The 115,343-nt window shown below is 29.6% G+C and carries 103 protein-coding genes and 1 tRNA gene (2 of these 104 running past the window's edge); 68 read left to right on the forward strand and 36 right to left on the reverse strand.

All coding sequences use genetic code 11. From position 1 onward, the window contains the following. The 5 genes from Q0997_RS00860 to Q0997_RS00880 all read right to left on the reverse strand — a co-directional run. On the reverse strand, positions 1 to 387 hold the 5' end (the start) of the coding sequence (locus Q0997_RS00860; RefSeq protein WP_299883489.1) for a sensor histidine kinase. It extends 627 nt beyond the left edge of the window; 387 of the gene's 1,014 nt are visible here — the first part of the coding sequence; it begins with the start codon at positions 385 to 387; its stop codon lies off the left edge, out of view. A gap of 20 nt (positions 388 to 407) precedes the next feature. After that, the gene (locus tag Q0997_RS00865) at positions 408 to 2,771 is read right to left on the reverse strand and encodes a TonB-dependent receptor (RefSeq protein WP_299883491.1); all 2,364 of its coding nucleotides are present in this window, start codon (positions 2,769 to 2,771) and stop codon (positions 408 to 410) included. 143 nt (positions 2,772 to 2,914) lie between these two features. After that, the gene (locus tag Q0997_RS00870) at positions 2,915 to 4,759 is read right to left on the reverse strand and encodes a sodium:proton antiporter (RefSeq protein ID WP_299883493.1); all 1,845 of its coding nucleotides are present in this window, start codon (positions 4,757 to 4,759) and stop codon (positions 2,915 to 2,917) included. A gap of 90 nt (positions 4,760 to 4,849) precedes the next feature. After that, positions 4,850 to 5,065, reverse strand: coding sequence for a hypothetical protein (locus tag Q0997_RS00875; RefSeq protein WP_299883495.1), 216 nt, complete (start codon positions 5,063 to 5,065; stop codon positions 4,850 to 4,852). Positions 5,066 to 5,189: 124 nt separating this feature from the next. Further along, on the reverse strand, positions 5,190 to 5,435 hold the full coding sequence (locus Q0997_RS00880) for a hypothetical protein (RefSeq protein WP_299883497.1): 246 nt from the start codon (positions 5,433 to 5,435) through the stop codon (positions 5,190 to 5,192). 241 nt (positions 5,436 to 5,676) lie between these two features. Between Q0997_RS00880 and Q0997_RS00885 the strand changes: the two genes are divergently transcribed. The 4 genes from Q0997_RS00885 (at position 5,677) to gltX (ending at position 11,767) form a co-directional block, all read left to right on the forward strand. Further along, positions 5,677 to 6,540: an MBL fold metallo-hydrolase gene (locus tag Q0997_RS00885; RefSeq protein WP_299883499.1), complete on the forward strand. Its 864-nt coding sequence runs from the start codon at positions 5,677 to 5,679 to the stop codon at positions 6,538 to 6,540. An 18-nt stretch (positions 6,541 to 6,558) separates the two neighbouring features. Beyond that, positions 6,559 to 8,172 carry a S8 family peptidase gene (locus tag Q0997_RS00890; RefSeq protein WP_299883501.1) on the forward strand — a complete coding sequence of 538 codons (1,614 nt, stop codon included), beginning with the start codon at positions 6,559 to 6,561 and terminating at the stop codon, positions 8,170 to 8,172. A gap of 61 nt (positions 8,173 to 8,233) precedes the next feature. Continuing rightward, entirely contained in the window at positions 8,234 to 10,072 is a 1,839-nt protein-coding gene (locus tag Q0997_RS00895; protein ID WP_299883504.1) for a M1 family metallopeptidase, read from the forward strand. Between the two features lie 186 nt (positions 10,073 to 10,258). Beyond that, on the forward strand, positions 10,259 to 11,767 hold the full coding sequence (gene gltX, locus Q0997_RS00900; RefSeq protein ID WP_299883506.1) for a glutamate--tRNA ligase: 1,509 nt from the start codon (positions 10,259 to 10,261) through the stop codon (positions 11,765 to 11,767). A gap of 73 nt (positions 11,768 to 11,840) precedes the next feature. Here gltX and Q0997_RS00905 read toward each other — a convergent pair whose 3' ends face one another. Both Q0997_RS00905 and Q0997_RS00910 read right to left on the reverse strand, forming a co-directional pair. Beyond that, a complete protein-coding gene (locus Q0997_RS00905) occupies positions 11,841 to 13,682 on the reverse strand; it encodes a T9SS type A sorting domain-containing protein (protein ID WP_299883508.1) in 1,842 nt (613 codons plus the stop codon). 109 nt (positions 13,683 to 13,791) lie between these two features. Then, complete coding sequence (locus tag Q0997_RS00910; protein ID WP_299883510.1) at positions 13,792 to 14,472, reverse strand: hypothetical protein; 681 nt, start codon at positions 14,470 to 14,472, stop codon at positions 13,792 to 13,794. Between the two features lie 76 nt (positions 14,473 to 14,548). Between Q0997_RS00910 and Q0997_RS00915 the strand changes: the two genes are divergently transcribed. Together Q0997_RS00915 and Q0997_RS00920 are read left to right on the forward strand one after the other, a co-directional pair. Then, positions 14,549 to 15,475: an SPFH domain-containing protein gene (locus Q0997_RS00915; RefSeq protein ID WP_299883512.1), complete on the forward strand. Its 927-nt coding sequence runs from the start codon at positions 14,549 to 14,551 to the stop codon at positions 15,473 to 15,475. Positions 15,476 to 15,477: 2 nt separating this feature from the next. Then, on the forward strand, positions 15,478 to 16,206 hold the full coding sequence (locus Q0997_RS00920) for a hypothetical protein (protein ID WP_299883514.1): 729 nt from the start codon (positions 15,478 to 15,480) through the stop codon (positions 16,204 to 16,206). On the opposite strand, the gene Q0997_RS00925 is transcribed toward Q0997_RS00920, so the two are convergent. From Q0997_RS00925 to Q0997_RS00940, 4 genes are all read right to left on the reverse strand, one after another. Further along, a complete protein-coding gene (locus tag Q0997_RS00925) occupies positions 16,196 to 17,362 on the reverse strand; it encodes a GNAT family N-acetyltransferase (RefSeq protein ID WP_299883516.1) in 1,167 nt (388 codons plus the stop codon). The two genes, Q0997_RS00920 and Q0997_RS00925, sit on opposite strands and share 11 nt — an antisense overlap. Positions 17,363 to 17,416: 54 nt before the next feature. Next, positions 17,417 to 17,896: a DUF1761 domain-containing protein gene (locus tag Q0997_RS00930; RefSeq protein ID WP_299883518.1), complete on the reverse strand. Its 480-nt coding sequence runs from the start codon at positions 17,894 to 17,896 to the stop codon at positions 17,417 to 17,419. A 69-nt stretch (positions 17,897 to 17,965) separates the two neighbouring features. Next, positions 17,966 to 19,048 (reverse strand): TPM domain-containing protein, encoded by a 1,083-nt coding sequence (locus Q0997_RS00935; RefSeq protein ID WP_299883520.1) that lies wholly within the window; start codon positions 19,046 to 19,048, stop codon positions 17,966 to 17,968. A 22-nt stretch (positions 19,049 to 19,070) separates the two neighbouring features. Further along, positions 19,071 to 21,068, reverse strand: a complete 1,998-nt coding sequence (locus Q0997_RS00940) for a glutamine--tRNA ligase/YqeY domain fusion protein (protein WP_299883522.1) — start codon at positions 21,066 to 21,068, stop codon at positions 19,071 to 19,073. A 150-nt stretch (positions 21,069 to 21,218) separates the two neighbouring features. On the opposite strand from Q0997_RS00940, the gene Q0997_RS00945 reads away from it, so the two are divergent. Beyond that, complete coding sequence (locus Q0997_RS00945; protein ID WP_299883524.1) at positions 21,219 to 21,419, forward strand: zinc ribbon domain-containing protein; 201 nt, start codon at positions 21,219 to 21,221, stop codon at positions 21,417 to 21,419. A 56-nt stretch (positions 21,420 to 21,475) separates the two neighbouring features. Here Q0997_RS00945 and Q0997_RS00950 read toward each other — a convergent pair whose 3' ends face one another. From Q0997_RS00950 to Q0997_RS00985, 8 genes are all read right to left on the reverse strand, one after another. Next, complete coding sequence (locus Q0997_RS00950; protein ID WP_299883526.1) at positions 21,476 to 22,156, reverse strand: intradiol ring-cleavage dioxygenase; 681 nt, start codon at positions 22,154 to 22,156, stop codon at positions 21,476 to 21,478. A gap of 112 nt (positions 22,157 to 22,268) precedes the next feature. Then, on the reverse strand, positions 22,269 to 23,435 hold the full coding sequence (locus Q0997_RS00955) for a S41 family peptidase (RefSeq protein WP_299883528.1): 1,167 nt from the start codon (positions 23,433 to 23,435) through the stop codon (positions 22,269 to 22,271). Between the two features lie 6 nt (positions 23,436 to 23,441). Beyond that, positions 23,442 to 24,056 carry a hypothetical protein gene (locus tag Q0997_RS00960; RefSeq protein WP_299883529.1) on the reverse strand — a complete coding sequence of 205 codons (615 nt, stop codon included), beginning with the start codon at positions 24,054 to 24,056 and terminating at the stop codon, positions 23,442 to 23,444. Between the two features lie 12 nt (positions 24,057 to 24,068). Continuing rightward, on the reverse strand, positions 24,069 to 25,100 hold the full coding sequence (locus Q0997_RS00965) for a hypothetical protein (protein WP_299883531.1): 1,032 nt from the start codon (positions 25,098 to 25,100) through the stop codon (positions 24,069 to 24,071). Positions 25,101 to 25,202: 102 nt separating this feature from the next. Then, positions 25,203 to 26,066, reverse strand: coding sequence for a hypothetical protein (locus tag Q0997_RS00970; RefSeq protein WP_299883533.1), 864 nt, complete (start codon positions 26,064 to 26,066; stop codon positions 25,203 to 25,205). A 125-nt stretch (positions 26,067 to 26,191) separates the two neighbouring features. Further along, entirely contained in the window at positions 26,192 to 27,070 is an 879-nt protein-coding gene (locus Q0997_RS00975; protein WP_299883535.1) for a DUF4249 family protein, read from the reverse strand. Positions 27,071 to 27,074: 4 nt separating this feature from the next. Beyond that, positions 27,075 to 29,489 (reverse strand): TonB-dependent receptor, encoded by a 2,415-nt coding sequence (locus tag Q0997_RS00980; protein WP_299883537.1) that lies wholly within the window; start codon positions 29,487 to 29,489, stop codon positions 27,075 to 27,077. Between the two features lie 75 nt (positions 29,490 to 29,564). After that, entirely contained in the window at positions 29,565 to 30,665 is a 1,101-nt protein-coding gene (locus Q0997_RS00985) for an AraC family transcriptional regulator (RefSeq protein WP_299883539.1), read from the reverse strand. A gap of 63 nt (positions 30,666 to 30,728) precedes the next feature. Here Q0997_RS00985 and folB point away from each other — a divergent pair, with 63 nt between their 5' ends. From folB to Q0997_RS01000, 3 genes are all read left to right on the forward strand, one after another. Next, entirely contained in the window at positions 30,729 to 31,091 is a 363-nt protein-coding gene (gene folB / locus Q0997_RS00990; protein ID WP_299883541.1) for a dihydroneopterin aldolase, read from the forward strand. A gap of 50 nt (positions 31,092 to 31,141) precedes the next feature. Next, a tRNA-Cys gene (locus tag Q0997_RS00995) sits at positions 31,142 to 31,212 on the forward strand. A gap of 301 nt (positions 31,213 to 31,513) precedes the next feature. Beyond that, entirely contained in the window at positions 31,514 to 31,768 is a 255-nt protein-coding gene (locus Q0997_RS01000) for a hypothetical protein (protein WP_299883543.1), read from the forward strand. Positions 31,769 to 31,826: 58 nt separating this feature from the next. Here the strand turns inward: Q0997_RS01000 and Q0997_RS01005 are convergent, their stop codons facing one another. The 7 genes from Q0997_RS01005 to Q0997_RS01035 form a co-directional block, all read right to left on the reverse strand. Then, on the reverse strand, positions 31,827 to 32,177 hold the full coding sequence (locus tag Q0997_RS01005; protein ID WP_299883545.1) for a ribose-5-phosphate isomerase: 351 nt from the start codon (positions 32,175 to 32,177) through the stop codon (positions 31,827 to 31,829). A gap of 3 nt (positions 32,178 to 32,180) precedes the next feature. After that, entirely contained in the window at positions 32,181 to 32,870 is a 690-nt protein-coding gene (locus Q0997_RS01010; RefSeq protein WP_299883547.1) for a LysE family transporter, read from the reverse strand. Positions 32,871 to 33,015: 145 nt separating this feature from the next. Further along, positions 33,016 to 33,348 (reverse strand): heavy metal-binding domain-containing protein, encoded by a 333-nt coding sequence (locus Q0997_RS01015; RefSeq protein ID WP_299883549.1) that lies wholly within the window; start codon positions 33,346 to 33,348, stop codon positions 33,016 to 33,018. Positions 33,349 to 33,466: 118 nt separating this feature from the next. Then, positions 33,467 to 33,772 carry a heavy metal-binding domain-containing protein gene (locus Q0997_RS01020; RefSeq protein ID WP_299883551.1) on the reverse strand — a complete coding sequence of 102 codons (306 nt, stop codon included), beginning with the start codon at positions 33,770 to 33,772 and terminating at the stop codon, positions 33,467 to 33,469. 4 nt (positions 33,773 to 33,776) lie between these two features. Next, positions 33,777 to 34,022, reverse strand: a complete 246-nt coding sequence (locus Q0997_RS01025) for a hypothetical protein (protein ID WP_299883553.1) — start codon at positions 34,020 to 34,022, stop codon at positions 33,777 to 33,779. Between the two features lie 58 nt (positions 34,023 to 34,080). Continuing rightward, positions 34,081 to 36,279, reverse strand: coding sequence for a ribonuclease R (gene rnr / locus Q0997_RS01030; RefSeq protein ID WP_299883555.1), 2,199 nt, complete (start codon positions 36,277 to 36,279; stop codon positions 34,081 to 34,083). Positions 36,280 to 36,614: 335 nt separating this feature from the next. Next, positions 36,615 to 40,754 carry a hypothetical protein gene (locus Q0997_RS01035; RefSeq protein WP_299883557.1) on the reverse strand — a complete coding sequence of 1,380 codons (4,140 nt, stop codon included), beginning with the start codon at positions 40,752 to 40,754 and terminating at the stop codon, positions 36,615 to 36,617. Positions 40,755 to 41,204: 450 nt separating this feature from the next. Here Q0997_RS01035 and rpiB point away from each other — a divergent pair, with 450 nt between their 5' ends. The 3 genes from rpiB to Q0997_RS01050 are packed head-to-tail and all read left to right on the forward strand — an operon-like array spanning position 41,205 to position 43,017. Beyond that, entirely contained in the window at positions 41,205 to 41,639 is a 435-nt protein-coding gene (gene rpiB / locus Q0997_RS01040; RefSeq protein WP_299883559.1) for a ribose 5-phosphate isomerase B, read from the forward strand. A gap of 3 nt (positions 41,640 to 41,642) precedes the next feature. Then, a complete protein-coding gene (locus Q0997_RS01045; RefSeq protein WP_299883561.1) occupies positions 41,643 to 42,560 on the forward strand; it encodes a cation diffusion facilitator family transporter in 918 nt (305 codons plus the stop codon). A 4-nt stretch (positions 42,561 to 42,564) separates the two neighbouring features. Further along, entirely contained in the window at positions 42,565 to 43,017 is a 453-nt protein-coding gene (locus Q0997_RS01050) for a GNAT family N-acetyltransferase (protein WP_299883562.1), read from the forward strand. Between the two features lie 59 nt (positions 43,018 to 43,076). Here Q0997_RS01050 and Q0997_RS01055 read toward each other — a convergent pair whose 3' ends face one another. From Q0997_RS01055 to Q0997_RS01075, 5 genes are all read right to left on the reverse strand, one after another. Next, complete coding sequence (locus Q0997_RS01055) at positions 43,077 to 43,922, reverse strand: OmpA family protein (protein ID WP_299883564.1); 846 nt, start codon at positions 43,920 to 43,922, stop codon at positions 43,077 to 43,079. A 232-nt stretch (positions 43,923 to 44,154) separates the two neighbouring features. After that, positions 44,155 to 45,018 carry an OmpA family protein gene (locus Q0997_RS01060; RefSeq protein ID WP_299883566.1) on the reverse strand — a complete coding sequence of 288 codons (864 nt, stop codon included), beginning with the start codon at positions 45,016 to 45,018 and terminating at the stop codon, positions 44,155 to 44,157. A 46-nt stretch (positions 45,019 to 45,064) separates the two neighbouring features. Next, the gene (locus Q0997_RS01065; protein ID WP_299883568.1) at positions 45,065 to 46,711 is read right to left on the reverse strand and encodes a S41 family peptidase; all 1,647 of its coding nucleotides are present in this window, start codon (positions 46,709 to 46,711) and stop codon (positions 45,065 to 45,067) included. A 4-nt stretch (positions 46,712 to 46,715) separates the two neighbouring features. Further along, on the reverse strand, positions 46,716 to 47,081 hold the full coding sequence (gene rnpA / locus Q0997_RS01070; protein WP_299883570.1) for a ribonuclease P protein component: 366 nt from the start codon (positions 47,079 to 47,081) through the stop codon (positions 46,716 to 46,718). A 14-nt stretch (positions 47,082 to 47,095) separates the two neighbouring features. Next, positions 47,096 to 47,908: a S24 family peptidase gene (locus Q0997_RS01075; RefSeq protein WP_299883572.1), complete on the reverse strand. Its 813-nt coding sequence runs from the start codon at positions 47,906 to 47,908 to the stop codon at positions 47,096 to 47,098. A 348-nt stretch (positions 47,909 to 48,256) separates the two neighbouring features. Between Q0997_RS01075 and Q0997_RS01080 the strand changes: the two genes are divergently transcribed. The 14 genes from Q0997_RS01080 (at position 48,257) to Q0997_RS01145 (ending at position 60,419) form a co-directional block, all read left to right on the forward strand. Beyond that, a complete protein-coding gene (locus Q0997_RS01080) occupies positions 48,257 to 51,709 on the forward strand; it encodes a hypothetical protein (protein WP_299883574.1) in 3,453 nt (1,150 codons plus the stop codon). Between the two features lie 184 nt (positions 51,710 to 51,893). Next, the gene (locus Q0997_RS01085) at positions 51,894 to 54,116 is read left to right on the forward strand and encodes a hypothetical protein (RefSeq protein ID WP_299883576.1); all 2,223 of its coding nucleotides are present in this window, start codon (positions 51,894 to 51,896) and stop codon (positions 54,114 to 54,116) included. Between the two features lie 11 nt (positions 54,117 to 54,127). Continuing rightward, the gene (locus tag Q0997_RS01090) at positions 54,128 to 54,367 is read left to right on the forward strand and encodes a hypothetical protein (protein WP_299883578.1); all 240 of its coding nucleotides are present in this window, start codon (positions 54,128 to 54,130) and stop codon (positions 54,365 to 54,367) included. 281 nt (positions 54,368 to 54,648) lie between these two features. After that, positions 54,649 to 55,179, forward strand: a complete 531-nt coding sequence (locus tag Q0997_RS01095; protein ID WP_299883580.1) for an ADP-ribosyltransferase — start codon at positions 54,649 to 54,651, stop codon at positions 55,177 to 55,179. Between the two features lie 6 nt (positions 55,180 to 55,185). Continuing rightward, positions 55,186 to 55,425, forward strand: a complete 240-nt coding sequence (locus Q0997_RS01100) for a hypothetical protein (protein ID WP_299883582.1) — start codon at positions 55,186 to 55,188, stop codon at positions 55,423 to 55,425. 196 nt (positions 55,426 to 55,621) lie between these two features. Beyond that, on the forward strand, positions 55,622 to 56,065 hold the full coding sequence (locus Q0997_RS01105; RefSeq protein ID WP_299883584.1) for a hypothetical protein: 444 nt from the start codon (positions 55,622 to 55,624) through the stop codon (positions 56,063 to 56,065). A gap of 239 nt (positions 56,066 to 56,304) precedes the next feature. Continuing rightward, on the forward strand, positions 56,305 to 56,604 hold the full coding sequence (locus Q0997_RS01110) for a hypothetical protein (protein ID WP_299883586.1): 300 nt from the start codon (positions 56,305 to 56,307) through the stop codon (positions 56,602 to 56,604). A gap of 361 nt (positions 56,605 to 56,965) precedes the next feature. Further along, on the forward strand, positions 56,966 to 57,424 hold the full coding sequence (locus tag Q0997_RS01115; RefSeq protein WP_299884217.1) for a hypothetical protein: 459 nt from the start codon (positions 56,966 to 56,968) through the stop codon (positions 57,422 to 57,424). Between the two features lie 13 nt (positions 57,425 to 57,437). Then, positions 57,438 to 57,659: a hypothetical protein gene (locus tag Q0997_RS01120; RefSeq protein ID WP_299883588.1), complete on the forward strand. Its 222-nt coding sequence runs from the start codon at positions 57,438 to 57,440 to the stop codon at positions 57,657 to 57,659. Between the two features lie 353 nt (positions 57,660 to 58,012). Beyond that, complete coding sequence (locus tag Q0997_RS01125) at positions 58,013 to 58,297, forward strand: hypothetical protein (protein WP_299883590.1); 285 nt, start codon at positions 58,013 to 58,015, stop codon at positions 58,295 to 58,297. Positions 58,298 to 58,306: 9 nt separating this feature from the next. Continuing rightward, complete coding sequence (locus tag Q0997_RS01130) at positions 58,307 to 58,810, forward strand: endonuclease V (RefSeq protein WP_299883592.1); 504 nt, start codon at positions 58,307 to 58,309, stop codon at positions 58,808 to 58,810. Positions 58,811 to 59,147: 337 nt separating this feature from the next. Further along, positions 59,148 to 59,537 (forward strand): hypothetical protein, encoded by a 390-nt coding sequence (locus Q0997_RS01135; RefSeq protein ID WP_299883594.1) that lies wholly within the window; start codon positions 59,148 to 59,150, stop codon positions 59,535 to 59,537. A gap of 11 nt (positions 59,538 to 59,548) precedes the next feature. Further along, entirely contained in the window at positions 59,549 to 59,965 is a 417-nt protein-coding gene (locus Q0997_RS01140; protein WP_299883596.1) for a hypothetical protein, read from the forward strand. Positions 59,966 to 60,125: 160 nt separating this feature from the next. Beyond that, positions 60,126 to 60,419 carry a hypothetical protein gene (locus tag Q0997_RS01145; protein ID WP_299883598.1) on the forward strand — a complete coding sequence of 98 codons (294 nt, stop codon included), beginning with the start codon at positions 60,126 to 60,128 and terminating at the stop codon, positions 60,417 to 60,419. A gap of 181 nt (positions 60,420 to 60,600) precedes the next feature. On the opposite strand, the gene Q0997_RS01150 is transcribed toward Q0997_RS01145, so the two are convergent. After that, on the reverse strand, positions 60,601 to 61,422 hold the full coding sequence (locus tag Q0997_RS01150; protein ID WP_299883600.1) for a hypothetical protein: 822 nt from the start codon (positions 61,420 to 61,422) through the stop codon (positions 60,601 to 60,603). Positions 61,423 to 61,769: 347 nt separating this feature from the next. Between Q0997_RS01150 and Q0997_RS01155 the strand changes: the two genes are divergently transcribed. The 5 genes from Q0997_RS01155 (at position 61,770) to Q0997_RS01175 (ending at position 65,085) form a co-directional block, all read left to right on the forward strand. Beyond that, positions 61,770 to 62,198: a TIGR02594 family protein gene (locus Q0997_RS01155; protein WP_299883602.1), complete on the forward strand. Its 429-nt coding sequence runs from the start codon at positions 61,770 to 61,772 to the stop codon at positions 62,196 to 62,198. Then, complete coding sequence (locus tag Q0997_RS01160) at positions 62,191 to 62,622, forward strand: phage holin family protein (RefSeq protein WP_299883604.1); 432 nt, start codon at positions 62,191 to 62,193, stop codon at positions 62,620 to 62,622. The genes Q0997_RS01155 and Q0997_RS01160 overlap by 8 nt, the downstream gene beginning before the upstream one ends. Before the next feature lie 2 nt (positions 62,623 to 62,624). Further along, positions 62,625 to 63,221 (forward strand): hypothetical protein, encoded by a 597-nt coding sequence (locus Q0997_RS01165; protein ID WP_299883606.1) that lies wholly within the window; start codon positions 62,625 to 62,627, stop codon positions 63,219 to 63,221. 69 nt (positions 63,222 to 63,290) lie between these two features. After that, a complete protein-coding gene (locus Q0997_RS01170; RefSeq protein ID WP_299883607.1) occupies positions 63,291 to 63,893 on the forward strand; it encodes a hypothetical protein in 603 nt (200 codons plus the stop codon). 553 nt (positions 63,894 to 64,446) lie between these two features. Next, positions 64,447 to 65,085: a peroxiredoxin-like family protein gene (locus tag Q0997_RS01175; protein WP_299883609.1), complete on the forward strand. Its 639-nt coding sequence runs from the start codon at positions 64,447 to 64,449 to the stop codon at positions 65,083 to 65,085. A gap of 81 nt (positions 65,086 to 65,166) precedes the next feature. Here the strand turns inward: Q0997_RS01175 and Q0997_RS01180 are convergent, their stop codons facing one another. Both Q0997_RS01180 and Q0997_RS01185 read right to left on the reverse strand, forming a co-directional pair. Continuing rightward, a complete protein-coding gene (locus Q0997_RS01180) occupies positions 65,167 to 65,394 on the reverse strand; it encodes a hypothetical protein (RefSeq protein ID WP_299883610.1) in 228 nt (75 codons plus the stop codon). A gap of 155 nt (positions 65,395 to 65,549) precedes the next feature. After that, positions 65,550 to 66,593, reverse strand: coding sequence for an alkane 1-monooxygenase (locus Q0997_RS01185; RefSeq protein ID WP_299883612.1), 1,044 nt, complete (start codon positions 66,591 to 66,593; stop codon positions 65,550 to 65,552). A gap of 114 nt (positions 66,594 to 66,707) precedes the next feature. Here Q0997_RS01185 and Q0997_RS01190 point away from each other — a divergent pair, with 114 nt between their 5' ends. The 10 genes from Q0997_RS01190 to Q0997_RS01235 all read left to right on the forward strand — a co-directional run bounded on the left by Q0997_RS01190 (position 66,708) and on the right by Q0997_RS01235 (position 81,285). Next, positions 66,708 to 70,190 (forward strand): DUF4175 family protein, encoded by a 3,483-nt coding sequence (locus Q0997_RS01190; protein WP_299883613.1) that lies wholly within the window; start codon positions 66,708 to 66,710, stop codon positions 70,188 to 70,190. Next, the gene (gene ybeY / locus Q0997_RS01195) at positions 70,183 to 70,593 is read left to right on the forward strand and encodes an rRNA maturation RNase YbeY (protein WP_299883615.1); all 411 of its coding nucleotides are present in this window, start codon (positions 70,183 to 70,185) and stop codon (positions 70,591 to 70,593) included. The genes Q0997_RS01190 and ybeY overlap by 8 nt, the downstream gene beginning before the upstream one ends. Positions 70,594 to 70,750: 157 nt before the next feature. Beyond that, a complete protein-coding gene (mnmG, locus tag Q0997_RS01200; RefSeq protein WP_299883617.1) occupies positions 70,751 to 72,622 on the forward strand; it encodes a tRNA uridine-5-carboxymethylaminomethyl(34) synthesis enzyme MnmG in 1,872 nt (623 codons plus the stop codon). A 392-nt stretch (positions 72,623 to 73,014) separates the two neighbouring features. Continuing rightward, positions 73,015 to 73,500, forward strand: coding sequence for a hypothetical protein (locus tag Q0997_RS01205; RefSeq protein ID WP_299883619.1), 486 nt, complete (start codon positions 73,015 to 73,017; stop codon positions 73,498 to 73,500). 18 nt (positions 73,501 to 73,518) lie between these two features. Next, positions 73,519 to 74,373: a class I SAM-dependent methyltransferase gene (locus Q0997_RS01210; RefSeq protein ID WP_299883621.1), complete on the forward strand. Its 855-nt coding sequence runs from the start codon at positions 73,519 to 73,521 to the stop codon at positions 74,371 to 74,373. A gap of 224 nt (positions 74,374 to 74,597) precedes the next feature. After that, a complete protein-coding gene (locus Q0997_RS01215) occupies positions 74,598 to 75,110 on the forward strand; it encodes an OmpH family outer membrane protein (RefSeq protein WP_299883623.1) in 513 nt (170 codons plus the stop codon). Positions 75,111 to 75,395: 285 nt separating this feature from the next. Further along, positions 75,396 to 75,902, forward strand: coding sequence for an RNA polymerase sigma factor (locus Q0997_RS01220; RefSeq protein WP_299883625.1), 507 nt, complete (start codon positions 75,396 to 75,398; stop codon positions 75,900 to 75,902). 77 nt (positions 75,903 to 75,979) lie between these two features. Then, the gene (locus Q0997_RS01225) at positions 75,980 to 76,900 is read left to right on the forward strand and encodes a FecR family protein (protein ID WP_299883627.1); all 921 of its coding nucleotides are present in this window, start codon (positions 75,980 to 75,982) and stop codon (positions 76,898 to 76,900) included. Between the two features lie 48 nt (positions 76,901 to 76,948). Next, positions 76,949 to 79,294, forward strand: a complete 2,346-nt coding sequence (locus Q0997_RS01230; protein ID WP_299883629.1) for a TonB-dependent receptor — start codon at positions 76,949 to 76,951, stop codon at positions 79,292 to 79,294. Between the two features lie 122 nt (positions 79,295 to 79,416). Then, positions 79,417 to 81,285, forward strand: coding sequence for a hypothetical protein (locus Q0997_RS01235; protein ID WP_299883631.1), 1,869 nt, complete (start codon positions 79,417 to 79,419; stop codon positions 81,283 to 81,285). A 4-nt stretch (positions 81,286 to 81,289) separates the two neighbouring features. Here the strand turns inward: Q0997_RS01235 and Q0997_RS01240 are convergent, their stop codons facing one another. Continuing rightward, positions 81,290 to 82,444 (reverse strand): DNA polymerase III subunit delta', encoded by a 1,155-nt coding sequence (locus tag Q0997_RS01240; RefSeq protein WP_299883633.1) that lies wholly within the window; start codon positions 82,442 to 82,444, stop codon positions 81,290 to 81,292. Between the two features lie 164 nt (positions 82,445 to 82,608). Here Q0997_RS01240 and Q0997_RS01245 point away from each other — a divergent pair, with 164 nt between their 5' ends. The 4 genes from Q0997_RS01245 to Q0997_RS01260 all read left to right on the forward strand — a co-directional run bounded on the left by Q0997_RS01245 (position 82,609) and on the right by Q0997_RS01260 (position 88,032). After that, entirely contained in the window at positions 82,609 to 84,171 is a 1,563-nt protein-coding gene (locus Q0997_RS01245; RefSeq protein ID WP_299883635.1) for a hypothetical protein, read from the forward strand. A gap of 19 nt (positions 84,172 to 84,190) precedes the next feature. Beyond that, complete coding sequence (gene pgk / locus Q0997_RS01250; protein WP_299883637.1) at positions 84,191 to 85,378, forward strand: phosphoglycerate kinase; 1,188 nt, start codon at positions 84,191 to 84,193, stop codon at positions 85,376 to 85,378. A 61-nt stretch (positions 85,379 to 85,439) separates the two neighbouring features. Then, positions 85,440 to 87,029, forward strand: a complete 1,590-nt coding sequence (locus Q0997_RS01255) for a LysM peptidoglycan-binding domain-containing protein (RefSeq protein WP_299883639.1) — start codon at positions 85,440 to 85,442, stop codon at positions 87,027 to 87,029. A gap of 22 nt (positions 87,030 to 87,051) precedes the next feature. After that, entirely contained in the window at positions 87,052 to 88,032 is a 981-nt protein-coding gene (locus Q0997_RS01260; protein ID WP_299883641.1) for a DUF4837 family protein, read from the forward strand. A gap of 66 nt (positions 88,033 to 88,098) precedes the next feature. On the opposite strand, the gene tatA is transcribed toward Q0997_RS01260, so the two are convergent. Beyond that, positions 88,099 to 88,278, reverse strand: coding sequence for a twin-arginine translocase TatA/TatE family subunit (tatA, locus tag Q0997_RS01265; protein WP_299883643.1), 180 nt, complete (start codon positions 88,276 to 88,278; stop codon positions 88,099 to 88,101). 115 nt (positions 88,279 to 88,393) lie between these two features. On the opposite strand from tatA, the gene Q0997_RS01270 reads away from it, so the two are divergent. From Q0997_RS01270 to Q0997_RS01375, 22 genes are all read left to right on the forward strand, one after another. Then, the gene (locus Q0997_RS01270) at positions 88,394 to 89,263 is read left to right on the forward strand and encodes a M23 family metallopeptidase (protein WP_299883645.1); all 870 of its coding nucleotides are present in this window, start codon (positions 88,394 to 88,396) and stop codon (positions 89,261 to 89,263) included. A gap of 4 nt (positions 89,264 to 89,267) precedes the next feature. Continuing rightward, on the forward strand, positions 89,268 to 90,767 hold the full coding sequence (locus Q0997_RS01275; protein ID WP_299883647.1) for a GH3 auxin-responsive promoter family protein: 1,500 nt from the start codon (positions 89,268 to 89,270) through the stop codon (positions 90,765 to 90,767). A gap of 28 nt (positions 90,768 to 90,795) precedes the next feature. After that, a complete protein-coding gene (locus Q0997_RS01280) occupies positions 90,796 to 92,484 on the forward strand; it encodes a hypothetical protein (RefSeq protein WP_299883649.1) in 1,689 nt (562 codons plus the stop codon). Positions 92,485 to 92,497: 13 nt separating this feature from the next. Next, on the forward strand, positions 92,498 to 93,565 hold the full coding sequence (locus Q0997_RS01285; RefSeq protein WP_299883651.1) for a hypothetical protein: 1,068 nt from the start codon (positions 92,498 to 92,500) through the stop codon (positions 93,563 to 93,565). After that, positions 93,555 to 94,568, forward strand: coding sequence for a dTDP-glucose 4,6-dehydratase (gene rfbB, locus Q0997_RS01290; protein WP_299883652.1), 1,014 nt, complete (start codon positions 93,555 to 93,557; stop codon positions 94,566 to 94,568). The genes Q0997_RS01285 and rfbB overlap by 11 nt, the downstream gene beginning before the upstream one ends. Continuing rightward, complete coding sequence (gene rfbA / locus Q0997_RS01295) at positions 94,569 to 95,432, forward strand: glucose-1-phosphate thymidylyltransferase RfbA (protein ID WP_299883654.1); 864 nt, start codon at positions 94,569 to 94,571, stop codon at positions 95,430 to 95,432. Between the two features lie 18 nt (positions 95,433 to 95,450). Continuing rightward, positions 95,451 to 95,999: a dTDP-4-dehydrorhamnose 3,5-epimerase gene (rfbC, locus tag Q0997_RS01300; protein WP_299883656.1), complete on the forward strand. Its 549-nt coding sequence runs from the start codon at positions 95,451 to 95,453 to the stop codon at positions 95,997 to 95,999. Next, positions 95,996 to 96,862 (forward strand): dTDP-4-dehydrorhamnose reductase, encoded by an 867-nt coding sequence (rfbD, locus tag Q0997_RS01305; protein ID WP_299883658.1) that lies wholly within the window; start codon positions 95,996 to 95,998, stop codon positions 96,860 to 96,862. The genes rfbC and rfbD overlap by 4 nt, the downstream gene beginning before the upstream one ends. After that, on the forward strand, positions 96,855 to 98,111 hold the full coding sequence (locus Q0997_RS01310) for a nucleotide sugar dehydrogenase (protein WP_299883660.1): 1,257 nt from the start codon (positions 96,855 to 96,857) through the stop codon (positions 98,109 to 98,111). Before rfbD ends, Q0997_RS01310 begins: the two co-directional genes overlap by 8 nt. 177 nt (positions 98,112 to 98,288) lie before the next feature. Further along, positions 98,289 to 99,413 (forward strand): non-hydrolyzing UDP-N-acetylglucosamine 2-epimerase, encoded by a 1,125-nt coding sequence (gene wecB, locus Q0997_RS01315; protein WP_299883663.1) that lies wholly within the window; start codon positions 98,289 to 98,291, stop codon positions 99,411 to 99,413. A gap of 2 nt (positions 99,414 to 99,415) precedes the next feature. Further along, positions 99,416 to 100,621: a UDP-N-acetyl-D-mannosamine dehydrogenase gene (wecC, locus tag Q0997_RS01320; protein WP_299883665.1), complete on the forward strand. Its 1,206-nt coding sequence runs from the start codon at positions 99,416 to 99,418 to the stop codon at positions 100,619 to 100,621. A gap of 12 nt (positions 100,622 to 100,633) precedes the next feature. Next, positions 100,634 to 101,185, forward strand: coding sequence for a hypothetical protein (locus Q0997_RS01325; protein ID WP_299883667.1), 552 nt, complete (start codon positions 100,634 to 100,636; stop codon positions 101,183 to 101,185). 13 nt (positions 101,186 to 101,198) lie between these two features. Then, a complete protein-coding gene (locus Q0997_RS01330; protein WP_299883669.1) occupies positions 101,199 to 102,656 on the forward strand; it encodes an MBOAT family O-acyltransferase in 1,458 nt (485 codons plus the stop codon). Between the two features lie 5 nt (positions 102,657 to 102,661). Next, positions 102,662 to 104,311 carry a hypothetical protein gene (locus Q0997_RS01335; protein WP_299883671.1) on the forward strand — a complete coding sequence of 550 codons (1,650 nt, stop codon included), beginning with the start codon at positions 102,662 to 102,664 and terminating at the stop codon, positions 104,309 to 104,311. A gap of 2 nt (positions 104,312 to 104,313) precedes the next feature. Continuing rightward, positions 104,314 to 106,434, forward strand: coding sequence for a bi-domain-containing oxidoreductase (locus Q0997_RS01340; RefSeq protein ID WP_299883673.1), 2,121 nt, complete (start codon positions 104,314 to 104,316; stop codon positions 106,432 to 106,434). An 87-nt stretch (positions 106,435 to 106,521) separates the two neighbouring features. After that, positions 106,522 to 107,898 carry a glycosyl hydrolase family 28-related protein gene (locus Q0997_RS01345; RefSeq protein ID WP_299883674.1) on the forward strand — a complete coding sequence of 459 codons (1,377 nt, stop codon included), beginning with the start codon at positions 106,522 to 106,524 and terminating at the stop codon, positions 107,896 to 107,898. Positions 107,899 to 107,921: 23 nt separating this feature from the next. Then, complete coding sequence (locus tag Q0997_RS01350) at positions 107,922 to 109,862, forward strand: alginate lyase family protein (protein ID WP_299883676.1); 1,941 nt, start codon at positions 107,922 to 107,924, stop codon at positions 109,860 to 109,862. Further along, positions 109,849 to 111,303, forward strand: coding sequence for a hypothetical protein (locus Q0997_RS01355; RefSeq protein ID WP_299883678.1), 1,455 nt, complete (start codon positions 109,849 to 109,851; stop codon positions 111,301 to 111,303). Before Q0997_RS01350 ends, Q0997_RS01355 begins: the two co-directional genes overlap by 14 nt. A gap of 4 nt (positions 111,304 to 111,307) precedes the next feature. Beyond that, positions 111,308 to 111,556 carry a hypothetical protein gene (locus Q0997_RS01360; protein WP_299883680.1) on the forward strand — a complete coding sequence of 83 codons (249 nt, stop codon included), beginning with the start codon at positions 111,308 to 111,310 and terminating at the stop codon, positions 111,554 to 111,556. Positions 111,557 to 111,565: 9 nt separating this feature from the next. Next, positions 111,566 to 113,401: an asparagine synthase (glutamine-hydrolyzing) gene (asnB, locus tag Q0997_RS01365; protein ID WP_299883682.1), complete on the forward strand. Its 1,836-nt coding sequence runs from the start codon at positions 111,566 to 111,568 to the stop codon at positions 113,399 to 113,401. Positions 113,402 to 113,417: 16 nt separating this feature from the next. Next, a complete protein-coding gene (locus Q0997_RS01370; RefSeq protein WP_299883684.1) occupies positions 113,418 to 114,524 on the forward strand; it encodes a glycosyltransferase in 1,107 nt (368 codons plus the stop codon). Then, positions 114,525 to 115,343, forward strand: partial view of an O-antigen ligase family protein gene (locus Q0997_RS01375; RefSeq protein ID WP_299883686.1) — the 5' portion only. 420 nt of this gene lie beyond the right edge of the window; 819 of the gene's 1,239 nt are visible here — the first part of the coding sequence; its start codon is at positions 114,525 to 114,527; its stop codon lies beyond the right edge, outside the window. It abuts the gene before it with no gap.

Raw genomic sequence — 115,343 nt, forward strand, 5'->3', positions numbered from 1 at the left:
TAATACTCCAAAAGGCAAACCAACAGATTCTGCCATCCTTGAAATATTCATTATAATTAAGTTTAACGTACTAGGGAATTTATGCCATGGGTTACTTCCTGACCAAAACCCTAAAGTATAATTTATTCCTCCTAAAATAATCATTGATAAAAGGCTAAAAACAACAAAATGAATGTATTTTTTTTCTTTAACAATGTAACTAGGTATAAGCCAAAAAATAAATAAGAATATTTGTACTAGAGACACAATTAAATCAGATGGAATATCAACTAAAAACTCAATTAAATCATTGTCATTTATAGCATAATCATAGATTTGCATAGCTACAGATATACTATAATAAATAGCTAGTACTATAAAATCTGATTTATTAATTTTTGTGTTCATAATTTTATATCACTAATGTATTAATTATTATCATCTATTCTATTCTCTTCTTCTCGAGAAGCATTACTTCTCCCTTTCTTTTTACTAAACTTAGAGCCAAAACTATAGGTTAAGCGCAGTTGAATATTCTGTCTTGATTGATTACTTTCAATATCTGCAACAATATTATCATAGTTTACAGTTCCAACAAAACCTCTATTTAGCATCTTATTAAAACCTAAGTTTACTTTTAATTTTTCGTCAAAGAATTTTTTTCCAAACGAGAAATCTAATCCAGCTAACCAACCAACATCTATTTGCCCTTCTAATGCTCCTGTTCCATAATGCCCATTAAGTTCTGCATTTATTCCAAACGGTAATTTATAGCTTGCTTGAGTAAACCAAAATAAGCTCCATTTATTTAGGTCTAACTCTGGTGTTAATCCTTTAGATTGGAATTGATTATAATTCACTATAAACCCTGTATAACCTTCCACTCCTTTTATAAAACTTAATGGTCCAAATAATCTAAAGTTCCAATTTTGACGTTCATTTAAATTAATAACAGATCGCTGTATTTGAGCCGTTGTATCATCTTGAGTTATTAACTCAAATAAATCATCTTTAGTTTGACTATAACCTACAGTAAAAAAAGGCTGACCGTCGTATGTTAGATTAAATTGATAATTGTTTGTAAATGAAGGCCTCAAATTAGGATTTCCTTGCTCTGAAGAAAACGGATCATAAAATGTTACAAATGAATTTAATGAATTGTAATTAGGGCGACGAATGCGGTAACTATATGATACACTCGCTCCTAAGTTATCATTAATTTTTCGGCTTATAGATACACTAGGGAACACCTTAGATATATTACGTTCTCTAGTTTCATTAGTACTTGTAGATGTTCCTTTAGTATCACTATTTTCATAACGTAATCCGCCAGAAAAAGACCAATTAGCTTTAGTGTAATTTAATTTAGAATAGACAGCAAAAATATTTTCATCGACTAAAAAACGATTACTTTGATTATCTATAAAATCAAAACCTCCTAAAATACTTTGTTCAAAAGTTTGTAAATCGCTATCTGTTTCTACCATTGAATACTTACTCCCAACACTAAGCTTAACATCTTCAGAAAAGAATCTAGAATAATCTGCTTTATATGTTTTTATTTCATATTTACCATCTTGAATGTAGCGTTGACTGGTAAAGGGAATTGTACCTCCTGGTAGCTCAGAAAGGGTATTAAAATTATCGTTAGTATAATCTACATAATTAAAATCTGCCACAAACTTATGAGCGTCGTTTTTAAATTCGTAATATGGATTTATATTAAAAACGTTTTGATCTCTATCAAAACTGTTTTGAGATAACAACGTATTAGTTCCTGTATTATCTGAAATATTAGTAGAACTTCTAGAAACCCTATCTGAGCTAGTGATGTTTCTTCGAACTCCAATACCTATAGAGTGTTCATTTGTTATATAATAATCGACACTTCCACTTAAGTTAATTCGCTTAGGGTTATATGGAGAAATAGTAGCTTGATTATACGTTTCATTACCAACTGTTCTATTAATAAATAAATCTTCTCTCCATGTAGGACTAGAATAACCAGCACTTGCTTGCCAATTTAATTTGTTTTTATAACTCGCAATTGAGGCACTTGTACCATATTCAAAACCTTCGTCTTCACCTACCCAACCAACTATATTTCCATGTGTTCCTAATTGCACATTCTTTTTTAGAATAATATCAATTATTGGCCCTGAACCTTCAGCATCATACTCAGCTCCTGGTTGTTCTACTAATTCCACTCTAGCAATATTATCTGCAGGCATATCTCTAAGTAGAGTATCCATGTCCATATAGTCTGTTGTTTTTCCATTAATTAGAATTCTAACATTATTTTGCCCAGCATAACTAATACCATTATTAGTTACAATAATGCCAGGAACACGTTTCATGACATCTTGTAAATTGGTATTAATCATTTCAGATTTCTCTAGATCTACTATTAGTTTTTCTGCAGTTTGCCTTATTACTGGACGTTTACTTTTAATCACTACTTCTCCTAATGATTGAGCTTCTTCCTTTAAAGTGAAATTAAATGTTTTTGTTTCTTCTTTTAGCTCAAAAATGGCTGTTTTTTCTGTTTTAAAACCCAGTAAAGAGGCTTCTACAATATATTTGCCTTGCTCTAAGTCTTTAAACTCATAATTACCACTATCATTACTTATAGTTCCAGTTAAAGGGTTACTATCTCCTTCTTGATAGAGGATAATGTTCGCAAACGGTTGTGGTAGATTATCTTCATCTATAATGGTTCCTTTTACATTTTGAGCTAAACTAGATGTTATCACAAAAAAGAAACATAACAGATTAAGTAAATTTGATTTCATAATTGATTCGTTTAAGATTGATGATATAAATGTATAATCACAATCCTTTTAACAGAAACAGAATCTGACGAATCGGGTTAAAAAAAGGTCGAAATGGTTGTTTTAGTTTTTAAGTATTTAGACTAAAAAAGAGAGATGAATAATTAGACTTTTTCTATTAAACTAGTTTTAAAAGGTTTACCAAGGTATACTAAACTCCATTTTTCTTCTACAGTTTCTATATCTTTATTATGGGAAGAAATTATAGTAATTTCATTTTCAGTATCTTTTAAAAACAAAGGAATAATGTCTACATCATTATTAAAAATTTCAATTAAGCTTTCGTAATGTGTCTTGTCCTTTAGCTCTATTTCATGAATAGTAGGGAATTTTTCAGTCACTCTTGCTAAGGTATTAAAATCATCTGTATGAGAAAACAAGCCTTCTTTAGGGTTATTATTTTCATCTTTCATTTCGTCAATAGAAACCAATCTAAAAGAACCATTTTCTCCAAATTGTTTACTAAATTTATTAATAGCGTACTTATTAATATCATTATTACCTGTTAATGCCATTAAATAGCCAACATCGTTTAATTCTATATTGTCTAGTAAAGTGTCTGAATATATATTGGTGTTAATCGCCTCTAAGCCAATTTCTTCTGCCTTATTAATATTTGTTTGATTACTATCTATTAAAACAACATGCCTTCCGTTAGACTCTAAATAATGCCCAATTAATCTTGATACTTTTGAAGCGCCGATAATTAAAATACCATCTGATTTTGTTAAAAACACACCTACCAACTTTGCAAAAAACCTAGCCGTAGTTGCATTAAGCAATACTGTTCCTAATACAATCATAAAGACTAAAGGTGTAATATATTCTGCGCCAACAACTCCAATTTTAGAGAGCTTTAAACCAAATAAAGAAGCTATACCAGCAGCTACTATACCTCGTGGACCAACCCAGCTAATAAATAGTTTTTCTTTTAGTTTTAATGTAGAACCATTTGTACTTAAAAAAACACCTAAGGGTCTTATTATAAATATAACAGCAGCAAATAGAGCGGCTGTTTTCCATGTGTAAATAAGATATAAATCTGCCATATTTATGTTAGCTGCTAATAAAATAAAGAGTATAGAAATAAGCAATACACTTAAAGATTCTTTAAAATAAAGTAATTCTTTTAAGTAAGGTGAATTCGTATTTCCTAAAACCATGCCCATAACTACTACAGCTAAAAGACCTGATTCGTGAGCAAAACTGTCTGATAAAATAAAAACGCCTAGTACTGCTGCTAAAGCAAAAACATTTAATAAATAATGAGGTACCCATTTTTTATTAATAATTAAATTTAATGCATGTGCAAAAGTAAACCCAAAGGTAGAACCAAATAATACAATTTTTCCAAACTCAATAAGCGCCGTTTTTGTAAATGCTCCACCACCACCAACACTAATAAACTCAAAAACTAATACAGCAACTAATGCTCCTATAGGATCTATTAAAATACCTTCCCACTTTAGTACTGCTGATATATCTTTTTTTAATGGAATATTTCTTAAAATTGGAGTAATAACAGTTGGTCCTGTAACAATTATTAGCCCTGAAAACAAAAAGGAAATCTCCCAACTTAAGTTAAAAATATAATAGGCTGCAACTGCAGCTCCAAAAAAAGTAACTAAAGAACCTAACGAGATAAGTTTTGTTATTACTGGTCCTACATTTTTTATCTCACTCATTTTTAATGTTAATCCGCCTTCAAATAAAATAATACTAATGGCTAAAGACACAAAATAGAATAGGCTTTCTCCAGGAAACAATCCTTCTTTTCCATTCCAAATAGGCTCTATCCATTTAGTACCATCTTCACTCAAAAATTCTGCAGCAATTGGACCTACAAGTAATCCTATTAAAATTAATGGCAAAATAGCTGGAATTTTAAATTTCCATGCCACCCATTGGGCTAAAATGCCTAAAATAATAATACCTCCTAATGCTAACATATCTATTACTTACTTTGAAAAATTGAGCCAAAGATAATAAACCTTAATCTCTTCTTCATTAACATTAGAACAACACTTCGATTATTATTTTTAAAAATATTGCTTCTTAAAATAAGCTTTACGGTCTTTTTTATATAATAAAAATTCTACTAGAGTTACTATTATGACACTTATTCCAAACATTGGAAATACAATCCCTAGAATGATTATAATTATTACAATACCATAGCCAACTTTAAAAGACGCAGGTACTTTTGGCGTTCCCCAATTTCCTTTTCGTTTACGTTTACGTTTTAAATAAGACACTAATCCCGCTATACAACAAATAATATATAGAGCATGGTAATATACACGAATCGTTTTCCTAATAAATAATTAAAAGAAAAGCATCGCTTAGTATAATGATTTTAAATAATGAACAGTATAAAAACTAAACTTGTGGTGGTGGATCTAAACACTCTATATAAAGAGATGTATATTGAGAAGAATAAAACCAACTGTTTTTAATTATAACAGTCGAATGGTTTAATTTATAATCTTTAAAGTAAACAGGAAAAAAAGCTTCAAAAAAAGAAGCTAAATATGATGGTGTTTCATCTTCAGTATTATCTAAAGACAATTGGCTTGCTAAATGACATTTACCATTACATTTAAGTTCTGGTTTTTCTTTATTCACACAATATGTTTCAATAATATAGTCGATATTAAGCTCAAAATAGGCTACATATCCTATATTATAAACAGGTCTAAGAGCAAAACTTAAAAAGAGTATATATGCAAAATACGTTTTCAGTACAATTGATACTTTTATAATTTTTGCAATAATAGGCTATTTCAATAATAGAAAAAGGGTTTTCAATCATAATATATTCATAACACTAATTACTTATTTAAACGATTTTCATATTTTGCAACATATGAATTTATATCCTATAAACGCTGGTAATTTTAAACTCGATGGAGGCGCCATGTTTGGCGTAGTTCCTAAATCTCTTTGGACAAGAACAAACCCTGCAGATAATAACAATATGATTGATATTGCTGCGCGCTGTTTATTAATTGAAGATGGAAATCGCCTTATTTTAATAGATACGGGAATGGGAAATAAACAAAGTGATAAGTTTTATGGATACTATCATCTTTGGGGAGATGATACTATTGATAAATCGTTAGCTAAATATGGTTTTCATAGAGACGATATTACAGATGTTTTTATGACCCATTTACATTTTGATCACTGCGGAGGAAGCATACAATACAATAAAGACAAAACGCTTTTAGAACCTGCCTTTAAAAATGCACATTTTTGGAGTAACAAAAAACATTGGCAATGGGCTACAGAACCTAATCGCCGAGAGGTTGCATCCTTTTTAAAAGAGAACATTCTTCCAATGGAAGATAGTGGTCATTTAAAATTTACTAAACTGCCTCAAAATGATATTTTAAAAAACGCTGCTCTAGGCTTTGATATTTTTTTTGCAAATGGTCATACAGAGAAACAAATGATACCTATGATAAATTATAAAGGAAAAACCATTTGTTTTATGGCAGATTTATTGCCTACTGCTGGTCATTTACCAATTCCATTTGTTATGGGTTATGATACTAGGCCATTACTGACTTTAGATGAAAAAGAAAAATTCTTGAATTTAGCAGCAGATAATAATTATTACTTATTTTTGGAACATGATGCACATAACGAGCTTATTACTGTGCAACATACCGAAAAAGGTGTACGTTTAAAAGAAACCTATACCTGTAAAGACATATTTAATTTATAATAACTAAACATTTACACAATGAAATTAATGAATAAAACACTTTTGTTTTCAATGTTCTCTGCAGCAGTTTTATCAAGCTGCGGTGGTGGAGCTCCAATTATTTCTACTCCAATTGAAAACATTGATATGACTCCAATAAAAGAAGCTGATTTAACTGAAGCTGAAGCTCATAATTGGGGACATTTAGATTTAGTAAAAGATACCATTCCTGGAATGAGTGTCGATAAAGCATATGCCGAAATTATAAAAGAAAAAAAAGGGAAAAAAGTTATTGTAGCTGTTATTGATTCAGGGATTGATATCAAACATGAAGATTTAGACGGAGTGCTTTGGACTAATAAAAAAGAAATTGCTGGTAACGGAAAAGATGACGATAATAACGGTTATGTAGATGATATACATGGATGGAATTTCCTTGGTGATGCATACGATGAGCAATTAGAATATATTCGCTTAGTAGCGAGTGGAGACACTAGCGCTCCAAGATTTGCAGAAGCTAAAGCTAAATACGATGCAGATTATGGACGAGCTACCGCAGGAAAACAACAATATGATCAAATTTATCAACAAGTAATAAATGCTAACAAAGTATTAACTGCACACTTTAAAAAAGCCGATTTTACTCCTGCTGAAGTAAATGCAATAGAAAACCCTAGCGAAGAATTAAAAGGAGCTATTGAAATGGCAAAGCGTTTATATGGTAATGGAGTAACCTCTTTTGCTGAAGCAGAAAAGCAAGTTAAAGGTGGTGTAGAATATTTTACAAGTCAAGTAAACTATAACTTAAACAAAGATTTTAAAGGAAGAACAACAGGAGACAACCCTGATAACTATGATGATAAACCAGGTTATGGAAACGGAAACGTAATGCCTGTAAAAAAATCTGAAAGTCATGGTACTCACGTTGCTGGAATTATTGCAGCAGAACGTAATAATGGAAAAGGAGCAAATGGTGTTGCTAATAATGTAGAAATTATGAGTATACGTGCTGTTCCAAATGGTGATGAATATGATAAAGATGTTGCTAAAGCTATTCGTTATGCTGTAGATAATGGTGCTAAAATAATTAATGGAAGTTTTGGTAAAAGCTTCTCTCCTCACTCTGATTGGGTAAGAGATGCTATTAAATATGCAAGCGATAATAATGTAATTTTTGTACATGCTGCAGGAAACGATAGTAAAGATGTTGATACAGAACCTAATTTCCCAGACGATAATGTAAACTATGTAGAAGTAGGAAACACTTATATTAGAGTTGGTGCATTAGCTCCAAAATACGGCACAAATATGGTTGCTGGTTTTTCAAATTATGGAAAGAAAAATGTAGACGTTTTTGCTCCTGGTGCCAAAGTATATTCTACTACTCCAGAGAACGAATATGATACTAAAGGTGGTACATCTATGGCTGCTCCTGCAGTTGCTGGAGTTGCTGCTTTAGTTTGGTCTCAATATCCTAAATTAAAAGCATCTCAAGTAAAACAAATAATAATGGATTCTGGTTTAGCTGTTACTACTAAAGTTGCTGTTGGTGGCGATGGAAGTGATATAAGACCTTTTGGAGATTTAAGCAAATCTGCAAAAATGGTTAATGCCTATAATGCTTTGGTTATGGCTGCTCAATTATCTAAATAACTATAACAATTTTAAAAAGCCTCAGTAAAATTACTGAGGCTTTTTTATTTAAATCTAAAATATGAAAAGGATTTTCTTACTCGGCTTAACTACATCATTATTCTTAATGTCTTGTGGTTCTACTAAAAGTATTTCAACGACCTCAACAGATTCTCCAACTACTGTTACGGCTACATCTGCTAAATCGACATATTGGCAACAACATGTAGATTACAAAATGGAAATCGACATGAATGTAAACAATTATCAATATCAAGGAAAACAAAATTTGGTATACACCAACAACTCTCCAGATGTTTTAGATAAAGTATTTTACCATTTATATTTTAATGCTTTTCAACCAGGTAGTGAGATGGATGCTCGCTTAAAAACCATTGCAGATCCAGATCCTAGAATGGTAAAAACTATTGGCAATAAAAAAGAAAGTCGAATTAGTAAATTAAAGCCAAACGAAATAGGCTATATTAATGTAACATCACTTAAACAAAATGGGAAATCTGTAAAACATGAAACTGCAGGAACTATTTTAGAGGTTGTTTTAAATAAACCTATTCAACCAGGGGAAAGTGTAACTTTCGATATGGTTTTCGATGCTCAAGTGCCTGTACAAATTCGTCGTTCTGGTAGAAATAATGCTGAAGGCGTTGCTCTATCAATGACGCAATGGTATCCTAAATTAGTAGAATACGATTTTGAAGGCTGGCATGCTTACCCATATATAGGAAGAGAGTTTCATGGTGTATGGGGAAATTTTGATCTAAAATTAACTATAGATAAAGATTATGTTGTTGGTGGTACTGGATATTTACAAGGTAATCCAGTGGTAAATGGTAATAAAAAGACATTACACTACAAAGCGCCTAATGTTCATGATTTTACTTGGGCTGCAGACCCACATTATATTCATGATACACTTCAAGTTCCTAATGGTCCAATGCTTCATTTTTATTATAAAAAAGACTTACCTGAAGAAAATCTTAAATACTGGAAAGATTTACAACCAAAAACCGTTGAAATGATGCAATATTTTAGTAAAAACATTGGTAAATACCCTTACAATCAATACTCTGTAATACAAGGTGGAGATGGTGGTATGGAATATGCGATGTGTACTTTAATTACAGGTAAACGTAAATTTGGAAGTTTAATGGGCGTTACAGCACATGAATTAGCACATACATGGTTTCAATTTTTATTAGCAACCAACGAAGGAAAACACGAATGGATGGATGAAGGTTTTACTAGCTATATTAGTGATTATGCTATGGATTATATTACAAAAAAGAATGCCGAAAACCCAGCTGAAAGAGCATATAGTGGTTATAATTATTTAGCGACATCTGGTAAAGAAAAACCGCAAACAACGCACGCAGATCGTTTTGAAACTAATATGGCATATGGTATTGGCGCATACAATAAAGGAGAAGTGTTTTTAGCACAATTAGGATACGTTATTGGACAGGATAATTTAAATAAAACGTTAAAACAATACTTTAATGATTGGGCGTTTAAACATCCAACTCCAAATGATTTTATTCGAGTTGCAGAAAAAGTCTCTGGTTTAGAACTAGATTGGTATTTAACAGACTGGACAATGACTACAAATACTATTGATTATGCTGTAAAAAGTATAGATGGAAATAAAGCTACTTTAGAGCGTATAGGCATGATGCCAATGCCTATAGATGCTATAGTTACATACACAGATAATTCAACAGAAACTGTTTATATCCCTTTACAAATGATGCGTGGAGAAAAACCAACGTCTGCGACTGTTAAACCGGATTGGGCTTGGGCACATCCAACGTATACGTTTGAAGCTAAAAAGGCTATAAAAACAATTGAAATAGATCCTAAAGGGTTAATGGCAGACATAGATAAATCAAATAATAAGAAATAGAACACTTTCTTTTTTTAGAATAAAAAACCTCATCAAATGATGAGGTTTTTTTCTATTCTCTATTTTCTTTTGGGCGTTACTATACTCTATTCTATCTTTGCAGTCTAGATCCTGAAACAAGTTCAGGATGACAATTTATTAAAGTGCTTAAACAAAAATGTTTAAGCGTTAATTTTAATTAAAACAATGTCTAAACCTGTTCGCGTGCGTTTTGCACCAAGTCCTACTGGACCTTTACATATTGGTGGTGTTCGTACCGCTCTTTTTAATTATTTATTTGCTAAAAAGCACAATGGAACTTTTATTCTAAGAATAGAAGATACAGATCAAAATCGTTATGTTGAAGGTGCAGAAGACTATATCGTTGAATCTCTAAACTGGTGTAATATTCCTTTTGATGAAGGACCAGGGAAAAATGAAAAATTTGGACCCTATAGACAAAGTGAACGTAAACATTTGTATAAACAATATGCAGATGAATTAATTGCTAGTGGAAACGCCTATTATGCTTTCGATACTGCTGAAGCACTAGATGCTGAAAGAAAACAACATGAAGCAAACAAAGAAACTTTTATCTATAATTGGCATAACCGTTTAAATCTAAATAATTCTTTATCGCTTTCTAAAGAAGAAACACAAGCTAAATTAGATAATGGAGACGATTATGTTATTCGTTTTAAATCACCTCAAGACGAAACACTACATCTAAAAGATTTAATTCGTGGAGCTATTAAAATAGATACTAATATTTTAGACGATAAAGTGTTATTTAAAAGTGATGGAATGCCAACATATCATTTAGCAAATATTGTTGATGATCATTTAATGGAAATCTCTCATGTTATTAGAGGAGAAGAATGGTTACCATCGTTAGCTTTACATATGCAATTATATACAGCTTTTGGATGGGATGCTCCAGAATTTGCACATTTACCATTAATTTTAAAACCTACTGGAAAAGGAAAATTAAGTAAACGTGATGGGGATAAATTAGGATTTCCTGTATTTCCATTAGAGTATACGTCTCCTGATGGGGATATTTCTAAAGGGTATAAAGAAGAGGGTTATTTTGCAGATGCTGTTGTTAATTTCTTATCTTTTTTAGGATGGAACCCAGGTACAGAACAAGAACTATTTAACTTAGACGAATTAATTAGTGCTTTCGATTTAGATCGTGTAAATAAAGCTGGTGCGCGTTTCGATCCAGACAAAATAAAGTGGTTTAATCACCATTACATGCAAGAACAAAATAATGATGATTTAGCAACTACTTTTCAAGATAACCATTCAGAGTTAAACGATATAGATGTTAATTATATAGCTATGTGTGTTGGTCTAGTAAAAGAAAGAGCAACATTTGTAAGCGACTTTTGGGGTTTAACTAAGTTCTTCTTTATTGCTCCAGAGAACTATGATGAAAAAGCATCTAAAAAAGCATTTAAAGACGAGACTAAAGACTTAATGACGAAATTAATTTCTATCGTTTCTAATATTAGTGATTTTGATGTGGAAACGCTTCAAAAAGAAATTAAAGGTTGGATAACTGGTAACGATATTGGTTTTGGAAAAGTAATGATGCCATTGCGTCTAGCATTAGTTGGCGCTTTACAAGGACCCGACGTTTTTGATATTATGTATATGATTGGTAAAAACGAAACTATTAAACGTCTTGAAAAAGTAATTTCTGTATTATAGATTTAATACTTAATTAAAACAAAAAAGCGAGCTCTTTAAAGAGCTCGCTTTTTTTATATAATCAATCTAAAGTTTATTCTTTTATAAACTTTAATACATTATCATAGTTATTAAACTTAATAAAGTAAGTTCCAATAGATAATTTAGAAACATCCATTGTATTTGAAGAAGAACTTATCGTTTGGTCTTTTACTTTTTGACCTAACATATTATAAACTTCAACATCATATTCTGTTGTAATGTTTTTAAATGTGATACTTCCTTTTGTTGGGTTAGGAAATATAGAAATCGATGTTGTATCAAATTCATCTACACTTAATACACAAGTATATGCTGGCATATTATAACCTTGAGCAGTAAATCTATCAGTCATTGCTTGTATATCGTCACAAGTATAACCTCCAGCTGTACCCATGTCTATAGCTGCTTGTCTTACTGCTATAGCAGCATTTTGTTGATTTGTACTGCTATTTGTCATACCTAAACCTTCTAAAAAAGCTTTATCTGTTTTCTCTCTACCAATATCTCCCCATATCTCCATTAAAGTTGTTGCCCACATTTGTCCATCAGTATGTATTTGACCAACTAATCCTCCTGGATATTGAGCTCCATAGGCAGTAGATCTTCCTGGCCAACATGCATTATGTCCATCCCATCCAAAAACAAAGTTTCTTGCTGCATCTGTATCTGCCCATTGGCCTAAACTTCTTTTATAAGAATTTGCCCAATAATCTCCAGAACCTTCACTTAATCCATTAACTTGAGATAGTCCTCCATTGGTAACCCAATCGTGTAATCCATGTCCTAATTCGTGTAAAATTACATCTGCATCTTCTCCATCATCTACACAACCTTCTCCAAAAACTAAGTCTCCAGAATAATACGATTGATCTGCACCATTTGCTCCATGTGCATCAAAACGAACAACACCTCCATTATTAAGAGACACTAAAGTAATTCCAAGTGTTTCATTTATATAACGGATACTTTTATCTAAATGGTAATAAACATTAACAGCTTCAAAACCATCTTGTTGTCTATTAAAATTAAATACACTTGAACTTTGAGTAAAAATGCCTTTGTTTGGTCCTTCAATCTCTGCTATTTCTGTGTAAGGTCCTCTTAATCTATATGTACCTCCATTAAGTTCAATATCTAATAAAGTAACAGAAGTTCTAGCTGCATCTAGAGCAGCATTAGTTGCATCGTTTCCATCTACATACTGCCCACCATAAGCACTTGTTGTTGCTGTTAATGGATCTGTTTCATAAACAAAACCAGTTCCATTAGCCATCATAAAAGAAGAGCTATTGTTTTTAGATTCTTCAGTTGTTTTATTATTCTTTTTTCCTTTCTTTTTATGATCATTATAATATAACGCAACATCTTTAGAGCTTAATACAGCTCCAGATTGTGCATCTACAATAACTTCCCATAAACCTGTTTTGTTATACGCTGTTAATGTAAGACGTCTTACAAGTTCTGTTGCTTCTCTTTTGTTATAAACATACAACTTATTAGACTTTACAGTAACTTCAGATGAAGGTGCTTCTAAATTAGTAATAGCTATTTCTAAAGCTTCTTGTTCTGTAATATTAGGTATCGTATTAATATTAGCCACCGTTTTATCATAAGAACTTTGGTGATATGTTACCTTATTATTGTTAGATACATGAATAGTAACCTCTGCATCGTAAACCTGAACTCCATTTAACATTTGATAGTAACGAAAAGTGTCTCCAGATAATCCAGATCTGCTAAATAGCATCTCAAAACTATGATTGTCTGCTATTTCTAATGTTCGTTTATTTTGGTTTAACCAAGATAAAGCAACAGCTTCTTTATCGCTTTGCGCTATAATAGCTTGAGAAAAGCTAAAACAAAGGATAACCGCTAAAAGTAATTTTTGTTTCATAATCTATATTTTAATTAAAATTGGGTTTGTTATAAAATAACAGTTTAATAGATCATTACCCTATTTTTAATTAAAATCATTTTTTTTTAATAAAAAAAACAAGAATACTTTAAAAAGTGATCATTGCAGTAAAAACTAACATGGATTGGTTTCCTTTAAAAGTTGTTTGGTCTGTACTATTAAATGGTTGGTCGTTTAATTTATTTAAAGTATTTAAAAACCCGTAAATGTATTGTGCTTTTAGTTTAAAGCTACTAAAACCTGCTGTAGCTCCTATTGCTCCATTTACATTAAACCTAGAAATAGGTCTTATATCATCTGCCGTTACTGTTTCAAAATTATTAATTAAATAATTTTCCTGTGCTTTATCTTTTAACTGTAAATCTGCATTGTATTGAAGCATTGGGCCCACATCTAAAGTTAAATAGCTTTTAACAACCTTAACGTGTAATAAAAAAGCTAATTGAGCTGTTAATAATTTGTAGTTTATATCTTCTATTGTTCCTAAAGCCTCTGGCTTACGCCCTTCTACACTAAAATTATTCTCTGCTAATTGCATACCATAACTTATTCCATACCATTTATGAGGTAAAATAACAGAAGCTGTTAAGCCTCCAGCCCATCCATTACCTTTTTTGGTATTAAAATTATCTGTAACAATATCATATTGTGTTAAACCTCCAGCAATACTAATACCATTTTTTATATCATAATGATTACTTTGTGAATAAGAAAATGTAACAAAACCTATAGTTATAGCTACTAATAGTGTGTATTGAATATATTTCATAATAAATTAAGGGCTTTAAAAGCAAATATAACTTAATTTAGTAATCATTAATTTTTAACCATTTAAAAAAACTGTTATGGGACAATTTGTTTTTATTCCAATTATCTTTTTCGGACTCATTATTTTAATTTCTGCTTTCTTTATTGTTAAGCAACAAACTGCTGCTATTATTGAACGGTTTGGTAAATTTCATAGTATTCGACAATCTGGCTTACATCTTAAAATTCCATTAGTAGATCGTATTGCTGGTCGTTTAAGTTTAAAAATTCAACAGTTAGATGTTATTGTTGAAACAAAAACTAAAGATGATGTATTTGTACGTTTAAAAATATCTGTACAATACAAAGTAATTAAAGACAAAGTATATGATGCTTTTTATAAGCTAGATTATCCTCATGATCAAATTACATCGTATGTATTTGACGTTGTACGTGCTGAAGTACCAAAAATGATTCTAGATGATGTATTTTTAAAGAAAGATGATATTGCGATTGCAGTAAAATCTGAACTTAATGATGCTATGATGGAATATGGTTACGATATTATAAAAACCTTAGTAACAGATATTGATCCTGATTCACAAGTAAAAGAAGCAATGAATAGAATTAATGCTTCTGAACGTGAGAAAATTGCTGCTCAATTTGAAGGAGATGCTGCAAGAATTTTAATTGTAGAAAAAGCTAAAGCAGAGGCAGAAAGTAAACGTTTACAAGGTCAAGGTATTGCAGATCAACGTCGTGAAATAGCACGTGGTCTTGAAGAATCTGTAGAAGTATTAAACAAAGTTGGTATTAATTCTCAAGAAGCTTCTGCTCTTATAGTAGTTACTCAACATTATGATACTTTACAATCTATAGGTCAAGAAACTAATAGTAACTTGATTTTATTACCGAATTCTCCTCAAGCTGGTAGTCAAATGCTTAATGATATGGTAGCTAGCTTTACAGCAAGTAACCAAATTGGTGAAGCAATGAAAAACTCAAGAAAAAAGAAAGAGGAGTAGTTTTGAAACTTTATAATTCTAATATATTAAAAGGCTTATGCATTGCAATAAGCCTTTTTGCTTTTTCATGTAATTTAGATTCTAAAGAACTCTTTCATGATGATTTTGAATCTAAAGACCTAAAAAAAGACTGGAAAACATCTGGAAATGGCATAATTTCTATAGATACTACTAAGGCTTTTTCTGGAAAACAATCAATTAAATTTGTAAGTGGTGAAGGTTATAAAAACCATGCTTTTATTAATTTAAAGTCTTTGTTTCCTTTAGCTGAAAACCGTTTCCGAGGTAGTTTAAAAATGTATATTGAAAATGCTTCTCCAGATGGTATTCATTGGACAATGATACAGGCTTCTGGAAAAGTAAAAGGGGAAGACTATAGTGCCGAAGTAAGATACGGAGGGCAGCACCAAAAACAATTAATGGCTAATTATGATACTAAGGGCGTAAAAAGTGATTGTTGGCAACATAGTGACGTTAAAATTCCAGAAGGAGAATGGTTTACTATAAATTTTCTTTTTGATACCAATACTAATGAAATGCAATGTGCTATTAATGGTAAAAAAATTGATAAGCTAGCTGTTACAAATCAAGGAGAAGGTTGCGTAGAAAATGATTTGAATAACCTATGGGTTTTTCCAATATTTGATACGTTAAGTTTTGGTTGGGCCGATTACCAAACTGGTGGTGGACAAAGAACACTATGGATTGACGATATTATAATTACTCCTTAAACGGGTGGCGCTCAACCCATTCTCTTGTTGGGTTTAAGTACTTTACAATAAATTTTAAAACTGTATTTGCAATAAAGTTATTGGTGTGCTTCATATAGATATGCATTGTCTTAGGCTTTGCTCCTATAGAGCTTTTAATTTCCATTGCAGTACGCGCATAAACAATTGTTTTATACTTATTGTCAATACCAAATTGCGCCATATCGAACAACATATTCAAATAGATTTTATGTTTTTGCTGTAACACTTTATCATAGCCCAGAAAATATGTTTCGAGCATATTATTATTAAGTATTAATGTGTAAAAACCTATCAATTCATTATTTAAAAAATAACCAAATAGCTTTAAATTATCTTGTAAATGTTCTTTTAAATAACTGAAATGTTTTTCATTTAAAATAAATGAATTTACTCTAGCATTGTCTGATACATTTTTATATAAAGTATACAATTTTGTTTCGTTTAAACGAATAGTTTCCAAATCTAATTCCCTTTTTACTATGGCTTTGGATTTATTTTTTGCTGAGTTAAAACGCTGCCTGTATTTTTTTGTAAAGGCTTTTTTATAATCTTCAATAGTATGCCATTGCTCATGTATATGAAATATCATATTAGGTTGTACCTGTACTTTATATAGATTATGTTTTTTAAAAAAGTCTTGATTATTATGAATAGCATCATCTTCAAAATAATCTTTAAAGGCTATTATTCTTATTTTCTTTTTGTATTGTTCTTTTATCTCTTTTTTAAGATCAATAATAGCATCATCTATTACATCTAAAAATGAGCTATAAGACAGTTCTTCTTCTAAAAAAAACAAACCATGTTGTCCTGTATGCATTAAATTGCCAACAACAAGAGCATTACCTCTAACAATTTTAGATACAATTTGTTTTACTTTCCTAGTAATAAAACTATCTTTATTATTTCTAAAAGCATCATCTAAATACATTTGTACTCGTTGTACAATAGATATCCCTACAAGTTTTTTCGTTTTAAAAACACCTATGTAATAAGGTGTTATGTTTTTTGGGCAAGAGCATTCTAAAGCTTTAAGAAATTCTGTTTTTAGAAATAAGTCGTTATTTGGCAATGCATTCCATTGAGAAGGAATAGCATTTGACGTATTATATATTTTAAATTCTAATTTATCCATAAAAAAAGACCGATAGTCAAGCTATCAGTCTTCATATTTTTTAATTCTTACATATTATTTCCAACCTGCAATAATACTTCCCATAATTGCTATACAAACTATCCAGTAGCCAGCATTTATTAATATATATTTCCAGTTTTTGCGCTCAAACATAGCGTTTATTGCAATTATAGGCAATACCATAAAAACTCCTGCCATTGCACCATGTATCGCTCCATGTCCAAATGTTCTATATTTTCCGCCCCATTCTGCTAAAAAAGCTTGTGCAGTTTCGCCATCTAATTGTCCTTCGGTCATGCCATAAACACCTGTTTCATGAACAACTAAAAACATAGTAAAAAAGGCTAGTAAGATTGAAAGTATAAGAGAAACACCAAAAATAACAGCCATATTGCCGCCTTTCATTTTCTCTTCTGTCATTTCTGCTTCTCGCATCCATGCAGTTCCAAAAAGTTTAGGGTTATACCATAAAAAACCTAGTACGATAGGTACAATTGCAGCAACTAGAATTGCCATAAAATTAAATCCTTCCATATTTAAAATATTTGATTGTTAGTTGATTTAAATGTACAAAAAATATTGTTCTAATTTGTAAGACAATAGCTACCAGCTTCCGCTTGCGCCACCACCACTAGAACTTCCGCCGCCGCCAGAAAAACTACTTGAAGAAGAACTTGATGAGTATGATGAACTTCCTGAACTTACACCTCCAGAAGAAAAGTGCTTACTCATATATGACTTGTTACTTTTTGCAAGTGAAAGCTTGATGGGTTGATAACGCTTTTTAGATCGTGTTAAAAATGAAATAATAATTGGCGAAATAATAAAGGCAGAGACAATAAGTATAATAACATTAGTTAAATTTATATAACCAGAATCAATAATAGACTTACCAATAACTTCTATATCATATCCTAAAACAAATTGTAAAAAAACACCTATAAATAGTGCTAAAGGCATTAAAAGAAATGGTAAACTGAAGGCCATCATTATTACTGTTTGAATTAACAATAATGGAAACATTAAAACACTAACTTTTCCTGTAATGAGACCTATATAAAGATTAATTAATTGTTTATATCCTTTTATAAAAAGCATACCGCCAACTCCTACAAATATGCTAACAAATAAACCAATACATAACATTAAAAGTATTTTACCCCAAAGTGGTATTTTACCGTCTTCTTCTATTAAATTTGTAAATTCATCTCTGTATTTTGGATCATCTATTAATTTAATAACCTCTGAAGTTCCAGAATCTACTCCTTTATAAAAATCACCATCTTTAAATTCTGGTGTCATTATATTTCTAATAATTCGTGATGCAAAAGCATCAGTAATTATAGGTGTTAAACCATCTCCTACTTCTATTCTAAACTTTCTGTTGTTTTTAGCTATTAATATTAAAAGTCCATTATCTGCCTCTTTTTGTCCAAGTTTGTTTTTATTAAAAACGCGATAGGCATAATTTTCTACAGTATCGTTTCCTAAATCATTAATAGTTAATACTACTATTTGATGTGTAGTTTCACTTTCATAAGTAGTAAGTTTTTGCTGTAGCTGAAGTAATTCGTTATTAGTAAAAAGATTCGCTTTATCGGTTACTATTTCTTTTAAAATAGGATAATCCTCTTGCCCGTTAGTTTTAAAAAAACAAACAAAACACAAGAGGATTATAAATTTCAATCTTAGCAAATACGTTATTATATTATAAGAGTGCTTTAGCCTCTGTAACTAATAATTCGTTTTTATCATTAGAAGCTTTAGAAATAAAATCATTTATAGCTTCGTTTTTCTCTAAACCATTCTTTAATAAAACACCTAAAGTTAGCATCACAGCAATACGTGTACCTGCTTTTTTTGCTGCTGTTCCAAATAAAGGTTCTAAGTCTTCATAAGGCACTTTTTTTGCTAATTCCTGAATTTCGGCTTTAACCTTTAATTGCTTTTCTTCTGGTAAATTGGTGTATTTTTTTCCTAATTGAGCAATAACACTAATCGCTTTTCTTTCTGGTTGTGTTTTTTGAGGTTTTTGAGAATTACCATTTTGTTGCTTAGGTTTTTGTTTTGCCCAAGAATCTCGTAATCCAACAGTTTTATTAAACACTAATTTTTCAAGAGTAGCATCTTCATCGACATTAAAATAGCCTAAACGTTGAAACTGAAATTGCTCTCCTACATTTGCATTAGCCAAACTAGGTTCAACAAAAGCTTCTATGGTTTTTAAAGAATTTGGGTTAATAAATTCCATAAAATCTTTATCTGCATGACTATCTGGCGATTCATCGCTAAATAAACGGTCGTATTCTCTAACCTCTGCTTTTAAAGCATGTTTAATTGAAACCCAATGTAATGTGCCTTTAACTTTTTTAGAAGTATCTTCAGAATAGGTACAATGTATTTCTATTATTTCTCCATTTGTAGCTTTAACAACATGCTCTGCTCTTATAATATAGGCGTTTTTCAACCTTACTTCTCCACCTAATTTTAATCTAAAAAACTTATTCCCGGCTTCTTCTTTAAAATCTTCTTTTTCAATATAAAGCGCTCTAGAAAAAGGAATTTTTCTAGAGCCTGCACTTTCATCTTCTGGATTATTCTCTGCCTCTAACCATTCTTCTTTATCTTCTGGATAATTTGTGATTACTAGCTTTACTGGATTTAAAACAGCCATAACCCTATTGGCTTTTTTATTTAAATCCTCACGAATACAGAATTCTAAAAGCGATACATCTATAACATTTTCTCTCTTAGCAACGCCTACAGTTTCTACAAATTTTCTAATAGATTCTGGCGTGTAACCTCTACGACGTAAACCAGAAATGGTTGGCATTCTTGGGTCGTCCCATCCAGAAACAATTTTGTCTTCTACCAACTTAAGTAACTTACGTTTACTCATTATGGTGTAACTTAAATTTAATCGTGCAAATTCTCGTTGTTTAGGGCGTAATTTATTAGCATCAACTACTTGGTCTAAAAACCAATCATAAAGTTCTCTATGTGGTTTAAATTCTAATGAGCACAACGAATGTGAAATTTGTTCAACATAATCACTTTCTCCATGTGTCCAATCGTACATTGGGTATATACACCAATCATTTGCTGTACGGTGGTGGTGCTTTTTTAAAATACGATACATAATAGGATCTCTCATGAGCATATTTACATGCTGCATATCTATTTTAGCTCGTAAAATATGATCTCCTTCGTTAAATTCCCCAGCTTTCATTCTTTCGAATAAATCTAGGTTTTCTTCTACAGTTCTATTTCTATATGGACCATCTACACCTGGTTGTGTAGGTGTTCCTTTTTGCTCTGCCATAGCTTCACTAGTTTGTGAATCTACATAAGCTTTCCCTTCTTTTATTAAGTGAATGGCCCAATCATACAATTGTTGAAAATAGTCTGAAGAGTAACATTCTTCTGCCCATTGATAACCCAACCAAGACACATCTTTTTTAATAGCATCTACATATTCTTGTTCTTCCTTTGCTGGATTTGTATCATCAAAACGAAGATTTACCGGTGCATTATATTTTAATCCTAAGCCAAAACTAATACCAATGGCTTTGGTATGACCAATATGTAAATACCCATTTGGTTCTGGTGGAAAGCGAAAACGTAAACTATCGTTAGACATTCCGTTTGCTAAATCTTCTTCTATAATGTGCTCTAAAAAATTGAGCGATTTTGTTTCTTCAGACATAAAAAATACTATTGATTATTGCTATTAAATCAATTTATTATAAGCTGTAAAATTAGTGAAAATCCATTATATACGTAACAAAGATTCTGTTTCTTACACTAATACTATAGAAATACCTTTTATCATTATTAAAACTAAAAATATAAACCTATGAATTACGAATGTCCAAAATGTCATAATACTACCTACGATGTGGATGAAATGAGAGCTACAGGAGGAACATTTTCAAAAATCTTTGATGTACAGAATAAAAAATTTACATCGGTAACTTGTAAAAAATGTACCTATACAGAATTCTTTAAAACCAAAACAAGTGCAATAAGTAACATCTTTGACTTTTTTACGAATTAAAAAAGACCTTTTAGCAAATAGAAAACTGAAAGGTCTTTAAAAAAAAGTGGAATTTATTATCCTGCTACTTTAATAATCTTATTAAGAGTATAACCATCTGTAATGTTTCCTGTGACTGAGTCTGCTAGGTTCGCAGATTCTACAATACCATCATTGGAGTTGTTAGTATCTGCTACTCCATTATATTCTGTTGTAGCATATACTGTATTAGAAATATCATCTGGAAATGACACTTGAGTTATTAATAAAGATCCTCCTGAGCTATTTTTTACCTCAACATGAAGATGTGGTGTTCTTCCTGGATACCATCCTGGGTATATACTAATAAATGAAGCATTTCCATTAGCATCGGTAGTTTGACGACCTCTTAAAAAGTCTTCACTTGTAAAATCGCCATCTAATTGTCCTGAATACTCAGAATAATTTCCTTTGGCATCACATTGCCATATATCTACAAAAACACCTTGTAAAGAAGCACAGTTGTTGTTTGTGTTTTGAATTGTAAATTTAATTAAAAGCGGTATTCCTGCTCTATTTCCAATAATATTCTCTCTTACTAAGTCTGCAGGTGTCATAATTGGAAACGGCCCAGCTGTTTCTGAAGGAGAAGATGAGCAGGTATTTGAATCGGTTGTATTATTGTCATCATCATTACTACATGATGTTAAAAGAGTTGGAATAGCAACTATAGTTCCCATGCCTGCAAGTCCAGTTTTTAAAAATTTTTTTCTATCCATAATACTTATTGTTTATTATATAAACCATTAATTTTTTATTAACCCTAATTTTCTACAATACAAACACTTAACTATTAATTTTTATTTACCGCGAGATATTTGTTCTCTGGTTTTAATTTAAAATATAATTCGTGGCTGCTTCTATATGGATATCTTCACTATTTGTAACTTGAGTTTCAGTTGGAAGTAATATTTCGTCTGGAGTAATCCCAACACCTTCAAATGATTGGAACATATCATTATATTTTATCTCAACATCATGAGTAGAAACTCGTGTTTTCCATTTACCATTACCGTTGGTTAAAGTAAAAATATCACTCCCTGCAAAAATTCCAAAAGTAATTTCACCAATCGTTTTTACATGTGATTGTGTTTTCATAGCTGCTGTAAAATATTCAGCTGCACTTGCTGTTCCTTTTGCTGTTAAAACAGCTACTTTATTTGTATATTGAAAAGTGCCTGATGCACTAATAGTATTATCTTCTGGAAAAACTCCTGCAACGTAACCGCCTTCAACTCTAGTATCTGGATAGCCTTCAAATTCTTCTGTTGCCCAATTTCCTAATGAAGATAAAGTACTGCCTGTTGTTGTTTTTATTCGCTGTCTTATTAATTCTATTGGTGTACTATTAGAAAAAAAACGTCCAGCCAAATAATAAGCAAAAGGCCCTTGACCTCCACCATTTGTTCTAATGTCTATTATAATTCCTACTTTACTCTGTAAGGCTGTTAATGCTTCATCAACAATAGCTTTAAAATTATTGAATTCGCTATCATTTTCAATAACAGGTTCAAAATTCTTAGAATTAATATATCCTATATTCGAATCACTTACTAGTGTCCCGTATGATATATATGGGTTATTTGCACTATTTGAAACAATGTTAACTTTACTCGCCGTATTATTTTCTACCATATTTATAACGTTTTCATTAAAACTTGGTGAGTACACAGCTTCTTGATTATTGTTATATATAACATCTGCATGACCATCTTTAATAATCGTTGTCATTATAGTATTAAATTGGTTAAATAACTCTGCATCTGTAGTTGTGCTTGTTATTTGTGGATAGTAGCTATCGTAAATTGTTTGCCAATCAATATTTTTTCTATGCATTAAAGGATAATGTCTATCATAAATATCCCAAAACTCTTGAAATACTTTTTGCTGTTCTGTTTTAGCTGAACCCGAAGGTGTAGTTGTTGGAGAATCATCTTTACTACATGATGAACAACTAAATAAAATACTTATTATTAATATGCTTATTACTTTTTTCATAATTGTTTATTGAGTTAAAATATTATATGTAGTGATTTCTTGATTAGTCATCCAGTGAATACCTTCAGCTGGTGCTGCATTAATTGTAAAGTAATAGAAGTCTTCTGCTTGCTGTTGTGTAAAACCAACCGAAACATAATAATTTATATATGGCAGATGATTAGCATGGCCAACCGGGAAATCGGTAGCTTGTATGGAACCTCCATCAGACCATGAATGTACGCCAATTTGTGTGTTAACTCCTTTTGTGCGTTCTATTCCAGCTAAGAAAAAATCAACGCCTCCAGATGCTATTAATCCATTATCAAGTAAATGTGTATTAATATCCAAATCATGCACTCGTTTTGATAATAAGAGATTGGTTTCATCATCTTCAGAACCATCACATTGGTTTATGTTAATCTTATTTATATTAGGGAATGCTGTATATAATGTATTAAAATCGTTTAAAGAAGAACTTCCTATTACACCATTCATTTCTATTATAACATCTCCTTCAAGTACTTTAAAAATCCCTTGAGTTCTTGAATTATTATTTGTTAGTGTTGGTGAATCATCTTTACTGCATGATGTAATATTAAATACTAATGTAAACAGTAAAATTAATTTTAACTTTTTCATTTAATTTCTTTTTTAATTTACTGGCACAGGTGACCAGCGAAGTTCATAAACATCTATATTATTAGTAGGTAGTTGTATTCCTATATTGCTATTCTCTGTTGTTTTCGCTATTCCGCCTTTTCTATTTTCATCTCCTACTTCGAAAACAATATAGCTTCCATTAACAGGAGAAATAGCGCCTCCAGAAACTTCGTTTGTAATGCCAGTAACCACTATTTGTTGTATATTATTATTAGAAAAATGATAATAACTTAGATCTAAAAATGATAATTTGGTGTTATCAATACTCCAAATGGGTTGGTCTTTATTTTGGGCAATTAATGTATTAGCACTACCATCTGGTTTAATGGTATATGCATGTGTATATGATACATCGTCCTCATCATACCTCCACGTTTTTGTATAAACTAATGTTGGATTAGATATATCGTGGTTCCAGTTTATTTCTTCATACCAAAACTGGTCGTTATTAGGAGAACTTTGAATGGCTGTTAAATCTGACATTACAATTTTATTTCCTCCAGCAATTTTATTTTCTACTAAACTCATTGGAACGGTATACAGATTTGTTGAAAACTGAGTTAAGTTGTCATTATTATTTCCAATATTAGAATTTCCAGTCATTACTGAAAGAGCTAAGGTTAGTCCATCTGGAGAAACTCCTAAAGAACGAACGTCTAAATCAAAGTTTGAGATTTTAGTTTCTTCTTTTGTTTGTACATTAACTCGCCATGCTTCCCAAGCAGTTCCTGTTGCCCCTTTAGCACTTGCATAATAAACATATTTTGCATCGGGACTCCATGATACGTATCCAGAGATAGGTCCTGCATTTGCCAATTCTTCTATATTAGAACCATTAGGATTCATCATATATATTTTTTCTGTGTCACCAAACGCTATTTTATAACCATTTAAATCTGTTGCTACTTCTTGTAAAAGCGTATTATTAGTTTCAGGGTTTATAATAATTGGGTCTGGCGTGTCATCCGCTTCAGAACACCCTAAAAAGGCAATTATTAATATTGCGATTATTCTAAACTTCATTTTTTGATTTATTAAGGTAATTTATGTATTCATTTGTGGTTGTTGGGCTGCTAACCAATTCAAAAAAACGGGTAACAGCCCACAACACTTTTAAACTATATTTTATTGTCTATAAGTTCCATCTGGTAATACTGTTGGGAACTTGTATTGGGGATCACTTAATAAAGCATACGCAGCAGTATCTCCACTTTGTATTAAAGCAGGAGTATTTAATGTCCATTCATTATCAATTTCATTTAAACGAAATTCCTGTGCACCTAGCATTGAGCTCATTACCCAATAAATATATTCTCCAGCCTGGCATTCGTAATCGCATGTTTGATCATCGTATGAATACCATGCATTAGATGGATATGGATTTGGAATAGTAGTAAATTGACCACCTCTAGCTATGTCCATAGCATTAGACATGGCTGAACCGATTTGGGTTCCAAAAACGTTAGGATATGCACTTTCATGTCCTGCATGTGTAACTATATGCCAAACTTCTTCTAAAGCTGCATCAAATTCTCCCGTTCTACCATTAGCAACAAAATTAGGGTGTGTTTCATCATTTCCTAAATCTTGACCTATACGACCATCAATAAATGCATTGTTTAAATCACTTTCATTAGCCCACATAACCATATAAGCTTTATTAGCTAGCATAGCATCTATTACTGCTTGGTTATCTATAGTTCCATCTTCATTATTATCTAGATACTGAGCTAAAAGGTTTGCTGCATGAAGTAAATTTGTATCTGTTACTCCAGATACGGCATAGATATCTATTCCAAAAACGACAACCTTTCTATTAAAATTAGATAATACACCATCATTGTTTGCAACTATAGTAAAGTTTGGATCACTTCCAGGATTAATAGTTGTTGTTGGGTTTGTTATTGGGCTATCGTCTTTTGAGCACGATGCACAGCTTAATACTGTTATGGTTAATAAAGCCATTAATGTTGAAAATAGGTGTTTCATAATTTTATTTTTTTTAGTTAAACTATCTTTTTATAGACATGGAATAGCAAAATAACGACCAGTCTTAAAATTTATTTATAGGGATAAGTCCGACTGCGTCTATCTGGACTTTTTTTAACAACAAATCATTGATTTACAATACTTAAAGAAATCACAGTAAAGTTTCCTAAGGCTGTTTTATTTGTAGTAGTATTAGTAATATTTCCTAATAAACTTACTGGTGGCGTAGAAAATAATTGACTTGGATCTCCTCCAGAACTATCTCCCGCATCTTCGTTAGCTTCAATTTGAGAACGTTGATTTAATAAAAACTGATAAGAGCTAAAATTTATGTTACCTAATAAGACTTCTATTGCGTCATAATCTGGTAAAGGAGTTTCGTCATCTTCTTCTTGAAATTGAAATAAATCGATCCCTAATGATGCTTCACTATTTCCATCAAAAACAACATCATTAGATTCTATAAAGTTTGTAGACACTAATGTTCCTTGGTTATATAAAGATACTGACGCTTTATAAAAATTAATTGCGCCTTCAGGATCATTAAACGAAACATTAATAATATCATCAAATTCTGAATCAATTTCTATTTCTGAAATAGGAACCACTGGAAGCATCGTTTCTTCTTCAGATTTAAATCTTGCCCCATTTGTTAACACTATTTCTATCCAATATTTATTTCCAACAACTGTAGAGATTGCTTGATTGGATATATACACACCTTGATTTACAGAAAAATCATCTGTTACTAAATTAGTAGTTCCATTACTAGTTTTTTCATACAAAGACACCATCGCATTATTTATTGCTTGAAAGCTTCCTGAAGCATTTAAAGGCAACGTTTGTTGAATATTAATAGAAACTTGTTGATTAAGGTTATTTAACTCACCAAAAATTACAGTTTGTGGTTCATGAGCTACGTCAACACTTATCTCTTTAGTACAAGAACACAAGGTGATTAATATTAATAGCGTCGATAGAGTTTTTTTAGATTTTAATACCATCTTTTTAAAATTTAAAATTATATGTTACAAAAGGTATTGGCGCCCCAATTATAGAATATTGAAACGTTTTTAATTGATTATTTCGCAAGCTCGAATACACTGAAAATGCATTTTTACGACTATACACATTGTAAACTCCAAAAACCCAATTACTTTTCCATTTTTTATCTGCTTTTTGTTCTGGAGTGTAAGTAAATGATATGTCTAACCTGTGTGTATCTTTTAAGCGGTATGCGTTTCTATCTGAATATGTAAAATATTGATTACCATCTAACTCAAACTTACCAGTGGCATATGTTGTTGGTCTTCCTGTTTGATATGTAAAAAAAGCACCTGTACTCCATTTTTTGTTTAACTTATAATTAGTAGTTAAATTAAATATGTGTGGTCTATCAAAATTTGAAGGATAATCATTTCCATTGTTTAAATTTTCTGAAGCGAAACGACTTGTCGTTTTTCTTTTAGTAACAGAATAGGTATAATTTACATTTCCTGTTAATCTTCCTTTAGTCTTAAAAGCGCCAAGTTCAATACCATACGAATAACCTTTAGAAGGTAATAATTGTGTTTCTAAATTTTCGTTTAAAAACAAATCTGCTCCATTTTTATATTCTAATTGATTTTTAAACGTTTTATAATAACCGTCTATAGAAAAGTTATATTTTTTGTTTTCAGTATCATAGGCATAGCCTGCAGAAATTTGGTTAACCTCTAATGGTTTAATATGATATCCTGCTGGTTTCCATATATCAAAAGGTAAAGCGGCATTAGTATTAGAAATTAAATGAATGTATTGGAACATTCTATTGTAACCCAGTTTTATCGCTTTTCTATTTGAAAGATCATATTTTAAAGCTAGTCTAGGTTCAAAGTTACCGTAAGACTTTATAACATCTCCTTTTTTGTATTCTTTAGACCCTGTTATAGAACTAACTGTTTGAGGTAAGTTTTCATTATAGAAAGAAACTTTATAAGGGCCAATATTTCCAAACCAAGAATAACGAAGTCCAGCATTAATAGAAAACTTATTCCATTTTCTTTCATAAGACATATATGGTGCTATTTCTAACCCCTTTTCTGTGCCAAAATTAATAGTATTAACGCCCAGATCATTACCTGTTACTTTTGCTGGTGTAAACCTATAAAGTGTATTGTTTATTCCAAATCGAATTTTAGTATCTGCATTCTGATAAAATGTAAAGTCTGGCTTTAAAATCCAGTTCTCAACGGCAGATTTCCAAGTAAAACTACTTGCTGTATTTCCTGTCGGTCCACCACCACTATTCTCAGATGATAAAGCATAATTATATTGACTATAAATCCCAGAAAGATTCATAAATAATTGCTCTGAAAAAATGTGATTCCAACGTAATGTTGCGGTAGCATTTTTCCATTGAAAATTTACGGTTTCACTTGTACTTGTTTGGTTTACGTTTTCAGAATCTTCATCTGGTTCGTCTGTGAATTTTAACTTCATAACATCTGCTCCAAAATAGCCAGAAGCAAAAAGTTTATTGTTTTCATTAATGTTCCAAGACAGTTTCGCATTTAAATCATAGAAATATACTTTGTTACCTTTAATACTTTTTATTAAAGGAAAAAACAAATCAAAATACGAACGTCGTCCAGAAACAAGAAAACTAAGCTTATCTTTTTTTATAGGTCCTTCCAGTGTTAATCTTGAAAATAATAATCCTAAACCTCCTTCGCCTTTAAATTGTTTAGTATTACCTTCTCGCTGACGTATGTCTAAAACAGAAGATGCTCTGCCTCCAAACCGTGCAGGAATACCTCCTTTATACAATTGTACATCTTTAATAGCGTCTGCATTAAAAATAGAAAAGAACCCCCAAACATGAGATGAGTTATAAATTGGAGCTTCATCTAAAAGAATTAAATTTTGATCAATATTACCACCTCTAACATTAAAACCAGATGTACCTTCACCTACAGAAGACACTCCTGGTTGTGTTAATATTGCCCTTGTTATATCTGGCTCTCCCAATAAAGCGGGTATTTGTTTAATATCTTTGGGTTTTAAATTTATAGAGCCCATAATAACCTGTTTGGTTTGACTTTTTGTGTTTTTAGTTGTAGTAATAACAACTTCTTCTAATTCGTTATCTACAGTTAATTGAATTTTGAGCTTTTGGTTTTTAGTCATATTCATGTCTTGCTCATACTCTTGATAACCAACATAGGATACAATTATAGTGTGCTGACCTGCTGGTAGTAATAAAGAGAAAAAACCATATTCATTTGTAACAGCTCCTTTTCCTGTTTCTTTTGAATAAATAGTTGCTCCTAAAAGTGTTTCTCCTGTTCCAATGTCTTCTATTGTCCCACTTATTATATAATCTTGAGCATATAAAGTAAGTGTGAAAGAAAAAAAGAGAAGTGATAAAAATTGGTTTCTCATTTGCGTTTATTTTGCTTATTTACAAAAGAACGCTAGCTACATATTAAAATTGATGAGAGTATATCCGGATGGCGTCTATTCGGACTTATTAAGAGATAATTCGTACTGTTTGGGCGTCATGCCTTCTAAGGTTTTAAAAGCCGAGTAAAAGGTTGATTTTGAAGAGAATCCTGCTTCTTGAGCTAAACCGAGTATAGACATTTGTTTTGCTTTAGGAGAAGCAATAAGGTTTTTAAATTCTTCTACCCGAAAATGATTTATAAATTGGTAGAAGTTAGTTTCAGAACATTGATTAATTAATTTAGATAGTTCTTTTTCTTTGATACCTATACCTATTGCAAGAGTTCTTAAATTTAAACTTGGATTTTGAAACAGTTTTTCAGTTTTTATTTTTAATCTTATATCTTCAAATCTTTTTTGTACTTCTGTATCTATAGCCAATTCTTTTTGAGTTTCCTTTTCTTTAGATACTAATTCTTGAAGTAAATTCTCTTTAGAACCACTTTCGCTAAATAGCTGAGCTTGAAAAAAACCATTATAACCAACCCAATAGACAATAAATAATACTGTAAAAACTTCTAAATACATAAATAAATCTCCCAATATCTCATTTAAGCTTTCGGCAACTTCACTAAAGAGTATAAAAAAATGTAAGATTAAAACTGTTATAATAATGCTCTTAATCCAAGACATTGTTTTGTACTCTAGTTCAGAATAATAATTAGCTACTTTCATTTTGTGCTTAATTAAAATTCGATAGGCAATTATCATTAGTGGTAAGTTAATAAGAGGAAATAATAATGCCGATATTATATCTAGAATGCTATCTTCTTCAAAGTGAAAAATATTAAATATAATACCTGGTAAAAACAATAATAGAAACCAGACATTAAAAGACTTATTTATTGTAATTATTATATAAATAAATAAAGATGGAATAATTAATAATATCACATCAAAATCAATAAAATGAGGGAAATCAAGTATATTCTCTTCAACAAAGTCTATAAGCATATTGCTTAAAATAATCCACGCCAAGCTCCACATAAAAAGAGCCATGAATATGTTAGCTATTTGATTTTTTGATTTAACTGTTAAAAATAAAAACCCAATCATAATTGCTGAAAAACCAGACAATAATTCTAAAAATGTCAAGAAATAAAACTCTAAATCCAATATTCTTTTTTTTATAAAAATACATTCTTTTTTTAAATACCTTTGTCTTTAAATTATATTGTATTGGGAATTATAAAAGTTGAAAATATACGCGTATACGCGTATCACGGATGCCTTAAAGAGGAAACTAAAATAGGAAGTGATTATCGTGTAGATTTAAAAGTTAAAGCCGATTTGCAAAAAAGCGCCAATTCTGATGCTTTAAGTGATACTGTGGATTATGTACTTTTAAATAAAATTGTTGTTGAAGAAATGGCAACGCCAAGCGCTCTTTTAGAGCATGTCGCCAAACGTATTTTAGATCGTATTTTTACTGAAGATAAATTAGTTACGGTAGCTACAGTAGCTGTAAGTAAAATTAATCCTCCAATAGGAGGCGATGTTGAAATGGTGACTATAGAAATGACTGAAAAAAGAAAAATCTAAGAGAGGTAGCGTAAAACGGTAAATATTTTTATATTTGCTGTCCTATTAAGGGTGTCGTGGCCGAGTGGCTAGGCAGTGGTCTGCAACACCATCTACAGCGGTTCGAATCCGCTCGACACCTCAAGAAACCTTCAGCGATATGTTGAAGGTTTTTTATTTCTAATGTTTATAAGAAAAATACTGCGGTTCGAGTGATTGCTTTATATCTCATGTAGAAAAGAGTTACGTTTATTAAATAACTCTTTTTGTTTTTAATACACAACACTTCTAAAAAACCTCAACTTTTTATCTTTTTTATTTATAATTTTAATAAAACAGGAAAACACCCTTTGTAAAACAGGGAATACCCTATATAAAACAATACTGTTCCATATTAGTTTTGCATTAAAACCAATTTATATTTAATTAAAAAATTTAAAATCATGCCACATTACGCACAAGGAACAACGGGTTGGACAAAATTAAAAAGCTATCAAGCAGTTTGGGATCCAAAAATAGATCTAGGTAAATTTTACTTTACAAACTTTAAAGGAGTAAGAGAAGAAACACCTTATATGACAGCTGAAAATTTTGCCAGAGTTATTGATATTTTAAGAAATGAAACACCAGTATACGGAAACTCAAGTACAGGTTCTGTTACAACTCAAGGTGAAGGTATTGGAGAAGAAGAGAGTTAGTCTATTAAATAAATTGCTTAAAAACCTTCAAGAATATGTCTTGAAGGTTTTTTTATTGCTAATTAAACCAAACAGCATAACGTTGTCGTCTAAGATACAAGGCTAACTGTTCTTCGATCTTTAATGCTTCTGCCCTTGATGATATTGGGTTTAGATGATTGTATAGACTTGGTCTTAAATAAGAGCCATATTTCTCAACTATGTTAGAAGATAACTTATAACCCTTTTTATTTCTATATCCCGTTTTGTGTTGTAAAAAACGCTCTTTTGGTGTCTTACTAGTCATACCAACATATAAACACTCTAAAACACCATTAAATTGTGGATTTGCAGCTCTAAATTTAGCATTTTCGGTAAATACTTTTTTAGACAACTCAACAACATAAACATAATATTGAGTTTTTGGCATTGCTTAATTTTTCTTTTTTATTGGATTCATTTGCTCTAACTTATCTTTGTTTTTTTGATAGGTTTCAGGAAATAAACCTTGAGTGAGTAAAAAGATTCCAAAAATTAAAATAAATAATGCGACTATTTTTTTTGTTTTAAAAATACGTCTGGGAGTAAGTTTGTTTCTTAAACGTTTTGCTGCTAATATCTTAATAATATCTGTTACAAAATAGCTTACTAGCATGGCAACAATAAAAACTACAACTCCATTTTTAGAGGTTGTAATAGAGTTTCCAATAACAATAAAACCTAACCAGCCTATTAAAACACCAATGTTTATAAAGTTTAGTAAAAAACCTTTTATAAACAGTTTCCAGTAATCTTTTTGTATCTCTACTTTATGGTATTCTTTAACAATTGATCTAAAAGACTTAGAGGTTTTAACAAATGAAATTACGCCGTAAACAATTAATAAAACACCACCAAATATTAAGAAACTTGGGTCATCTTTTACTTTTTCTAAAAGATTGTTTGTACTATAGTAAGCTAAAAGAATAAAAACAATATCTGCCAATATTACACCAATATCAAATATTAATGCACTACGAAACCCTTTTGTTGCTCCAGTTTCTAGAAGCACAAAAAAAACGGGACCAATGGTAAATGCGAGAATTATACCAAATGGGATACCTGCTAAAATATCGTCAAACATATTTATAATAAGGGTTTAATACAAAGTAAAGAAATAATCCCTTTAAAGTAAAGAAATTGCTATTTAATGTAGATTACTCATGAAATAGAACTAAAAAATAAAAGCCTCAATATAAATTGAAGCTTCTATTTAATGTATTTAATAACTATTTATCTGTTGCAACACTTACTGCTGTTCCTGTCACAGATATTATTAATGTTGCAGATTGCGATAATGGCTCAATATCTACCTTAATACCAACAACTGCATTAGCATTTAATGCTTTAGCATTATCACATAACTTCTGAAAAGCTTCTTCTTTTATACTCTGTAATCCTGCTTCATAGGCTTCATAATATTTTTTCATATTAAACATATCTTTAAAAGACATTTTTCTCCCTTTATGTGAATAACCCGAATTATAAGATATACCTGTAACAATACCTTTATATTCTATTATTCTAAAGCCTTCAATTGAGTTTGTTGTAGTTAGTACCATTTTTTTGTTTTATTATTAGTTGCTTGTTTTATTGTTTTGTTACATTTTAAAGAGACAGTATAAAATTAAAAAGCCTCAGTAAAACTGAAGCTTTAAATCTCTTTTATTTATTTAAGTATTACTTATCTGTTGCAACACTTACAGCGGTACCAGTAACAGAGACTATAGCATAATTACTCGCTGTTAATTCTAGTTCTACTTTTACACCAACAACAGCATTAGCATTTAATTTTTTTGCATTTACGGCTAAATCTTGGAACGCTTCTTCTTTTACAATAGCAATACTTTCCTTAACAGCCTTATAATACTTAGTGACACTAAAACCCGCTGCTAATTTTTGTTCATTTATTGCCAAACCAGTCACTAGACCTTTATATTCAATTATTCTAAAACCTTCTATATTATTTGTTGTGGTTAATACCATAATCTTATTTTTTATTTTTTAAGTAAAATTCCCAAAGCGCTTGAAAGTTATCTACGTGTAAATCTACATGTCCACATTCGCCACAAATATTACCAATAATAGACTCGGTTTTAGAGACTTTAAATTGATTATCTGATGTTTCTACTATTTCTAATTTTAAATTAGATTTTATATTCATATGTGTGAAATCAATAATTTTCACATTAGGAATAAGTTTTTCAGATTGACAATTTGAGCAATGCGGTTTCATAACTTTGGTTATTTGTAGATTAATCTAGGAATGTGTTACAAGTTAAGAAATTTCCTTATTATTTTTCTGCTTTACCAACCAAATCAAAATCTAAGTGACGCTTTACTAAATCTGCTTGCTTTACCTTAACAATAACCTCATCTCCAAGCTGATACATGTTTTTAGTTTCTTTACCAACTAATGCAAATTGATCTTGGTCAAACTCATAATAATCGTCTTTTATATCGCGTGTTCTTACCATACCTTCGCATTTATTAGAAATGATTTCTACATAAATACCCCAATCTGTAACACCAGAAATAACACCCAAAAACTCTTCGTCTTGATGGTCTTGCATAAAACGAATTTGCATGTACTTTATAGAATCTCTTTCAGCTTTTGTTGCTAAATATTCCATATTACTAGAGTGTTTACAACGCTCTTGATAAACCTCTGCATTTGCAGATTTTTCACCATCTAAATACTGTTGTAATAAACGATGTGCCATTACATCTGGATAACGACGAATAGGAGACGTAAAGTGACTATAGTAATCAAAAGCTAAACCATAATGCCCTATATTATTGGTGGTATACTCTGCCTTAGACATGGTGCGTATTGCTAAAGTATCGACTAAGTTTTGTTCTTTTTTTCCTTGAACATCACTTAATAATTTATTTAAAGATTGAGAGACACTTTTTCTGTCTTTAAAATTTAATTTATGTCCAAAATTAGAAACAACACCTTGTAAAGCTGCTAGTTTACTTTCATCTGGTTCATCATGCACACGATATACAAATGTTTTTTCTGGTTTTTGCTTTCCTATAAACTCTGAAACCTTACGGTTTGCTAATAACATAAATTCTTCAATTAATTTATTAGCATCTTTACTAGTTTTAAAGAATACGCCAACCGGATTTGCTGCTTCATCTAAATTGAATTTAACCTCAACTTTATCAAAAGAAATTGCGCCAGAGCTCATACGTTTTCTACGCATAATTTTTGCAAGTTCATCTAGCTTTAAAGTAGCATCTGCAATGGCTTGGTCTGTTTTGTATTCTTTTCCCGTTAAAGAAACTTCAGCAGGAATTGTATTCGTTTTATTATCTATAATAGCTTGTGCTTCTTCATAAGCAAAACGTGCATCACTATAGGTTACCGTGCGACCAAACCATTCGTTTTTAATCTCGGCTTTATCATTTAATTCAAATACTGCAGAAAAGGTATACTTTTCTTCATGTGGTCTTAATGAACAAGCTCCATTACTTAATATTTCTGGTAGCATTGGTACAACGCGATCTACTAAATACACAGAGGTTGCACGCTCGTAAGCTTCATCGTCTAATACTGTACCTTCTTTTAAATAGTGTGAGACATCTGCAATATGAACACCAACTTCATAATTACCATTTTCTAAAACAGTAAATGATAAAGCATCATCAAAATCTTTAGCATCTTTAGGATCAATGGTAAAGGTTAAATCTTTACGCATATCACGACGTTTGGCTATTTCTTCAGCTTTAATTTCTAAATCAATATTGTTTGCATACTCTTCTACTTCGCGCGGAAACTCGTATGGTAAACCATAATCTGCTAAAATCGCATGAATTTCAGTATTATGCTCTCCAGCCTTTCCTAGTACTTTTAATACTTTTCCGTTAGGAGAATCGGCTTTTTCTGGCCAATCTTCCATAGATACTAAGACTTTATCTCCGTCTTCCGCTCTCTTTGTTTTATTGATTGGCACAAAAATATCTGTCTTCATTTTATTACCATCTACCACTACAAAAGCAAAGTTTTTGTTAGGTTGTATTTGAATAATCCCTACATACTCTGTCTTAGCACGTTGTATAATATTCGTTATTTCGCCTTCTAGCTTACCACGTTTTCTACGTTTATAAACATACAACTCTACCTCATCGCCATTTAATGCTTTATTAACATTGTTTGATGCGATATAAATATCATCTTCAAAATCATCACATATAACATAACCATTGCCACGTTGTGCAGCATCAAAAATTCCGGTATGGTATTCTGTAGTATTAACAATCTTATACTTACCGCGATCTACTTGTTCTATTTCCTGCTTAGCAGCAAGTTTGGCTAATGTTTTTATAATCTGGTTACGGCTACTAGCATCATTGACACCAAGTTTAGCCGCTATTTGTTTATAATTAAAAGTTTGGTTTCTATCTTTTTTTAAAATACTTAGAATTGTATTTGTTAGGTTGGAAATCTTATTATGACTTGGTTTCCTTTTTTTCTTTTTTGACATTTAATTTATTTTCCTATTTGAATTTCTACATGCCAACAGCATAAGTGACCGTTAGTGAAATTCGGTTATTTTTTAACTTAATATAGGAGGAAGTGAAGATATTAAGTTTATACAAAGCTACGGTTTTATTATTAAATCAATATTAACCCTGTGTTATTAAACAAAAAAGATTGTCTAGAAAATGTATTTTTAATACAAATAAAGATTATTAAAACGCTTATTTTTAATTGATTGAGATTATTAGCTGTCATTCTGGATTACAAAAAAGAAATCATCTAAAAATTACTTTTTAGACAGCTTTACATTAATCTATAAAAATAGCTAGAGCCTACTTTTTAATTATTCACTCCTTCAGGTAATTGTTGTATAAACAAATATGTTGCTGTTGGAGGACCTCCAAATACAGAATTTGATGGATTATTAAATATATTATTTCTTACATTCATAACATCGCTTAAAGTACCTGAATAGACCGTTAAATCATCCATATCTATATCTGTCCCATTATAACCTATAGATTGATAACTCGCTACTGGTGGCCCTCCAAATACAGAATTATTAGGATCATTAAAAACTTGACTTCTTATCGATGGAACATCAGATTGCGCTCCTGAATAATTTAATTGCCCATCTCCATTGGCATCTCCAGCCCACATAGCTACTGTTCCAGTTGGCATACCAAAAGTAGTTTGCGCATCAGTTCCATAAGTAATTTGGTTATTAGCATCTGTAAAATCTATTGTAGTAACTGCAGTTGTTAAAGGCACTGTATTTAATGTCATTATTCCTAAATGATTTCTATGTTTTATTGCTACAAAATAATTACTTGATGGTACATTAAAGGTTAATGCACTAATACCATCTGTACCTACTATGTCTCCATCGCGTTGTATTAAGGCAGATTGTCTGGACGATACTACAGTATTAGTGGTTGCATCACGAAGTTCTACAAATACCCAATCTACAATATCATCTGTAGTACTGCCTGTACCTGTTGTACCTCCTGCATTAAATACCGTAGCAGCACAAGACAGCATATCTGGATATGGGCTTGTTGTAGGTAAAAGTGATGCTACTCTTAAATCATCTCGCATTAGATTTTCTTCTCCTGTTATAGGGTTAAGTGCTGCACCTTGTAACATAACCTTAGCACTAAGATTTACTGGTGTTGTAACTTCTAGTACTACAGCTGTAGGAGTATAATTAACATTCCATGAGTAATTTAATGGTAGGTTTAAAGTATCGAAACTACCGGATATTGATCCTGCTGTTAAAATGGTAAAGGTATCGCCTACATTTGGTGTATAACTAGGGGATAAATTTACCTCGAGAGTGCCGCTTAAAGTGGCTGTTCCTGTTACATTTACAATATCGAAAGTTGATATATTAAGTACCTCTGTTTTTAATGTTGCAGTACTTTCATGTGTGTAATTTGCATGAAAATTATACGTACCATAATTAAACGTACTATTTCCATAACCAGGACTTAAAATACCTATATTACTATAATTAGATGCATGATTTATATTATTATCTCCTGATAGAATATTATTATTATTTAAAATACCTCCTGAATGATTAATTAGTGTTGCGAAATCTATTATAATATCATTATTGTTTATAACACTGTAGTTATTTATAGTCCCTGTAGAATAATTTTCTATAGTTCCATTATTATTTATAATATTATAATTATTTAGGATAGCATTTACTCCATTAGATAGTCCATTACTATTTTCTATAATCCCTGTATTATTTATGATACCTTGTTCGTTCAGTAAATTTGCACTAACTATAAGGCCGCCTGTAGTATTATTTAAAATACCTCCTGCTGTATTTCTCATTCCAGACGCACCTGTACCAATAGTTATAGTGCCGTCTGTATTATTATTTATAATACCACCAGCATTATTTAAATAACCAACAATTGTTGTGATGCCTCCTGTATTATTTATAATACCGCCTACGCTATTTATTAGATACTCTTCAGTAAACCCATCAATTATTACTTCTCCTGTGGTATTATTATTTAGAGTACCTTGATTGGTTAAAGCAAATCCAATGTCAGACTGATTTAAGTTTATAATACCTTCATTAGTTAATATAGCTCCTGTAGTATTTACAAATGAAGCATTTGAAGTTAAACTTATTGTAGCTCCAGATGTGTTAGTTATTAATCCATTATTTTCTATTATTCCACTCGTAATACTAACATTACCATTAATAACAACTGTTTCTACTGTCTTTATAGTCGTTCCAGGATATAAAGGCGACCAGTTTGCAGTTGTTGTCCAATTACCTGTTCCTGTATAAGTATAAATTATTGGTATTAACTCTAAAATAACTTCAGTAGTTGTGTACCTAATATACCATTGACTATTTACTGGTATATTTGTGGCTAAATCTAATGTGCTAAATGTTCCCGAAATATTACCTGCTGTTACAATAGTAAACGTATCGCCTATAACTACTGTATTACTTAATGGTATATTAACCTCGAGCGTACCGCTTAAATTAGCTGTGCCTGTTACTGTTACTGCATCGAAACTTGTAGCACTTACTATTTCTGTAGTTAATATTGCAGTACTTTCATGGGTATAATTATTAGTAAAGGTGTACGTACCAAAAGAATTAGCAGAATTTCCAGGGCTTAAAATTCCAGAATTACTAAAATCCCCTGTATGGGCTGTATTTACTCCTGCAAGCTCGCTATTATTGGTTATAGTACCATTATCTATAATAGTTCCGTTATTAGTTAAATTATTGTTGTTTTCTATAATCCCTATGTTATTTATTGTACTTTGATTGTTCCATAGATTTGCATTAACTATAAGACCGTCTGTATTATTATTTAAAATACCTCCTGCAGTATTTCTCATTCCAGAGGAACCTGTGCCAGTAGTTATAGTGCCGCTTGTATTATTATTTATAATACCACCAGCATTATTTAAATAACCATGAACTGTTGTGATACTTCCTGTATTATTTATAATACCACCTACGCTATTTATTAGATACTCTTCAAAAAGTGCATCAACTATTATTTCTCCTGTGGTATTATTATTTAGAGTACCTTGATTAGTTAAAGCAGATACAATGTCAGACTGATTTAAGTTTATAATACCTTCATTAGTTAATATAGCTCCTGTAGTATTTACAAATGAAGCATTTGAAGTTAAACTTATTGTAGCTTCAGGTGTGTTAGTTATTAATCCATTATTTTCTATTATTCCACTTGTAATACTAACATTACCATTAATAACAACTGTTTCTACTGTCTTTATAGTTGTTCCAGGATATAAAGGCGACCAGTTTGCAGTTGTTGTCCAATTACCTGTTCCTGTATAAGTATAAATTATTGGTATTAACTCTAAAATAACTTCAGTAGTTGTGTACCTAATATACCATTGACTATTTACTGGTATATTTGTGGCTAAATCTAATGTGCTAAATGTTCCCGAAATACCGCCTGCTGTTACAATAGTAAACGAGTCTCCATAACTAGGTATATATCCGTTTAGAAAGCTAACTTTTAATGTACCGCTTAAATTAACTGTACCTGTTACAGTTAGTGCATCGAAATTTGTAGTACTTTCTATCTCTGTAGCAAGAATTGCTGTACTTAGGTGTGTGTAATTATTAGTAAAAATATACGTACCTGTTGTATTGCCTGGATTTAACGTACCTGCATTACTAAAGTCTCCAGTATGACTTATGTTTTGTCCAGATAAGGTTCCTAAATTAATTATAATACCTGTATCCTCTATAACTCCTGTATTGTTTACTATCCCATCTGTATTATTGTTTAGAGTGCCTTCATTATTAAAAGTACCTCCACTTTGGTTATTTACTATTCCTGTATTATTTAAAACCGTTCCATTATATAGTGTACTTGTATTTGTAATAGATCCTCCTGTATTATTATTTAGTATTCCTGTATTAGAAACTATAAACGAATTAGAATTAGTAATAGTTCCTGTATTATTAATGGTTCCAGAATTAATAAGTATTATTGAGTTATTAGTTACAATACCTGTATTCTCTACAATAATATTTCCTAATGTTTGTATGGTTCCTGTATTATTAATGGTTCCAGAATTAGCCATATTTCCTTGAATATTAAAATTACCACCACCTGATATATTTAATGTTCCAGAGTTTTCAATATTAAAAATACCAAGATTAATTAAAGCACCTCCAGCATTAATTTGAATGTTTCCACCAGAATTAATAAATGTGCCTGTACCAAATACTAATACAGTTCCTGTAACATCTATAGATGTATTTAAAGTAGCGTTACCATTAATTATAACAGTTTCTGAAAAGCCAATAGTTGTACCAGGATAGGTATCCCAATTAGCAACATTTGTCCAATTTCCTGTTCCTGTATAGGTATAGGTTTGAGCGGTACTAACTAAAGCACTTAAACATAAAACAAGGGTAATTATACTTAAGTTTAGCTTATTAAATTTCATAAATTAGGGATTTATTTAAGATCGTGTGAAGGTATTATTAATTTTTACACAAAAAAATACGTAATCGTGTTGGTTATTACGTAGGGGTACGTAGTGTTACAGAAGGGTTTTTTTAAAGGTTTATTATATCTGTTTGTTTTAGTTGAATAATTTCTCCAAAAGCAACGAACACCCTTTTTACTATTTAATTATAATCCTGATTTTAAAAATTAACCGTATAACCTTAATAAACTATAATTTAGATATTAACAAGAACTCTGCGTTAAATAACAGAATTATTAACTGTAACTATAAACACTATAATTAAATTGAATTATCTAACCTAAAAAAAATTAATAAGTAAGGTTCTATAAGTTATGCATACTTATTTGCAATTATTAACTTTGAGGCATAAAACAACACACTACTAGTTTTCCGTTTTCACGGAAATAATTTTTAAAGCATTAAAAAATGAATATTTCAATAGGAAACGATCACGCTGGAACAGATTATAAGTTCGCCATTATTAAACATTTAGAAGCAAAGGGTATTACTGTTAAAAACTATGGTACAGATGCTAATGATAGTGTAGACTACCCAGATTTTGTGCATCCAGTTGCTAAAGATGTGACTGATAAAAAAGCTGATTTTGGTATTTTAATTTGTGGTAGTGCTAATGGTGTAGCCATGACAGCCAATAAATACCAAGATATTCGCGCTGGCTTATGCTGGACTAAAGAAATTGTGTCTTTAATTCGCCAACATAATAATGCTAATATTTTATGTATTCCGGCTCGTTTTACAGCGATACCACAAGCCCTACAAATGGTAGACACCTTTTTAGAAACCGAGTTTGAAGGCGGAAGACACCAAAACCGTGTCGATAAAATTCCTGCGCATTGCTAATATATGGGTCATGGTCATTCACATAGCCATTCTCATGATCATAACGACTTAAAAGGGCGTAACCTTTTAATATCTATTTTTTTAAACATACTTATCACTGCCGCTCAAGTTGTTGGTGGTTTAGTCTCTGGAAGTTTAGCTTTACTAAGTGATGCTTTACATAATTTTAGTGATGTTTTATCGCTTATTGTTAGTTATATAGCAGATAAACTGTCTAAACGGAAAGCCTCTTTGCATAAAACCTTTGGTTATAAACGTGCTGAAATTTTAGCTGCTTTTATTAACGCTGCAACATTAATTATTGTTGCTGTTTTATTAATTATTGAAGCTGTAGAGCGTTTTAAAAATCCGCAAGCCATTGAAAGTAACTTAGTAATATGGCTATCTATAGTTGCCATTCTTGGCAATGGTTTTAGTGTATTATTACTTAAAAAAGATAGCGAAACTAATATGAATATGCGTAGTGCATATCTGCATTTATTAACAGATATGATGGCTAGTGTCGCTGTTTTAATTGGTGGGCTATTAATGAAGTATTATCAATTATTTTGGGTTGATAGTGTACTTACGTTTGCTATTGCATTATATCTTATTTACATGGGTTACGATTTGCTAAAAGCCTCTACTAAAGTATTAATGTTGTTTACACCAGAAGACATTCCTGTAGAAGAAATAGTAAAAGAAATTAATGCTTTTAAATCCATAAAAAATGTACACCATATACATGTCTGGCAACTTAACGAAGAAGAAATTCATTTAGAAGCACATATAGATTTTGAAAATGATATTACCTTATCACAATTTGATAAAATTCTTCACGAAGTAGAAGAGTTGTTATACCACAAATTTGAAATTAATCATGTTAATATTCAGCCAGAATATGGCAAGGATGATGTAAAAGATGTAATTGTACAAGACTAAAACTATGATAGATATTAAAGTAAAAACGTTTCAAGAGTTAACCAAACAAGAGTTATATGGTTTGCTTCAATTAAGAAGTGAAGTCTTTGTTGTAGAGCAGGAATGCGTGTATCAAGACATTGATGGTAAGGATGAAGAAGCTCTACATGTATTAGGGGTTAAAAATAATAAGATTGTTGCTTATACCCGCTTATTTAAGCCAGGCTATTATTTTGAGGAAGCTAGTATAGGTAGAGTTGTTGTTGTAAAAAATGAAAGACAATATAAATACGGTTATGATATTATGCATGCTTCCATAAAAGCAATACAAGAGCATTATAATGTAACTACAATAAAAATCTCTGCGCAATGCTATTTAAAACGCTTCTATAATAATCTAAATTTTATAGAAATAGGAAAGGAATACTTAGAAGATGATATACCACATATTGCTATGCTCTATAATGCTACAGAATAAAAAAACCTCATCGGCACGATGAGGTTTTACAAATAAGGGATACCTACTAAAATATTACCTTACTTAGAAATATATCTTACTAATAACTCTACTCTTCTATCTTCTTTATCGTCTCCACCTAAATTATACTTTCCAGCTAAACCTTGATATCTAATTCTTGATGCGTCTACTCCTCTTTTTACCAAGTAATCACGAATATATTTTGCTCTTACAACACTTAAGTTTACTTTTCCTGTTTCTCTATCTCTAGAGTCTTTTCCATTTTTTGTGCAGCATACATGGCCGTTAATTGTAAAAAAGATATCTGTTCTTTTAGATAAGTAATCTGCTAATTCGTTTAAAGACGCTTTAGAGTCTTCTGTTAAATAACGTAAACCTCTTCTAAAGTTTATTTTTTCAAGATTAATTAGATCTCCAGAAGACAAATCTTCACCGTAAAAAGAACCTGCAATTAATTTTTTAGGAGCGATAACAATAGTTACTTTTCTATTTAAAGCCCTTAATTCATCAAACAAAGATTGTTCTTGTGTTGTTAAAGCAATTTCCCCTTTTGCATCTACACTAACAAGTTCTGGCTTTTTATCACTGTTTCTGTAAGTAGAAATAATGTTTCTAATATAAGTTGCTCTTTTATTAGATAATTGCTTGTTGTAATCATCACTTCCTAAATCATCACAAAATCCATAAATAGACATTCTTTCAATATCTATAGTTTCTGTTTCTTGAATAAAGTGTAATAGTTTCTGAAACTCTTCTGAAGTTAATGAGTATTTATCTGTACTAAAAAATACATCATGACTTACTACTGCAGTTGATTTTTTTAATTTCTCTTTTTTAAGATTATCTGATGCATTTGCAAAAGAAAAAGACAAGATAAGAACTAATAGTAGGTAAAAATTTCTCATGTTAGATAGGTTTGTTGGGCACATCAAACATATAACGCACCCTACTTCTACTGAAAAATTTTAGTCCATTTTCAAATTTATTTGGTTTAAATACACATTTGTAGATAAGAGGTTAAAATTCCTCGATAAACAACTATGCTAATCATCTGATTTTGATAACCTTTCATAGACTCCTTAAAAATTAAGCATAAAAAAAGCGACCAATTATGGTCGCTCTTTTTACGTCTGTTTTTTATTTTCTTAATTTTCTATCACTAATATGTGTCACCAATATTTCAACTCTACGATCATCTTTTGCTTCTCCTCCAAGAGGAAACTTTCTGCGTAAGCCAACATATTTCATGCGTTTTTTATCTACACCTTTTTTTGCTAAATATTCATAGATATATTTTGCTCTTGCTACAGATAGATTTCGTTTTCTAGTTTTTTTATCTACTGCATCACGACTGTTTTGTGTACAACAAACATGTCCTTGAATAGTGAAATAAACATTGTCTTTCTCTACTAAAATCTTTGCCAACTCTTCTAAGGTCTTCTTAGATTCTTTAGTAACATAACTATAACTAGTTTTAAAATAGATTTTGTCTAATCTAATTTTATCTCCTTTTTTTATAGTCCCTGTTTTTATATCATTTGTTGTTTTTTCTTTTTTCTTGTGCTCTGCAACAGTCTCTATAACAACTTCTTTTTTAGGTATTTGTTTAGTAACTATTATTTCAACTTTACGATTTAATCCTCTTATTTGGTGTACCTCTTCTTCATTTAGAACCTTAAGTAAAATTTCACCTTTACCATTTACATTAGTAATTAAATTAGGATCAATACCATAACCAGCAAATAATTCTTTAATAGTGTTGGCTCTATTTTGAGATAATTCCATGTTATATTCGTTACTACCACGGTCGTCTGTAAACCCATATATTGATACCTTTTCTACTGTTACGCTATCTAATGAAGAAATAAAAAGTAATAATCTGTTTTCTTCAGTTAATGGTACAGCATATTCATCGGTGTCAAAATAAACATCGTGCGTGATTTCTTTTTGCGCAAATAGATTACAAGAAATTAGTAGTAATATGATGTATAACTGTTTCATGTTTAATGGTAGGACAATAAATATACCATTTTATATAATATTATATCTAGTTTAAATATTTTCTATATTTAGATGGGTTTCCAAGAATTTCTGTTGCTTTTTTAATTTCTGCATTATGAATTTTATAGTACTCATATAATCCTTCTCTATAAACATAACGTTTAATAATCTCATCACTAAGTAAACTCATTAACTGAGATTTATTATCATCTATAGCTTTAAGTTTCGAATTATTTAAATTTTTAATTAGTGCATTATAATCTCTCTGAATATCATCGTCTAGATTTTCTGTTTTTGCAACTTCTATTGCTTTTGCTAGAGATTTTTCTGTTTTAGTTTCAAACGTAAAGTTTGAGTTTTTTAAATAGGTTTTAAAGTTTGAAAAATCCGAATCAGATAATGTCCAGCCATTAATATCATTAATGTTTTGGTGGCTGTAATAGTATTTTGTTGCATAATCAAATACACTTTGATTACTTAAAATAGCTTTTGTAATTGCAGAATTTTTAGAGTAATCTAATGCTTCATCTGGGAAAACACCTCCGCCGTCAAATACTTTTCTTCCGTTTTTAGTTTTAAACGCATTGTAATCTTTTTGTTTAACACGAACAGCATTTCCTTTATCGTCCTTATTCCAATAATCTAAAGCCTGAATACAACGACCAGAAGGCGTGTAGTAACGTGAAATAGTTACTTTAAGTTGCGTACCATAAGTTAACTTTTTAGGACGTTGTACTAACCCTTTGCCAAAACTTCTTGCGCCCACAACAACTCCACGATCTAAATCTTGAAGTGTTCCTGCTACAATTTCACTTGCAGATGCACTTCTACCATTTATTAAAACAACAACAGGGATTTCAGTGTCTATAGGATCTTTTTTAGTGTAATATGTACGATTATATTTTTTTACTTTAGATTTTGTAGTTACTACTAATTGGCCTTTTGGCACAAATAAGTTAACAATATTAACCGCTTCTCTCAATAGACCACCAGGATTACTTCTTAAATCTAAAATTATGCTTTTGGCTCCTTGTGCTTTTAAATCTTTTAAAGCATATCCTGTTTGCTGTGATGCTTTTTCATTAAATTTCTTTAATACTATATAACCTGTAGTTTCATCAATCATAGAAAAGTGAGGTACTGCATCTATTTCTATTTCACTCCGTTTTAATGTCGTCTTATTTTTCTTGCCTTGTCTCAGATATGTAATATTTACCGAAGAGTTAGGCGCTCCTTTTAATAAATTACCCGCATCATCTTTATAGTCTGCCACATTTTGTCCATCAACAGAAATTATTTCATCTCCAGCCTTTAACCCTGCTTTATCTGCTGGATAGCCTTTATAAGGTTCAATAACAACTAACTTATCTTTTAATGTTCTTATACTAGCACCAACACCTGTATAATCACCTGTACGTTTAATACGCTCTGCTTCTACATCTTGTTCATTATAAAAACGAGTATATGGATCAAGCTCATTAAGCATGTTCTTTATGGCATTATCCATTAAGTCTCCTGGATTTGTCTCATCAACATAATTCATATTCAACTCTTTAAAAAGCGTTGTGAATATTTCTATCTGCTTGGCAATCTCAAAAAAATCGTTATTAAATGTTTTAAATGCCGAGCCTGTAAATAATATAGTGATTGCAAAAATTGGAATGAGAACTTTGCGTTTTAGAATTTTCTTCATAGCGTTATGCTTTAAAATTTTGGTCATTAAATTTAGTGAAAACGGCTCTTATTTTAGTGTTAATTAACTCAAAATCTGGCATATCTTTACTATTGTATAAAATCATAAACGAATAACCAGTGATGTTGTTGTCTATTAAAAGTGTTTTATTTAAACGATAAGCCTCACGTAACAAGCGTTTTATACGAATACGATCTACAGCGCGTTTAAAGTTTTTTTTACTTACAGAAACACCTACTTTAGTTTTATCATCGTTTTTTAAATACACTAACCGCAAAGGATATGCCGAAACAGACTTCCCTTTAAGAAATAATGCTTCTATAGCTTTTTTACTTTTTAGTTTTTCGTCTTTATTGTAAGTTAATTTCATGGTTTTTATGCCAATTAATTCTTTAATGTATTAGTATTTACAGATTCTCGAAGTTCTAATAACTGACTTTCTAACTCATGTAAACGATCGTAAATATCAACAGGTTCTGGCATTTGTTTAGAAGCAAACATAGTAACATACCATATTTCCATAATATCTTCTACACCTATAGTATATGTTGGATAATTACCATCTTTATTATCGCTTTTTAAAATAAGCTTACTACGTTCTTCAATACGATTAATAACACGTTTTAATACAATACCATCATTTTTACTTACAATAACATATACACGGCCATCTTTAACATCATTAAGGTTTTCTACATATTTACCAAAAACCAAATCTCCATCAAAAAAAGTACGCACCATAGAATTACCTTGTACCTCAAAACAACGAAAAGTACCATTATTTAAGTGTGGCATATGAAAAGAAGGTAACGTTTCAATATATTCTGTGTCTCCATAGCCATCTAAATAACCTGCACGTGCTTTTATGGGAACATAAACTACATTTTCTTCATTATCATCATTAACAGAAATAACTTGTGGTACTCCAGAATATGTTTGAATATTAGAAGTATCTTCTTTAAGCATTATAGAACTTTTACCAAATAAATAGTCTGGATTAATATCAAATTCATCAATAATTGCTAAAAGAACATCATAACCAGGCTTTGTCTTTTTTCTAGAACCATCGCTTTGTACTCTTCCATTTACAATACTATCTATAGTTGTTCCAGTAACACCAATGCGTTTAGAAAAGGCATAATTGTTTAAATGAAAATGATTAATAATGGCAGATATTTTCTCATTTATAGTATCCATAGGCGTTCTTAAAATTAAATCAAACTTTTTACAAAATTAAATGTAAAATGTTTGATTAAGTTTGTAAAATGTTGTATATTTGTACTGTAATTAAGTTGCTAATATACAAAATTATCTATTAATCAAACATTTGTATGAATTTTAAGCAACAATTTCCAGATTTTTAATACGAGTAGCATCTCCAAAAATCAAAATGACGTGTTACTATTCAATCATTATTTTGAATAGATGAGAATTTTATGTCTTAAAAGATTAAGACTTTATGTTAAGGTGAACCTGTTAGAAAAGCGAAAAGACAACAGTTCTTAATAGAAAGAGAACTTAATATTAAAACATAAAATATTTAAAATGAGTAAAACAATTAAACAAAATTTATTTCGATTCGTAACCCTACGTAGCCCACAACTTATTGAAGAAAAAGACAAAGATCCTGGTTTTATATATCATCCAGACGAGTCAAAAAGTAATTTCTTTGACGCTAGTAACGCAGATGAAAAAGAAGCAGCATTAAAAGCTGTATCATCAACATTTTCTGCATTAAAAAACAGAAAAGAAGTAAAAGACGTTTCTACAAAACTATATGAATTTTCATCATGGTTAATGCGAAACAAAAATACTTTGTCTTATGATGAAATTAAGTCAAATTCTATTGGTGCAGAAGTATTAACAACAGAACAAGAACTTGTAATTTGGGATAATTTAATTTATCAAACTATAGAAAAAACATCTGTTTATGCTAGAGAAGCGCTAATTCAAGTATTAATAACAAATAAGTTTTTAAAAGCTTTCTTAAGTTTTTCTCAAGGCTTAAAAACTAATATCGTTTTTACAGAAGATCAAGAAAAAGACTTTTTACGTCGTGCTAATGCGAGTGTGGTTTTACCTAAAGCTCTGTTTTTTATAGCAAAAGCAGCTAATGATAAAACAAGAAGAATAGGTACTGCTTCTCTAAGTTCTTTAGAAGATATTAGCAATGTAGCATTGGCTAAATATCAAAATGAAACATATAATACTCTTCTTGAAGAACTAAAAACAATTGAGGTTAAATATCAAAAAGAAAGCCAAAAAGCATATAATGAAGCTTTAAATAACCATAATAAAACTGTTGAACTATTAATTGCAGAGTCTGAACCAATAATCACTGAAGAAACAGATATAAAAACTGGAATCGTTAAAGAAATAACAACGTATCCAGATTTAAAACTTCCAAGGTTTGATTTTCCTAAGGAAGAAGTTATCACCGATGTTTATTTAAAAGATAAATTATCCGAAGCCTCTTTAATGCTTTTAAATAAAGAAGGACTTGATGTTTATAATACTTTTGAAGAGGTTTTTCAAGCATTAAAATCTAAAATCAATTCAAATAATCAAATTATATTTAATAAGTCTTCAGTAAAACCTAAAAATGTAAAAATAGGCGGCAGCGTAGTTAAGGTAAACGATCGTGTTCCTTTATTAGATTATAATTTTCCAAACTTTCTAGAGGTAAACCCAGCAGGATTAGTTAGCCCTTTTATGGTTTTTTATAATGTAATTGAACCTATTCAAATTTCTAGTATGACTTATACTGTAGACTTTACAGATGGTACTTCTGCTACAGATAGTGGTTTTAATCCTGTATCTACAACAAACAATATGATTAGGCTTTTTCCTAATGGAATGACATTACCTAGCAACTCTAACACCTATACTATCTCTGGTGAAATTACTTTGCTATCTGGTGAAAAATACAGCTTCACTCAATTAGTAAATAGAAAGTCTAGATTTAATATGGGTACTTTTGAATTGGTGGATACAGATTCTCAACCGTCTAATACTGATACTATTTTTGGAGTAACAAATATTGGTATTGCAGATTTTAGACGTGTAGAGCAAGAAGTATGTTGTTACGTTCCTGGAGAAGTATCACATATAGAAAATGTGCTGGCTCGTGAATATAAAGAACGCTCAACAAGAAGCTTAACAAGTGTTGAAACCACCTCTGAAACGACTTCTGAAACTGAAGTAGAAAATTTAACAGATACTACTACTACAGAGCGTAATGAAATGCAAAGTGAAATTGCTTCAGTAATTAACGAAGACGAGTCTAAAAACTATGGTGCTAGCGCTAATGCTTCATATGATCCTACACCTAACTCCTCTATAAACATTGGTGGTTATGCAGATTTTTCTTCATCAAATTCAACATCAAATTCTAATAGTCAAGCATTAACTTATGCTCAAGAAGTAACAGAGCGTGCCATGGAGCGTATTGTAACCAAAACGCAAACAAAACGTACGTCACGTATTTTAAAAGAATTTGAAGAAAATAACAAACATGGTTTCGATAATACTAAAGGAGATAAGCATGTAACAGGTGTTTACCGTTGGGTTGATAAAATTTATAAAAATAAATTAATCAATTATGGTAAGCGTTTAATGTATGAATTTGCAATACCTGAACCAGCTAGGTTTTTAAAGGATGCCTTATGGAAAAAAATTAAAAATAATGAGGAAGTAGATTCTGCTGTAGTATTGCCAGAATTACCTGTTCACCCTAAAGATTATGAATTTTTAGCAAATAGTAATATTAAAATTACAGATGCTAGTATGTTGACTGTAGATAATTATCAAGAGTTAGCTGCCCAATACAATGCAGATGTAAATGCTATAGACTTAAATAAAACAATATCTGAATCATTTAGTGCAACAGGAAACGATTATGTTTCTCAATATAATCATCCAGGAGCATCGCATTTTAAAATGAGTATTCCTGAAGGTTATATGGCGACAAGTACTCGTTTTAATGCAGGTTTTGTTTTTGTGCCTAAAAAACTAGAGTATACGTATGCTACTGTTTCTGTTGCTAATCATAAATATTCTGCAGGAGGAAGACATTGGGATTTTGTCTCTAATACACTTTCTTTAGATAATATAGAAAATGAATTAGCAGTATCTTTTATAGGAGCAGATGTTGGTGGAATAAGAGTAAATGTAGAGGCTTTTTGCACCATTACAGACCAAGCGCTTAAGCAATGGCAAAATGAAACATATAATGCGATATTAAACGCTTATAATGAGCGCCTAAGAGAATACAATGAAGCCGTTATAGCTAATGAAGTATTCCCTACAGATGCAAAGTATAAACTTACTTTTAACCCATTACACAACCGTAGTTTAGAAAAAAGAGAGCTTAAACGTATTGCTATAGAGTTATTAATTGACCAAATTAAAGTCTCTAAAGATAATTATACAACAGAGGATACTATTGCAAGAGTAACTAAAAATGAAGCTTTTGACAGCCATGCCTCTACAGTAAAATTCTTTGAGCAAGCTTTCGATTGGGAAATCATGGCCTATACATTCTATCCTTATTTCTATGCAAAACAAGAAGACTGGACAGAGTTATTCCAATCTCAAGACGCAGCAGATCCTTTATTTCAAGCGTTTTTACAATCTGGTATGGCAAGAACAATAGTCCCTATTAGACCAGGGTTTGAAGATGCTGTAAATTGGTATATGAGTACAGGTGAAATTTGGAATGGTCAAGGTTTAATAACAGATCAAGATGATGATTTATACATCTCTGTAGCCGAAGAAATGCAAACTATTGAAGGTGAAGTAGAAGGTACGTGGGAAACACGACTACCTACAGCTTTAACCATAGTACAAGCAGATTCTGCCTTACTAGACGAAGCTGGCTTACCATGTTTTTGTGAAGACGAAACGCTAGATAATACAATACAACCAAGCACAGATCTTATTGGAGGCGAAAAAGGTGTTGGTAGCGATGAAGTAGCAGTAACAAACACTGTAAGATAGCAGTTTAGTTAAGCATTTAACAGTCTTATCCTTAATTATTATGTGTCCAAATGTTACACTTTGCTTATTGAAGCGTAACTATAGGAAAACATTAATTCCTCTCAATATAATATTGAGAGGAACAAGGATAAGGCTTGCTTAAATGTTACTAAAAACAATGTTTAACAATTAAAAAACAAAAATTATGAGTAATACATTTGAGTTTGCTGAGCGGTTTGGGTTTTCTCCACCTACTTCATTTGAAAATGATTCTGATAGAAAAGGCTTTTATAAAGGAATAATTAATTTTATAAAACTATTTAATTTTATAAAAGAAGGAGTTAAAAATAATGGAGAAACAACTCCTTTTGATTATAAAGACTTTATAAGCACATCAAAAGCAACTGTCTCTGCAAGAGAACAGCAGGCAATGTTTGCTACTAAAGATTTTCTCACTTTTAGAGAAAAAAAATATCCAGTAAATGTGCCTTATGAAACCGAAACGTCTGCAGGACAAAAAATAGCTCTAGAACCAATAACAAAGCTTAATAAAAAAATAGGCATTATTAATACAACTCCAGACCATGCTATTGCGTTCAATTTTAAAAAAGAGAAATTATATTTCACTTTATTTTATAAATACAATAACAGTAATGAAATAGCAATTGAAATTAGATGTGAGTTTTTTGATCAATTTGAAACCATATTAAAGATTTCTGGGTATAAACTTTCAGATGCAGATTTGGAAGAAGATTTAATTAAAAACTTCAATTTTGGTTTTAATAAAGTAGGTCAAGATCCAAACCAATTAGATTGGTTATATGAAAAAGCACCAATATTTATTATTGTTTCTAGAGGAACTAAAAAACTTCTAAATGATTTGTCAAGTATATTAACAACTCTAGTAGACGAAATTGGAACTAATGAAGAAAAGGTTGTTTTAAAAATAATGAATGCATTAGCTATAATTCACTTTGAAGAATTTAAAGGCACTAATTATATAGCAAATGGAGCAGATAAGTTGTTAGAAACATTAATTACTAAAAAAGTAAAAGACTCTTCTACAACTTTATTTGAACGCCTATATAGCAAAATGAATGATTCTGGTTTTGGTGAAGAAAACTTTACTAAACTCATGCTATTTATCTATAACATTTGGTTATTTAGTAGTTGGGCTAAACAAGAAAGTTATAAAGAGAATAATGAAAGCGGTATTAACAATTTAGCATATACAAATAGAAAAATCTTAGGTTTTTATCAAAATGGTTTCGATTTTAATTTTATAAACACAAAAGAAGGAGGTCTAAAAATTAAGGTAACAAGAAAAGAACATCAAGGCGGTTCTATTAAAGATGGTACAGGTAATATTGTCACTAAAACAATTGGGATATATCACCCTTTAGAACCTATAAGGTTACCAAAAATACCAGAAAACATAGACAATGAAACATTTGAAATAAACAAAACTATTATTCCTGCATTTTATTTAAAAGCGTTTGACGATAAAAAAGCTTGGGATAACTTTCAAACTGGTTCTTGGTTAGCGCTAGATATTATTACAACATTTTCTGGTGTTGGTAACATATTAAAATTTAGACACTTAACAAAATTAGCAAGACTAGCAAAAGCAACAAAAGGTGTTAAAGATGCGACTAAAATTGCTAAAGCAGCAACCGTTTTAGCCAGAGTTAAACTAGCAGCAGGACTAGTAGAGTTTACAAGTGGCATAGTTAGTGTGCTAATAACCTTAAGCCAAACAAATTCTAAATATGCAATTGCATTACAAAAGTATTTGTTTATTTTAGAACTGTTTACTTTGTCTGGCGAATTAAGAGTTGCTTTTAAAGGTGGATTAAAAAAATATGCAAGAGAAGCTATTGCTCAAAGCGACGAAGCAGTTAGAAAAGCACATCCAGAGGTTTTTAGGCATTTGGATGAGGTTGCATCTACTAAAAGAGTTAGATTAAAACCAAAAATAGTTAAAGGAAAATATAGTAAACGAACTTTTGATATAAATAATTGTGGAGGAAAAATCTTAAATCTTGAATGGATTAATACTAAAATAACAAAAGAAGGAATAGATATTGTTAAGAAACACATAGGTAGATTTGAAGATGTAGAAGCTAATAGAAAAATGATTAAGCGGCTAGAAGATATTTTATCGAATAAAATTGACATAACAAATTATGATAAAAGATATTACACTCATGAAATAAGAGAGTTTGAAAGATATAAAGCTTTAGGATATGAAAATACTTTACAAAAAAACATTTCTGATGGTAATATATATAATGATGCTCACTCTGCAACATTAGAAGATTATAAACTAAATGAGTTTGATTTGAATGGCAATAGAGAATTATATCATCCAGATATTGAAGAAATTGACTTCTTTTCGAAAGAAGATAGAGAATTATTAGGTTATTAAAAAGTATAATTATGAAACATAAAATTAAAATTTTAGAAAAATTAAAATTAGTAAAAGACGGTAGTAATAAATTGCCTTTAAACAATTTAGAAATTATAGTAAATTCTCAAGAGGAAGAACAATTAATTGGGAAGGATTTTATTGATTTACTTGAGATAATGAAAAATGAAAAATTAATTCTTTCAGATAATAATAATTGGTATTTTCATATTACAGAAAATGGTCTAGATTATCTAAATGAGAATACTTAAAACATAGATTTATAAAGACTAATACTATATTTTATATATTGAGTCTTGTATTAAAATAAAAAAGAATCCCCCAGCTAGCGCTCGTCTGGGACGAGTGACAGTAAAGGTTTGCAAAACGAACAAAAGCTACAGTGTAATATCTGTGGCTTTTGTATTTTTAAAAAAGTATTTCTTTAAATTTTACATATTGTTTTTTAGTCACTCGTCACAGACAAGCGCTAGCTGGGGAAATTTTAGAAACCTTATTAAAAAATAAAGATTATAAAAAGTTTTTAGATGACTTGAAAAACGGTAATATTGAACGAGTTTTTAAAAATATTCTTACAGTTGAAGAGGAAGCTGTATTGAAATTCTATACAACAAAAGAGGGTTATAAAAACTTTAATAAAGCTTTAAGAGGAGAAATAAACATAACTGATTTTTTTAAAGCTCAAAAGAAACTAATGAATAGTGCATTAGATAAGTTACCAAATTATAAATCAAAGGGTGTTTTATATAGAATAGAAAATTTAACTGAAGATCAAATAAATAATATATATAAAAAAGGAGAAGTAATAAAGAATAAACATTTTACTTCTAGTACTTATGATATAGATTCTATTGCTGAAGCAATGAGAAATAGACCATATACTGTAATGATATTAATTAAAGATTCTAAAAGCGGTAAACTAATAGAGAACCTATCAACATTAAAAATTGAAAAAGAGGTTTTATTTAGATCAGATATTGAATTTATTGTAGAGAAAATTTCTATAGGCACAAACCCAGAAACGTTGGGAGCTATAAAAACTATAATATTAAAACAAAATTAAAGAAAAATGAATAATAGATTAAAAGAATTAAAAAAAAGAAAAGAGGCATTAAGTTATATTTTAGATGCTAATTTTGAAACATTAGAAGAATTTAATGCTTTTAAAATTGAAAAAAGTGATGACTTTAATGAGCTAAAAGAGATAAATAATGAGATAAGAGATATTGAGTGGCAATTAATGTCTTCAACAGAACAACAAGATTTATTAGATTACTACGATAAAATTAAAGAAAAGTATTCTAAATAATTTTAAACCCCATGCTAGCGCTCGTCTGCGACGAGTTACAGTAAAGATTTGCAAAACAAACAAAAGCTACAGTATAATTACTGTGGCTTTTGTATTTCTTTAAATTTTACATATTGTTTTTTAGTCACTCGTCACAGACAAGCGCTAGCTGTGGATATATGGGTTGTTAGCGAGAATCAAGTTATAATAGAAAACTATGAAAAGCATAAAATTTTTAAAATTAAATGGAGAAGAAGCTGGTGGTTGTAATCAAGAATATTTTTTTGAACGATACTTTCAAGGAATTAATATAGGAAATGATTTAAAAACCTCTCTCAAAAATAAAATTGATTCAAGTATAGATTTTGCTATTCCTGTTTCTGAATTGATATTAATTAATGAAGCAATAGAAAATAAAATAGATGAGTTAATTAGTCACCCTGAATTTAATCCTTATAAAGAACAGTTAAGAAAAAAGTTTAAAGAACAATATGAAAGCAATCCTTTTGTTTATAAAGGAAAAACATATTATCTGTTTTCTAAAGGGGGAGAATTCGCTATCGATAGAGAAATAGAAGTGATAAATAGCTATAATAAACAAGTTAAGGCACATATTGAAAACGATGTAGGTTTTAAACATTTATTTAAAACACTTAACTAATTATAGAAAATTAATCCCCAGCTAGCGCTCGTCTGCGACGAGTGACGGTAAAGGTTTGCAAAACGAACAAAAGCTACAGTGTAATTACTGTGGCTTTTGTATTTTATATTATGAGTAAAAAATGTAATTATTATTTTGTGCACTCGTTTCAGACAAGCGCTAGTATAGGGAAAATGTACTCTTAAAATTAGAGATTAACGGAGAACACTTTTTTGAATTAATTGAAAAATAAAAACATTATGAAATCAGATTTTGAAAAATTTATAGAAGAAAGAGAAAAACAGTTTACTAAATTTTGGTCAGAAGAATATCCAGAATTAAGTCGAGACGAAAAAGTTAAATATTGGCTTGCTAGTACTCATAAAGGAATGAGAACGCAAGGAGAAGCTCTTGCAGATGAATATTCTGAATTTTCTAAAAAATGGTATGATCACGCTATTAATGTAGAGCCAGATTTTGATAAAATATTTAAAGAAGCTGTTAGTAATATTGGTTTTGAATTTAATTGGGAAGAGTATAACAAACGAATTCAAGGTTAGAATATAAATTATTTAATAAACTCCAAAACTAGCGCTCGTCTGCGACGAGTGACAGTAAAGGTTTGCAAAACGAACAAAAGCTACAGTGTAATATCTGTGGCTTTTGTATTTTTAAAAAAGTATTTATTTAAATTTTACATATTGTTTTTTAGTCACTCGTCACAGACGAGCGCTAGCTGGGATTGCTTTTATCGGAAGTATAGAAAAAGAAGTAGCATTAAGTAAAAAACTAGTCAATTTAACTCAAAATAAAGTTTTAACTCAAAGCTTAAATGACTTAGATGAGTTATATAAAGCGGCAAAAATTGCTAACAAAGAATTAAAAAATACTACAGATCTTTTTTCATCAAAAACTAATGGAATTGCAGGTTACAGAAAAGGCCTTAAAAAGAAAGAAAGAGCTTTAGAAAAAATAAATTCTGAATATGCTGGAGATGTATCAAGGTTGCTAGATATAGCTGGAAGTAAAATTGTTTATAATACTATTGAAGAAGTTTATATTTCTTTAGGAAAGTTTAACGATGAATTTAATATATTAAAAATAAAAGATAGAATATTAAAACCTATTAATGGTTACAGAGATATTCTTATGAATATTAAAATGAGTAATGGACATATTGTGGAATTTCGCTTGCATTTAAAAGCAATGGATGAAGTGGCAGATGGTGTAGGACATAAATTATATGAAAAACAAAGAAGTCTAGAGGCTTTATCTAAAACAAGAAGACTTACCAAAGAAGAGAAAATCAAAATATCTCAACTTAGTAAAAAACAATTTGAGCTATATGAAACTGCTTGGAAAGAAATATTAAATAACTAAATACGAAATAATAATGGAAAAAAAATATTATAAATACGGATTAAGACCAATAATTGAAGAGGTAGAAACAGAATATTCCACTTTTTATGCTTTTCAATGGGAAACAGGAGAATTTAAAGAAGATATGACATATGCTTCAAAAATTTGGCAAGATTCTTCTGGAGATAAAGAGGATTTGTCTGAGTCTGAATTTAATGAATATGTTGAAAGCATAAAAAAAGAAAGAGGTCTTTAATAAAATTCTCCCTAGCTAGCACTCGTCTGCGACGAGTGACAGTAAAGGTTTGCAAAACGAACAAAAGCTACAGTGTAATATCTGTGGCTTTTGTATTTTTAAAAAAGTATTTTTTTAAATTTTACATATTGTTTTTTAGTCACTCGTCACAGACAAGCGCTAGCTGGGGGAAATAAGAGCTTTAAATGATTTACTAAAAAGTATAGACCCTTTAGGTAAATTAGGTGATGAAGTTTTTAAAGACATAATAGGGTACAATAGATACTTAAGAAATGGAGCTGAAAAGATTCAACCGCCATCTGCACATTGTAATTATTTAACAACATTTATAAAATATATAGGATTATAAAATTATGGAACAATTAAGAGTTAAAGAAGAAGATTTAGAATTAGTCGGGTTTGATGGAGGAGGAATAGGAATTCTACACTACAAGGGAAAACCTTTTACAGGTATATGTTTAATATACGAAGACGCCGGATGGCTATCATTAGAAAAAGAGTTTCAAAATGGTTACGAGGAAGGTTGGGTAAGAGATTATTATGAAAATGGTCAATTAGAATCTGAGTATAAAATGAGTAATAATAATTTAGTTCCTGGTACTTCTAAAGATTTTAATGAAGATGGTACTCCAAAATAATAGTGTATTATGCTATTAGCAATAGATGTCTATTATAATAAACAAAGCGCTAAAGTTGTTGGCGCTTTGTTTAATTGGGATGACAAAGAACCAAGACAAATAATTACTTGTTTGTATAATAACGTTTTACCATACGAATCAGGACATTTTTATAAACGTGAATTACCTTGCATTTTAGAGTTATTAAAGCAAATTGATTTAAGTAAAATAAAAGTAATTATTATAGATGGTCATTGTTATATAAACAATAATAATGATTTTGGTTTGGGTGCTTATTTATACGAATCATTAAATAATAAAATACCGATAATAGGTGTCGCTAAAAATAAGTTTAAAGATACAGATACTGTTACAACTGAAATCTTTAGAGGAAAAAGTAAAAAACCCTTATATGTTTCTACTAAAGGGTATTGTTTAAAAACTGCAGCTATAAACATAAAAAATATGCATGGTTTATATAGAATACCTAGTATTTTAAAGGCTGTTGATACCGAAACTAAAAAAATTAATTAATTTTATCTTTCTAATCCGCGCTATCGGATTTGCAATGCGTGCCTAAAAGTAAAAAAGAGTATATCCACAAAGTACAAAACTAGCGCTCGTCTGCGACGAGTGACAGTAAAGGTTTGCAAAACGAACAAAAGCTACAGTGTAATATCTGTGGCTTTTGTATTTTTAAAAAAGTATTTATTTAAATTTTACATATTGTTTTTTAGTCACTCGTCACAGACGAGCGCTAGCTGGGAGAGGAAAAAGCATTTCTAAGTTAACAAAAGAAATAATAGTAAAGAACTTAAAAGGCTTTACCAATCAAGGTAATAAAATTGCAGATCTAATAGAGACAGGAAGAATGAAAATAATTATATTAGATGATGTTAAGTTTAATAAAAAGCTTATGGATTCTGGAGATACTTTAAAAGAAGCAAAAAACACAGGAGCCTATGCGGAAGGAAGTAAAGCTTATTTTCGATCTTCAAGAGATGTAGATAAATTTATGACAGAGATAATTCATGAGGGAACACATGTATTAGATGAATTAGAAATAGAATCTTTAATAAAGCAAGGAAAAACAGAGGCTGACATTTTAAGACAATTTGGGGATAACTGGTCATTTGAAAAACGTGCATATTTTCACGAACGATCTTTTATAAAATCAGCATTTGATTTAAAAGATTCAGAAATATTTTCTGTAGAAGATTTTTTATTTCATATTATAACAGAATACCCACAAAATTTATAAAATAATATATTATGAAAGAAATTATAAAAGAAATTGTTGAGTATAAAAAAACAATTAAACCCATAAAAGATTTAATCGAAGTAGAAAAAAATATTGGGTATGAAGAATTAAGTAATCTTATAGGCTGGTTACTTCATTGGCAAAAAGCAATTCATAACCCAAATATATCATGGCCAGATGAAGATTATAAAAATGAAGAATATATTTTAAATGATGTTTTAATAAAGGATTACCCTGATTTTTTTAAACATTGCCCAGAATTATCTGAAGTTTTCAGCTTAAAAAAGGATAGAATAACTTATAATGAAAATTTAACTGAAGAAGAAAAAATAGAGATACGGGAATATATAGATGAACATCATAAAATAAAAAGACGAATACGCAGATTACCTTCTAACGGAAATAAACCTTTTAATTATGATAAATAAACCATATAACACTAATCTGTGACGAGTGACGATAAAGATTAGAAAATAAACAAAGGCTACAGGTAATTCTGTGGCTTTTGTACTTTAAAAGAAAGTTTACTATTAAAAACGTAGAAAAAATTGATAATAAATATTTATTAACTTTAATAGAAAAATAATCATGACAGATAAAGAATTTTTACTAAAGATTATAGATGATCAAAATCAATTTTGGTCAGAAGAATATCCAGAATTAAGTCGAGACGAAAAAGTTAAATATTGGCTTGATAGTACTCATAAAGGAATGAGAACGCAAAGAGAAGCGCTTGCAGATGAATATTCTGAATTTTCTAAAAAATGGTATGATCACGCTATTAATGTAGAGCCAGATTTTGATAAAATATTTAAAGAAGCTGTTAGTAATATTGGTTTTGAATTTAATTGGGAAGAGTATAACAAAAGAATTCAAGGTTAGAATATAAGTTATTTAATAAACTCCAAAACTAGCGCTCGTCTATGACGAGTGTAAGTATATATTTTTAAAACAAATAAAAGCCACAGCAATTATACTGTGGCTTTTGTATTTATTTAAATTTTACTTATTGTTTTTTAGTCACATGTTACAGACAAGCACTAAATAGGGGTTTTATATTATCTCATTCCGTAAATTTCTCACTATTCGCTTTTAATTTTCTTTTAATTTTAGAATGCAAAGTCATTAAAATATCAAAATCATCTTTTACCCAATCGCCTGTTGATGTTCCTTTAAATACACCATCTTCATCAAGATAACTTTTAAACAAGTAAAACGCTTTCATAGCATCATCATGATCATAAAAACAATTAATCCATGGTGTCTTAATCTTATTTTTTGGTAGTATTCCTATGCCTACTTGATATAGTTTTATTATTCCTGTAGAATGGGCGAAAGACACTTTCTCACTATTTCTTTCTATCGAAGCTTTTAAAACATAAGCATAGTGTAGCATATAATTTAGTAATCGCGCTCTAATTTCTTCATTCGTTTCTTTTCTAGACGGTTTTTGTCTCCATTTATTATTATCTGGATAAAACGGGTCTTCTTTATAATCTTTTAATACTTTTTCTGCTTCTACAAGTTTTAACTTTGATTCAAGATTTTCTTTTTCGTTATAAATATTCACTAATAGACTATTATTTACCTTGTCTTCTTTCTCTATTACTAGTTTAGTATTACCATATTTAAAATGATTTTCTTTAAGAGAAGACCATTTTCCAGACCTTGTTTTATAACCTTCTAATTCGGTGTAGGTTGAATCTGGAAACATATGAAGTATTAGCTTATTCGATTTACTACTTTTTTCTGAATTTTCTTGATTAGGTGTTTTTACTTCTAATAATTTCCAAGATCCAATTATCGAGCTTTTTTCTTCTTTTACTGGAGAACTGCAATAGCTAAAAAAAAGGATAGTTACATATAGTAAATGTTTTTTCTTCATAAGGTTTATTTTATTATTGAATATAGTAACATTTTATTAATAGATGTTTTTTATAAAAATACCTATTTAAAACAAATCTATAAGATATTTTTCATAATACATTCTTCTATAAAAACAAATTACAAAATTTAACAGATTTATATTGTAATATGTTTGTTTTTATTATGTAATATGTGTATATTTGTATTCGCTTTTCTAACAACGTTTACCGTTAGTTAATTAACAATTCGTGTTAAGTAGAAACTCATAAACCTAGATTATATCTATTCTGGTTAAGAAAAAATATATACTAAAGTAATCTTTGGTAAAGAGTTTGGTCTGCTTAAAATTAATAATCACACATATGTATGAATATAATTAATAAAGCGCTATCTGAGTATGGCGTTAAGGAGATTATTGGTTCTAAAGACAACCACCGTATTTTAAAATACTTTAATGAAATAGGTTTTAATGGTTCAAAACTAAAAGACGAAACTGCTTGGTGTAGTGCGTTTGCTAATTGGGTTGCTAAAACTTCTGGTTATCAATATTCTGGCAAATTAAATGCTAGAAGCTGGCTTTCTGTAGGTAGCTCTACTAACACACCACATGTAGGAGATATTGTAGTGCTATGGCGAGAGAATTTAAATAGCTGGAAAGGTCACGTTGGCTTTTTTATTAAAGACACTAAAAACTTTGTATACGTCTTAGGCGGTAATCAACGCAATATGGTATGTATAAAAGCATACCCAAAAAGTAGAGTATTAGATTATAAAAAATTAAAAAAAAATGGATAAAGTAGTCAAATTAATATTTTGGTTGCTTACGCTCCTGTCTCCTGTTAGTGCTTTAATGGTAACCATGGTGTTTCTAATTATTGTAGACTTTATAACAGGATCGTATGCATCCTTTAAAAATCATGTTCCTATTCGAAGTGCTCGAATAGGACATACAATCTCTAAGTTTTTTATCTATAACCTGGTCATAATGGCTGCTTTCTTTTTAGAAGAACACATTGTAAACGAAGTGCCTTTTCTAAAAATAATAGCAGGCTTTATAGCCATTGCAGAGATAAAATCAATTTTAGAAAATTACAATCAAATTTATGGTATAAATCCTTTTAAAGCTTTGGTTAATTTAATAAAACTAACCGCTTTAAAAGACACTATAGAAAGTCTTACAAAAGACGAACAAACAAACAAGAATATAAAAACAAAATAAAAATGAAACAAAATATAGAAACACTAAAAAGTTACTTCGAAACAGGAGATAAACCAAAACAACAAGAGTATGAAGATTTAATAGATAGTTTAGTTCATGTAGACCAAAGTGCAAAAATTAAATACTTCAATTTATTTGAAATGTTTGAAGGCAATATAAGTACATACACATATTCTGGCACACAGAAAAATTTTGAACTAGACACTAATGAAATAGGGTTATTTTATGCAAGAGTTCAAAACAATGATCAAGATCAATATGATGGTACAGAAATCTATCTTTTTAATAAAGGAAAAGGAAAATGGGGTGGCGGAAATGATGCTACACAAATAACTTTAGACGATTTTTCTTTAGTATATAAAAGTCAATATGCTACAGATTTAGCATTAGGTTTTAGAGATGAAAATTTAGGTTTATTTGAACATAATACTGTAAGTGATTTTTTAATATCTCTTAACAGTAGAATACCAAATAGAGTTATAGAAAACATTGATATTGTAAATGGTTATTTACAACTAACAACAGATTCTAACCCAAGAGAAATTGTTGCTCAAATTTCTATTCAAGCATTAAAAACAGCATTAGATCAAGTGGTTTAAAAGCTTAATAATAAAAGAGTAGTAAAGCTATTTAAAATGGTTTTACTACTCTTTAAACAACTATTAATCATGATAAACTTTTCAATTAAAACAGAAAGATTACTCTTGCTAATTATATTGGGATTAGTAATAAGTAACCTGTTTTTAAAACAATGTGATAGTTTTAAAACAGAAGAAAAACCTAAAATAATTATAAAAAAAGATACCGTTTGGCAAATAAAAAAAGACACTTTTAAAGTACAAACTATACGTTATAAAAAGGTATATGTAAACAAAGATGATGTTACTAAAGTAACCGAAAATAAAGAAGAAATAGAAGATATTTCAGAATATAAAGAAGCTAGAGCTTATAAAGATACTTTAAGTAATGATGACATAGATATTTACAGTTATAATTTACTTAATGGAGATTTACTAGACAGTCAATTATCATATAAATTAAAAGTACCAAGAGAAATTACAGTTACTAAAACAATAGAGCATCCTAAAAGTTTTCGTAGTGGTTTATATTTGTTTTCTGAAATAGGTGGAAACTCTCAAGTATTAGATAATATAAGTCTTGGTTTACAATACAATAGAAAAGGTAATTGGTTTGCTAGTTATAGACTTAATATAAACAGTTTTAAACAACCAACGCATAATCTTGGTGTTGGCGTTAGATTATTTAAATAAACTGTTAATAAGTATAACTTTAAATAGTGATGGATTGTTAATATCTAATCATAGTTTTTTAAAACTTTTATTAGGATTATCCAGTTTATTTTACAAACCAAAATCAAAACAGAACTACCAAAAAAGTTAGCATTTATTTTTTGAGTAATTATTCAATAAAAAATAACAGATACAAACATCAAAAAATAATGTTTTTATTAAAAATAGAATGTGAACAAAGGTTATAAACAGTTGTTAATAGTAAAACTAAATTCTTTTAGAATCAATATTTTACCATACTAATAAGTTGTTAATAGAGTCTTTTTTATATTAATTCCAATAAAAACCTAAAAAAGTTATACCGCTATTAACACCCTATAATAATCACCATTTTTTTTTAAAATTTTAAAGAAAGAATAATAGTATATATTATAAATGTTGAAAAGGTTAAATATATTTCATTTGAGTTTTTCTTATTTAAGAATATTACTTTAAAATGAAATGCTAACTTATTTTTAACAAATACTTTTGTAATTGATAAGATACTTTTAAGACTAAAAGTAGAAATATAAATATGATGTCTCTAACTCAACTATTAAAAGAACATGCAGATGAATCTGCTGCTAAATTTCCTGAAGAAATAAAAGTTATAATGCGAAAGGCTATTGATGAACTAGAAGCTTCTAAACTAGTAAATAAAGCATTAAAAACAGGAGATATTTTTCCTTCTTTTAATTTACCAAATGCTAGTGGAAATATTATAAATTCTCTAGAACTATTAGATAAAGGACCTTTAGTTATTACTTTCTATCGTGGAGGTTGGTGTCCTTATTGCAATATCGAGTTAAAAGCATTACAAAATGTTTTACCGCAAATTCAAGAAAAAGGAGCAGAGCTTATTGCTATAAGTCCAGAGTCTCCTGATAATTCATTATCTACTAAAGAAAAAAATGAATTAAGTTTTGAAGTGCTTACAGATAAAGACAATAGTTTTGCTAGAGATTTAAGTTTAGTTTATAAATTACCTAAAGATTTAGTATCCCTTTATAGAAAATTTGGAATTAATTTAGATAATAGCCAAAACAATACTAATTCTGAGTTACCTATTGCTGCTACTTATGTTATAGATTCTAATGGAAAAATTAAATACCATTTTCTAAAAGAAGATTATAAATTACGTGCAGATCCAAAAGAAATTCTTGAAGCATTATAATAATAACGTTTTCAATCTATATAAATAAAAAGAGCTTTATAAATTAAAGCTCTTTTTTAATTAAACAACATCTTTAATTTATTAACACCAACCAGGTAATGAATGATCACCATCTGGGCATTGCCCCATAAACGAAGGACTACAACCAAGAGTAAAGTCTTCCATACAAACAATAATAGCGCTTGGGTTATTTCCTGTGGCACAATCTGGTGTTGTAGACATTGTTCCTCCACCATTTACTTTGTGTTTACTAAATCTAGAAACAGTGTTTTTACTTAATACTAAATTTTTTAAATTCTTTTTTTTCATGATACTTTGTTTTAGAAAATGTTATTGTTTTTCTAAATCTATAGATTAGTATACTAAAGCCTTACTTTTTTTTATAAGTATATGTATTAATGTACCCATTAAAACACATAACTACTTATTCAAGCGTTTTTATTATAACTTATTTAATTTTTATTCTAGGCTGTTATCATACTTTTTGGTACCCGTTTATTCATTACAGCAAACCAAAGTGGAGGTAAAAGTGCCATAACCATTGATGTTGGATATCCATAAGGCATTTGAGGACTGTGATCATGGCAATCTAAAATTTGATATTTTTTAGACGATTTATAATGATGATCGCTATGTCTTGTAAGTTCATACAAAACAATTCTTCCTACTACATGATTAGAATTCCATGAATGCATTTCTTGTACCCGTTCATAACGACCAGATTTTGTTTTTAAACGCAATAAACCATAATGTTCTATATAATTTACTGTTTCTAAAAGTAAAAAACCTGCTACACCTGCAAAAAAGGAAAAAATTAAACCTGCTTTTCCAAATATTAAAAACACAGCTATTAAATAACATGTTTGAAAAAAAGTAAACCAAAACATATCATTTTTTAATGAAAAGAAAGAAACTTTATTATTATTTAATAATTTTTTTTGAATGCTCCAAGCATTTAAATACTGCCTTATTGTTGAGGTAAACCAAAAAGAATAGACGCTTTGATTATATTTTGCTGTAGCAGGATCTTCTGGTGTTGCAGCATGTAAATGATGACCAAAATTATGCTCTATATAAAAATGCATGTAAAATGAAGGAAGCAGTAAAGCTTTACCAATAAAACGCTCATTTGTACTTTGTCTATGTCCTAATTCATGAGCTACATTTATACCATTGGTTCCTAAAACAATACCAATTGAAAAAAATAAACCAATAAATTCGTATGTTAATAATGTATTAGTAGAAACAATATTTAATGCTATAAAAACAAGAGAAAAAACTATAGGAAGATTAAGGTATAATAACCAATCAAATACTTTTCTTTTTAGCTTTGAATCTACTTCTTCTTTATTTAAATTTTTGGTTTCAATAGGAAGTATTAACTCTAGAATAGGAATTATTACAAAAGCGTAAACAGGAGTTAAAAAACTATAAATTCCTTTAAAATATAATCCAATAAAAGCAACCAATGGCAAAGAAAATGCTGCTGCATATTTTAAATCTTTCATGTTAAGGGACTTATTTTAACGTTATGTTATAAAACTAAACAATTCTTTTTAGAAAATAAAACAGTATTTTAGTGAGTTAGAATACAGTGTTATCCAGCAATTTCAAAGAAAAGAATGAATAATTTTAATAAAATACAACTTAAACTCGAGCAGTTTATTAGAAAATATTATACTAATGAACTTATTAAAGGTGTTATTTTATTTTTTAGTATAGGACTACTTTATTTTTTAATAACGTTACTTATTGAGCATTTCTTATGGTTAAATTCTACTGCAAGAACTATTTTATTTTGGGTTTTTATAGCTGTAGAACTAGGCTTGTTTTTTAAATTTATAGTATTACCATTAGCAAAATTATTTAAACTTCAAAAAGGAATAAATTATGAAGATGCTTCTACTTTAATTGGTAATCATTTTCCAGAAGTAAATGATAAATTATTAAACGTATTACAGTTAAATGCAACAGATTCTGATTCTGAATTACTTTTAGCTAGTATAAATCAAAAGTCCGAAGAGTTAACACCTATCCCTTTTAAACTAGCTATTAATTTTAGTAAAAATATTAAGTATTTAAAATACGCAGCTATACCTATAGCTATAATTGCAATTGTTGCTATCTCTGGTAAACTAAATTGGTTTAGTGATAGTTATGAAAGAGTAGTTAATTATAAAACCGCATACGAACCACCAGCACCATTTCAATTTTTTGTACTTAATGAAAATTTACAAGCAATTGAAAACAAAGAGTTTAGATTAATAGTTAAAACTGCGGGTGAAGTAACACCAGATAATGCCCAAATTACTTTTAATAATGAAACCTATTATCTTCAAAAAAGAGGAGTAGGAGAATTTGAATATGTTTTTAATCAACCAAAAAATAATATTACTTTTAATCTATCTGCTAACAATGTAAATTCAAAACCTTATACATTAAAAGTTGTAGAAGTTCCTACTTTGTTAAGTTTTGATATGGTTTTAGATTACCCTAATTATACTAAAAAAAAGGATGAGGTATTAAAAAGTACAGGTAATGCTGTTGTTCCAATAGGAACTAATATAACATGGAAACTTAAAACTAAAGCAACTAATCAAGTTAAGTTATATAGTCAAGATACTTTGGTATTTAAAAAAGATTCTAATGATAATTTTAGTAGTAAAAAGAGACTGTATAATAATTTAGATTATAGTATTAGTACAAGTAATACTAATTTAAAAGATTACGAAAATTTAGCTTTTAATATTTCTGTTGTAAGAGATGAATACCCAGAAATGAATTTACAATCTCGAGTCGATTCTTTAGATCAACAATCTCTATATTTTTTCGGGCAGGTTAGTGATGATTATGGAATAAATAAATTACAATTAGTTTATTATCCAAGTGGAAGTAATGCAGATAAAAGTTATGAAACTATACCTGTTTCTGGTTCTAACTTTAGCGAATTTATTAGTGCATTTCCAAATAACTTAAATATATCTGAAGGTGTTTCATACGATTTATATTTTGAGGTTTTCGATAATGATGCTGTAAATAAAAACAAAAGCACAAAGAGTAATGTTTTTACTTACAGAAAGAGAACACAAAATGAAGAAGAGAAAAAACAGTTACAAGAACAAAATGAAACCATCCAAGATTTAAATAAATCTTTAGAAAAATTTGATGAGCAACAAAAAGAATTAGAAGAGTTATCTAAAACTCAAAAAGAAAAATCTGAATTAAATTTTAATGATAAAAAGAAATTTGAAAATTTTATTAAACGCCAGAAACAGCAAGAACAGATGATGCAGAAGTTTAATAAAAAACTTCAAGACAACTTACAAGAGTTTCAAAAAGAGAATAATGAAAAAGATCAATTTAAAGAAGACTTAAAAGAACGTTTAAAACAAAACGAAGAACAGCTTAAAAAAGACGAAAAACTTTTAGAAGAGTTAGAGAAACTTCGTGAAAAAATGAGCAAAGAAGAGTTTTCAGAAAAAATAGATAAACTTGCTAAACAAGCAAAAAACCAGAAGCGGAGTTTAGAGCAAATGTTAGAATTAACAAAACGTTATTACGTCAATAAAAAGATGGAAAAAATAGCTAATGAATTAGATAAGTTAGCTAAAGAACAAGATAAACTAGCAAACAAAGAACAAAAAGAAAATACTAAGGAGAAACAAGAAGAATTAAATAAAAAATTCGAAGACATTCAAAAAGATTTAGAAGATTTAGAAAAAGATAATCAAAATTTAAAAAAACCTATTAAACTTCCAAGAGATCAAAATAAAGAAGAAAATGTTAAAGAAGATCAGCAAAAAGCATCAGAAGATTTAGAAAAAAAAGAACAATCACAAAGTGAACAAGAAAAAAAAGAACAAAATTCTAAAGCTAAAAAAAGTCAAAAAGCAGCTGCCCAAAAAATGAAAGAAATGAGTATGAAGATGCAAAAACAAATGCAACAATCTTCAGGAGAATCTCTAGATGAAGATTTAGAAATGCTACGTCAAATTTTAGATAATCTAGTGGTTTTTTCTTTTGACGAAGAAGCTGTCATGAATCAATTTAAAAGCATAGAAGTTAATCATAATGAATATGCTACATATCTAAAAAAACAAAAAGATTTACGATCCCACTTCGAACATGTAGATGATAGTTTATTTGCCCTTTCACTTCGTCAACCAAAGATTTCAGAAGAGGTTAATAAAGAAATTTCAGAAGTATATTTCAATATAGATAAAGCCTTAGCGCAATTAGCAGAAAATAATTTATATCAAGGTATATCTGCACAACAGTATACAGTTACATCTGCTAATAACTTAGCAAATTTCTTAAGTGATGCTTTAGATAATATGCAAGATGCATCGGGTATGCCATCACCTGGATCAGGAGAAGGAGGTATGCCATTACCAGATATTATCATGAGTCAAGAACAGTTAAATGAAATGATGAAAGAAGGCACAAAAAAAGGAGATAAAGGTGAAGGAGAGAAACCGGGAGAAAAACCTGGAGACAAAGAAGGTAAAGGGAAAAAACCTGGAGACAAAGGTGAAGATGGAGAAAGTGGAGAAAACGGTAAAAAAGGTAAGAACGGAAAAAGTGGTAAAGATGGTGAAGGCGAAGGAAACGGTGAAGGCGAAGGAAATGGTAATGGAAAAGGTGGAGATAAAGATGGTCAAGATGGTTTTAGTGAAGATATAAATGGCGAATTATATAAAATATATCAACAACAACAACAAATCAGGCAAGCTTTAGAAGATAAATTATTACAAGATAAATTAAGTGGTAAAGGAGAAAGTAGTGATGCTAAAAAGTTAGTAAAGGATATGGAAAATGTTGAATTAGATTTAATTAATAAAGGCTTTACTAATGAAACTCTAAGTAAAATGATGAATATTAAACATCAACTTTTAAAATTAGAAAATGCAACTCTGCAACAAGGTCAAGATACTAAACGTAAATCTGAAACTAACAAAAAAGAGTTTTTAAATACTACAAATAATCAAATACCTAAGGCAAAAGAATATTTTAATACTACTGAAATTTTGAATAAGCAAGCATTACCTTTGCAAAAAGTTTATAAAGAAAAGGTTCAAGAATATTTTAAACAAAGGAATGATTAATTTTAACTATGAAAGCGAATTTAAGCTCCCTAATGAGTTTAAAATATCAAATTGGATATCTACTGTTATAAAGACAGAAAAATGTAAAGAAGATGAAATTAATTATGTTTTCTGCGATGATTCTTATTTGCATAAAATAAACGTTGAGTTTCTTAATCACGATACATTAACAGATATTATTAGTTTTGATTATACTGTAGGAAAAAAACTACAAGGAGATATATTTATTTCTGTTGAAAGAGTAATAGATAATGCTAAAGATTTTAAAGTAAATTTTCAAACTGAACTACATCGTGTAATTGTGCATGGTATATTGCATTATTGTGGATATAAAGACAAAGAAGAATCTGATGCTAAAATTATGCGTGAGAAAGAAAACTTCTACCTTAATCTACTTAAATAGAATTTATTAATTCGACGTATATTTGCAAACCAAAAACTTATAAACTTAGTTGTTCCACGTGGAACAACTATTAATGTTAAGTAATAAACTTTATAATATTAAAATCTATTGTGTTCATTTATTATATTAAATGTTTCACGTGGAACAATTGGAAATTATGTTTAACGAAGTATATGATGTAATAGTCGTTGGTGCTGGACATGCTGGTAGTGAGGCAGCAGCTGCAGCTGCTAATATGGGTAGCAAAACACTACTTATAACTATGAATCTCCAGAATATTGCTCAAATGTCCTGTAATCCAGCTATGGGTGGAATTGCTAAAGGTCAAATTGTTCGAGAAATTGATGCGCTTGGCGGCTATTCAGGAATAGTTAGTGATACATCTGCTATACAATTTAAGATGTTAAACAAGTCTAAAGGACCTGCAATGTGGAGTCCAAGAGTTCAAAGCGATAGAATGCGATTTGCTGAAGATTGGAGATTACTTTTAGAACAAACACCTAATCTAGATTTTTATCAAGAAATGGTTTCTGGATTAATAGTTGATAATGGAAAAATTGTAGGTGTAAAAACATCATTAGGTATTGAAGTAAAAGCTAAAGCTGTTGTCTTAACAAATGGTACTTTTTTAAATGGACTAATTCATATCGGAGACAAAAATTTTGGTGGAGGTAGAGCAGGAGAAAAAGCAGCAACAGGAATTACAGAACAACTAATAGATTTAGGATTTGAATCTGGAAGAATGAAAACAGGTACTCCTCCAAGAGTTGATGGTCGTTCTTTAGATTATTCAAAAATGACTGAACAACCAGGTGATCTTAACCCAGAAAAATTCTCTTATTTAGATATAACAAAATCTTTAGAAAATCAAAGATCTTGTTATATGACTTATACAAGTGAATTAGTACATGATCTACTTCGTGAAGGTTTTGATCGTTCACCAATGTTTAATGGTAGAATTAAAAGTTTAGGTCCTAGATATTGTCCTAGTATAGAAGATAAAATTAATCGATTTGCCGATAAGGATAGGCATCAGTTGTTTGTTGAGCCAGAAGGATGGAATACCGTTGAGGTTTATGTAAATGGGTTTTCAACATCTTTACCAGAAGATGTACAATTTAAAGCCATGCGATCTGTAGTAGGTTTTGAAAATGTTAAGTTTTTTAGACCAGGATATGCAATAGAGTATGATTATTTTCCGCCAACACAATTGCAACATACTTTAGAAACTAAACTGGTAGATGGCTTATATTTTGCTGGGCAAATTAATGGCACTACAGGTTATGAAGAAGCAGCATCTCAGGGTTTAATGGCTGGTATTAATGCCGCTTTAAAAGTACAAGAAAAAGAACCTTTTATTTTGCAAAGAAATGAGGCCTATATAGGTGTACTTGTAGATGATTTAATTACTAAAGGAACAGAAGAGCCTTATAGAATGTTTACTTCTAGGGCAGAATATAGAACATTATTACGACAGGATAATGCCGATTTAAGATTAACACCTAGAGGTTATAAGTTAGGTCTAGCTAGTGAAAAGCGTCTTCGTCGAATGGAAGAAAAACATGGTGCTTCAGAAAAATTCGTTCAATTTTTTAAAGATACAAGTGTAACGGCAAACGAAGCCAATCCTGTTTTAGAATCTAAAAATTCTGCTAAAGTTAAGCAACAAGGTAAAATGTTTAAATTGTTTTCTAGACCAAATATAAACATGGCAGATATGCGTAAATTTGAATCTGTGGAAGATTATATTCAAAAACAAAAATTGGATAGAGAAGTCTTAGAACAAACAGAAATTCAAGTTAAATATTCTGGATACATAGCTAAAGAAAAAAACAATGCAGATAAATTAAATAGGCTAGAAAATATTAAAATACCAACAAATTTTGATTACTCTAAGCTTAAATCTATGAGTTTAGAAGCAAGAGAAAAACTTAATAAAATACAACCTATAACTATTTCTCAAGCATCAAGAATTAGTGGTGTATCTCCTGCAGATATTTCTGTGCTTTTAGTTTATATGGGAAGATAGTAATGTTTAAAAAAAATATTTTAAAGCAAACAGTATATCCTATTATATAATAGATGTAAGTTTTTGTATTACTTCTTTTATTGTCGTTTTATAAACAACTGTTTTTTTCTTTATTTTAATTTTAGCAATTTTTAGAACTGATTATGTTTTTCATCAATTAAAGGTGTACGTTAGTAATAGTATACTTCCCTTTATTTAGGTTATGTATAAATGTTTTTAGCAAAATTATATTTCAATCTTTACAAAACGAATAATAGGGAATAAGCTCTTAATTTGTAAAATACAGAGTAAAGAGTTATGTTGTTAAATTGCATAATACATTACAATAAGTTCCACGTGGAACATTACTAAGTGTCGACTTGTTTTTTAATTAATAACAATAAACTTTTAATATGAAAAAAGCATTAATTCTACTAGTTTGTTTTTTGTCTTTTAAATGTGTAACAGTTGGTAGTGTAAAAGATATAAGTGGCTCGCATATTTTAAATGGAGATGAAAAAGGAAAAAACGAAATAGAAAAAGCGAATAAGTTTGCTTTTCAAATTCACAAAAACGAAGAAGTCTTTAGACGCTATTTAAATAAACGGTATAAAGATGTCGTTGCTTTTACTCCAGATTATTTTAATGTAGAAATAAACAATGTTAGTTTTAATATTCAATTATTAACAGAAAAAGATTTATCGACTACAATAGATTTTACAGATGTTATTTTTAAAAGGAAAAATCCAGAGATAATTAAGAAAGGAAAAACAAAAAGATTTGTTTTCTTTGTCGTCACAGATCAAGAAGGAAAAGACTGTTTAAAGACAGAATCTTTTTATAGATATATCGTTACAAATTATTTAGAGGATATAAGGCAAGGTTTTTTCTCTTATTAGATTTCTTTAATTTTTTACATGAATAAAAACGTATACATTAAGGTAAATGATTATTCAGTTTCTGGAGAAGAATTTGAATTAATCCATAATAGCGAATTAGATTATTTAGAAACATTCCCAAAACCGTCTCTTGAAAAACTATCTGAATATTATGAAAGTGAAGATTATATTTCGCATACTAATACTAAACGAAACTTATTAGAAAAAGTTTATCATCTAGTTCGTAACTATTCTTTAAATCGTAAATTAAAATTAATTAACTCATTTAATTCAGAACAAAAAAAATTATTAGATATTGGTTGTGGGACTGGAGCTTTTCTAAATATAGCTAAAAACAACAATTGGGATATTATAGGTATTGAACCAGACGATAAAGCAAGAAAAATTGCAAATGTTTTAACAGGTAATCTGGTTTATAGCCCAGAAAAAATATCTAAGCTTAAAGAAAAAAGTTTTGATGTTATTACATTATGGCATGTTTTAGAACATTTACCTAATTTAGAAGAACAGCTTTCAATATTAAAAAAACTACTTAAAGATAATGGGACTTTAATAATTGCTGTTCCAAACTATAAAAGCTTTGATGCTAAGTATTATAAAAATTTCTGGGCCGCTTTTGATGTTCCTCGTCACCTTTGGCATTTTTCACAAAAATCAATTTCAAATCTTTTTGCAAAGCAAAACATGAATGTTGTAAAAACAAAACCTATGCTTTTTGATGCTTTTTATGTAAGCTTACTTTCAGAAAAATATAAAAGTAAATCTATGAATCCTCTAAAGGCTTTTTATATAGGAATAAAGTCAAATCTTAAAGCAAAACAATCTGGAGAGTATTCTTCGCTTATTTATATTATAAAAAACAATAATTTTTAATTTTAAGCTCATTTTAAGCTATTTATTGTTGTTTTGGATAACTACACATTGTTTTTTTAAAAAAACGCTTTAAAACGCTTTGTTTTTACTCTTTTTTAATAAATTATATCTATTAAGATTAAAACAATCAATAGTAATTTATTATTCTTTTAAATTCTGTATCATTTATACTCAAAACTGTAATTTGACTTTTATACATTTGCGCCAAACTAAAAAATAATAAAATGAAAAAATTAATTTTAGCAATTGTTACAGTTGCAGCATTTTCATCTTGCCAACAGCAAAAAATTGGATATGTAGATAATGGAGAAGTAATTAATGAAATTCAAGAAAAAAAAGATATAGAATCTAAATACACGCTTTTAGATGAGTCTTTTAAAAAGAGAGCAGACAGTATAGGTAATATATATAGAGGTCAATTTCAAGCATTACAAGCAAAATCGGCTAGATTATCGCAAGCAAAACAGCAGGAAATGATGCAACCTTTACAAATTAAAGCACAACAATTTCAGCAACAAATGCAAGCAGAGCAACAACAAATGCAAAAAGCTTATCAAGTAGAAATAGATTCTGTTATTTCTAACATGAAATCGTTTGTAAAAGATTATGGAAAAACTAATGGTTATGACTATATATTGGGTACTAACGAATCTATAGGAACAGTATTATTCGCAAAAGAAGGAACAGATTTGTCTAAGAAAATTATTGAAGAAATAAATACACAATATAAAAAGTAACATATTACTAAAAAAACAAAACCTCTACTAAACCTAACCCATTTAGCAGAGGTTTTTGTTAAATAAATTATTTGAAGTAAAATTATAAGAATAACACGACTCACTTCAAATATTAACTAAATCACTATATTGATAATACTTAATATACCTAACCTATCAAACATAAGTATTACTTTTTTGTAGTTAGTGACACAACTATTAAACAGCTAAAAAGTTAGTTACCCTACTTTTTTGTTTTTTTTTATTTAGATTTGATGTCTCTCACAAATTATGTAAACCCATTTCATGCAAAATAAATCTGTTTGCGAAAAGAAAAATTATGAAGCGATTTTTGACAATCACTTTGAGTCTATGCGTAATTATATGTATTATAAATGTGGTGATTTACAACAAGCAGAAGATATTGTTCAGGATACCTTTATAAAATTATGGAAAAACTGCGCTAAAGTTATATTTGAAAAAGCGAAATCTTATTTATATACTATTGCAAATAATGCTTTTTTAAATGAAATAGCACACAAAAAAGTAGTTCTAGAATACGAAAAAGGATATAGTAGTAACAGTGATAATCAAGATCCTGAGTTTTTATTAGAGGAAAAAGAGTTTATGAACAAGCTTCAAGCTGTAATTAATAGTTTACCAGAAAAGCAAAGAGAAGTTTTTCTATTGAGTAGAGTAGAGAAGAAAAAATATGCAGAAATAGCCGAAATAGTTGGTATTAGTGTAAAAGGAGTAGAAAAGAGAATGAGTCAAGCTTTAATTATATTAAGAGAAAAAGTTGGAAATATTTAAATTTTTATTAAAAACGAACTAAATTAGTAGGGTAAAGTAAGGAATGACTGTTTTATACTTGAGATTGTAAATAAAAAATGGAAAAAAACAATTTTGATGATATTTATTTAGCAAGATGGATTTCTGGTGATTTAACACCAGAAGAACTGTCTGCATTTAAAAAATCTAAGTATTATCTAGATTACAAAAAGATTAATGAAGGTGCGCTAGCGTTTAAATCACCTTCTTTTGATCGACAGAGCTCTTTATCAAGGTTAGAAAAAAGCCTAAAAAATAAAGAAGACAAAAAAATTAAAAAATTAAACTTAAAATGGGTATATAGTGCTGCAGCTGTTTTAATTATAGCTTTAGGTGTTTTATATTTTAATCCTTCTAACTCTATATACGAAACACAATATGGAGAACAATTAGTTGTTGATCTTCCTGATAATTCTAAAGTTTATTTAAACTCTAAGTCAGAACTAGAGTTTAAAAAAGAAAACTGGCTGGATAATAGAGTGTTAAATTTTAATGGCGAAGCTTTTTTCGACGTTGAGAAAGGCGAAACTTTTAAAGTATTATCTAATGAAGGTGTTGTTGAGGTTTTAGGAACAGAATTTAATGTTGTTTCTAGAGAAGATTACTTTGAAATTAAATGCCATGAAGGAAAAGTAAAAGTCTCTTCTAATGATAAAAAAGAATTAGCAACCTTAACTATTGGAAAAGCTTTTAGAATTAACAAAGAAGAGTTAGAATATTGGGATTTTAAAGAAATGAAACCAAGCTGGTTAAATGGAGAAAGCTCATATAATAATACACCTATTGTTCAAGTTATAAAATCATTAGAAAATCAATATAATATTAATATTGATTATACTTTAATCGAAGAAAATAAACGATTCACAGGAAGTTTTACGCACAGTGATTTGGAGCTTGCTTTAAAAACTGTTTTTAATCCATTAAATATCAGTTATTTAAAATCTGGAGAGAACTCAATTGTACTAAACTCTAAAAAGTAAGCTAATTTTTTGTTTATTTGTTACAACCCTATAGTTAAATAACAAATAATGAAGCTTAAACGCTTACTATTTTTCTTTTTATTTTGGTCTTTAGTAATAACAGCTCAAGAGAAAAAACTCTTGACTTATACTAACTTGCCATTAAATGAGGTACTATTGGATTTAGAAAACCAATTTAATGTTAAATTCTCTTTTGATTCTCAATTACTTAAGGGGAAGTCTTTTAGTTTAAAAAAGAAAACTAATGCTCTAGAAGATGTAATTTCTGAAATAGAAATACAGCACAATTTAAAGTTTAATAAAGCTTCAGAACGTTATTATACAATAAACAAAATAGAGCCAAGTATAGCCAATTATCAAGATTTAGAAGAGGTTATTCTCACAGAATATTTAACAGCAGGTATAAAAAAACAAAAGGATGGTTCTATAAAAGTGTCTCCAAAAAACCTTGGAATTTTGCCAGGGCTAACAGAACCAGATGTTTTACAAAGTTTACAGTTAATACCCGGAATAAATAGCCCGAATGAAACAGCTACAGGACTATATGTAAGAGGAGGTACACCAGATCAAAATTTAGTCCTTTGGGATGGAATTAAACTGTACAATACAAGTCATTTTTTTGGTACAATATCTGTATTTAATCCATATATTATTAATGATGTAAAATTATTTACTGGAGGTACTAAAGCAAAATATGGAAATAGTATTTCTAGTGTTATCGATATCAGTTCTCAAGATAAAGTACCTACAAAAACTAAAGCAGGTTTTGGCTTTAATATGACACATGCCGATTTGTATTTAAAAACATCAATATCTAATAAACTAGGTATAATAGTGTCTACAAGAAGATCTTATACAAACTTAATAAATACATTTACTTTTCAAAACTTATCAGATAGAGTCTTTCAAAACACAAAAATATCTGAAGGCAACACCTTTTTTGAAAGCGATCCAATAAAAGTAACTAAAGATAATTTTAAGTTTTCAGATGTAACAGCTAAGATAATTTATAAACTCTCAGATAAAGACGAAATTGTTTTAAGCAGTTTATTAACTTCAAATGAGTTAGATTATGAGTTTTTAAATGAAGAGTTTCAAGATATTTCAACCGATAAATTAAATGTAAAAAACAGTGGCGTTAGTTTTAAATGGAAACATCAGTATAATGATTCTTTTTCTCAATATTTACAAGCTTATAACTCCCAATTAGATTTAAATTATTTAGGAACAAATGACTTTGTTATAGACAACATAGACAATAGGTTTACAAAGAAAAACGCTGTTAATGAGTACGGTATTTCATTACATAATGATTGGGATATGGATTCCAAAAACAATTTAAATTTTGGATATAAACTATCAACGAATGATGTCAGTTATTCGTTTGAATACCTTTTTAAAAATGAAAATCTAGATGGCGGCAGGTTTTATTTAAAATTATATGACGATAATGTAAATATTAATAATGCAATTTATACAGAATACCAACATAAGGAAAAAGATAAATGGGCTGTAAACATAGGAATAAGAGGTAACTATGCATCCTTATTAGAAGTGTTTTATGTAGAACCTAGATTATATTATGAAAAATTTTTAAACTCTAATTTTAAAATTAAAGCATCTGCAGAACAATTACATCAAACAGTTAGTCAAATTGAAGAACTACTATCTGTTAATTTTGGAATAGAAAGCGATATTTGGGTGTTATCAGATGGAAATTTAACACCATTATTAAAAAGCCAGCAAGCCTCAATAGGTGCTAATTATAATAAAAACGGCTGGAATTTAGACTTTGATGTTTACGCTAAAAAGGTAACCGGAATAAGCTCTTTTAAATCTGGTTTTAGAGCATTTATTTCTAACGGAGAAGGTGAAGTATTAGGTTTAGATATTTTATTAAAAAAGAAAATAAATAATTATAGAACCTGGTTATCTTATTCGTTAATGAAAAACGATTATACCTTTAGAGCTATAGATAATGGAGAACCATTTCCTGCAAATTTTCATATTGTAAATCAGTTTAATTGGTCTCACACATACCAATGGAATAAATTTGATTTTTCATTAGGTTTTAATTTTAGAACAGGTATTCCTTATACAAAAGCTTTAGGTTTAGATGACAATTCATTTATTGTTTATGATAAAACTAATGGAGATCGCTTACCAGATTATCATCGTTTAGATTTTTCTTCAACCTATAATTTTAACATTTCAAGAAATGAAAAATGGAAAGGAAAATTAGGCCTTTCTCTTTTTAATCTGTATAATAAAACAAATGTTCTAAACCGTACTTATAGAACAAAGCTTACTTCAGATGGAGAACAAGTATTAAGAGAAATCGAAAGAAAATCTCTTGGTATAACCCCAAACATTGTATTTAGAGTTAATTTTTAATAGCCTATAGGAGTTTACATCGTAACTAATCACCCTTTCATCTTAATAATAACTTTAATTAATTCTTAATTTTTATATTTATAACGAAATAATTTACCGCTATTAATTATTCTATTTAAGTTATGAAAAACCAACTATGGTTGCTTTTCATTGTTTTTTCTGTATTAGAAAATGTGCATGCTCAAGAAGCTATTCCTTTTAAAACTCAAAATGAGTTTTATATATATGGAGATGCAACAGTGATTGGCAATAATATTCTTAGCAAGAACGCTACTCAGCCATTTAATGATCAATCTGTAGTTAATGATGACATTGATATGGTTTTTGTTGATATTGATAAAGATCAATCTACTTTTAGTTCCAGTTCTGCAAATTTAAAACTGCCTAAAAATTTTACTAAAATAAAATATGCAGCGTTATATTGGAGCGCAACATATAGTTACGAACAAGGCTATAGACAAGAAACTAATGGTCAGTTTTTGTTTCAAGGTAAGCGGGTAAGAAATCGTAATGAGATAAGTAAAGTTAAATTAAAGCTACCTAATGGTACATACAAAAACATTAACGGTAAAGTTATATTTGATGGAGTAAACGATACAGCATTCACTCTAAATTCACCTTATGTTTGTATGGCAAATGTTACTAAGTTATTTAGAAATGCAAATACTTTAAATGGACAATATACAGTTGCAAATATTAAAGCAACAAAAGGGTTTGTTTCTGGAGGAAGCGCTGGAGGTTGGTTGTTGTATGTAGTATATGAAGCACCAACTAAGAACCCTAAATACATTACAACTTATAATGGTTTTGCTCATGTAAGTGGAACACCAGTAAGGTTAAAATTTAAAAACTTTAAATCTTTAGAAAAAGGAGACGCAAAAACAGCATTAACTTTTGCCGCTTTAGAAGGAGATTCGGCTTTAAAAGAGGATGAGTGTATAATTGTAAATAAACAATCGAAAAAAGTTGCATTACTAAGTACTAATAATAGACCTAGAAATAACTTTTTCAATAGTACAATAACACACAACGATAATTTATTTAATGAAAGAAAGCCTAATAGTGAGAATACACTAGGATTTGATATCATCTCAATGGACTTGTCTAATAACTCTCAGCAAATAGTTGACAACACGACTACTGAAGTTGAAATGGCCTTTAATACTGAATCTGATAGGTTTTATCTTTTTTTTACCGCTTTTCAAACCGAAATAAGTAAAGTTTTTTATGAAGAAAACAAAGAAAACGCAATAGTAGAATTAGAAGAAGATAAAGGAAAAATAATAGTAGAAGCTAAACCTAAACAAATAAAGAAACCAAAGAAGGTAAGGGTGAAAAAAGAGAAAAAAAGAAAGCCAAAAAAAATTAAAAAGCCAAAAATTAAAGAAACAGTTGCTAAATCTAAAAGCAAGAAAGAAAAAGAAAAACCACAACCAAAGATATTTGTACCTAAAAAAGAAGTTACTCAAGCGTCTATTAAAGAATACAAACCAGATAGAGAAGAAAAACCATTGCCTATTTGGCTAAAAAGAAAAGAAACAGAGGCAGTAACTACTGAAGACAACATATATAGGCCAGAAGGTTTAAAAACGCCACCAAAACGCTCTAAAAGCGGTTTGGTGTTAAATAGAGAAAATTATGAAAAAGTACTAACTAAGGAAGACTATGTATACGAAACACAGTCTTTTAAACGTGTACTAAATCAAGACCCAACATATGTTGAAGGTGTAGAAAAAGGATATTATATTATTGCAGATGTGCTATCAGATTTAGACGAGGCTATTCTATATCAAAACGAATTAAAGAAAAGAGGAGTAAACTCAAGATTATTTAAAGATACACCAAATGAAAAATATTATGTGTATTTATATAACTCAGAAAATTTTTATGATGTTTTTATGTTAAGAAAAGCATTTATTAAGAGTTTATTCTTAGAAGATGTTTGGATTTTAAACATCAATATTTATTCTAAAATTATAAAAAAGATTTAGTTGCTTATATTGATTTTTTATGAAGTAATCTTGTAAGTTTTATTGATAAATCTGTTAGTATAATCTTAGAGTTTCCATTGCGTTCTATATGATATATAGCATCTTGGAGTTCATTAGAAATGTCTAAAATATTATTGTTATGAACAAAAGGCGCAAATTTTTCTAATTTAAACTTTTCGGTTTTAATGTCCATATATACCAGTGAGTCTGCATTATAGTTCATTAGCAAAGCTTGTCTAAAAAAGTCAATGCAAAAATTGAGAAATTGTTTTTGAGTTTCTCTTCCCGTTTTAGCAATATCTTCACTCCACTTAATTAAATCATGTATTGCTGCTTTATTTCCTTTAGCTTTAAAAGCAGCTCGAATCCAATAAATAAACCAAGTTTCAAATTGTAAATCTTCACTGTCTTGAAATATTAAATCACAAGCTTTATTATAATTACCATTAGCTTGGTGCGCTAATTTTGCTGCTGTTGCATCATTAACATCATAATTTTTTACTAATGCTTTTTTTATTTCTTGTTCAGCTAGTGGTGGGAAATGTAAAACTTGACAACGAGACCTAATAGTATTAATAATACTTTCCTCATCCTCTGTTATTAATATAAAAACGGTTTTATTTGGAGGCTCTTCAATAAGCTTAAGTAATTTATTTGCAGCTTGAGTATTCATTTTTTCTGCCATCCATATCAGCATCACTTTATAACCTCCTTCATAAGATTTTAAAGTAAGAGATTTTACAATATCGTGTGCTTCATCAACCCCTATTTGACCTTGTTTGTTATCAACACCAAGCAGTTTATACCAATCAAATAAGTTTCCATAAGGTTGCTTTGTTAAAAGTTCTCTCCATTCTTCAAGAAAATAACTAGAAACAGGGTGTCTTTTTACTTTATCGTTAGTTGTAACAGGAAATGCAAAGTGTAAATCTGGATGAGAAAAATTATTAAATTTAAGGTTACAAGCTGTATTTTCACCAGTGTTTTCGCCGTTTACATTGCTGCATAAAATATACTGCGCATAAGCTATAGCCATTGGTAAAGTACCACTTCCTTCAGGCCCAACAAATAGCTGCGCGTGAGGAATTCTTCCATTGTTTGCACTCTTGGTTAGGTGGTTTTTAATATGATGTTGTCCTAAAATATCACTAAAAAGCATAGAGCAAATATAGCTTACTCATTAAATAAAAACTATTTTCTATAACTTATATCTTTTAGTGCTTATTTTGTACATTTTATTATAAAAACGTCTCGTACAATTTGCATATATTTGAATCTTATTAAGTAATCCGCTATTTTTATTACTATTTTACCAACCTAATAATGAAACATATTCTTATAGTATCTGCTTGTTTATTAGCATTTTCAAATGTGTTTTCTCAAAAGAGTAACGCTATTAAAGACAATTTGTCTCTTGATGGCGCAGATTTTAAGTCAGTAAATGAATATTATATCTATGGAGACTCAAAAGCAATAGGTAATAGTATTTTAAGTGCACATCCTACCAAAGAATTTAATGAAATGTTTATTGATAATGAAAACGTAAAAATGAAATACGTTGACATTGATAAAGATAAATCAACATTTAGCTCTAGTTCTGCAAAGTTGCAACTACCAGATAACCTTAAAAAAATTACTTATGCAGGTTTATACTGGTCGGCAACCTATAGTTTAGAAGAAGGAAAACGTAGAAAATCTAAAGGTAGTTATGAGTATAAAGGAAGTTACAGAAAAAAAACAGATATAGACACTATATTATTTAAAACTCCAAATGGTGAATATAAAACTATTGGAGGTGAAATTATTTATGACGGAGGCACAAATCCAACACATGCTATAAATTCACCATATGTTTGTTATGCAGATGTCACTAGTATTTTAAAAAATGCAACGGAACAAAATGGTGACTATACAGTTGCAAATGTAAAAGCTTCAAGAGGTTATATTTCTGGAGGGAGTTCTGCAGGGTGGATGTTATATGTTATTTATCAATCACCAACAGATAATCCTAAATATATTTCTACATATAATGGTTTTGGTTTGGTAAATTATGCTCCTGTTGATATTACATTCAAAAACTTTAAATCTGTAGAACAAGGAGATGTAAAAACATCATTAGTGGTTTCGGTTTTGGAAGGAGATTTAAACTTATCTCAAGATGAATGTGCTATAATAAAAAAAGACGGTACATTTCAATCCCTTAGTAACGGTGCAAGAAATCAACAAAACTTTTTCAATAGTGGTATTACAACTAACAGTATAGTAAATGATGACCGTGTTCCTAGTAGCCGTAATACACTGGGTTTTGATATTGCCCAATTAGAGATACCAAATTATAACAACGAGATAATAGATAATAACACAAGTGAAACAACTCTACGTTTAAAAACGAGAGCAGATCGTTTTTATATGTTTTTTGCTGCTTTTCAAACAGAAATAAGTCAAGATTTTTTTGAAGATATTGTAGAAGAAAAACAATCTGTTAGTAATGTAACAACAATAGAACCAGAAGTTATTAGAACAACTGAGGCAGAAGCAAAAAAGAAGAAAAGAAAATATAAATGGAAACCACCAGGTATAAAAGGGTTTGATTCTAGAGCATTTAAATATATGATTTCTAAACCATCTAAGATTATTTCAGATGTCATCCCAGGTTATTATGTAGTAACAAATGTATTTTCAGATAAACCAAGAGCTAGAAAATGGGAAAGTTATCTTATAAAAAAAGGATACACACCTATAACATTTACTAACCTTAAAAAGAAATGGGAATACGTTTCGGTTTTAAGAACAGAAGACCCCAAAACTGCTTTTACATTACAGCAAGAAATGATTCAAAAGTATCGTTTTAGAGATACGTGGATATTAAAAGTAAATTTAGATTAATAGATACTATAAAGAATAAATGAAGACATTAAACGATTTCAATTTTAAAGATAAAAAAGCACTTATAAGAGTAGATTTTAATGTGCCTTTAGATGAAAATTTTAACGTTACAGACGCAACAAGAATTACATCTGCAAAACCAACAATAATTAAAATATTAGAAGATGGAGGAAGTTGTGTTTTAATGTCGCACTTAGGTAGACCTAAAGGCGTTCAAGAAGCATTTTCTCTTAAGCATATTTCAGACGATGTAGAAGATGTTATTGGTGTAGAAACTAAATTTGTTTCTAATTGTGTTGGAGGTGAAGCAGAGACTGCAGTAGCAAACTTAAAACCTGGTGAAATCTTAATTTTAGAAAATTTACGTTTTCATGAAGAAGAAAAAAATGGAGATCGTGATTTTGCAGAACAACTTTCAAAGTTAGGAGATATATATGTTAATGATGCTTTTGGTACAGCACATAGAGCACATGCTTCAACTACTATTGTGGCAGATTTTTTTCCTGAAAACAAATGTTTTGGCTACTTATTAGAGCAAGAGATTAAAAGTATCAATAAGGTTTTAAAAACTGGAGAAAAGCCAGTTTTAGCAATTTTAGGAGGTGCAAAAGTATCTTCAAAAATTACAATTATTGAAAACATTTTAGATGCCGTTGACCATTTAATTATAGGTGGAGGAATGGCATTTACTTTTGTTAAAGCTAATGGAGGTTCTATTGGAGATTCACTGGTTGAAGATGACAAACTAGATCTTGCAAGAGATATAATAAAACAAGCTGAAGCTAAAAATGTTCAAGTTCATATTCCAATGGATGTTATTGCAGCAGATGCTTTTAGTAATGATGCAAGTACTCAAGTTTGCGATATAAAAGAAATTCCAGATGGTTGGATGGGATTAGATGCCGGTCCTAAATCTAGAGAAGTTTTTCACGAAATTGTTATGCAGAGTAAAACCATTTTATGGAATGGACCTTTAGGTGTTTTTGAAATGGAAAATTTTGCAAATGGAACTATAGCGTTAGGAAATTCAATAGCAGAAGCAACAAAAACAGGGGCATTTTCTCTTGTTGGTGGTGGAGACTCTGTTGCTGCAGTAAAGCAGTTTGGTTTTGAGAAAAAAGTAAGTTATGTTAGTACTGGTGGTGGAGCAATGTTAGAAAGTTTAGAAGGAAAAACATTGCCTGGAATAGCGGCAATTCTTAAGTAAACAATGTGTTTAAATACCTTTTTGCGTAATACTACGTTAATTTTAAACACAATTTTTTTAAATGAATATACTTTTTAAATATACAAGCTTCTTTTTTTGCGTTTTTTACGTTACAATATCTACTGCTCAAGAAACTCTAGAAGAAAAAACCACAAGACTTTCTGAATCAGAATTAGTAGCAGGTGAGAGTTATGTAATTGACACAATTATTGATGGTAAAGCTCTTTTTAAAAAATCAATAGAACCAATAGCACCTATAGATTTAAAAAAAGAATTACAAGATGATAAATTTGCATCAGAAATAGATAAAAAATGGATGGAGGAACTTTATAGTACTTCACTGTTTGATACTATTTATCGAGATGTTACAGATCTTAAATATGAAGCTGTTTATTACCCAGAATTAACAACAGACACATTAAAAGCACGATTAGAAAGACTAAATGCAAGAACGCCTTTTAATGTAGAATATAATCCTCAATTAGAAAGCATAATTAAACGTTGGTTAAAGAATAGACACCAGTCAATGGAACGTTTAATGGGGTTAAGTAAGTACTATTTTCCAATGTTTGAGCGTGAATTAGACAACTACAATATTCCTTTAGAGATGAAATACCTTGCAATTGTAGAATCTGCTTTAAAACCAAGAGCTAAATCCCGCGTTGGAGCGACTGGTTTATGGCAATTTATGTTTGCTACAGGAAAACAGTATGGATTAAATGTAAGTAGTTATGTAGACGAACGTAGCGACCCAATTAAATCGACTAAATCGGCATCAAGATATTTAGCTAAACTCTATGAGATTTTTGGAGATTGGGATTTAGCATTAGCTGCATATAATTCAGGGCCAGGAAATGTAAGTAAAGCTATTAGAAGGTCTGGCGGCTATAAAAATTATTGGAATATTAGATCTAATCTACCGCGTGAAACAGCAGGTTATGTTCCTGCATTTTTAGCAACAATGTATATTTTTGAATATGCTGAAGAACATGGATTTGTTCAACATAAGCCAAAATTTAATTATGTAGAAACAGATACAATTCATGTGAAACAAATGATTACATTAGATCAAGTTTCGGAATTTACTGGCGTAAAAATTGAAACGCTTCAGTTTTTAAATCCGTCATACAAATTAGATATTATTCCGTACATAAAAGGAAAAAATTATACTTTAAGACTACCCAGGAATGTTGTAGGTGCATTTGTAAATAACGAACAGCAAATGTATGCTTATGCCAAAGCAGAGTTTGATAAAAGAGAAAAACCATTACCTCAATTATTAAAAGCAGATACTAAAACAAGATATAAAGTTAGGCAAGGCGATTATCTTGGAAAAATTGCTAGAAAATTTGGAGTGCGTGTAAGCCAAATTAAAAAATGGAACGGTCTACGTAGTAATAATTTAAAAATTGGCCAGCGCTTAACTATTTTTCCTAGAAACCCATCTTCAGTTACAAAAAAGGCTGTGAAAGCTAATAAAAATAGCAATGCTAACTTTAATGGAAAAACATACAAAGTTAAAAGTGGAGACTCGTTATGGAGTATTTCTCAAAAATTTCCAGGAGTTTCTGTTGAAAATATTAAAGAATGGAACGATATTAGTGGTACTAAGTTGAAACCAGGTATGACCCTAAAAGTTTCTAAAGGGTAACCATATAAAAACAAATATAATTATGCGAAAATTATTGGGATTAGTTTTAATAGTAGTTACAGTTTTTTCTTGTGACAAAAAAAAGGGAGTAAGAATATTACCAGAATCGGCTGGACCAATAAATAATATTGCAATAGTAATTGATAATGAACTATGGGAGAATACTGTTGGAGAAACTCTACGCAATGTTTTAACTACACCAGTAGATGGCTTACCGCAAGAAGAACCTTTGTTTTCATTAAGACAAATTCCATCACAGGTATTTACAGGCTTTGCAAAAGAGAATAGAAATGTATTAAAAATAGAACAAGGAGAAGCAGATTTTAAGATCGCTAGAGATGTTCATGCAAGACCTCAAAAGGTAATTCTAGTAAGAGGAAAAGATATTGCAGAAATTAAATCTCAAATTGAAGCCAATACCGATAAAATTATTTCTGGATTTAAAGCAGAAGATATTAGAGAAAAACAAAGGCAATCAAGAAAGTCACTGTACAATGCTTCTAAAATTGAAGAAGGTTTAAATATTAATATAGAATTTCCAACGACTTATAGAATAACCAATACAATAGCAGAAGAAAAAGATAAATTTTACTGGATTAAAAAAGATATACCAACTGGATATACCAACATTTTATTATACGAGTTGCCCATAACAGCAATTAATAAAAACGATAGTTTAGTAAGTCAAATAATAAAAGTTAGAGATTCTATAGGTAAAAAATATATTGGAGGTCCAACAGATGGGAGTTATATGGCCACAGATAAAGCATATGCACCACATTTATATGAAATTATCTTAGATAATAAACCAACTATTGAAGTTAAAGGTATTTGGGATGTAAATGGAGCATTTATGTCAGGGCCATTTATTACCTATTTTATTGAAGACAAAATTAATAAAAGATTTATAGTAGCAGAAGGTTTTGCCTATGCGCCAAATGTTTCAAAACGAAATCATGTGTTTGAACTAGAATCTATTATAAAATCTATAAAACTTAATTAGGTTAGAATTCACAAACAAAAAACCCAATACATTGTATTGGGTTTTTTGTTTTATAAACAAAGAGATTTAGCTCTCTTTAGCATTTTCGTCCTCTTTACTAGCATCTTTAAATTCTTTTATGCCACTTCCAAGTCCTTTCATTAATTCAGGGATTTTTTTACCACCAAAAAGTAATAATATACCCAATCCAATTATGACCCATTGCCATGGACCAACCACTCCTAAAATAATACTTAAAGATATCATAATAATCTGTTTTAGAATGCAAAGTTAATAATTAAAGTTTAATAATAACGTTTAAAAGCTAACTTTAGCATATTCTAAAACAGCTAAAGCTATAATTTTATTTACATTTGTTTTTATGGCAAAAAAGAGTAAAGAGAAAAAGAAAATATCAACAAAACTATTGCATAAGTATCGTTTAGTAATTTTAAATGAAGATACTTTTGAAGAAAAGCTTGCATTTAAATTAACGCGATTAAACGTTTTTGTTTTATTGTCATTATCTACTATTTGTTTAATAGCGCTAACGACTTTATTAATAGCATTCACGCCTATAAAAGAATATATTCCTGGATATTCATCTACTGCATTAAAAAAACAAGCTGTAGAATTAAATTTTAAAACAGATTCGTTACAGCAAGTTATAGCATTAAATGACCAGTATTACGCTTCAATAAAAAAAGTACTAAAAGGAGAATTAGCTACTGTTGAGTTTAATAGGGATTCTATTTTAGAAGCTGCCAGTATAGATCCAAGTGAGGTAGATTTGTCTCCTACTGCAGCAGATTCAATTTTAAGAGCAAAAGTTGAAAAAGAGGACAAATACAATTTGTTCGAAACAGCTAAATCTAAAGCAAATTTTGTGCTCTTTCCACCTGCTAATGGAGAAATAAGTGAACAATATAATGTGGAGGAAAAGCATTATGCAGTAGATGTTGTTTTAGCCAAAGACACACCAATAAAAGCAACAGCAGATGGAACAGTTATTTTTGCAGAATGGACAGCAGAAACTGGTTTTGTAATATTAATTGAGCACAGTTATGGGCTTCTTTCTGTATATAAACATAACGCATCACTTACAAAAACACAAGGCGATTTAGTAAAAGCAGGAGAAGTAATTGCAACAGCAGGAAATACGGGAGAATTAAGTACTGGACCACATTTGCATTTTGAATTATGGAGTGATGGTTACCCAGTTAATCCAACTAATTTTATAGATTTCAAATAGCCATATGTCACTAAAAGCGTTATTGGCAAAACCTTTTGCTAAAAGAATATATAAATCGGTTCAAAAATGGGCCAATAACCCAATAAAAACTCAAGAAAAGGTTTTTAAAGACTTAATAGTTAATGCAACAAAAACCCAGTTTGGGAAAGATCATGATTTTATTAGTATTAACAATTATGACGATTTTGTTAAACGCGTACCCATAAGAGATTACGAAGCATTAAAACCTTATGTTGATAGGGTTGTAGCTGGTGAAGAAGATATTCTTTGGAAAGGAAAACCGTTATATTTTGCAAAAACTTCTGGAACAACATCTGGCGCAAAGTATATTCCAATTACAGCAGATAGTATGCCTAATCATGTTAATGCTGCTAGAAATGCTATTCTATTATATATTCATGAAACAGGAAACTCTAAATTTGTAGATGGCAAAATGATTTTTCTTCAGGGAAGTCCTATTTTAAAAGAAGAAAATGGAGTACAATTAGGACGGCTTTCAGGAATTGTTGCCCATTATGTACCAAAATACCTTCAAAAAAACAGATTACCTTCTTGGGAGACCAATTGTATTGAAGATTGGGAAACTAAAGTAGACGCTATAGTAGAAGAAACATTGCCAGAAGATATGACTATTATTTCTGGTATTCCGTCTTGGGTACAAATGTATTTTGAAAGGCTTCAACAAAAAACAGATAAAAAAATAGGTGAAATCTTTAAAAATTTTAACCTGTTTATTTTTGGAGGCGTTAATTACGAACCTTATCGTGCTAAATTTGAAAACCTAATAGGAAGAAAAGTAGATAGTATTGAATTGTATCCAGCAAGTGAAGGATTCTTTGCTTTTCAAGATAAACAAGGAGAGAAAGGCATGCTGCTTCAGCTTAATTCTGGTATGTTTTATGAATTTATTTTAGCAGATGAGTTTTTCAATGAAAAACCTAAGCGTATAACAATTAAAGATGTTGAGGTCGATAAAAATTATGTGATAATTATATCTACTAATGCTGGATTATGGGCCTATAATATTGGAGATACAGTAATATTTACAAGCATAAAACCTTATCGCGTTATTGTTTCTGGTCGGATTAAACATTTTATTTCAGCTTTTGGTGAACACGTTATTGGTAAAGAGGTAGAACATGCTTTAAAAGAGGCAGTAGAAAATACGTCAATAAGAATAAATGAGTTTACGGTAGCGCCACAAATTAATCCAAAAGTAGGGTTACCATACCATGAATGGTTTATTGAGTTTGAAAATGAACCAGAAGATATTTCTGTGTTAGCTAAAAAAATAGATGATGCTTTACAAAAACAAAATAGTTATTACTTAGATTTAATAACAGGCAAAGTATTGCAGCCACTAAAGATCTCACTAGTAAGTAAAAACGGATTTCAAAATTATATGAAATCTATTGGCAAATTAGGTGGGCAAAATAAAATTCCGCGATTAGCAAACGATCGTAAAATAGCAGATGCTTTAAAAAGCGTAATAATTACTAAATAATAGTATATTTGCTAGTTAAAGAGAGTAAATGAGTAATATAAAAAAACACGAAAGAACTAGGGCGCAAGAAAGTTCGAATGCTATTGAACGAATGTATATAACAATGCGACATTTATTCAATCGAGGCTTTTATAAACCAATGGGTATTTCTGGTGAAACTTTACGTGAAGCTCTTTTAGTTTTAAGACCAGAAATATACGGTTCTATTGCAGAAGAAAAAGCAGAATTAGAAGGCCTTTTATATGTGATAGATAGATTACCAATAGGTATAGAAGAATGTAGATTTATTAACCTTACAAGTGATGAAGGTTATGCTAATTCGCATTTTGAAGCTATAATTCCACCAAAGAGAAGACGTAATTGCTATAGAATTGATGATGAGCAAATGAATATTGAAATCACTCGCGGAAGGAGTGAAATTTATGATATTCTAACACACTTAACTTTTCTTTTTGTAGAGTCACATAAAATTAGCAAACGTGTTGTTATTAATGAAAATGGAGCGACTACAAGAGATTGGATAAAACTAGAGAATGCTGTACTTAACAAAAAGAAGTTAACACAAAAAGAACGCGAAATAGCAATTACTCATACGGCTAATATTCTTGGTAGAACATTCCAAGAATTGTCAGATGTATACCCTGTTTTTGCAACATCTAAACATCCAGAGCGACTATTGCATATTGTTTATTGGTTAGGTAAATTAGCTATTGATGAGGTTGTAAACAATAATAAAAGAACAGTTACTTTTAGCCCAGTATTAAGAGAAAGATTAGGACATCATATTCATGGAGAAATATGGTCTAATACTATAAAAGAGACTTTAAAAAAGAACAACTTACTATCTAGACCAATACATATCATTAGTGCTAATTTGCATAGTGTAATGAATACATTGTATGCGCCACAAGCTCTAAAAAGTTTGATAGCAAAAAAGGATGTATTTGAAGTGTATGAGGCCTTAAGTGGTTCTGAAAATGAAAGCCTACGCAATAAAGTAACACAAAAAGCGTTACAGCAAGGAATGATATATATCAAAGATACTTCAGGGACTAATATCAATGTCCAGATTTTTGATACAGCTAAGTTAGATTTAGATCAAACAGATTTAAATATTAATGATGCAAAAAACAAAAATGAAAAACCTGTGCTTTTTGTTATGGACTATGCTTTTGGAGAGCAGGCATATGAAACAATTGATGAACTATTAAAACCTTTCGGAAGCAATACAGATAAAACTCACCTTAATATTGAATCGATTTCAATAATGGGAAAAGCAGGAATTTTAGAAGGAGGAAAAGGGGATATTATGATTCCTTCTGCTCATATTTTTGAAGGCACAGCAGATAATTACCCGTTTAAAAATGAATTAAGTAAAACAGATTTAGAAGATCAAGGTGTTGATATTTATGAAGGTAGTATGATAACTGTTTTAGGAACCTCTCTTCAAAATAAGGATATATTAAAGTTCTTTTTCAATTCTACATGGAATGTTATTGGTTTAGAAATGGAAGGAGCACACTATCAAAAGGCAATTCAAGCTGCATCAAAAGTAAGAGGTAGTATTAACCCAGATGTAAAAGTAAGATATGCTTATTATGCAAGTGACAATCCATTAGAAACAGGAAGCACGCTTGCCTCAGGAGGTTTAGGAACATCTGGTGTAAGACCGACATATTTAATAACTAGAAAAATATTACAACAAATATTTAATTAACCATTTATATATTATGAGTAAAGAATTACCAAAAAATAATAATAACTCTGAAGAGGTAGATTTAATTGTGTTTTTTAACCTTATTGGTAATGCTATTAATAAAGTTTTAGTTTTTATTACTTCTGTTTTTAAAGCTCTTTTTTCTGTTATAATACGCACAATAAAAGTGTTTATTAATAATTGGAAAATTGTTTTAGGAACTATTTTAATAGCAGCAGCTTTAGGTTTTGGATTAGAAAAAACCAATCCTGTTACTTATACATCTGAAATGCTGGTTAGACCTTATTTTGATTCTAAATTTCAATTGGTAAATAATATTAATTTTTTTAATGCTCTTATTGCAAATAAAGATGAGCAAGCTCTAGATCGTATTTTTAATTCTGATAGCACTCCTAAAGTTGATGTTAAATCGATTAAAGGGTTTAGAATAGAACCTGGACCAGAAACCGAAAATGATAGAATATTACAGTATCAAGAGTTTACAACAAAACTTGATAGTATGGGACTATTAGAAGCGAACTATGATAAGTTTATAGAAAATAGGAGTATATATTCGGGTAGTTTATTTTTAATTACTGCCAGATCAAATAAAAAAGACATTTTTAGTAGATTGGATTTTGGTATTCATTCTGCATTTACAAATGAATTCTCAAGTTCAAAGAAAATTAAAGACTCTTTATTATATGATGTTCAAAGAAAAAATATTGAATCTAGCTTAGAGGAAGTAGAAAAACTTCAAGACATTTATATCAAAGTTCTTCAACAACAATCAGATATTCCAATGCAACCAGTAAAGTTTGGAGAGTTATTGGTAAGTAATGATAATCAAACAGATACAAAAGAATATCTTTTGCTTGATAAAGAATTAGATTTAAGAGATCAATTAAGAAGGCTAGAGGAAAAGAGAATTACTGAAGATGTTTTTGTAGATGTTATTTCCAATTTCCAACCTGTTGGAAATGTAGAATCTAGTTTATTTGAGAAGTATTCTTTAGTCTTTCCAGCATTAGCATTCGTTATATTATGCTTGTTCTATATCTTAAAAAGAATTGTCCTTTATGCTAAAAACTATGAAGACTAATACGTTCTTAGTTACTGGAGGAGCAGGCTTTATAGGGTCTAATTTTATTCCCTATTTTTTAGAAAGTAACAATATTAAGGTTGTTAATTTAGACAAACTAACATATGCCGGAGATGTTTCTAATTTGAATGAAGTTTCTAACAATTCTAATTACACTTTCATTCAAGGAGATATATGTAATAGAGAGTTGATAGAAGACCTTTTTAAAAAGTATAACTTTGATGGGGTTATTCATTTTGCAGCCGAATCTCATGTTGATAATTCAATTAAAAACCCAGGAGCTTTTATTGAGACTAATATTACAGGAACATTTAATCTTTTAGATACGGCCAAACAGTTTTGGATGGATGGACCAAATCAAGTAAAACAAGGTTTTGAACACGCTAGATTTCATCATATTTCTACAGATGAGGTATATGGAACTTTAGGAGAAACAGGTTTATTTAATGAGCGAACACCTTACGCTCCAAATAGTCCGTACAGTGCTTCTAAGGCCGCGTCAGATTTTATAGTACGCAGTTATTTTCATACTTATGGTATGAACGTAGTAACTACTAACTGCTCAAATAATTATGGGCCAAAACAACATAATGAAAAACTAATTCCTACCATTATAAGAAAAGCAATTTCTGGAGAAGCTATTCCTATTTATGGTGATGGTAAAAATATTAGAGATTGGTTATATGTATTAGACCATTGTAAAGGAATAGAATTAGTCTTTAAAACTGGTAAAGCAGGAGAAACGTACAACATAGGCGGTAGAAATGAAAAAGACAATTTGTATATTGTAAATACAATATGTGAGATTTTAGATGCTAAAATACCATCTAAAAACTCTTATAAAGATCAAATTACGTTTGTAAAAGACAGAGCAGGTCATGATTTTAGGTATGCAATAGATGCTTCTAAGATTGAAAATGAACTAAGATGGAAAGCAGATGAAAATTTTGAAACTGGGATAAAAAAAACCATAGATTGGTATTTAAATAAATACAAAAATTAAATGAAAGGTATAATATTGGCTGGAGGATCTGGAACAAGATTACATCCATTAACACTAGCAGTAAGTAAGCAACTAATGCCTATTTACGATAAGCCGATGATATATTACCCTTTATCAACACTTATGTGGTCTGGTATAAAAGACATCTTGATTATATCAACTCCTAAAGACTTACCTCTTTTTGAAGCTCTTTTAGGAGATGGAAAGAAATTTGGATGCAATTTTCAATATGCAGTTCAAGAAGCACCTAATGGCTTAGCAGAAGCATTCATTATTGGAGAAGATTTTATAGGAAAAGATAAAGTCGCATTAATTCTTGGAGATAATATTTTCTATGGTACAGGTTTAGAAAAATTATTACAGGCAAATAATAATCCTAATGGAGGAATTATTTATGCATATCATGTACACGATCCGGAACGTTATGGAGTTGCAGAGTTTGATAAAAATGGAAAAGTAATTTCAATTGAAGAGAAACCTGAAAATCCAAAATCTAATTATGCTGTTCCAGGCATATATTTTTATGATAACGACGTAATTGGTATTGCTAAAAATATAAAACCAAGCTATAGAGGAGAACTAGAAATAACAGATGTAAATAAGGAGTATTTAAAACGAGAAAAATTACAAGTTAGTGTTTTAGATAAAGGAACAGCTTGGCTAGATACAGGAACTTTTAATTCTCTTATGCAAGCTTCTCAATTTGTTCAAGTTATAGAAGAGAGACAGGGCTTAAAAATAGGAGCAATTGAAGAAGTTGCTTATAAAATGGGTTACATAAATAAAAAACAACTACAAGAACTCATAAAACCCTTAATTAAGAGCGGATATGGTAAGCACTTACTTAGTATTATTGAACATTAAAGTATAACTTTACAGATAATGGAAGCTTTAGAAACAAAACTTAAAGGATGCTTTATACTAGAACCGAATATTTTTAATGATAAAAGAGGTTATTTTTTTGAAAGCTTTAATCAAAAACTTTTTCAAGAGTTAACAGAAACACAAACTGTTTTTTTGCAAGATAACGAGTCCTTTTCTACTAAGGGTGTTTTAAGAGGCTTACATTATCAAACAGGATCTTACGCCCAAGCAAAATTAGTACGTGTTGTTTTAGGTAAAGTATTAGATGTTGCGGTAGATATTAGAAAAGACTCTAAAACATTTGGAAAACATGTTTCAGTTGAGTTATCAGCAGAAAACAAAAAACAACTATTTGTACCAAGAGGTTTTGCGCATGGGTTTATTGTATTAAGTGAAACAGCTATTTTTTCATATAAATGTGATAACTATTATAATAAAGCATCAGAAGCAGGTATTATATATAATGATTTAGATTTAAATATCGATTGGCAATTGCCAGAAAAGGAGCTTTTGGTTTCAGAAAAAGATATCATTCTACCAACATTTAAAAATGCTATTTTACCATGATGACTAATGTTTTAGTAACTGGAGGAAATGGACAACTAGCACGAACTATTAGGGAGTTCTTTCATAATAATAATGATAATATACAATTCACTTTTGTAAATAAACAAGAATTAGATATTACAGATCAATTAGCTATAAGTAAATATTTCTCTGAAAATAGTTTCAATTATTGTGTTAACTGTGCCGCCTATACAAATGTTGAGCTAGCAGAAGATTTTTCAGACAAAGCATTTCAAATAAATGCTGAAGCAGTTAAAAATATAGCTATAGCGTGTAAGAAAGAAAAGGTAGTATTAATACACATTTCAACAGATTATGTTTTTGATGGTAAAAAGAAAACACCATACCTTGAAACAGATAAAACAAATCCAATCAATGAGTATGGTAAATCAAAGTTAAAAGGAGAACAATATATTTCTGAAATATTGAAAGAGCATTTTATAATAAGAACGTCTTGGTTATATTCTTCTTATGGAAAGAATTTTGTTAAAACCATAATTAATAAAATTAATGAAAATGCCGATTTAAAAGTTACTACAGCAGAAACAGGAACACCAACGAGCTGTATAGATTTAGCTAAAGTTATTTATAATATAATAAAACTAAAAAATGTACCTTATACAATCTATCATTATAGTAACGAAGGTGAAGCTACTTGGTATGATTTTGCAAAAGAAATAGCAACGAATTTTAAAGATTATGATTTAGATAAAGTGTCGCAAGTAGCTTTTTTTAAAACAAAAGCTACTCGCCCAAAATATAGTGTTCTGTCTAAGAAAAAGCTTTTTGAAAACACTATTACTAACAATAACCATTGGAAAAAAGCACTAGAAAAGATAATTAAAATATTAAAAAATGAATAATAATATAGCTATAATAGGATTGGGTTACGTAGGCTTGCCGTTAGCTGTTGCCTTTTCAAAAAAAAATTTTAATGTTATAGGTTTCGATATTAATGAATCAAGAATAAAAGAACTTAAAAATAATAAAGACCACACTTTAGAAGTGTCATCAAAAGAATTAGAAGCTTCTAAAACATTACAATTCACCTGTTTTGTTGAAGACCTAAAACAAGCTAACATTTATATAGTAACCGTTCCAACACCAATTACAAAGCATAAATCGCCAGACTTGACACCAATAATTAGAGCAAGTGAAACAATTGCTAAAGTCTTAAAAAAAGGAGATACTGTAATATATGAGTCTACTGTTTATCCAGGATGTACAGAAGAGGTTTGTGCACCAATATTGGCAGAAAATAGTGGGCTTAAATTTAATAAAGATTTCTTCTGTGGATATTCACCAGAGCGTATTAATCCAGGAGATAAAAAGCGCACTATTACTAATATCATTAAAGTAACTTCTGGTAGTACTAAGGAAATAGCGACAAAAGTAGACAACTTATATAAATCAATAATTAAAGCAGGAACACATAAAACATCATCAATAAAAGTAGCAGAAGCAGCTAAAGTTATTGAAAACACTCAACGTGATTTAAACATTGCATTTATAAATGAGTTGGCTATTATTTTTGATAAGTTAGAAATAGATACAACTGAAGTATTAGCTGCTGCTGGAACAAAATGGAATTTTTTACCATTTACTCCAGGTTTAGTTGGAGGACATTGTATAGGTGTAGATCCTTACTATCTTACGCACAAAGCCGAATCTGTCGGTTATCATCCACAAGTAATACTAGCAGGAAGGAGAATAAACTCAAATATGGGCATGTTTGTAGCTAATAAATTAGTTAAACTGTTAGCAAATAATGGAAATGAAATTAAAGGAGCTAATGTTTTAATTCTTGGGATTACGTTTAAAGAAAACTGTCCCGATATTAGAAATACAGGTGTCATTAAGGTCATTGACGAATTAAAAGAATTTGGAATGCAAGTAGATGTTTATGACTCTTTTGCAGACAAAATAGAAGTTAAGAAAGAATATAATATTGATTTAATTCAAGAAATATCTAAAGATTATAAAGCTGTTATTTTAGCAGTAAAACATGATAACTTTAATAGTCTAGATTGGAAAAGTATAGTAACTAAAAATACTGTGGTATTCGATTTAAAAGGTTTTTTACCAGAAAATATAGTAACAGCAAGGCTTTAAAAAGTAAGAAAACTCACTTAAGATAGGTTTTAAATGGTAAAACACCGATTAAAAACACACTTTAATCGGCCAATCGTAAGTTTATTTTATATAAAATCAAAAAAATCTGTTTAAAAATACTACTTTTGCAGTCGCAAAAAGGCAGTATATTAACCAAATGTTTAGCCTCAGTAATTAATGAAAAAAAATCTTGTAATTTTCGGAACTAGACCTGAAGCTATTAAAATGGCTCCATTAGTTAAAGAATTTCTTAAAAATAAAAATGAATTTGAAACGAAAGTATGTATAACAGCTCAGCATAGAGAAATGTTAGATCAAGTTTTATCATTTTTTGAAATTAAACCAGATTACGATTTAGATTTAATGAAACCAAATCAAAATCTCTATAGTCTTACTGCAGATATTATAACGAATTTGAAACCTATTTTAGAAGAGTTTAAACCAGATTATGTATATGTTCATGGTGATACAACTACAACAATGGCGGCTAGTATAGCGTCATTTTATTCAGGAGCAAAAGTATGTCATGTAGAAGCCGGTTTAAGAACATTTAACAAACGCTCTCCATTTCCAGAAGAGGTAAATAGAAGTATAGCAGGAAGTATTTCAGATTATCATTTTGCTCCAACAACAACATCTAAGCAAAATTTACTAAATGAAAATATTTCCGAAAGTAATATTCTTGTTACAGGTAATACTGTCATTGATGCATTAGATTTTAGTTCAGATAAAGTTACTTCTTCTCAATACTCAGATAATGAGGTTGATGAATTGAAGAACATAGTTAATAACACAAAAAAACTAATATTAGTAACTGGTCATAGACGTGAAAATCATGGACAAGGTTTTATTAATATTTGTAGTGCATTAAAAGAAATTGCGGAGAAAAATAGTGACATTCAGATAATATATCCTGTTCATTTAAATCCAAATGTTCAAAAACCTGTCTATGAACTTTTAGCAGGCATTGAAAACGTAAAATTAATAAACCCTTTATCATATCCTGCATTTGTTTGGTTAATGAATAAATCTCATTTAATAATTACTGATAGCGGAGGCGTTCAAGAAGAAGCACCAAGTTTAGGGAAGCCAGTTTTAGTGATGCGCGATACTACTGAAAGACCCGAAGCAGTTGAGGCGGGAACTGTATTTTTAGTAGGAACAGATACAAATAAAATAGTAAACGAAACAAACAACTTATTAAACAACGAAGCAGCCTATTTAAAAATGAGCAAACTACACAACCCTTATGGTGATGGTACAGCTTGTAGTAAAATAGTAAATTTCATATCTAATTTATAAACATGAGTAATAAACCAAGTGTTGTAATGGTTGGCTTAGGCTATATTGGTCTGCCAACAGCAGCTTTAATAGCAAGTAAAAATATTAAAGTTACAGGTGTAGATATTCATCAACACGTAGTAGATACAATTAATAAAGGAGAAATACATATCATTGAGCCAGATTTAGATGGTTTAGTACACCATGTAGTTAAAGAAAACTATTTAAAAGCAAGTACAACTCCAGTTGAAGCAGATGTATATTTAATAGCGGTTCCAACCCCATTTAAAGGAGACCATGAACCAGATATTTCTTATGTAGAATCTGCCACTCGTGCTATTTTACCAACATTAAAAGAAGGCGCTTTAGTAATTATAGAGTCAACAAGCCCTGTTGGTACTACAGAAAAAATGGAAAAAGTTATTTTTTCTGAAAGACCAGAATTGAAAGGGAAAATATATATGGCTTATTGTCCTGAACGTGTTTTACCTGGAAATGTTATTCATGAGTTAGAACATAATGATAGAGCGATTGGAGGGATTAATGAAGCTTCTACAGAAAAGGCTGTATCATTTTATAGACATTTTGTAAAAGGCGATTTACATAAAACAAATGCCAAAACTGCAGAAATGTGTAAACTAGTAGAAAATTCATCTAGAGATGCACAAATTGCGTTTGCTAATGAGTTATCCATGATATGTGATGAGGCGGGAATTAATGTTTGGGAGCTAATAAGACTAGCTAATAAACATCCAAGAGTAAATATTTTACAACCTGGAACAGGTGTTGGTGGCCATTGTATTGCTGTAGATCCATGGTTTATTGTTAGTGAGTTTCCAGAGCAAGCGAAAATAATTCGTGCAGCAAGAGAAATCAATAATTACAAAACAGAATGGGTTATTGAAAAAATAAAAAACACAGCATTACAGTTTGAAATTGATAATGGTAAAAAGCCAAAAATCGCAGCAATGGGATTAGCGTTTAAACCAAACATTGATGATTTAAGAGAGTCTCCGGCACTAAATGTAGTAAAGGCTTTAAGTAACCAAAACATGAACATATTAGCAGTTGAGCCTAATATTGAATCACATAAAACACTAGAAATACATAAACCTAATGAAGCTATTGAGGCTTCAGATATTATTGTATATTTAGTGGCACATAACGAATTTAAAGCATTAGAATCTAGTAAAATAACATTAGACTTTTGTAATGTCACTAACCAATAAATTAAATAAAAAATGAAAAATATTTTATTAGCATTATTATTTATAGTTGTTTTATCTTGTAAAGAAGAAGCAAAAAAAGAAACAGTTGCCATAGATGAAACTAAAACAACTGAAAAAGTAGAAGAGGTAGTATCTGTAACATATCCTAATTTAGATAAAGCTCCTGTTGAACTTAACTATGTTTTTGAAAATGGTTTTGAATTTGCGCAAGGTATTAAAATAAATTATATAGCTATTAACCCAATTGAAGGTGATAGTTATAAAATTATTTATGGATTAGATTCTTCTACAGATCTTTCATTATTAGAATCACCGTTAAGAGTTTCTTCTAATTTTTATGCAGAATCACCATCTCTTTTTAAAGAAAAAATATATCAAGACAGAAAAGTGAGACAAATACCATCGGTATGCAAAGTATATAAACTAGATGATGAATATGTCTTAACGTATAATTTTAGCATAATACCTAAAAAGTTTAATCAAGTTAAATTCTACTTTTATAATGATAATGGTGTTATTAACGAAAAAATTTTAACGGTTAGAAATATAGAATTACCAAAATAAGTTAATTTTATAAATGATTTTTTCAACTTCACTTTTTCTACTGTTTTTTACAGTTGTATTTATAATATACTGGTTTGTATTAGGTCTGATAAAAGATGAAGACAAGAAGCTAAAAGCAAGAATTGTATTCTTGCTTTTAGCTTCTTATTACTTTTATATGTCATGGAATCCAATATTTATTCTATTAATATTATTTTCTACAGTTGTAGATTATTTTGCTGGAAAAAAAATAGATAGTAGCGATTCTCAAAGGCAAAAAAAGTTTTTTTTAATCTTAAGCCTAGTTACTAATTTAGGTTTTTTAGCATATTTTAAATACACCAACTTCTTTTTAGATACTATAAACAGTGTTTCTGGTTTAGTCTCAGATACTGGAACAAATTTCTTTTTAGATATTGTGTTACCAGTTGGTATTTCATTTTATACGTTTCAATCAATGTGTTATACTATTGATATATACTATGGTAAAATGAAACCTAGTAAAGATTTTTTCGAATTTGCATTATATGTTACATTCTTTCCACAGTTAGTAGCAGGACCAATTGTACGTGCAATAGATTTTATTCCTCAGCTAAAAGAAAATAGAGTATTTAATAAAGTTAACTTTCAGTTGGCTACTAACTATTTTCTATTGGGGTTGTTTAAAAAAGTAGTAATTGCAGATAATATAGCGCCAATTTCAGATGCTTTGTTTGCTGCACCAGAGCAGTTTGGCACCATTGCAACTTGGATTGGAGTAATGGCTTATAGTATACAGATTTATTGTGATTTTTCTGGGTATTCAGATATGGCTATTGGTGTTGCGGCATTATTAGGGTTTAAATTAATGGAAAACTTTAATATGCCATATGGCTCTACTAGTATAACAGAGTTTTGGCGAAAGTGGCACATAAGTTTATCATCTTGGCTAAGAGATTATTTATTTATACCGTTAGGTGGAAGTCGTGTATCTAAAAAAATATTCTATTATAGAAACTTAATGTTAACAATGCTTTTAGGAGGTTTGTGGCATGGTGCTAGTTGGAATTTTGTAGCCTGGGGTGGATTACACGGTTTAGCGCTAATAGTTCATAAACTATATAAAACTAAATATTCAGATAATTATACATTTTCTAAACCAGTAAAGAGATTATATACTACATTTTCGTGGTTGTTTACTATGGTTTTTGTAATGGTAACTTGGGTGTTTTTTAGAGCGCAAACTTTTGGTGCTGCTGCGCAAGTATTAAATAATATGTTTACGTTTAAAGGAGATGTAAACTATACAATACCGTTAGGTTTTATCATCCTTTTTGCTATAACCTTTATAGGTCACATATTTGGAGAAAAGTATTTTTATAAAGTTGAAGATGACCAAAAACACATCTTTAAAAATCCATATTTTCAAGGTGCTTTATTTGGAGTAGCAATATTTGTTGTTTTACTTTTTGGTAGCGACGATAATCAAGCATTTATTTATTTTCAATTTTAATAAAAATGAAACCAATAAAAAATAATCAAAAACTATTTCTAATCCAAACAGGGTTAGCAATTTTGTGTTTTGTTGTATTAGCATTCGTTACCAAAAAAACATTTTATAGTAGCCCCAAAGTAAACTCTTATTTATCTATTAATGAAGGTGTTAAAGAAATGGCAGAATCAACAAGTGCTTTGTTAGATTCTTTAATTGAAAAAAACGATGTAACTTTTGACCCCACTAGTGGAAAAGAATTAGAGAAAGTGTTTTCTAATTTAAAGCAAACCAAAAAGGAAAAATTTTTAATGATAGGTTCTTCTCAATTAAGGGTAGTTAAAGGAGAAAATGATTTGATTTCATACGATAAAACTGTACCAAACCTTGTTGAAAACCTACTAAAAAATAAAATTCAGGCTTATAACCTTTCTTTAGGAGGTATGAGTATTTCTGAGAAATTAATAGTTAGCAATAAGGCCTCAGACCTTCTAAACCCTGAAAATGTATTAATTGCAGTAACACCATGGGACTGTATAGCAGATAAAATTAGACCAGGTGTAACAGCAATTGAAAGTAAAGTCTTTTCTAAACAAGAAATAGAGCCTACAAAAATTACGAAAAGAAAAAAAGGTGAAACATTAGTTTTTCCATTAAATATAAATGAAAGTATAAGTAATAACTTGGAAGAGTTTGTTTCCAATAATATTACAATTTATGCAAAAAGAACAGGTATAAAAGAATGGATGTTTGATGAGGTGGTTTTAGCATCAATTTCTGAAAAAGAGATGCAAGAAAAAGAGAATGCTGGAATTGAACCTAAAGCAGATTATTGGTTAACTTTCAAACAAGATTTAGATAATATTACTGCTTGGGATAAAAATGAATTTAAAACAGGATCTCGTTCTTTAAAAATTGTAAATTCTAAAAAGAACTCTGCTAAATGGGAAGGAGATATTATTTATTTAAACAAACACACTAACACCTTCATTTTTGAAGGATGGAGTAAAACAGATAGTGTTTCTAGTGATACAAAATTACTAGCTATAGATCACGAAATTACTTTTACGGATAATAGTACACAATGGTATTATAAAAAATTACGATTTAATAAAGGGACACATGACTGGCAAAAAGTAAGCACAAAAATAGTATTTGATAAACCTGTTAAATCTATAAAACCTCATTTGTTATTTTATGGAGGAACTGGAACAGTTTGGTTTGATGATATCTCTATTTATCCAATTATCGATGAAAAAAAAGAAAATAATATTGTGCCTAATCCAAGTGCAGAAGCTTTTTCTAGAGAACGTTTAAACGTATCATATTCATATAATGCTTCACGATGGGAAATTATAGAAAATAATATAATTTCTGTAATTGATCATTTAGCATTAAGTAAATCAAAAAATAAATATTTGTTATTAACACCATTTTGGTATACTCCTAAAAAATCAGCATATCCCCAAAAAGAACAATATGCGAGTTTAGTGAAAAAGATAAAAGCTTATTGTAAATCAAAAAAAGTAAAATGTATAGATGCTTCATTTATATTGAATAAGGATAACTTTGGTATATATACTAATGGAAAAAATAAAGACAAAATAGACGTTTTACATTTTAATGCTCAAGCTCACGAAAAATTAGCGAAATACGTTATAAAAAATTTAAATTAAAGATGTTACAAGCCATAATAAAAAAAGGAAAAGTAGTTGCTGAAGAAGTTTCAGCACCAATCTTATCAGCAGGAGAAGTATTAATTAGTGTGTCACACAGTTGTATTTCTGCAGGAACAGAACTAAAGAGTGTTGGTAATAGTGGAGAAAACCTTTTAATGCGTGCTATTAAGCAACCAGATAACCTTAAAAAGGTTATTGCAATGGCAAAATCTCAAGGTATTTCTAGAGCGTTTTCTAAAGTACAACAAAAAGTAAAATATGGTACACCAACAGGGTATTCTAATTCAGGAATTGTAATAGCAGTAGGTGAAGGTGTTTCAAACTTTCAAGTTGGAGATAAAGTTGCAGCAGCTGGAGCTGGGATTGCAAATCATGCAGAATTTGTAGTTGTACCACAAAACTTAGTAATGAAAGTACCAGAAGGACTAGATTTAAAACTAGCTTCTACAGTAACTTTGGGTGGTATTGCGTTGCAAGGTGTGCGCAGAGCAGATTTAAGATTGGGTGAATATGCTGTGGTTATTGGTGCCGGAATTTTAGGTTTATTAACGGTTCAATACTTAAAAAATTCTGGTGTTCGTACTATTGTAACGGATATTAATGATGATAGATTAAAAATTGCAGAAGAACTAGGAGCAGATTTAGTTATAAATCCAACTAAAGGAGACGTTGTAAAAACGGTTACTAGTTATACAGGAGGATATGGTGCAGACGCTGTAATATTTACAGCAGCAACAGGAAGTAGCGAACCGTTATCTGAAGCATTTAAAGCTTGTAAGAAAAAAGGTCGTGTTATATTGGTTGGTGTTTCTGGAATGGAAATTAAACGTGAAGATATTTACCAAAAAGAATTAGATTTCTTAGTATCTACATCTTATGGTCCTGGGCGTTATGATAGAAGTTATGAAGATAAAGGTAACGATTATCCATACGCTTATGTTCGCTGGACAGAAAACCGAAACATGACAGAGTATTTAAAGATGCTTAAAGAAGGTAAGGTTAATTTAGAGCCATTAATAAACAAAGTATACCCAATAGAGCAAGTAGAAGAAGCTTATGCTTCTCTACAAAGCCCAGAAAAACCAATTATAGTATTATTATCTTATGATACTACTAGTGAAGTCCCGACAGATAATAAGGTTGCCGTAAACACTAATTATACAAAACCAAACTCGGCTTTAAACGTTGCACTTGTTGGCGCAGGAAGTTTTGCAACTGCAATGCACCTACCTAACATGCAAAAAATGAAGGATAAGTATGCCTTATATGCTGTAGTAAATAGAACTGGACATAAAAGTAAAACGGTTGCAACGCATTTTGATGCTAAATACACGACTTCAGATATTAATGATGTTCTTGTAGATGACAATGTCGATTTAGTTTTTGTTACTACACAACATAAAGATCATGCATCATTAGTATTACAATCTTTACAAGCTGGAAAACATGTTTTCGTTGAAAAACCTTTAGCAACAACACAAGATGATTTAGATAAAATCATTGCATTTTATAATGATGATAATATTACTAAAAAACCAATGCTATTAACCGGTTTTAATAGACGTTTTAGTAAATATGCACAAGAAATTAAAACGCATACAGACAATCGTACTAACCCATTGTATGTTAGTTATAGAATTAATGCAGGTTTTAGGCCAGCAACAGATGCTTTACATGAACATGGTGGGCGTGTTGTGGGTGAAGTATGTCATTTTATAGATTTAATTTCATTTCTTACAGATTCTAGTATTGTATCTGTTAGCGTTGAAAAACTTAGCCCCAAAAACAGTCAAATTAGAGCAGACGACAATGTGTCTATTCTTTTAAAATATAAAGATGGTTCTGTAGGGAATTTACAATACTTTGCAGTTGGAAATAAAGGCTACCAAAAGGAGAATTTAGAAGTACATTATGATGAGAATACCATTATTATGGATGACTTTACTAAACTTACAGGTTATGGTGTAAAAGTAAAAGACATTAATTCTAAAACTCCTGAAAAAGGACAATACGAAGAGTTAATTCATTTTTATGATGCGATTGCAAATAACAAATGGGCAATAGATTTTGCTAGTATGGTAGAAACAACGCAGGCAACATTTTTGATTCAGGATAATTAACATAAATAGTTTAAAAACTAAGAACTAAATGTTATAACTTTCTAATTATTTTTTTCGATAAAAGGAATTAAATAAATTTCAATTATAATGGTAACAGTTGAAAGCTTATTAGAATTATATAATTATGCTCCAAATCCTGGAGAGATGGTTTATGTTAAAGGTTTTTGGGACAAAAACGACGGCGGTGGAGGTTTTTTTATCTTTGATGAAGAATCTACCTTAAATCCTTTTTTTAATGATGCTAGTTACTTTAAAATAGGATTTAATGTAAATTACGATGGAATGGTATGTAAGTCCATTAGTTCAACCACAGGGAGATGGATTAGACAGTGGGATAGAGGAAAGTTGAATCTACGTTGGTTTGGTGCGGTTCCTGATTGGGCTCCAGTCAAAGACACGTCAAAAGCATTAAATGCTGCTTTGGAATATGCTCAGTTTACCTCTAAATCAGATTCTAGTGCAACAATATTTGATAATTATTTATACACAAGACCAGGTAAAACAATTTTTATTCCAACAGGTAGATATAAATTTCATTCAGCAATAAGCTCAATCTATTATGGTGTTGTAATTGAAGGCGAAGGAAATATGGGAACCTCTTCTCATGGAACAAGACTTCTTATTCTTCATGAATATACTAAAGATGATGAAGCCATTACAGGAGAGGAAAGAGACCATTATGGGTTTTTTAGATATTATGCAAATATGGCTAATAATTCTGGAGGAGGAATTAAGAATTTAACTATTGATATAGCGTCAAATTATAATTCAAATGTAATATTATTAGTTTCAAAAGATAAGATAACACCATCCCAAAAAAAACCTGAAGATAAAAACGCTTTAAATTATAATTCTGCGGTTTCTAAATGGAAAGCTGAGAATATCGTTTTAAGTATGAGAGGAAAAGCTTTAAGAGCCATTTATATGAGAAGCTATCAAGAAGAAGGAGTTTTACCATGGAGAATTCGAGACACATCTATTATTAATTGTTGGTTTGCTGGAGCAAGTATAGAAGGTCAAACAGTTTCGGCCTGCAATGCGTCTGGATTACAAATTGTAGGCGGTTTTTTTTCGTCTGGATTAGGAGTAGGAATTAATCCTATTCAACCAGGTCTTTTTTTATGGGGAAAACATGGTTGTGCAAATGTTCACTTAAATGGACTTGATTTAACTTATGGATATATTAAGATTCATAAAAAAAGTACGCTTATTAATGTTAATTGTAGATTTGGCATGCTATTAATTTATAATAGAGAAGATAAATCACATAAAGACCTTAGAGTAACTAAATATTATACTTTAAACCTTGAAGGTAACACAAGCAAGATACCTAATACCTCACAGAATTTGAATTCTCAAGAAGGTTATTTATCTTATAGGAATACTGGAGAGATAGAAAATGATATACTAAGTAATCAAGATAATTTAAACGATTCTAAAGCAACTGGAAGTTGGTTAAGTTAGAATAAATTTGTTCCAAATTTTAAATGAATATTAAAACCATTTTATCTAAACCCATTCCAGTAGTCTGGTATCGTTTTAAGCAATTACTAAAGCTTAAATATTATTATAAAACCCAATTCTGGTCTAAGATTGAAACGCAAATAGCTAATAAAGTTTCTAGGACAGAGATATGTATTTCTAAAAGCAATTTGTTTCATGATGGTTTTAAAGGTTATAATGAATCAACTCTAGAATTAAATAATACTACGATAGAAAACGCAAATCGTATCTTAGAAGGCAAGATTTTTGTTTTTGATGTTGAATATAAATTTACATTTCCATTACAATGGAATGTAGATTGGAGAGCTAATGAAACGTGGGATAATAAGTATTTTAAAGGCTATAGCTTTTATAAACCTAATAAAGAAAAAGAATATGATGTGAAATTCCCATGGGAATTATCTAGGCTTAGTTTTTTAATTACTGTAGCTAGAGCCTATTTAATTAGCAATGAAGAAAAGTATATAGATTTTGTTTACTCTACACTAAAAAATTGGAAGGATCAAAATCCAATAGCCTACTCTGTAAATTGGTATCCAATGGAAGTTGCTGTGCGTACAGTAAATTTAATACAATTAAGAGAGCTATTATTAGTTGCTCCAAAAGCAGACAAAACCATTAATTTATTAAATGAAGTGCTATTACTTCAAGGTGTTTTTTTATGGAGAACTGTTGAATATACAGATGTTCGTGGCAACCATTATGCAGCCAATTTAACCGCATTACATTTATTAGGAAAGGTGTTTAAAAACTTTTATAAAGAAGCTAAACAATGGTATAATTACGCTATTGCTAAAACGGAAGAAGAATTCCATTTACAGTTTTTAAAAGATGGTGTTAATTTCGAAAAATCTATACCATATCATAGACTAGTTGTTGAGCTATTTTTCGCATCGTTTTTAGTAATGAAACGTAGTGGAATAAAACTAAAACCAGTAACTTTAACTATTTTTAAAAAAGCCAGTAACTTTATCAAAGGCGTAACAAAACCTAATTTACTAACGCCAATTATTGGTGATAATGATAGTGCTTCGGTGTTTCAAAATGATAATGTGACGCTTAATAATCACTCTAACATGTTACAGTTAGCTAGTTTGTTTTTAGAAGATGAGAATTTAAATATTTCAGATGAAGTTTTTTATTCTTCAGTTGAATGTTTCGGAATAAATTCAGTAAAAAGCAATATTGAAAAGGTATTTCAATTCAATTATTTTAAAAAAGGCGGCTTTATTTCAGCTAAAACAAATACCGATTATTTTATAACAGATTATGGAGAAGTAGGTATGAATGGTAAAGGAGGTCATGGACATAACGATTTATTTAGTTTTGAACTCATGTTAGACAACCAAGATATTATTGTAGATCCTGGCTGCTATACTTACACAGGAAACCTAGAACTTAAAAGCGAGATGAAGTCCTCATTATATCACAACAGTTTAGTTGTTGATAATAAGGAAATTGCTCCTCAGATTGGAGAATGGGGAATTAGTAATATTGCACAACCAGAATATATAACTTGTGATGAAAAAGAAGATATTGTTATAATTTCTGGAGAACATAATGGTTATAAAAGATTGGAAAAACCAGTAAAACATAAACGTACTTTTTCTGTCGCAAAAGACTTTAGTATAATACTTTGTGAAGATGAGGTATATTGTAACACAAAACATGAAATTACAAGAAGTTTACATTTTGCAGAAAATACTGATTTAGAAATTAAAAATAATGGTATTGTTGTAAATGTACAGAACAAGGAATATCTTATTACTTTTGACAAAACAACAACAGTAGCTATATCAAATTATTATTTAAGCCAAAATTATGGGGCCAAAATAAAAGTAAAAAAAGCAGTTTTGAAAACGAATATTACTAAAGATTCATCATTATTCTTTAATATTAAAAAAACAATAAATGAACAAACTTAGCTTAGACGTATTTTTTAGTTCATTCTTTGCTTTTTTAGCTGTTGCTTTTAATTTTTGGTTAATTAAAGAAGCAGAGTTGGTTTTTTCTGCAGTTTTATTAAGTGTTTTTTTATTAATAAGACGTATAGCGCCTACTTTTTCTAATTTAAGCCAATTAGGGTGTTCTCAAGCTTTAATAAGGTTCTCAAGTATTAATAAAGATGATAAAGAAAAAGTTAAAATATATTTTTTTATATCTATAATGCTTTGGCTGTTGAGTGTTAGTGTTTTATGTTTAGTGTATTTGTTTTTTAAAGATACCATTAGTAAACTCCTTTTGCCAGAAATTAAAAATGCAAATGAATATCTATATTTCACGTTTATTTATATAGCAGTATTACATTTAAGCTATTTAATACTACCCTATTTTCTTAATTTAAGACGTATACTCCTATATAATATAATAAGTGTACTTAATGCGAGTGTAATTTTGCTTATTGTCTTTTATTTAATAAAAGATAAAGGCAATTTGATTACTATTCTAAAAACAGCTCTATACATAATGGGTGTTTTACAAATAAGTTGTTTAGTGTACATAATTTTTAAGCTTCAACTCTATAAATTACCTAGTAAGCTTGCAGTTAAAAAAGAAGGAAGTCAGTTTATGCTATATGGATTACCTAGATCTGTTATGACTTTTTTAGATATGTTTTTACTTACAATAGGATCATTACTAATTAAAAATGATAAAGAAATTGTTGGTTCTTTTTTAATAGCCATAACATTATCTAGAGTTATTCTTATTGTTTTACAGCCTTTATCATTACTGTCATCAATAATTGTTGGTCATAGTAAAGATGATGATAAACATAAAAAAACATTAAATTTAATGTTTGGAGGCATACTTTACTCAAGTGTTATTGTTATTATTCTCTTATATAACTGGATTGAAACCTTAATTAGCTATTGGCTTACAAAACCAGAAACAATTGCAGATGTTGTTATTATTTTTAGAATTTTAGTTTTTGGTTTAATACCATATTGTATGTTTCAAGGTTTAAAAGGAATAATTGAAATTAGATTTTTTAAACCACTAAATTTATTTTCATTAATTATTGGCCTTATTGTTCACGTCATAGCTTACTTTATATTAAATCAGTTTTATTCTATTTTAATAGCTCTATCTGCTTCACTAATGTTTGCTTTTATTGTTATGGGGTTAATGTCTTTGTATTGGTGTAGAAAAGAGTTTAACTCATTAAAATATTTTAAGTTTACATATCTAGTTTTAATATCTGTAATTTTATTTATAATAAATTACTACATTAATAAAGTTTATCCAGATTTTATAGGCCTTATAGTGTCTACACTAATAACAGGAATAGGTTTTTTAGGATTTGTTTTTTTAAGTAAAAGTGAATTTACAAATGATGTGTTTAAAACGTTTAAATTAAGAAAATGACATTATGAAAAAATGTATTTTAAGCGTATTTTTAAGCTTACTATTATTCGCTTGCCCAACCGATGAGAATGATATAAACGAAGAAGAAGCTTTATTTCTTAATATTGAAATAATTTCAAGTATTTCACAAATGACAGGATATGCTCCATTTTATAATGTAAATCAAGATGATAGCTTTAATAATTATGTTTTAGAACAAAACTACTTATTAAATAACCCTTTAAAAATAATAAAACTTCAACCAGGACAATAATAAATATTTATGTGCGGAATACTAGGAATTATATCCTATAATAATATAGATAAAAGTGATAAACAAAGTGTTATCACAATGCAACAAGAAATTTTACACAGAGGCCCAGATAATCAATCTATATGGCAAGATAACTCTGTGGTTTATGGTCATAATAGATTGTCTATAATCGATCTTTCAGACCAAGCTAACCAACCAATGTTATCTGTAGATCAAGATGTTGTTATCTGTTTTAATGGCGAAATTTATAATCACGAAGAAATAAAGAAAGAGTTAGTAAGTTCTCAAAAGTTTAATACAGACCACTCTGATACAGAAGTTATTGTTAACGCATACAAAGAATGGGGAATAGATAAAACATTAGAGAAGCTAAAAGGAATGTTTGCCTTTGCCCTTTATGATATAAAAAACAACATTAATTATATTGTTAGAGATAGATTAGGAAAAAAACCACTATACTACTCTTTAATAAATAATAAATTGTTCTTTTGTTCAGAAATAAAAGGATTGCTAACAATAGATTCTATAGACAGAGAAATAAACAGCGAATCTATTTACCATTACTTGTCTTTTTTAACTGTAAATGCCCCCAATACTTTCTTCAAACACATATCTAAGCTTGAATCAGGAACTTATATAAAGTACGAAGGAGAAAAATTAACAAAAAAGGTATATTGGAATATATCAGACTTCATTAACAAAAAAAACAATGATTCGTACGATACTGCTGTTAAGACTATTAAGCAGAAACTAAAGTTATCTATGAAATATAGAAATGTGTCTGATGTCCCTATTTCTATAGCCTTAAGCGGAGGAGTTGATAGCTCTATGAATTTATATTATAGCGCATTAGAAAACAAAAACATAAATGCTATAAATTTAGAATATGAAACCAAGCACGAGTTTAATGAGTCTGTAAATGCTAAAAGACTCTCTAAAGAGTTAGGTGTTAATTATACTCAAATGCAAATTAACCAAGAAATTTTTGAATCAGAACTTATTAAACTTTGTACAATTCAAAAAGACATGCCTTTTGGAGATCCTAATTCTGTATTACTATATTATATATCTAAAGAAGCCACAAAACAAAACTCAAAAATATTACTAGTTGGAGAAGGAGGAGATGAATTAGGAGGTTATCCAGTGTATTCTAATATGGTCAAGGAGTATAAAATTCTTAATAAAATACCAAAGTTTGTAAGACCATTATTAAAATACATCCCATTAAAAAAACGTTTTGATTTCTTCTATAAGGGTTCTATTGTTTCAAGAAGGCAAGTACATGGTTTTACAGAGTTTGAAAAGAAGAAGTTTTGGAAAGGAAAGAGTTATAATTCATATAAAATACTTTCAGATTTCATGAACCAAATTAAAGGAAATTCTAACGATGATTTTTTAAGAAAAGTATTGAATGTAGAATATAAACTTAGGTTGCCAGAATTAATTTTAGCTAGAGTAGATTACCCATCAATGGCAGCGAGTATAGAAGCAAGATCTCCATATATGGATTACAAATTAATTGAATACTGCGCAGGATTACCATATAGTTCAAAAATGAAAAATGGAGCAAAATCAATGATTAAAGATGTAGCGGGAGAAGTGTTGCCAGATTATATAATTAATGCTAAAAAAGTAGGATTTGGTATGTTATTACACCCATTCTTAAATATATCTTTGCCTGAAATGTTTAAAAAAGAAATTATTGAAGATGAAAAAGCGCCAGTTCGAGATTTTATAAAAGAGGAATTTCTTAAAGAATTATTAAGTAAATCAGGAAATGAAAAGATAGGCTATAGATTATGGATTATTTTTTCACTAAATAAGTGGTTGTCAATTCAAGATTAAAGTAAGCACATAAAATATGAATATATTATTCTTTATATCTCATCAACCAAATCCAAGGTTTATTAAGCAAATAAACTATTTGGCGCAAAATAATACAGTAACATTGTTGTTTTTTAAGAGAAAAACCTTGGCCGATTTAAATAAATCTATTGCTGGTAACGTTGTTATACATGATTTAGGCGAAATACCAAACGCATCTCAGCCTGTAAAAAGAATAAGTGTTTATTTAAAAACAATTAAGAAATTAAAACAACTTTTTAAAGTAACCGATTTTGAGGTGCTTTTAATAAATAATATAGATGTATTATTATTATATAATGCAGCAACTATATTTAAGAAGAAAAACTCGAAAGTTGCCATTGAGATCTCTGATTTACGTGAATTTGTTTTTAGCGAAAGCGCTTCAGCTAAGCGAATGAGAAGCTTAGAAAAAAGACTATATAAAAAGTATATTGATAAGTTAATTGTAACCTCAAAAAAGTATTACGAATTTCATTTTAGTAAATTTTTCACCAAAGAAGTCTTTGTATTAGAAAACAAGTTACTATCAAAAGAAATACAAGAAAATAAAATTAAAGAAGTAGTAAAAAATAAGAAAACAACTATTGGAATAGTTGGTTTATTGTTAAGAAAGGATGAATACATAAAACTTTTTGAAACTTATAAAAACAGCGATTCAGTAGATATTCATATTCATGGTAAAGGCCAGCACCAAAACACAGTTGAGGAATACGCATCAAAATATAATAATATAACTTATTTTGGACCATACAATGCATTTACAGACGCAGAAAAAATATACAAATCACTAGACATTATTTATTTAGTATATGATACCGACCAAGTTTCATTAAATAACAAATTAGCATTACCTAATAAATTATATGAGTGTATGTATTATAAGGTGCCACTAATTTGTAGTAAAGACACATATTTAGCCGAATTAGTAGAAAGAGACAATATTGGTGTAGCAATTAATTATAAGGAAGAAAATGCAATTGAAAATGCAGTATCATATGTAGTAAGTAATAACGCAATTGAAGATGCGTTTAAATCATTGCCTAAAGATGCTTACTTAGGAGACAATGATTATAAAAAAATGGAAGTGTTTTTGGCCAAATAAATGATAGCAATTATAGATAAATATAAAAACCACTTTAAAGACTTAGATCTCGTTTTCCTTTTGTTAATAGGAGCAGTATCTACATTTCCTTTAGAGAAATGGAATCCTAAATTTATTTTTGGATTATTTATTGTGCAACTCTTTATAGTTATTAAGAAGCGAGAATTTAAATTAAAAACTACGCCTTTTTTTTGGATGCTTATTGCTTTATATAGCCTTAATTTTATAGGTTTATTGTATTCTGAAGACATAAATAGAGGTTTTACAATTATAACTAGGCAAATAAGTTTTGTGTTATTTCCTTTATTTTATGCTAGCTATAATTTAAGAAATGTAAAATTACTTTTTAAAACATATTGTATTGCTGTTTTTATTTTTTTAGTGGTTTTTGAGTGCTATACACTATATCGTTTTTTTTATAAAAGTGATATTTTCCCCTTAGATTTAGAATTGTTTTTGTCGTTTAGATATACAGGAGCTGAGCTAACTAAATTAATAGATATGCATAATGCTTACTTGGGTATGTATATAATAATGTCAAATATTTTAATTGTTTCTTTTTTAAAAACAATTAAAAAGAACCTTCACTTTATTTTACTATTACTAGTAATAGCTTTTCAATCTTTATTTTTAATGCAAATGGTTGCCAAAACTGCTATAATTCTTAATGTTTTAATTATAATTCCTTCCTTAATTTATTTATTAATAAATAAAAAAAAGATTAAAACATTAGTGTTTTTAACGACAGTAATTCTTGGTATTAGCTATTTTACAATAACTAAATTTAACTTGCCTTTAAACAGAATATTGGATAGAGTA

The sequence above is a fragment of the uncultured Lacinutrix sp. genome, assembly GCF_947500325.1.
Lineage (GTDB): Bacteria > Bacteroidota > Bacteroidia > Flavobacteriales > Flavobacteriaceae > Lacinutrix.

Excerpts from the sequence above, each read along its gene's own strand:
- Q0997_RS01220 (WP_299883625.1), top strand. The coding sequence starts at position 75,396 with ATGCAAAATAAATCTGTTTGCGAAAAGAAAAATTATGAAGCGATTTTT.
- rfbB (WP_299883652.1), top strand. The coding sequence starts at position 93,555 with ATGAAGACTAATACGTTCTTAGTTACTGGAGGAGCAGGCTTTATAGGG.
- Q0997_RS01125 (WP_299883590.1), top strand. The coding sequence starts at position 58,013 with ATGGAACAATTAAGAGTTAAAGAAGAAGATTTAGAATTAGTCGGGTTT.
- mnmG (WP_299883617.1), top strand. The coding sequence starts at position 70,751 with ATGTTTAACGAAGTATATGATGTAATAGTCGTTGGTGCTGGACATGCT.
- Q0997_RS01055 (WP_299883564.1), bottom strand. The coding sequence starts at position 43,922 with ATGAGAAATTTTTACCTACTATTAGTTCTTATCTTGTCTTTTTCTTTT.
- Q0997_RS00885 (WP_299883499.1), top strand. The coding sequence starts at position 5,677 with ATGAATTTATATCCTATAAACGCTGGTAATTTTAAACTCGATGGAGGC.
- Q0997_RS01170 (WP_299883607.1), top strand. The coding sequence starts at position 63,291 with ATGATAAACTTTTCAATTAAAACAGAAAGATTACTCTTGCTAATTATA.
- Q0997_RS01155 (WP_299883602.1), top strand. The coding sequence starts at position 61,770 with ATGAATATAATTAATAAAGCGCTATCTGAGTATGGCGTTAAGGAGATT.
- Q0997_RS01245 (WP_299883635.1), top strand. The coding sequence starts at position 82,609 with ATGAAACATATTCTTATAGTATCTGCTTGTTTATTAGCATTTTCAAAT.
- Q0997_RS01090 (WP_299883578.1), top strand. The coding sequence starts at position 54,128 with ATGAAACATAAAATTAAAATTTTAGAAAAATTAAAATTAGTAAAAGAC.
- Q0997_RS01135 (WP_299883594.1), top strand. The coding sequence starts at position 59,148 with ATGAAAATAATTATATTAGATGATGTTAAGTTTAATAAAAAGCTTATG.
- Q0997_RS01085 (WP_299883576.1), top strand. The coding sequence starts at position 51,894 with ATGAGTAATACATTTGAGTTTGCTGAGCGGTTTGGGTTTTCTCCACCT.
- pgk (WP_299883637.1), top strand. The coding sequence starts at position 84,191 with ATGAAGACATTAAACGATTTCAATTTTAAAGATAAAAAAGCACTTATA.
- Q0997_RS00940 (WP_299883522.1), bottom strand. The coding sequence starts at position 21,068 with ATGTCTGAAGAAACAAAATCGCTCAATTTTTTAGAGCACATTATAGAA.
- Q0997_RS01355 (WP_299883678.1), top strand. The coding sequence starts at position 109,849 with ATGAACAAACTTAGCTTAGACGTATTTTTTAGTTCATTCTTTGCTTTT.
- wecB (WP_299883663.1), top strand. The coding sequence starts at position 98,289 with ATGAAAAAAAATCTTGTAATTTTCGGAACTAGACCTGAAGCTATTAAA.
- ybeY (WP_299883615.1), top strand. The coding sequence starts at position 70,183 with ATGATTAATTTTAACTATGAAAGCGAATTTAAGCTCCCTAATGAGTTT.
- Q0997_RS01210 (WP_299883621.1), top strand. The coding sequence starts at position 73,519 with ATGAATAAAAACGTATACATTAAGGTAAATGATTATTCAGTTTCTGGA.
- Q0997_RS01015 (WP_299883549.1), bottom strand. The coding sequence starts at position 33,348 with ATGGTACTAACTACAACAAACTCAATTGAAGGCTTTAGAATAATAGAA.
- Q0997_RS01270 (WP_299883645.1), top strand. The coding sequence starts at position 88,394 with ATGGCAAAAAAGAGTAAAGAGAAAAAGAAAATATCAACAAAACTATTG.
- Q0997_RS01360 (WP_299883680.1), top strand. The coding sequence starts at position 111,308 with ATGAAAAAATGTATTTTAAGCGTATTTTTAAGCTTACTATTATTCGCT.
- Q0997_RS01150 (WP_299883600.1), bottom strand. The coding sequence starts at position 61,422 with ATGAAGAAAAAACATTTACTATATGTAACTATCCTTTTTTTTAGCTAT.
- Q0997_RS01035 (WP_299883557.1), bottom strand. The coding sequence starts at position 40,754 with ATGAAATTTAATAAGCTAAACTTAAGTATAATTACCCTTGTTTTATGT.
- Q0997_RS00925 (WP_299883516.1), bottom strand. The coding sequence starts at position 17,362 with ATGGATAAATTAGAATTTAAAATATATAATACGTCAAATGCTATTCCT.
- rfbA (WP_299883654.1), top strand. The coding sequence starts at position 94,569 with ATGAAAGGTATAATATTGGCTGGAGGATCTGGAACAAGATTACATCCA.
- Q0997_RS01175 (WP_299883609.1), top strand. The coding sequence starts at position 64,447 with ATGATGTCTCTAACTCAACTATTAAAAGAACATGCAGATGAATCTGCT.
- Q0997_RS01335 (WP_299883671.1), top strand. The coding sequence starts at position 102,662 with ATGAAACCAATAAAAAATAATCAAAAACTATTTCTAATCCAAACAGGG.
- Q0997_RS01235 (WP_299883631.1), top strand. The coding sequence starts at position 79,417 with ATGAAAAACCAACTATGGTTGCTTTTCATTGTTTTTTCTGTATTAGAA.
- Q0997_RS01230 (WP_299883629.1), top strand. The coding sequence starts at position 76,949 with ATGAAGCTTAAACGCTTACTATTTTTCTTTTTATTTTGGTCTTTAGTA.
- Q0997_RS01060 (WP_299883566.1), bottom strand. The coding sequence starts at position 45,018 with ATGAAACAGTTATACATCATATTACTACTAATTTCTTGTAATCTATTT.
- Q0997_RS01080 (WP_299883574.1), top strand. The coding sequence starts at position 48,257 with ATGAGTAAAACAATTAAACAAAATTTATTTCGATTCGTAACCCTACGT.
- Q0997_RS01110 (WP_299883586.1), top strand. The coding sequence starts at position 56,305 with ATGAAATCAGATTTTGAAAAATTTATAGAAGAAAGAGAAAAACAGTTT.
- gltX (WP_299883506.1), top strand. The coding sequence starts at position 10,259 with ATGTCTAAACCTGTTCGCGTGCGTTTTGCACCAAGTCCTACTGGACCT.
- Q0997_RS01240 (WP_299883633.1), bottom strand. The coding sequence starts at position 82,444 with ATGCTTTTTAGTGATATTTTAGGACAACATCATATTAAAAACCACCTA.
- Q0997_RS01310 (WP_299883660.1), top strand. The coding sequence starts at position 96,855 with ATGAATAATAATATAGCTATAATAGGATTGGGTTACGTAGGCTTGCCG.
- Q0997_RS01165 (WP_299883606.1), top strand. The coding sequence starts at position 62,625 with ATGAAACAAAATATAGAAACACTAAAAAGTTACTTCGAAACAGGAGAT.
- Q0997_RS01280 (WP_299883649.1), top strand. The coding sequence starts at position 90,796 with ATGAGTAATATAAAAAAACACGAAAGAACTAGGGCGCAAGAAAGTTCG.
- Q0997_RS01255 (WP_299883639.1), top strand. The coding sequence starts at position 85,440 with ATGAATATACTTTTTAAATATACAAGCTTCTTTTTTTGCGTTTTTTAC.
- tatA (WP_299883643.1), bottom strand. The coding sequence starts at position 88,278 with ATGATATCTTTAAGTATTATTTTAGGAGTGGTTGGTCCATGGCAATGG.
- rpiB (WP_299883559.1), top strand. The coding sequence starts at position 41,205 with ATGAATATTTCAATAGGAAACGATCACGCTGGAACAGATTATAAGTTC.
- Q0997_RS01130 (WP_299883592.1), top strand. The coding sequence starts at position 58,307 with ATGCTATTAGCAATAGATGTCTATTATAATAAACAAAGCGCTAAAGTT.
- Q0997_RS00980 (WP_299883537.1), bottom strand. The coding sequence starts at position 29,489 with ATGAGAAACCAATTTTTATCACTTCTCTTTTTTTCTTTCACACTTACT.
- Q0997_RS01120 (WP_299883588.1), top strand. The coding sequence starts at position 57,438 with ATGGAAAAAAAATATTATAAATACGGATTAAGACCAATAATTGAAGAG.
- Q0997_RS01330 (WP_299883669.1), top strand. The coding sequence starts at position 101,199 with ATGATTTTTTCAACTTCACTTTTTCTACTGTTTTTTACAGTTGTATTT.
- rfbD (WP_299883658.1), top strand. The coding sequence starts at position 95,996 with ATGATGACTAATGTTTTAGTAACTGGAGGAAATGGACAACTAGCACGA.
- Q0997_RS01005 (WP_299883545.1), bottom strand. The coding sequence starts at position 32,177 with ATGCCAAAAACTCAATATTATGTTTATGTTGTTGAGTTGTCTAAAAAA.
- Q0997_RS00975 (WP_299883535.1), bottom strand. The coding sequence starts at position 27,070 with ATGGTATTAAAATCTAAAAAAACTCTATCGACGCTATTAATATTAATC.
- Q0997_RS00960 (WP_299883529.1), bottom strand. The coding sequence starts at position 24,056 with ATGAAAAAGTTAAAATTAATTTTACTGTTTACATTAGTATTTAATATT.
- Q0997_RS00930 (WP_299883518.1), bottom strand. The coding sequence starts at position 17,896 with ATGGAAGGATTTAATTTTATGGCAATTCTAGTTGCTGCAATTGTACCT.
- Q0997_RS01075 (WP_299883572.1), bottom strand. The coding sequence starts at position 47,908 with ATGGATACTATAAATGAGAAAATATCTGCCATTATTAATCATTTTCAT.
- Q0997_RS01215 (WP_299883623.1), top strand. The coding sequence starts at position 74,598 with ATGAAAAAATTAATTTTAGCAATTGTTACAGTTGCAGCATTTTCATCT.
- Q0997_RS01275 (WP_299883647.1), top strand. The coding sequence starts at position 89,268 with ATGTCACTAAAAGCGTTATTGGCAAAACCTTTTGCTAAAAGAATATAT.
- Q0997_RS01370 (WP_299883684.1), top strand. The coding sequence starts at position 113,418 with ATGAATATATTATTCTTTATATCTCATCAACCAAATCCAAGGTTTATT.
- Q0997_RS00895 (WP_299883504.1), top strand. The coding sequence starts at position 8,234 with ATGAAAAGGATTTTCTTACTCGGCTTAACTACATCATTATTCTTAATG.
- Q0997_RS01145 (WP_299883598.1), top strand. The coding sequence starts at position 60,126 with ATGACAGATAAAGAATTTTTACTAAAGATTATAGATGATCAAAATCAA.
- Q0997_RS00910 (WP_299883510.1), bottom strand. The coding sequence starts at position 14,472 with ATGAAATATATTCAATACACACTATTAGTAGCTATAACTATAGGTTTT.
- Q0997_RS01285 (WP_299883651.1), top strand. The coding sequence starts at position 92,498 with ATGAGTAAAGAATTACCAAAAAATAATAATAACTCTGAAGAGGTAGAT.
- wecC (WP_299883665.1), top strand. The coding sequence starts at position 99,416 with ATGAGTAATAAACCAAGTGTTGTAATGGTTGGCTTAGGCTATATTGGT.
- Q0997_RS00905 (WP_299883508.1), bottom strand. The coding sequence starts at position 13,682 with ATGAAACAAAAATTACTTTTAGCGGTTATCCTTTGTTTTAGCTTTTCT.
- asnB (WP_299883682.1), top strand. The coding sequence starts at position 111,566 with ATGTGCGGAATACTAGGAATTATATCCTATAATAATATAGATAAAAGT.
- Q0997_RS01020 (WP_299883551.1), bottom strand. The coding sequence starts at position 33,772 with ATGGTATTAACCACAACAAATAATATAGAAGGTTTTAGAATAATTGAA.
- Q0997_RS01065 (WP_299883568.1), bottom strand. The coding sequence starts at position 46,711 with ATGAAGAAAATTCTAAAACGCAAAGTTCTCATTCCAATTTTTGCAATC.
- rfbC (WP_299883656.1), top strand. The coding sequence starts at position 95,451 with ATGGAAGCTTTAGAAACAAAACTTAAAGGATGCTTTATACTAGAACCG.
- Q0997_RS00955 (WP_299883528.1), bottom strand. The coding sequence starts at position 23,435 with ATGAAAAAAGTAATAAGCATATTAATAATAAGTATTTTATTTAGTTGT.
- Q0997_RS01000 (WP_299883543.1), top strand. The coding sequence starts at position 31,514 with ATGCCACATTACGCACAAGGAACAACGGGTTGGACAAAATTAAAAAGC.
- Q0997_RS01345 (WP_299883674.1), top strand. The coding sequence starts at position 106,522 with ATGGTAACAGTTGAAAGCTTATTAGAATTATATAATTATGCTCCAAAT.
- Q0997_RS01260 (WP_299883641.1), top strand. The coding sequence starts at position 87,052 with ATGCGAAAATTATTGGGATTAGTTTTAATAGTAGTTACAGTTTTTTCT.
- Q0997_RS01340 (WP_299883673.1), top strand. The coding sequence starts at position 104,314 with ATGTTACAAGCCATAATAAAAAAAGGAAAAGTAGTTGCTGAAGAAGTT.
- Q0997_RS01025 (WP_299883553.1), bottom strand. The coding sequence starts at position 34,022 with ATGAAACCGCATTGCTCAAATTGTCAATCTGAAAAACTTATTCCTAAT.
- Q0997_RS01185 (WP_299883612.1), bottom strand. The coding sequence starts at position 66,593 with ATGAAAGATTTAAAATATGCAGCAGCATTTTCTTTGCCATTGGTTGCT.
- Q0997_RS00915 (WP_299883512.1), top strand. The coding sequence starts at position 14,549 with ATGGGACAATTTGTTTTTATTCCAATTATCTTTTTCGGACTCATTATT.
- Q0997_RS01100 (WP_299883582.1), top strand. The coding sequence starts at position 55,186 with ATGAATAATAGATTAAAAGAATTAAAAAAAAGAAAAGAGGCATTAAGT.
- Q0997_RS01180 (WP_299883610.1), bottom strand. The coding sequence starts at position 65,394 with ATGAAAAAAAAGAATTTAAAAAATTTAGTATTAAGTAAAAACACTGTT.
- Q0997_RS01010 (WP_299883547.1), bottom strand. The coding sequence starts at position 32,870 with ATGTTTGACGATATTTTAGCAGGTATCCCATTTGGTATAATTCTCGCA.
- Q0997_RS00970 (WP_299883533.1), bottom strand. The coding sequence starts at position 26,066 with ATGAAACACCTATTTTCAACATTAATGGCTTTATTAACCATAACAGTA.
- Q0997_RS00890 (WP_299883501.1), top strand. The coding sequence starts at position 6,559 with ATGAAATTAATGAATAAAACACTTTTGTTTTCAATGTTCTCTGCAGCA.
- rnr (WP_299883555.1), bottom strand. The coding sequence starts at position 36,279 with ATGTCAAAAAAGAAAAAAAGGAAACCAAGTCATAATAAGATTTCCAAC.
- Q0997_RS01160 (WP_299883604.1), top strand. The coding sequence starts at position 62,191 with ATGGATAAAGTAGTCAAATTAATATTTTGGTTGCTTACGCTCCTGTCT.
- Q0997_RS01140 (WP_299883596.1), top strand. The coding sequence starts at position 59,549 with ATGAAAGAAATTATAAAAGAAATTGTTGAGTATAAAAAAACAATTAAA.
- Q0997_RS00865 (WP_299883491.1), bottom strand. The coding sequence starts at position 2,771 with ATGAAATCAAATTTACTTAATCTGTTATGTTTCTTTTTTGTGATAACA.
- Q0997_RS01325 (WP_299883667.1), top strand. The coding sequence starts at position 100,634 with ATGAAAAATATTTTATTAGCATTATTATTTATAGTTGTTTTATCTTGT.
- Q0997_RS01205 (WP_299883619.1), top strand. The coding sequence starts at position 73,015 with ATGAAAAAAGCATTAATTCTACTAGTTTGTTTTTTGTCTTTTAAATGT.
- Q0997_RS00965 (WP_299883531.1), bottom strand. The coding sequence starts at position 25,100 with ATGAAGTTTAGAATAATCGCAATATTAATAATTGCCTTTTTAGGGTGT.
- Q0997_RS01350 (WP_299883676.1), top strand. The coding sequence starts at position 107,922 with ATGAATATTAAAACCATTTTATCTAAACCCATTCCAGTAGTCTGGTAT.
- Q0997_RS00870 (WP_299883493.1), bottom strand. The coding sequence starts at position 4,759 with ATGTTAGCATTAGGAGGTATTATTATTTTAGGCATTTTAGCCCAATGG.
- Q0997_RS01105 (WP_299883584.1), top strand. The coding sequence starts at position 55,622 with ATGAAAAGCATAAAATTTTTAAAATTAAATGGAGAAGAAGCTGGTGGT.
- Q0997_RS00950 (WP_299883526.1), bottom strand. The coding sequence starts at position 22,156 with ATGGATAGAAAAAAATTTTTAAAAACTGGACTTGCAGGCATGGGAACT.
- Q0997_RS01190 (WP_299883613.1), top strand. The coding sequence starts at position 66,708 with ATGAATAATTTTAATAAAATACAACTTAAACTCGAGCAGTTTATTAGA.
- Q0997_RS01225 (WP_299883627.1), top strand. The coding sequence starts at position 75,980 with ATGGAAAAAAACAATTTTGATGATATTTATTTAGCAAGATGGATTTCT.
- Q0997_RS00945 (WP_299883524.1), top strand. The coding sequence starts at position 21,219 with ATGAATTACGAATGTCCAAAATGTCATAATACTACCTACGATGTGGAT.
- Q0997_RS01045 (WP_299883561.1), top strand. The coding sequence starts at position 41,643 with ATGGGTCATGGTCATTCACATAGCCATTCTCATGATCATAACGACTTA.
- Q0997_RS01050 (WP_299883562.1), top strand. The coding sequence starts at position 42,565 with ATGATAGATATTAAAGTAAAAACGTTTCAAGAGTTAACCAAACAAGAG.
- rnpA (WP_299883570.1), bottom strand. The coding sequence starts at position 47,081 with ATGAAATTAACTTACAATAAAGACGAAAAACTAAAAAGTAAAAAAGCT.